Below are 91077 nucleotides of genomic sequence, written 5' to 3'. Positions count from 1 at the left end.
ACCAGGTGGCGTAGGTGGAGAACTTGTAGCCCTTGGTGTAGTCGAACTTCTCGACGGCGCGGATCAGGCCGAGGTTGCCCTCCTGGATCAGGTCCAGGAACGCCATGCCCCGCCCCGTGTACCGCTTGGCCAGCGAGACCACCAGCCGCAGGTTCGCCTCGAGCAGGTGGTTCTTGGCCCGCTCGCCGTCCCGGGAGATCCACATCAGGTCGCGCTGCATCTCCCGGACGAGCTTCTCCTCGCCCTCCTCCGCGGCGCGCAGCCGCTCGGCGGCGTAGAGCCCGGCCTCGATCCGCTTGGCCAGCTCGACCTCCTGCTCGGCGTTGAGCAGCGGAACCTTGCCGATCTGCTTGAGGTAGGCCCGGACCGAGTCCGCCGAGGCGGTCAGCTCGGCGTCCCGGCGCGCCTGCTTGAGCGCCTCGGACTCCTCGTCGTCCCACTCGAAGTCGTTGTCGGTCGCGGCGTCGGCGGCGTCCGCCTCGGCGGCCTTGGCCAGCTCGGCCGGCTCCTCGACCACCACGTCCTCGATCTCGGCGGCAAGCTCCTCCGGATCGATGTCGTCGCCGGGACCGTCCGGGGCGCCGCCCTTGGCCGGCGCGCCGGCCTTGGCGCCCTTGGCCGGTCCGGTGCCGGCAGCCTTGCCGGCTGCCCGGCCGGGCTTCGGCGGAGCCTTGGCGGCCGTCTCAGCGGCCTTCGCGGCCGGTTTGGCGGCACCGGCCGGGGACGCGCCGTCGGCCGCGAGCGTCGGCTTGCGGGTCGCCGGCTTGCGCGTCGCGCCGGCCGACTCGTCGGCGGCGGGCGCCTGCTTCGGGGCCGGCGGCGCCGATTTCTTGGTCGCCTTGGCGGTGGTCGCCCGCGAGGCGGGAGTGGCGGACCGGGCGGCGGCGACCCGGCGACGGGTACTCGCCGAGCCGTCGACCACGACGGTCACCCCCGCGTCCGAGAGCGCACGCAGGATTTTCTTGGCCTGGGCCGGAGTCACCTCAGCAGACTCGACCGTACGCGCCAGCTCGGCCGACGTGAGCTGGCCGCCGGCGCTCTGCGCGTGGGCGATCAGGGTGTCGGTGAGCGAGCGTACGTCGGCGCCGATGTGGCGGGGTTCTGTCACGAATGACCTTCCGGAGGCGATGAGCGAGCACGGCCGGGATCGGCCGGCGCAGCGCTATGCGTTGTGTCGGGCCGATGTGGTTGAGGGACCCCCGTGTCCCGGGCCGGCCGGTGCTCGGCGGTCCGTGGCGCGTGGGCAGGCGTGAATTGTAGCGCCGTCTGCGGCGATCATCCCGCGCCGCACGCCGGAGACGTGGTCCGGGGCCACCGACCCGATGCGCGTGTTGACTTTGTAAGGATGATACTCGCGCCGGGGGCGGGACGTCACAGGCGTGCGGGAAGGGGACGTCATGGACGGCACGACACCGGCTCCGGAGGAGCTGCTGAAGATCGCGGTCGAGGTGGCCCGGGAGGCGGCGGAGAGCGCGTACCGGATGCGCGCCGACGGCGTCTCCGGGGTGGCCACCAAGAGCACCGCGACCGACGTGGTCACCGCGGCCGACCGGGCGGTGGAGCGGCAGGCGGTCGCGACCCTGCGGGCGGCCCGGCCCGGCGACGCCGTGCTGGGCGAGGAGTACGGCGACGCCGAGGGCGCCGGCCCGGCCGGTGGCAGCGGCGTACGGTGGATCCTCGACCCGATCGACGGCACCGTGAACTATCTCTACGGGCTGCCGCACTACGCCGTCTCGCTGGCCGCCGAGGTCGACGGCGAGGTGGTCGCCGGAGTGGTCCGGAACGCGGCCACCGGGGACGAGTGGACGGCCGTCCGGGGCCGGGGCGCCTACCGGGCCGGTCGGCGGCTGGCGGGCTCGGTGGAGACCGATCTCGGACAGGCGCTGATCGCCACCGGGTTCGGGTACGACCCCGCGCGCCGGGCGCACCAGGCCGGGGTGCTGCACCGGCTCATCCCGTACGTCCGGGACATCCGCCGGTTCGGCGTCGCCTCGATCGACCTCTGCCTGGCCGCCGAGGGGCTGGTCGACGGCTACTACGAGAAGGGCCTGAACCTCTGGGACCACGCGGCCGGCGGGCTGGTCGCCACCGAGGCCGGGCTCCGGGTCGACGGGCTGTCCGGTGCCGCACCCGGGCCGGACCTGGTGATCGCGGCCCCGCCGGCGCTGTTCGGCCGGCTGCACGACCACCTGGCCCGGCTCGACGCGGCCGGCGGCCCCTGACGGTTATTTCAGGTTGGGGTCGGCGCAGGTCCGGGGTGGCAGTTGCGTGCTGTCGCTGTCCCGCTGGGTCAGCGCCTGGTTGACCTCGGTGATGGTCGCCAGTTGCTTGAACTCCCCGCCGATGACGACGTCGACCACGTCGTCCTTGCGGTCGAGCTGGAACTCCGGCTCCGCCTTGTTCAGGAAGTAGGCCCTGAGCACCTGGTAGGAGCCGACACCCTTCGGTCCGAACCGCAGCACCGCGACCTCGTCGTCGATGCCCTTCTTGGCCGGCTCGTTGCCGGCCTTGAGCACCTTGAACTGCCGGTTCTGGAAGTCGGTCTTCACCGTGTTGGCCAAGCCGGCGGTGTCGGTCGCGTTGTAGACATTGATCTTGATGTCCTTGGCCTGCCGCAACCGCGTGTCGGCGAGCTTGTCGCCTTCCTGGCAGTCGCTGGCGACCTCCTTGCCGGCCTGGGTGTCGCGGACGAGGGTGACGGCGACGAACACTATGGCGATCACCGCGAGCACGCCGACGACGAGGAGGGCTCGGACGCGCGCGAAAGTCATCTGCTTGGCTCCTGCGAAGCTGGTGTGGAACAGACACCGGGCGGCCGACCGGACGGGCCGCCGTGGCTATCGAGTATGCCGGTGACGCCAGCCGTTGTCCGACCGGGTGCTGAATCCGCCAGATTTGTCGGCGCGCCGACGCCGATCGGCCGACCACTACCCCTATCTTCGTGTCGCCTGAGTCACATTGGGAACAACTCCGCGCGCTCGGACGTACATGTCTGCCGCAGGGACGGTATACATGCCTCGCCCGAAGGGGGGTAAGGTACCCCGCTCGCCGGGGGAGTTCCGCCCGGCGGCCACGACCCGGAACGTGCGCCGGGTCGGGCGACCGGAAGTGAAGGCCGGCCAGCGGGAACCGAAACAGCGTCCTCCGGCGTTACAACCGGAAGCGACTATATCGATATGGGAGAGTGAGACCGATGGCCACCGACTACGACGCCCCGCGTCGCGACGAGGTCGACCTCGGCGAGGACAGCCTGGAAGAACTCAAGGCTCGGCGGGTCGACTCACAGTCGGCCGCCGTGGACGTCGACGAGGCCGAGGTCGCCGAGAGCTTCGAGTTGCCCGGTGCCGACCTGGCCGACGAGGAGCTCACCGTGAAGGTGCTGCCGATGCAGTCGGACGAGTTCCGCTGCGCGCGCTGCTTCCTGGTGCACCATCGCAGCCAGCTCGCGGTGGAGCGCAACGGTGAGCTGATCTGCCGCGAGTGCGCCTGACCACTGCGGCCGGAGCGGTCTTCCCGGGCAGGGGAGCCCGTCCGGCGGGTACGGGGTGAGTCTTCCGGTACGGGGGGAGCGGCGACCTCCACGGCTGGAGGTCGCCGCGCGTGATTCGACATGCGGGGCTGGCGGGTAACTGCTTGACTCGATGCGCGTGGTGGCACGCCCCACCGACGACACGCGCTGGAGGTCATGATGAGCCGCTCCGACCGGGCGTCCGACGCTTCCTCGCCGGGACCGACCGACGCCGCCGCGCCGGGACCGACCGACCGGGACGGGCCCGCCCTGCCGGTCGACGGGACGACCCCGGCCACGCCCGCCGGCCGGGGCGCGACGCCAGGTGCCGAACTGGCGTCCCGGGACGACGAGCTGAGTTCGACCGTCGCCGCGCTCACCGCCGACGAGCTAAACCGGTCCCGTCGGCGACGGCTGCTCGGCCGGCTGGTCGGCCAGGTGCGTACCGGGCGACCCGGAAACCTGTTCAAGCCCAAGGCGGCGGTCCGCTGGCTCACCGACACGGTGACGGAGATCGCGCCGCACATCCCGGTGCGCGACCGGGAAACCCTGCTCCGGCACTTCGACGGTCTCGACGGGGACGCGCTGGCCGAGCGGCTGGTCCGCAACGCCGTCAGGGCGACCGCCGGGGTGGGCGCGGCCGGTGGCGGCGTCGCGGCGGTGGAGTGGGTGGTCACCCCGACCCTGCTGTCGGCACCGGTGCTGCTGGCCGCCGAGACCGTCGCGGTGGTCGCCATCGAACTCAAGCTGATCGGCGAACTGCACGAGGCGTACGGCGTGCGGCTGCCGGGCGGCGGCAGCCAGCGCGCCGTCACCCTGATCCGTTCCTGGGCGGGCCAGCGCGGAGTCAATCCGCTGCTGCCCGGGGTCGGCGTCGGTGCGGTACTCGGCACGGCGGCCCGCAAGGAGCTGCGGGACCGGCTGCTGCGGCGGTTCGGCCGCAACCTGACCACCCTGGGGCCGTTCCTGACCGGCGCGGCGGTGGCCGGTTTCCTCAACGGCCGGGCCACCCGCGGACTCGGCGACCGGGTCCGGGAGGACCTCCGCCAGGGGCCCAAGGCGCTCGGCGGATGACCGACCGACTCGGCAACCGGCTGGCTCCGGTGCCTTGCCCGGGTGCGGATACGGCCGGGCGGTGGACCGAGTGCGGATCGGGCGGCGGTCAGTCCGGGTCGCGGGCCGCGAGGATCGCCTCGGCCAGGCGTACCGGATGGCGGGAGCTGATTACCCAGTAGGGCGTCGGGTCGGCCGGGTCGTCGAGGACCACCTGCACCGCTCCCGGCACCCACGGACGCTGCACCACGAACGCCAGCGGATCGGCACCGACTCCGAGTACCTCGCGCCGGCCCTCGGCGTCCAGCGGGATCGCGTCGGCGACGAACCGCACCGGCAGCCGGGCGTCGTCGACCAGCAGTTCGCCGTCGCGTACGGCGATCCGGATCCGGCCGAGCCAGCCGAGACCGACGGCGGCCAGCGGCAACAGCACCACGAACGGCAGCCAGGCGCGTACGCCGGTGGAACCGAGCCAGAGTTCGGTGGCCAGCAGCCCGGCGGCGGCGATCCCGGCCAGCCAGAGCCACCAGGGCAGGGTCAGCCGCTCGGCGTACCGGGCACGGGCCGGGACGACGGCGGGCTCGGAACTTGTCGGGGCCACGCTGGAAGGGTACGACCCGACGCGCCCGGTCGACCCGGCAGGATGGGGGCAGCACCGGTGGATCCGCGAACCTGCCAGGAGAGTGAGAGCGTGACGCACGTCCTGCCCGTACCCGTCCGGCTACTCGACCCCGACCTGCCGCTGCCGGCGTACTCCCATCCGGGTGACGCCGGAGCGGACCTGGTCGCCGCCGAGGAGGTCGAGATCCCGCCCGGCCAGTGGCGGCTGGTCCGGACCGGTGTCGCGCTGGCCCTGCCCGCCGGGTACGTCGGGCTGGTCCAACCGCGCTCGGGGCTGGCGGCCAGGCTCGGTGTGACCGTGCTCAACGCGCCCGGTACGGTCGACGCCGGTTACCGGGGCGAGATCCTGGTCAACCTGATCAACCACGACCGGGTCTCCCCGGCGAAGATCTCCCGGGGGGACCGGATCGCGCAGCTCGTGGTGCAGCGGGTGGAGCGGGTCGAGTTCCTGCCCGTCGACGAGTTGCCAGACTCCGTCCGGGGCGCGGGCGGGCACGGCTCGACCGGCGGGCACGCCGGGCTGGTCGCCGCCGACCACCGGGGCGAGCGGGTCGAGGGGGCGGGAAGCCGGTGAACCCGCCGGAAAGGGTGGACCTTTTCAACCTGGACAGCGCGGTGCGTGCGTCCCGACTTCCACCTGCGGCCACGGCGGACCGCCAGGGGAGGGTGAAAAGGTTCAGTGCCCCGGGTCGGACGTCGCCGTACGCCGTGGCCGACAATGCGAGTGATCCGCCCATCCGGCAGCCGGAAACGGAAGGTAGCAGGTAAGCACATGATCTTCTCCCGAGGACGCGGCGGGCGCCACTCCCGCGACGAGCGCTCCGGTCGGCAGTCGGCCGACACCCAGGACCTCGCCGCCGCGGCCGAGCCCGAGGGGCCCGGGCGCGGGCCGTACGACATCGGCGACGCGCCGCCGGACGTGCAGCGGCTCGACCTGGGCAGCCTGCGCATCCCGGCCGTACAGGACGTGGAGGTACGCGTCCAGGCCAACCCGGACGGGGTGATCCAGCAGGTCGTCCTGGTGCACGGCGAGAGCGCCCTCCAGTTGGGGGTCTTCGCGGCGCCGCGTACCGAGGACATCTGGCCGGAGTGGCGGGAGGAGATCCGCACCTCGCTGGCGGCCGACGGGGTGGTGGCCGAGGAGGTGGACGGGGAGTACGGCACCGAGCTGCGAGCCCGGGTCCGTACCCCGGACGGCGGCGTCGCCGACCTGCGGTTCGTCGGCGTGGACGGGCCGCGCTGGATGATCCAGGGTGTCTTCCAGGGGCGTGCCGCCAGCGACCCGGCCGCGGCCGGGTCGCTCGCCGAGTGCCTGAACGGGCTGGTGGTCGACCGGGGCCAGGAGGCCAAGCCGGTCCGCGAGCCGCTGCCGCTGCGGCTGCCCCGCGAGGCGGCCGCCGGGGCCGAGCCGCAGTCGGAGGGCGACGGGTCCGGGCCGCCGGTCAACGGGGTGGTCTCCGGCCACCAGCACCCGCACCGGCCCGAGCCGCGACCCCGCCGCGACGGCGCCTGACCAGTGCCCGTCGGGTATCCCTGCGGTGGGTGCCGGAACGGTCGTGGCGGCGCTTTGGTGCGGCCGTCGGCGGGCGCCCGGGGGTAACCCGGACGCGCCCGGCCGTCGGCGGGACCTGTCCGGGCGGATTCCGGAGGTCAGGGGGTCGCCGATCCGGGCGCGGGCGGCGGGCGGGTCGGCAACCCGCCACCGGGCGGCAGGTGCGCCCGTGCCGACCGGCGTACGCTTGCGGGACGGCTTCACGCCAGTCGTGTCGAGGACGCGCCGGGCGGGCGCGTCGAGGAGGGTGACACCGGGTCATGGCGACCGACCAGGGCCGAGTCTCGTGGCGGGGTTTCCTGCAACGGCTCACCGCGAGCGAGGCCGAGATCGAGGCCGAGGAGTTGCTCCGGGAGAGCGCCGAGTGCGGCAGCACCCCGGCCGGGCAGTGCCGCCGGGGCCAGGTGGTGTCGGTCTCGGGCCGGCTCCGCACCGTGGTCTACACCCCTCGGACGAACCTGCCGACCCTGGAGGCGGACCTCTACGACGGCAGCGACATCGTGACCCTGGTCTGGCTGGGCCGCCGGCACATCTCCGGGATCGAGCCGGGCCGGCAATTGACCGCGCGCGGTCGCATGGCGGTACGGGATGACCGTAAAGTCATCTACAACCCGTACTACGAGCTGGAGTCGCCGCGGTGAGCACGGACGGCGTCGACTCCGGCCGCGACCGGAAGACACACAGATGACCGCTGGACAGCCCCGCACCGACAGCACGGGCAGCGACCCGACGGCAGGCCGGACCGAGGAGGAGGAACCGCTTCCCAGCCTGACCGAGCAGATGGCCGAGCAGCTCGGCGGCTGGCGGGGGATGGTCGAGTCCAGCGTCCCCGTGGTCGTCTTCGTCGCGGTCAACATCATCACCGAGCTGCGTCCCGCGGTGATCGCCTCGGTGGCGGTCGCGGTGCTGATCGCGGTCGTCCGGCTCTTCCAGCGGCGGCCGGTCCGGCACGCCGTCAACGGCCTGGTCGGGATCGGCATCGGCGCCATGATCGCCTGGCGTACCGGTGACGAGCGGGACTTCTACCTGCCCGGCATCCTCTACGGCATCGTCTACGGGCTGGTGCTGCTCGGTTCGGCGGTGGTCCGCCAGCCACTGGTCGGCTGGATCTGGTCCATCATCGCCGCCGGTGGCCGGTCCGAGTGGCGGCAGGATCCCCGGCTGGTCCGCACCTTCACCCGACTCACCGTGCTGTGGGGCGTGGTGTGGCTGGCCAAGGTCGGTGTGCAGGCCGGGCTCTACCTGGCCGACATGGACACCGCGCTCGGCATCGCCCGGCTGCTGCTCGGCTATCCGCCGTACGCGCTGCTGCTGGTGATCACCATCTGGGCGGTCCGCCGGGTGAACCGGGTGCCGGCCGTACCGGCCCCGCTCGGCGGCTGACCGCCGCCGGCAGGCCCCGCCCGATCGGCCTGGCGGCTCAGCCGCTGCTGCTGCCGCGGGTCCGTTCGACGCTGTCCGGACCGAGGATCACCTTGCGGACCTCGTCCTCGACCTCGGCGGTGCAGACGAAGATCAGTTCGTCGCCGGCCTCCAGCGGGTCGTCCGGGCTCGGCACCAGCACCCGCTTGCCGCGCAGGATGGCGGTGAGCGCCGAGTCCCGGGGCAGCGGCACGGAGTGGACCGGGTGCCCGACGTACGGGGCGGTCGGCGGCAGCGTGATCTCGACCAGGTTCGCCTCGCCCTGCCGGAACGTCATCAGCCGGACCAGGTCGCCGACGGTCACCGCCTCCTCGACCAGGGCCGCCATCACCCGTGGCTTGCTGACCGCCACGTCGACACCCCACTGGTCGGTGAAGAGCCACTCGTTCTCGGCCCGGTTGATCCGGGCGACCACCCGGGGGACCGCGAACTCCGTCTTGGCCAGCAGCGAGACCACCAGGTTGACCTTGTCGTCGCCGGTGGCGGCCACCACCACGTCGCAGCTCGCCAGGTCGGCCTCCTCGAGGCTGGCCAGCTCGCAGGCGTCGGCGAGCACCCACTCGGCGGCCGGTACCCGCTCCGGGCGGAGCATCTTCGGCTTCCGCTCGATCAGCATCACCTGGTGCCCGTTCTCGATCAGCTCCTGGGCGATCGAGCGGCCCACGTTGCCGGCCCCGGCGATGGCGACCCGCATGTCAGCGCCCTCCTTCCGGCGGCGAACCCGCCACCGTCGTCACCTGGTCGGCGATGTCGTCGGTGACCAGCATGGAGAGCTGGTCGCCCTCCTGGAGCACGCTGGACGCGGTCGGCAGGGCGGCGATGCCGAACCGGGTCAGGTATCCGACCCGGGCGCCGGTGGCCTCTTCCAGCCCGCGTACCGGCCGGCCGATCCAGTCGTCGTGCACCGGCACCTCGATGATCGACACGGTGCTGGTCGGGTCGCGGAAGATCTCCACGTGCCCCTCCGGCACCAGATGCCGGACGATCCGGTCGGCGGTCCACCGGACCGTGGCCACGGTCGGGATGCCGAGCCGCTCGTAGACCTGGGCGCGCTTGGAGTCGTAGATCCGGGCCACCACCCGGGAGACGCCGTACGTCTCGCGGGCCAGCCGGGCCGAGATGATGTTGGAGTTGTCGCCGCTGGAGACGGCGGCGAAGCCGTCGGCCCGCTCGATGCCGGCCTGGCGGAGCACCTCCGCGTCGAACCCGGCGCCGGTGACGGTGATCCCGCCGAAGTCGGGGCCGAGCCGGCGGAACGCGTCGGCGTCCTGGTCGATGACGGCCACCGAGTGGCCGCGCGACTCCAGGTTGTGCGCGAGGGTCGAGCCGACCCGGCCACAGCCCATGATCACGACGTGCAAGGTAAGTCCTCCCGGGTCACCGTGGGACCGACCCGTCCGGTGGGGTGATGTCACCCTGAGCGTAGTCATCCGGCCCCCCGCCCGTGCCGCCCGACCTCCGCGTCGCCGGATCTCCGGGCGCGCCCCGAACTCCGGAGGGGGCGCGCCACGGCCCGTCGCGACGTGGCCCGGCGCGGGCCGGTTGCCAGCCGTGACCGGGCTTGCCCTCCCGGTGCCGGGCTACCGGGTGCCGGGTCGGCCGGCCCACCGGGAAGATCGGCCGCACCGCCCGACCGGGCGAATCCGGCAGCCGTACCCTTAGCGGTTGTGGCCAGTCCCACCTCGCTAGTCAAGCGTCTGCTGCTGGGCCGACCCTTCCGGTCGGACAAGTTGCAGCACACCCTGCTGCCGAAGCGCATCGCGCTGCCGGTCTTCGCCTCCGACGCGCTCTCCAGCGTGGCGTACGCCCCGGACGAGATCCTGCTGACGCTGTCGATCGCCGGCACCTCGGCGTACCTCTTCTCGCCGTGGGTCGCCCTGGCCGTCGTGGTGGTGATGCTCACCGTGGTGGCGAGCTACCGGCAGAACGTGCACGCGTACCCCTCCGGCGGTGGCGACTACGAGGTGGCCACCGTCAACCTCGGGCCGAAGTTCGGCGTCGGGGTGGCCAGTGCGCTGCTGGTCGACTACGTGCTGACCGTCGCCGTCTCGGTCTCCTCCGGGGTGGCCAACCTCGGGTCGGTGCTGCCGTTCGTCTCCGAGCACCGGGTCGGGGTCGCGGTGACCGCGGTGGTCGTGCTGAGCGCGATCAACCTGCGCGGGCTGCGGGAGTCCGGCACCGCGTTCGCGATCCCGACCTACGGCTTCATGATCGTGATCATCGGGATGATCCTCACCGGGCTGGTCCGGATCTTCGTCCTCGGCCACGACCTCCGGGCGCCCAGCGCCGACCTGGTGGTCAGCGCCGAGCACGCCAACCTGACCGCCTTCGCGATGGCCTTCCTGCTGCTCCGGGCCTTCTCCTCGGGCTGCGCCGCGCTGACCGGGGTGGAGGCGATCTCCAACGGCGTACCCGCGTTCAAGCCGCCGAAGAGCCGCAACGCCGCCACCACGCTGCTGCTGCTCGGTTCGGTGGCGATCGTCATGATCATGGGCATCATCTGGCTGTCCCGGCTGACCGGCCTGCAGTTCATGGAGAACCCGGCCCGGCAGCTCGAGCACGGCCCGGTCGACTACGTGCAGCAGACCGTGACCGTCCAGCTCGGCCAGGCCATCCTGGGCAGCGGGGTCCTGCTCTTCGTGGTGGCCGGCGCGACCGCGCTGATCCTGTTCCTGGCCGCCAACACCGCGTTCAACGGCTTCCCGGTGCTCGGCTCGATCCTGGCGCAGGACCGCTACCTGCCCCGGCAGTTGCACACCCGGGGCGATCGGCTGGCCTTCTCCAACGGCATCGTCTTCCTCGCGTTGACCGCGATCCTGCTGATCGTCGCCTTCCAGGCCGAGGTGACCCGGCTGATCCAGCTCTACATCGTCGGCGTCTTCGTCTCGTTCACGCTCTCCCAGGCGGGGATGATCCGGCACTGGAACCGGATGCTGCGTACCGAGCGGGATCCGGTCGTCCGGCGGAGGATGGTCCGGTCCCGGGCCATCAACGCCTTCGGGATGGGCCTCACCGGGGCCGTACTGGTGGTCGTCCTGATCACCAAGTTCCTGCTCGGCGCCTGGATCGCCATCGCCGCGATGGCGGTGATCTACGCCATGATGCTGGGCATCCGCCGGCACTACGACCGGATCGCCGCCGAGCTGACCCCGGCCGAGGGGCGCCCGGTGCTGCCGGCCCGCAACCACGCGATCGTGCTGGTCAGCAAGGTGCACCAGCCGACCCTGCGGGCGGTCGCCTACGCCCAGGCGACCCGGCCGGACACCCTGACCGCGCTGACCGTGAACGTCGACGAGGCGGACACCCGGGCGGTGCAGGCCGAGTGGGAACGGCACGGGGTGGCCGTGCCGCTGACCGTGATCGACTCGCCGTACCGGGAGATCACCCGGCCGATCCTCGACTTCGTCGCGTCGGCGCGCCGGGAGTCGCCGCGCGACGTGGTCACCGTCTTCATCCCGGAGTACGTCGTCGGGCACTGGTGGGAGAACCTGCTGCACAACCAGAGCGCGCTGCGGATCAAGGGCCGGCTGCTCTTCGAGCCCGGGGTGATGGTGACCAGCGTGCCGTGGCAACTCGCCTCCACCGCCCGGAAGAACCTGGACCGGTTCGACGCCACGCTCAGCCGCGGACCGGCCCGGGGCCCGCGCGGCGGTGCCGTCGGTGGCCTGCTCGGCCCGCCTCCGCCGTCGAACACCGCCGCCGCGCCGGCGCCGCCGCCCCCGCTGGCCGGTACCGACCTCGACGAGCCTCCGCCCGCCCCCGGGCGGGACACGGCCGGTCCCCGATGAGCACCGGGGAGCGGTCCGGGGTGTCCTCGGTGGGCCCCGGTGAAGCGGAGCGGGTCGAGCTGACCGTCGGGCCGGTGGCGCACGGTGGGCACTGCGTGGCCAGGCTGGACGGGCAGGTGGTCTTCGTCCGGCACGCGCTGCCGGGGGAGCGGGTGATCGCCGAGATCACCGAGGTACGCCGGGACTTCCTGCGGGCGGACGCGGTGACCGTACTCGATGCCTCGCCGGACCGGGTCGTCCCGCCGTGCCCGTGGGCGGGGCCGGACCGGTGCGGCGGCTGCGACCTCCAGCACGTCGCACCTGCGGCGCAGCGGCACTGGAAGGCCGAGGTGGTACGCGAGCAGCTACGCCGGCTGGCCCGACTGTCCCCGGAGGAGGTCACCGAACTGGACGTCCGGGTCGACGAACTGCCCGGCGGTCCGCTCGGCTGGCGCTCCCGGGTCCGGTACGCCGTCGACGCCGCCGGCCGGGCAGGGCTGCTCAAGCACCGCTCGCACGAGGTGGTCCCGATCGACCGGTGCCGGATCGCCCGCCCGGCGATCCAGGACCTGCCGGTGCTGGCGCCCAGCGGCCGGCTCTGGCCCGACGCCGACCTGGTGGAGGTGGTCGCCTCCTCGGCCGGCGACGTGACCGTACGCGGGCGGCGCGGCACGGCGGCCGGGGACGGCACGGCGGCCGGGGACGGGGCGGCGGAGCGGGTCCGGGAGATGGCGGTCGGCCGGACGTGGCGGCTGCCGCCGGAGGCGTTCTGGCAGGTGCATCCGGCGGCGGCGGAGACGCTGGCGACGGCCGTACTCGACCTGCTGGCGCCGCGGGCCGGCGAGTCCGCCTGGGACCTCTACGGCGGCGCCGGACTGTTCGCGGCGGCGCTGGCCGGCCGGGTCGGCCCGGCCGGCCGGATCACCCTGGTGGAGTCGGCGGAGCCGGCTGTCGAGGCCGCCCGGGACAACCTGCGCGACCTGCCGCAGATCGAGGTGGTCCGGGCGTCGGTCGGGCCGGCGCTGCGGCGGCGCCGGATCGTCGGGCCGGTCGACCTGGTGGTGCTGGACCCGCCGCGCGCCGGTGCCGGTGCCGAGGTCGTCCGGGCGGTCGCCGCGGCCACCACCCGGGCGGTGGCCTACGTGGCCTGCGACCCGGCCGCCTTCGCCCGGGACGCCCGGACGTTCCGGGAGGCGGGCTGGCGACTGGCCGCGCTGCGCGGCTACGAACTCTTCCCGATGACCCAACATGTGGAGCTGGTGGCGCTGCTGCTGCCGGGCGAGGGCTGAGCCCGGCCGGGGGGGGGGGGGGCCCCCCCCCCCCCGGGCCCCCCACCCCCCCCCCCGCCCCCGCCCGGGGGGGGGGGGGCCCCGGGCCGGCGGCGGCGGGCCCCCCCGGGCCGGGGCACCGCCCGCCGCCGCCGGCTCAGCGGCCGGTACGGCGGCGCTTCAGGGTCCGCTCGTAGTCCTGGAACCGCGCCTTGGCGATCGTCGAGCGGGTCTCCGAACGCAGCACGACGCCCTCGGCGCGGCCCGGCGTACCGTCCAGGGCCACCGTCGTGGCCGGCAGGAGTTCGCCGAGCAGCCGGTGGGTCTTCTCCAGATCGGTCGGCAGCTCGGCGGCGTCGACCGTGGCCAGCCGGGGTACCGTCGGCAGCCCGGCGGCCTCGGCCCGGGCCAGCAGCTCCGGCTCGGCGAGGAACGGCTGACCCGCCGACTCCCGCCAGGACGAGATCCGCTCGGCCGGCCAGTCCAGCAGCTCGGCGTAGTCGTCCAGCACGACCACGTCGAAGAGCCGGGCGCCCACCGCCCGGGTGTCGGTGTAGTGCTTCGACGCGGCGGTCACCTTGCCGCCGTAGACCTCCAGGTAATGCACCACGATGGCGTCCCGGCCGCCCGGCGGCAACCGGTCGGCGATCGGCCGGAGCGCCTCGACGATGCCGAGCGCCGGGTTGCCGATCAGGTCACCCCGGGCGTAGAGCAGCTCCTCGCGGCTGCCGATCAGGTAACTGCCGTCGGGCAGCGAGACGATCCGACCGTTGACTCCGTCGACCTTCTCGGTCAGCTGGACCCGGCCGGAGAAGGCGACGGTCTCGTCGAGCAGTCCGCCGTTGCGCGGGTCGAGCGAGTGGTAGGTCGGGATGGACGGGTACTTCGTCAACGAATTGACGGCGGCCAGGTTCGCCGTACGGACGTTGAAGTCGGACATGCTGCCTCCCCGTGATCTGCGCTGCCGTCCACCTGCCGGTGGTTCCGGCAACTCTGCGGGACCGCCGACCGGGCAGGCAACGCAGATTCGGCACGGGTACGCGGGCACCCAGCCGGATCCAGCGGCGGAGGACGCGGGGCAGTGGTGGTCGGCGCGGGCGGTGCTGCCGGGGCGGGGCTCAGGGAATGGCGTGCAGGGCGGACCGGGGCGCCGTGGGGACCGCCTCCGTATCCCGGCGGGCGGCCCGGGCGGCGGCCCGATCGCGGAGCCGGATCCAGGCGATGATCAGCAGAATCAGCGGCAGCAGCGGCAGTGCGACCAGCAGCACGATACCGACCGCGATGACCTGGCCGACGGCGTACTGGCCGGAGGCCGGGGTGGTTCGGGTCCGGCCGGGGGACCACTCGGGGCGAGAGCCAGCAGGCGACATGTCGAGACCTTAGGGGAGGGTGGGTTACCGGCCATGCTACGGCCCTTGGCAGCATCTGCCCGATTTTTCGGTCGTTCGGCGGATCCCGGACCCGCCACTCGCGGTGTGGAGTCGTCGACTGTCCGCAACGGCCGCGCCGTCCGGTCAACGGGACTCTGCTGATCGCCAGCCGCCCGGAACCGGCCGGCGAAGCGGTTCGCCCGCCGACCCGCTTCCGATCGGCTACCCTGCGCGCCGGGATGCGCACCGAACCTCTGCCACCTGGGCGGCGTGGGGCCATCCGTGGCACTGCTTCGGCGGCCCGGCTGCGGGCCGGTCCGGCCCCGATAGACTCTGCGGCTATGAGCCTGTGTAGGGAGCGAATCAGCCAGCCCAGCGCCGTGCGGCCCGATACCCCTGCCGAGCGCGGCGAGGTGACGGCATGACGGTGGAGGAGTCGGAGACGTCCGCCGGACGGTTGTTGGGCGCGGTCCGTGGACCGCAGGACGTCAAGCGGATGTCCGCCGAGGATCTGGCGTCGCTCGCCGCCGAGATCCGGGACTTCCTGGTCGCGAAGGTGTCCCGGACCGGCGGGCACCTCGGCCCGAACCTCGGGGTGGTCGAGCTGACCCTGGCCATGCACCGGGTCTTCGACTCGCCCCGGGACCGCTTCCTGTTCGACACCGGTCACCAGGCGTACGTGCACAAGATGCTCACCGGGCGGCAGGAGGGCTTCGACCAGCTCCGCCAGCGGGGTGGCCTCTCCGGCTATCCGAGCCAGGCGGAGAGCGAGCACGACCTGATCGAGAACTCGCACGCCTCGACCGCGCTCTCCTATGCGGACGGGCTGGCCAAGGCGTACGCACTGCGCGGCGAGTCGCGCAACGTCGTGGCGCTGGTCGGCGACGGGGCGCTGACCGGCGGCATGTGCTGGGAGGCGTTGAACAACATCGCCGCCGCCCGCAACCCACTGGTCATCGTGGTGAACGACAACGGACGGTCGTACGCGCCGACGATCGGCGGCCTGGCCGACCACCTGGCCACGCTGCGGCTCAACCCCGGCTACGAGAAGGTGCTGGACGTCGTCAAGGAGGCGCTCGGCTCCACCCCGCTGGTCGGCAAGCCGATGTACGAGGTGCTGCACGCGGTCAAGAAGGGCATCAAGGACGCGGTCGCGCCGCAGGCGATGTTCGAGGACCTCGGCATCAAGTACCTGGGCCCGGTCGACGGGCACGACGTGGCCGCGATGGAGTCGGCGCTGCGCCGGGCCAAGGGCTTCGGCGGGCCGGTGATAGTGCACGCGGTGACCCGCAAGGGTCTGGGCTACCGTCCGGCCGAGGAGGACGACGCCGACTGCCTGCACAGCCCGGGCACGTTCGACGTGCAGACCGGCAGGCTGCTCGCCACCCCGTCGGTGAAGTGGACGCACGTCTTCGCCGACGAGCTGGTCGCGATCGCCGACGAGCGGCCGGACGTGGTCGGCATCACCGCCGCGATGGCCGAGCCGACCGGCATCGCCGCGCTGGCCCGCAAGTACCCGAACCGGGTCTACGACGTCGGCATCGCCGAGCAGCACGCGGCCACCTCCGCCGCCGGCCTCGCCATGGGCGGCCTGCACCCGGTGGTGGCGGTCTACGCGACCTTCCTCAACCGCGCCTTCGACCAGGTGCTGCTCGACGTCGCGATGCACAAACTGCCGGTGACGTTCGTGCTGGACCGGGCCGGGATCACCGGCCCGGACGGGCCGAGTCACTACGGCATCTGGGACATGTCCGTCTTCGGGGTGGTGCCCGGGCTGCGGATCGCCGCGCCCCGGGACGCCGCGACGCTACGGGCGGAGCTGCGCGAGGCGGTCGCGGTGGAGGACGGGCCGACGATCCTGCGCTTCCCGACCGGTGCTGTCGTCGCCGACCTGCCGGCGGTGCGCCGGGTCACCGCCACCGGCTCGGGCTCCGGCGGGGTGGACGTGCTCGCCGAGTCCGCCCGGACCGACGTCCTGCTGGTCGCGGTGGGTGCGTTCGGGCAGCTCGGCGTCGAGGTGGCCGCCCGGGTCGCCGAGCAGGGCTACGGCGTGACGGTCGTCGACCCGCGTTGGGTCCGGCCGATCCCGCCGGAGCTGGTCACGCTGGCCGGCAGCCACCGGCTGGTGGTCACGGTCGAGGACGGCGTACGCGCCGGTGGGGTCGGTGACGCGCTGGCCAAGGCGCTGCGCGACGCCGACCTCCGGGTGCCGGTACGCGACCTCGGCGTGCCGCCGGTCTGGCAGCCGCACGGCACCCGGGCGCAGATCCTCGCCGACCTGGGGTTGACCGCGCAGGACGTGGCCCGGGACGTCACCGGCTGGGTCTCCCAGCTCGACGACGAGCCGATCGCGCCGGTGCCGGTGACCGCCCCCAACGGCGACCGGGCGGCGAAGGGACGCAACGGCCGGGGCTGACCGCCGGACGTGTCGGCGCCGACGTCCCGGTCCACCCGACCGGACTCGTCGGCGTCGATCCACGTCCGCCCCACCGGCAGGCGTACGTCCGGTCCCGGCGGTACGTGTCCGCCCTCCCGCCGACCAGAGCCCGCCCTGCCGGGCAGGCACGGTACGACGACGGCCAGAGCTGCTGGTCGAGTGGTCGTCAGTTGCCGCCGGCAGAGCGGTCGGTGGTCTTGTCCGAGGCGATCAGGCTGAACGTCTCCCGGGTGGCCGGCTTCGGCACCACGACCAGGCCGGGGCGGTCGACCAGTCGGGTCGTGTTCGCCGGCAGTGCGAGGCTGGTCTCCGGGCTCGGCTGCCAGACCAGCACCACGACGGGGCTGGACAACGGCAGGACGTACGCCTGGAGCGGCTCGAGCCGGTCGGCGGCCGAGACCAGCGGCGGACCTCCGGCGGGCCGGAACAGGGCCGCCGTCATCATGCCCTCGTCGGTGCGCCAGCTGAGCTGTTCGAGCTTGGCCGGCTCCTCCCCGGCACCCACCAGCTCGACCTCGGCCAACTCCTTCGTCGACAGCCGGTCGATCGGCCAGGAGACCGGCACCGATCCGGGGTGGGCCTCGCCGTGCACCCGGTGCGGGATGCTGCCGAACGGCCCGGTCCTGGTGCCGAGAGCGCAGGTGTCGAGGCCGTCCAGCACCTTCGCGCCGGAGCCGGTGTCGTCGCCGACCAGTGGGTAGCGCGGCCCCTCGATGCCGGTGCCGAGGTCGATGAGCCGGTCGGCGGCCTTGCCGCTCGGCAGCGACTCGCTGGGGCGCAGCCGGGCGGTGACGGTGCGGGCGGCGCAGGCCGGCAGCGCGACCGGGCCGGTCAGGCCGTCGGTGACGGCCAGTGGCCGGCGGTCCGGCCCGAGGAGCCGGTCCACCCGGGCGGAGACGAGATAGCGCCGGCCGGTGGGCAACTGCACCGGCAGCACGTCGGAGTAGACCAGGTAGCCCGGATCGGTGTATTCGACCGCCCGGTCGACCGTGAAGTCCGCTCCGTCGCCGGTCAACTGCAACAGCCAGGACCCCGCCTCGCCGGGCACGTCGGCGGCGACCAGCGCGAGCCGGCCACCGTCGACCTCGCCGAGCCAGAGGATGCCGGAGGAGGGCAGGTGCACCCGGTCTTCGACCGGGGAGCGCCACTCGTCGACGGCCCGGGCCACCGCCGCGGTCGCTTGTGGATCACCGGCCAGGGCGCCCCGCGAGGGCCACACCTGGAGGGTGCCGTCCAGCGTGTCGTAGCCGACCCGGAGCGCGACCGGAGGTTCCTTCGGGACGGTGCCGCACCCGCCGGTGAGCAGAGCCAGCGTGAAGGCCGCGCCGACGATCCCGCTACGAGGGAGTGAACCCACCGCTGTGCTCCCGATCCGCCTCAGTCGTCAACAGAAGCCACATCCTACGAGATCTCGGACGCGGCTCGGGCGCGACCCGGGAAAGCTCGACCGATCGGGGACCAGGGTCCCGGCGACACGACTCGCCCTGCGGAAACTCGCCGCCCAGGCAACTGGGACCAATGGGGTACTCCTGTAGACTCCGCCGACTGTGACGCTTGCCGAGCCACGTCTGCACACCACGCCGGACCCGGAGGGCCCCGAGTCAGGAAGCCGAACGGCGACCGGAACCGACGGGGGCGCGGCGGAGTCGGCGGGTTCGGGCGCCGGTTCCGAGACCGGCTCGGATACCGCGGCGGCGGCCGCCGCCGACGAGGAGCGAACGCGGCGTCCCGGCGACGCGGGCGAGGACGCGGGTACCCCGGACCGGAACACCGGCCAGCCGGCCACCCGGCCGGCCCGCTGGCCCACCTGGCGGCGCGACCTCGCCGTCTACGCCGCCTTCCTGGTCGCCGGTCTCTGGGTGACCAGCCAGATCTGGCTCGACCCGGCCGGCCGGGTCGCCTCGCTCTACAGCAGCGATCCCGCACAGGTGCAGTACTTCCTCGCCCACTCCGTCCGGGTGGTGCTGCACGGCGAGTTTCCGTTCTTCACCGACCGGTTGAACTATCCTGACGGCGTCAACCTGATGGCCAACACGGCGATCCTGGGGCTGGGCATCCCGATGGTGCCCGTGACGCTGCTGTTCGGCCCGGCGGTGTCCTTCGTGGTGCTGGTGACGATCGGCCTGGCCGGCACCGCCTCCGCGTGGTACTACGTGATCTCCCGGCACCTGGTCAGCGTCCCGATCGCGGCGATCGTCGGCGGCTGGCTCTGCGGCTTCTCCCCGGCGCTGCTGTCGCACGCCAACTGGCACCCGAACATCATCTCCCAGTTCCTGCTGCCGTTCATCGTCTGGCGGGTACTGGTGCTGACCCGCTCCACCCGGCCGGTCCGGGACGGCGTGATCCTCGCGCTGCTCGTCACCTACCAGGCGTTCATCAACGAGGAGATCCTGCTCTTCACCGCGATGGCCTGCGGGGTCTTCCTGCTCGCCGTGCTGGCCCAGGAGCCGGCCCGCTGGAAGGCGACCTGGCGCCCGCTCGGCGCCGGCCTGGCGGTCTGCGCCGTGCTCGCCGGGGCGCTGCTGACGTACCCGCTGATCGTGCAGTTCGCGGGCCGGCAGGCGTACCACGGGCTCAGCGACGCGGTGCGGGACTACGGCAACGACCTGGCGGCGTTCTTCGTACCCGGCTCCACCACGCTCGGCGGCAACCAGCGGGCCAATCTCGACCTCGCCCCGAACTACTCCGAGGAGAACGCCTTCTTCGGCTGGAGCCTGGCGCTGCTGACCGTGGCGATCGTGGTCTGGCTCCGCCGCGAGGTGGTGATCCGGGCGCTCGCGGTGACCGGCCTGCTCTTCGCGATCTTCTCGCTGGGCGAGCGGATCTCCTGGTGGAACCGGGGCGCCTTCTGGGGGCCGTGGGACATCCTGGTGAAGGCCCCGCTGCTCGACGCGGTGGTACCGACCCGGTTCGGCCTGATCACCACCGTGGTGATCGGGTTGATCCTCGCGCTCGCCACCGACCGGGCCTGGAAGCTGGAGATCGCCGACCAGCGGGCGCTGCGTGCCGTGGTGGTGGCGGCGCTGGCGATCGCGCTGGTGCCGATCCTGCCGCTGCCGTTGCGCGAGGTGAGCCGGCCGGCGGTGCCACACTTCATCACCTCCGGACAGTGGCGGCCGTACGTCGGCCCGGACCAGACGCTGGTGCCGGTGCCGATCCCGGCGATGGGGCACACCAACGGGATGCGCTGGGCCGCCGCCACCAACCTTGACTTCAAGATCCCGGGCGGCTACTTCCTCGCTCCCCGCAACGGCAACACCGGCGACCCCGGCCGGTTCGGCGGGCGGCCCAGCGGGCTCAGCGCGGTACTCGACCGGGTCGCCACCAGCGGCCAGCCGGCGACGCTGACCGACCGGCAGCGCCGGCGGACCCTGGACGAGCTGCGGCACTGGCGGGCCGCGATCCTGGTGCTGCCGGTGCGGCAGGACAACGTCGAGGCGCTGCGCAGCACCGTCGACCAGCTCGCCGGCCCGGCCCGGCGTACCGCCGACGTGTGGCTCTGGGACGTCCGCGCACTGACCAACCGCACGCCCGGGTGAGCGGGCCGGGTCGACCCGCCGAGACCGCGCCGGACGTCGCGGTCCCGGCGGCCGTGCCGGCGACCAGCGGCGCCGGCCGCCGGGAGGTGGTGCGGCGCATCGCCGCCGACCGACTCGGCGCACTGCGTGCCTGGTCGACGCGGCGGCGGGGTCCGCTGGTCGACGCGGCGGTCGTGCTGCTCTGTCTGGCCGCCGCCGGTTACGTCACCTCCGGACTCTGGCTGCACCGGGACCGGATGACGTACGCCAGCAACGACATGATGCTCTTCGAGTGGATGCTGGCCCGGGCCGCCCGGGCGGTGACCCACCTGGAGAACCCGTTCTACAGCACCGCGCTGAACGCGCCGGACGGGATCAACCTGATGGCGAACACCTCGGTGCTCGGCCTGGGCGTGCCGCTGACCCCGGTGACCCTGCTCTTCGGCTCGCAGACCAGCTATCTACTCGCGGTCGTGCTCTCGCTGGCCGGTACGGCCACCGCGTGGTATCTCTTCCTGTCCCGGCGGATCGTCGACTCCCGCCTCGGCGCGGCCGTCGCCGGCCTGTTCTGCGGGTTCGCGCCCGGGATGATCTCCCAGGCCACCGGGCACCTGCACATGATCTCGCAGTTCCTGGTGCCGGCGATCCTCGCGGTGGTCTTCGACCCGCGCACCGACCGGGTGGTCCGGCGTGGCGTACTGCTCGGAGTGCTGGTCGGCTATCAGGTCTTCCTCGGCGAGGAGGTGCTGGCCTTCCTGGTGCTGGCCTGCGGGCTGTTCACCGTCGGCTACGCGGTCTCGGCCCCGCGCACCGCCCGGCGGCTGGCTCCGGCGTTTCTCGGCCGGCTCGGCGTCGGCACGCTGGTCGGGGTGGTGCTGCTGGCGTACCCGCTGTGGTTCCAGTTCTTCGGGCCGGGGCACTATCGCGGGCTGCCGTTCGACCCGAAGGCGTACCCGCTGGACCTGGCGTCGTTCACCGCCGCGTCCCGGCAGTCGATCACCGGTCACGACTCGGTGCCGGGCCTGCTCTCGCCGAACCTGACCGAGGAGAACTCCTTCTTCGGGCTGGCGCTGATCGTGCTCTGCGCGGTGGTGGCGATCTGGCAGTGGCGGCGGCCGCTCGTCCGGGCGCTGGTGCTCTGCGTACTCGTCTTCGCCACGCTGTCGCTCGGCGAGGACCTGCGGCTGGGCGGGGAGGTGCTGGACCTGCCCGGCCCGTACCGGCTGGTCTCCGGGCTGCCGCTGATCGATCTGGCGGTGCCGGCCCGGTTTCCGCTGATCTGCGTACCGGCCCTGGCGATCCTGCTGGCGCTCTCCTTCGACGGGGTGTTCCGGCGTACGGCCGGCGGCGCGGCGGACAGCCGTGCGCTGCCGGAAGCCGGGGCAGGGGTGGCCGGCGGGCGGATACCGGTCCGGCTGCTCTGGACCGGGGCGGTGCTCGCCGTACTGCTGCCGCTGGCGCCGACGCCGCTGCACACCAGGCCCGTCTGGCCGGTACCGGACTTCGTCGCCAGCGGCGAGTGGCGGTCGTACGTGCCGCCCGGACGTACCCTCGTGGCGGTGCCGCCGACCAGGGGCTCCGAGGCGATCGCCGGGATGTTCTGGTCGGCCCGGACCGGGCTGACCTTCACCGCCCCGGGCGGCTACTTCATCGGACCCACCGGGCCGGACGATCCGCAGGCCCGCTGGGGTGCGCCGGACCGCCCGACCGCGGTGCTGCTCGACCGGGTCGCCGCCACCGGTGAGGTGCCGCCGATCGGTGAGGTCGAACGGCGGCAGGCGATCGAGGACCTGCGGCACTGGCGGGCCGCCATCGTGGTGCAGGGTGGCCTGCACCGGGGCGTGCCGGTCAAGGAGACCCTCGACCAGTTGCTCGGGCCGGGCCGGGACATCTCCGGCGCCTGGGTGTGGGACGTCCGCGCCCTCGTCGGCTGAGTCGTCGGCCGCGCCGCCCGGCCGGGTTCTTTGCCGGCGTACGGTCCCAGGGGAGTCGTAACGGCGGTCAGCCGACGAGCGGTCGGACGTCCCAGAGCCAGACGTCGTCCACCCGCTGCCCCGGGCCGAACAGTCCGGCCAGCAGGACGTGCAGGGCGGGGGTGGCCGGGTGGTCGCCGAGCACCACCACCGAGGCCCGCCAGAACCGCAGGTCCTCGATGGCCTGACGACGGTTCTCCTCGGTGACCACCGGTGCGGCGCCCCGGTCCATCGTCCCGTAGATCAGCAGGCTGGTCGGCCGGGACGGGGCGCCGAACACCCCGTAGCCCTGCGCGTCCGGGCCGATGAAGTAGCCGGCCGGGATCGGGAACGCCTGCCCGGTCAGCGCGCTCCAGCGCAGCGTGGAGAGGCCGTGCACGTTGCTCGGGATGGGCACCGGCACCAGGGTCCGGCCCGCCGGCACGTAGGGTCGCCAGGCCCCGGAGGTGATGAACCGCGGCGGCGGGTCGATGTGCATGGCCGGCAGCGGGCGCGGGACGAGCGGCAGCAGCGCGAGCGCGATCGCGGCGTACGCCAGGATCCGCAGCCGGGGCCGGGCCGGCTCGACCCGGCCGGCGACGTCGAGCGGGACACTACCCGGCGCCGGGCCGCCGTTGGCCGTCGCGCTGCCGTCCGGCGTGCCGGACGCTATCTGGTGCGGCGCGCCGGAGGTGGCCGCGACGCCGTTTCCGGAGCCGCCGGCCGGAGCGCCGCCGTTCGAGGCGGCCGGTCGCGGCCGGCCCTTCGCGACGTCGTTCCAGGCGAGCGCGACCAGGAGCCCGACGGTGGCGACCGTGACCAGACTCAGCCGGGTCGGCATCATCATCTCGATCAGCGGCAGGTCCTCCGGCAGCAGGTGCCACGGCCCCTCCTGCTCGGTGAGCCGGCCGTCGTAACGGATCTGCCGGCCGAGCGAGGCGAGCGCGAACCCGGCACCGAGCAGCGCGGCGATCCGGGCGGCGACCGAGGTCCGCCAGAGCAGCACGGCGACCAGCACGACCAGCCCGACGAGCGGCCAACCCAGCCAGGTGTTCTGCTCGGTGACCCCGATGGTCTTCTCCACCTCCGGCGAGCCGGCGATGGTGTCCCGGGAATAGGTGACGAAGGCCCGCAGGTCCTCGCCCCAGTTGTGGAAGACGCCGCCCTGCAGGCCACGGTAGGACTGCGGGCCGTTGAACTGGTACCAGATCGGGTAGCCCGCCAGCAGCAGCGCCACGGCGCCGCCGACGCCGAGGCCGCGCAGGAAGATCCAGATCCGGTGGCGCATCAGCGACCAGCGGAAGGCGACGTAGAGCGGCACGGCCACCGCGCAGGCCAGCGCGGTGAGCAGCAGCATCTCCTCGTTGATGAAGATCTGGTACGCGACCAGCACTCCCAGCATCAGCCCGTTGCGCAGCCAGCGGCCCGGCTCGGCGAGCCGGAACACCCGGACCACGATCAGCGGCAGCAGGAAGTTGGAGACGAAGTTGGGCTGCCCGTTGGCGTGGTGGATGATGCCGGGCGCGAAGCCGAGGAACGCCCCGCCGACGAACGCCGCGCCCCGCGAGGAGACCAGGTGCCGGGAGAGCGCCCAGTACGAGGTGGCGGCCGTCGCCGCGAGCGCACCGCCCAGATACAGCGCGTACGTCACCTGCGGACCGAACAGCCAGGTGAGCGGGGCCAGCGGCAGGGTGACGCCCAACAGCGAGGTGTTGGCCATCATGTTGACCCCGTCCGGCGCGTTCTGCCGGGCCGAGAAGAGCGGGTTCTCCAGGTGCTGCACCGAGTACGCGCCGTGCGCGAAGAGCCACTCGAACCAGCTGTGGTCGGTCGGCAGGTGCGACGACACCCGGTGGTTGACGTCGACCCAGTAGTTGGCGCACACGAAGATGCCGAGTAGGACGTACGCTCCGATGGCCAGTACGTCGACCCGCGCGGGAGTTCGGAAGATCCGCCACCGTCGAGATCGACCGACTTCGGTCGAACCGGCTTCGGCGTCCGAAGAATTGTCCACCACCGGAACTGCCACGAGGCGCCATCGTACAGGTGGCTTCGCGTCCGAATTGCCGCTACCCGCTCCGGGATATCCGGAGTGTGCCGGATCACCGTGCCGGCTCGCACCGGACCATCCGGACGGAACGCGCCGGGCTGGTCGGCGGAGTCGGGGAGGGAGGGAGATGCCCACCATCGAGCTGGGTGAGTTGGCTGCGGGGTCCCGTCCCGGGCCGGTCGGGTCGGACCGGGCCGCGCCGCGCCGGGCCGGCCGGCGCCGGTCGGCCCGGCCGGGGTTGCTCGCGGCCGTGCTGGTCGGGGTGCTCGGCATGGTGGCCGCTGGCAGCCCGTTTTCCCGGCCCTGGCCGGAGGCGGCCGTACCGGCCTGGCTCGGCTCCATCGTCCACGCCGACCGGGGCTGGATGTTCGTCGTCGACCCCGAGCGGCCCCGTGGGGGCGGTCCGGAGCTGGCCGCGTACCGGCTGCCGGCGGCGGAGCTGGGCTGGCGGGTGACGCTGCCGGCCGGCGACATCGGGAGCCTCCAGGTGGTCGGCGAGCACCTGCTGCTGGCGCGCTATCCGGAACCGTTGCTGGACAGGGTCGCCCGGCTGACCGTGCTGGAGGTGTCGGCCGGCGCCGTGGCCTGGGAGCGCGAGGCGAGCCTGATGGTGGTCAGCAGCGGCGGTGACCTGGTGCTCTGGGCGGCAGCCGAGGATTGGCGGCCGGGCGCGGAGAACCGGCCCGGCACGCTGGAGGCGGTGGACCCGGCTTCCGGTGCCGTGCGCTGGTCGCTGCCGGTGCCGGCCGGCGCCCTGCCGTCGTTCGACGTGTCGGCGGCCGACCCGAGGGCACCCGTGCGGGCCTCGACCCTGGTCCTCGCCCTGCCGTCCGGCCGGGTCGAGGTGCGCGACCTCGGCACCGGCGCGGTCGTGCGGGCCGTCCAGATGCCGCCGCCGGGCGCCGGGCCGCGGACCAACTGGCGGGCCGCGGTCGCCGCCGGCCTCTTCGTGGTGTACGAAGAGAGCGCGGTGACCGCGTACGGGCTGCCGGGGCTGGACCGGCGCTGGTCGCTGCCGGCCCAGCCCGGCGTGGAGCGGGGGCCGTTCGCCTGCGGGGCCGACCTGTGCAGCCTGCGCTCCCAGCGCGGCGTACGGGTCTGGGACGCGCAAACTGGCCGTACCCGCTGGTCGGACGAGCGTTGGATCGGCATCTGGAGGGTCGGTGACGCCCTGGTCGCCGCCGAGGGGGCCGGGGCCGGCGAGACCGAGGCGCTCTCCGTGCTCGATCCGGCCAGCGGACGGGTACTCGCCGACCTCGGTGCCTGGGGACTGTTCACCCCGCACGGATCGCGGTTCATCGGCGTCCGGTACGGCGCGGACCGCCGGGCCTGGGTGGTGGAGTTCGATCCGGCGACCTGGCGGGGCCGGCTTGTGACAGTGCTGTCCGGGGTCTCCGGCGACTGCGGGCTGACCGCGACCGCGCTGCACTGCCGGCGGCTGGACGCCTCGATCGGGGTGTGGCGGCTGCCCGGATAGCCGGCCGGGCCGGCGCCTGCGAGCTGTCACTTGTCGGGCACGGATAGGTTGTCCCCTACAGGCAGCCGGGGAGGTCGTGGTGCGGGTACTGGTGGTGGAGGACGAGCGCAACCTTGCCGATGCGATCGTCCGTGGGCTGCGCCGGCAGGGCATGGCGGTCGACGTCGCCTACGACGGCTCGGCCGGACACGAGATGGCCTTCGTCACCCGCTACGACGTGGTGGTGCTCGACCGGGACCTGCCGGGCGTGCACGGCGACCAGATCTGTGCCGACCTGGTCACCTCGGGCGCGCTGACCCGGGTGCTGATGCTGACCGCCAGCGGTACGGTCGCCGACCGGGTGGAGGGTCTCCAGCTCGGCGCCGACGACTACCTGCCGAAGCCGTTCGCCTTCGACGAGCTGGTCGCCCGGGTGCAGGCCCTCGGCCGCCGGGCCACCCCGGTCACCCCGCCGGTGCTGACCGTGGCAGACCTGGTGGTCGACCCGGCGCGGCGGGTCGCCACCCGGGCCGGGGCGGCGGTGGACCTGACCCGTAAGGAGTTCGGCGTGCTGGAGGAACTGGTCAAGGCGCGCGGGGCGGTGGTGTCCAGCGAGGAACTCCTGGAACGGGTCTGGGACGCCAACACCGACCCGTTCACCACCACCGTCCGGGTGACCGTGATGACGTTGCGGAAGAAGCTCGGTGATCCTCCACTGATCGAGACGGTGGTCGGGGCCGGCTACCGGGTGCCGGACCCGTACGTGCCGGGGCAGGTGAGCGTGTGACCGTCTATCTGACCCGCCGCCGGCCCCGGGTGCGGCCCACCCTCCGGCTCCGGCTGACCCTGCTCAACGGCGTGCTGCTGATCGGCGCCGGGGCGATCCTGGTGCTGCTCGCCTGGCTGCTGGTCGGGGACGCGCTGACCCCGGACATCCAGCTCAGGTCGAACCCGATGCTCGAACTCTCCGACGGCCGGACGGTCGGGGCGCGCCAGTGGCAGCAGGAGATGGCGCAGACGGCCACCCGGGAACTGCTGGTCAAGGGGCTGCTGGCGCTGCTGGTGATCAGCATCGTCGGGGTCGCCGGGGCGTACGCGGTGGCCGGCCGGGCGCTCCGCCCACTGCACCAGGTCACCTCGACGGCTCGACGGCTCGGCGAGGCCACCCTCGACCAGCGGATCCGCTACTCCGGCGCGGACGACGAGGTGGCCGAGCTGGCCGGCACCTTCGACGCCATGCTGGACCGGATCGGGGACGCCTTCGAGGCGCAGAAACGCTTCGTCGCCAACGCCTCGCACGAGCTGCGTACCCCGCTGGCGGTGATGCGTACCGAGATCGACGTCACGATGGCCGACGACGAGGCGGACGTGGCCGAGTACCGGCGGATGGCCACGGTGGTCCGGGACGCGTCGGAACGGGCCAACAACCTGGTCGACGCGCTCCTGGTGCTGGCACGCAGCGAGGCCCAGTCGGGCCGCCGGCTGGCCCGGAAGGCGCCGACCGATCTCGCCACCGGGGCCAGTGCGGCACTCTCGGCGGTCCGGAACGAGACCAACCGGCTCAAGCTCCAGGTCGAGACGGCGTTGGCCCCGGCACCGGTGGTCGGCGATCCGGGCCTGCTGGAGCGGCTGGCCGGCAACCTGATCGAGAACGCGGTGCGGTACAACCACCTGCACGGCCGGATGTGGGTGCGTACCGGCTCGGGTCCCGAGCACGCCTGGCTGGTGGTCGGCAACACCGGTTTCGAGGTGGAGCAGGCGGACGTACCAGGGCTGTTCGAGGCGTTCCGGCGGGGCGGCCGGGAACGTACCGGTGCCCGTGGCTCCGGGCTGGGGTTGTCGATCGTCCGGGCGGTCTGCGACGCGCACGGCGGCACGGTCAGCGCGATCGCCCAGGACGGCGGCGGGCTGGAGGTGACGGTGACCTTGCCGGCGGCCGAGACGACCCCGGTGGTGGCCGCGTCGGCGGCGGTCGGCGGCAGTCCGGTCGCCGTGCCGGTCCGGCCGGTACCGGCGAACAGCGTGGTCAGTACGGCCAGCACCGTCCCGCTGGGCTCGGCGGCCAGCCGGGCCGCCCCGGCCGGCGTGCCGGTCCCGGGTACGCCGGCCGAGCCCGGCACCCCGACCGACCTGGCGGAGGCCGGCCCCGGTGCGGACCCCGCATCCGGCTAACGGCTCTGCGTTCAGGCGACGAGGTCGAGTTCGCGTACCTCGCGGCGGATCGCCCGTAGCCGGGCGGTGGTGATGCCGAGTTCCTGCGCCACGTCGGCGTCACTGGCCTCGGGCCGCTCCGCCTGGATCGCCGCGGCCAGAGCGGCGGTCTCGGTGATCGGCCGGCGTGGCCGTGCTGCGGCGCCCGGCCCGGCCGCGCGGCCGGTCGAGCCCCGCTTCCGGGCCGCTCCGGTCGGCGCCTTCCTGGTCCTGGCGGCGGTTCCGGCGTCCGGTGGCGCTGCCGCGCCGGTCGTGCCGGGCGCGCCTGCCTGCGTCCCGCCGGACACGCCGGTTTCCGTGTCGCCGGACGGGATGGCGAGGATTTCGCCGATACCCCGGCCGAGCGGCTCGACCGCGCCGAGCGGTCCGCCGTTCGATGCCGCCGGGCGCCGACGGGTCCCGGCGTCCCCGCCCGGTCCGGCGGCCCGCTCGGTTCCCAGGATGACCCGGTCGAACTCCCCGGTCCGGGTGAAGGCGCCGGCTTCGGCGGACTCTGCCGCCGGACCGGACCGGGTCGCCTCGGCGGAGGTCGCGGCCTGGGCGGCGGAGATCCGGCCGCCCAGCTCGACCAGGCAGATGCTGGCCACCACGATCAGGCCGTCGACCGACAGTGGCAGCAGGTACGGCGACGCGCCCGTCTCGCCGTACCGGGCGGCCACCCCGACCATGTGCCAGTACGACACCCAGGCGGCGATCCCGGCGATGGTGGCGGTGGCCGCCATCCGGGCGAACGCCAACGAGCGGCGGTGCACCGGTACCCGTGAGATCAACTCGACGGTGAGCAGCAGGGCCAGCGGCGGCCAGGCGGCGATGGCCTGGCTGATCGGGTTGTCCCGGGCGTGCAGGATGTTGGCGACCACCGAGGCGGCGACCCCGAGGGCCAGGGTGGCGCGTACGGCCCAGCGGACCCGGCGAAGCTGTGGGAGGGGCACCGGTCGCTCCTTGCCTGTCGTCGTGCTTCCTCTCGGCCCAGCGGACCAGCCGGCCTGACCGCTCATCCTTACGGCCGAAGCGGTCCAGCCGGTGTACCGGCGGGATTTCCGGCGTGTCGCTCACCGCCTGGTGGCCATCCATGTGCTTGGCGTTGCCACCCCTTGCCGGGTGGTTGCCCGCCCTTCGCGGTCAGTGGTGTCCGCCCGGCTGCTCGGCGTCGCGTTCGGCGGCGTCCATCCGGTCGTCGGTGACCACGATCATCCCGGCGAGCAGGCCGAGCTGGAGCATCGGTGGAGAATTACACACCGATGGAGAACACTCCATCGGTGGATTGGTTCCACCGGTCGACTACGCTTTCGCCATGCGCGAACAGGGCACCGGCCGGCAACCGACCGGCACCATCGCCGAGGCTCCCGGCACCGACGCCTCCCGGCGGCGTCGTCAGGCGACGGAGCGGCGCGAGGCCGAGCAGCGGCCTCAGGCGACGGAGCGGCGGGAGGCGACGGTCCGGGAAGCGAAGGCGCTGGCCCATCCGCTGCGGCTGCGCATCCTGCGGCTCTGCCACGAGCAGGAGTTGACCAACAAGCAGTTGGCGAATCGGTTGGACCGGGACCCGGGTACGGTGCTCTACCACGTCCGGCACCTGGTGGACGCTGGGCTGCTGGAGCCGGGATCGGTGCGTGCCGGGAACAGCGGCGCGCTGGAGAAGCCGTACCGGTCGACCCGGCAGTCCTGGTGGCTCACCGATGCCACCCGGGTCTCCCGGCTGGCTCCCATCGAGGCGTTCCAACACGAGCTACGCGAGGCCGGCGGCGACTCGGTGCAGACACTGGCACGGTTCGCGCTGCACCTGTCGGTCGAGGACATCGCCGAACTCGACCGCCGGATCTGCGCGCTGCTCGACGAGTACGTGAGCACTGACGAGCAGCGCCTCGACCAGCCCCGGCACGGCGGGCTCTTCGTGCTGCACCGACTCGCCGACTGAGCCGCCCGGCCGCACCCCGCTCGTCGAGCCGGGCCGCCCGGGTCCGGCCCGACGACGGTGGAAAACCCGGTTGCCGATCCCGTCCCGTCGTGCCAGGCTTGCCGCCGTCAGCCCGGATCATCGGAGGGAGGTGCGGTAGATGGTTGCGCTGTCCTGTCCCGCGCCTCGCCTCGGCCACCGCTGACCGATCCGCGTTCCTCCGCGAGGCGCACACTCCAGCATGGAGGATTCGTGAGTTCCATCATCCACAACATCAGCTTCGACTGTGCCGACACCTACAGGCTGTCCAGCTTCTGGGCGAAGGTGCTGGACCGGTCCCTGCGTCCGGAGGACCAGCCCGGCGACGACGAGATCACGCTGCTGGCGCCGGACGGCGTCGGGCCGCAGGTCTTCTTCCAGCGGGTGCCGGAGGGCAAGTCGGGTAAGAACCGGCTGCACGTCTGCCTGCAACCGACCGACCGGACCCGGGACGAGGAGGTCGACCGGCTGTTCGGGCTGGGCGCCACCCTGGTCGCGGACCACCGGCGGCCGGACGGCACCGGCTGGGCGGTGCTCGCCGACCCGGAGGGCAACGAGTTCTGCGTCGAGCGGAGCGCCGCCGAGCACGCCGACTGAGCTGCGGCGTACCGGCGCGAAACGGTAGTACCGGACCCCTCCGCACCGCAGCGGTGTGGCGGGGCCCGGGCTAGCCCGGCAGCCGGGCGAGCAGGGCGTACGCGTTCGGCAGCCGTCCCGCAGCGGGGCACCGGGCAGCCGGGCGACGACGTACCGGCACGGGACCGCCAGGTCGGCCGCCCGGCGGGCGGCGGCGGTGGTCGCCACCGAGCTGAAGTCGACTCCGAGCACGGCGCGTGCCCCGGCCCGGACCGGCGCGACGTCGTCGAGATCCATGCCGTTGGATGTCGACGGGCGCGAGCGACGGCGCAACCGGATTCGCCCCGCCCTCGCCGGCCCGGCCACCACCGCTGCCCGCGGGCCGCTCGCCGAAGCCGCCGAGCACCGCCTCCAGCAGCGGCAGGGCGTGCAGCACCCGGCCGGCCCGGATAACCGCGTCCCAGGCCGGCTCGAACTTCTTCCAGCCGCCCGCGTACGCCACATGCCGCAGCCGGCCGCGCAGGCTCTCCTTCGTGGCGGCTCCGCGCCAGATCGCCGGCCAGCGGTAGAAGTCCCGGTAGGCCCGCCGGTAGCCGTCGGTGAGCTGGGTCGGGGTGAGCCGCTTCGGCCGGTAGACGACCTGGCGGGTGTCGTACCGGTCCCAGTCCCGGTGCAGGATCCGGTCCTGTGCGGCCATCCGGTCGTACAGCGCGGTCCCCGGGTACGGGGTGAGGATGTGGAAGGTGGCCGTCTCCACCCCCTGCTCGACCGCCCAGCCGACCGTACGGTCGAAGACATCCGGCTCGTCGTCGTCCAGCCCGAAGACGAAGCTGCCGTTGACCATCACGCCGTGCTCGTGCAGCCGCCGCACCACCGCCGAGTAGTCCCGGCCGACGTTCTGCCGCTTGCGGGTGGCCGCCAGGTTGCCGTCGTTGACCGTCTCGAAGCCGACGAAGAGGCTGCGCAGCCCGGCGTCGACGGCACGTTCGAGCAGGTCCGGCGTGAGTACCGCGTCGACGGTGCCGGCGGCCTGCCAGAGCCGGCCCATCCCGGCCATCCCGTCGATGAGGGCCCGGGCGAACCGCCGGTTGCCGAACAGATGGTCGTCGAGGAAGTAGAGGTGCCGGCCGGGGAGCCGGTCGATCTCGGCCAGCGCGTCGTCGACCGCCTGCGTGTAGAACGACTTCCCACCGGCGAAAAAGGCGTCCTTGTAGCAGAAGTCGCAGTGGTGCGGGCAGCCCCGGGAAACCACAATCGAGTTCGGCACCAGGTAGCGGTGCCCGGCGATCAGGGAGTACTTGATCGGTCGGAAGAACGGGCTGGTTGCCTCGGTCAGGGCCGGCAGGATCAGCTTGACACGCATGTCACCGACGCTAGGCAGCCGGTGCGGGGCGGGTGTGTGCCCGTCGTGGAGACTCGGTGAAGGAGACCTCCCGGGTCCTCCCGGCGGGACGAATCCAGTCGACGTCCAGTGGCAGTTCAGTCCGGTACGCGAATCTCGATGCCTGCCCGGCCGGCGCCCCCGCCCGGTCGGGCGGGCAAATCGCCGCACGCCGCAGGCGCCCGGGCAGATCGCGGTGATCAGGGATCAGGGTCGCACAGCGCGCCGTGCGACTCGCCGGGACAGGTCCCTGATCACCGCGATCGTGGGGGGATGGGTGGGTGTCGGTCAGGCGGGCAGGCTGGCCGCGCCCCGGGGCAGGAAGCGGCGGCCGGTGACCCGCTCGGAGGTGCCGGTCCGATCCAGGTACGGCGTGACGCCGCCGAGGTGGAACGGCCAGCCGGCACCGAGGATCATGCAGAGGTCGATGTCCTGCGGCTCGGCGACCACACCCTGGTCCAGCATCAGCCGGATCTCCTGGGCGAGCGCGTCCAGCGCCCGCCGGCGTACCTCTTCGGCGTGCAGCGGCGCGGAACCGACCTCCAGCAGCCCGGCCACCTCGGGGTTGACGTCGCCGTCGACCACCAGCGGCTTGCCGGACTCGGCGATCCGCCTCAGGTTCTCACTGACCGCGAACCGGTCCGGGAAGGCGGCGTGCAGCGTCCCGCCGACGTGGTACGCCACCGCCGGCCCGACGAGCTGGAGCAGCGCCAGCGGGCGCATCGGCAGGCCGAGCGGGTCGAGTGCGGCGTCCGCCACCTCGGGCGGGGTGCCGGCGTCCACGGCCGCGATGATCTCGCCGAGGAACCGGGTCAGCAACCGGTTGACCACGAAGGCCGGCGCGTCGGCGACCAGGACACAGGACTTGCGCAGCTCCTTGCCGACCGCGAACGCGGTCGCCAGGGTGGCGTCGTCGGTCCGCTCGCCCCGGACGATCTCCAGCAGCGGCAGCACCGCGACCGGGTTGAAGAAGTGGAACCCGACCACCCGCTCCGGGTGCTCCAGGTAGGCGGCCATCGCGCTGACCGAGAGCGACGAGGTGTTGGTGGCGAGTACCGCCTCCGGCGAGACGATCTTCTCCAGCTCCGCCCAGACCTGCTTCTTCACCGCCAGGTCCTCGAAGACCGCCTCGATCACGAAGTCGGCGTCGGCGAAGACGCCCTTGTCGACCGAGCCGCTGACCAGGCCGCGCAGCTTGGCGGCCGTACCCTCGGGAAGCCGGCCCTTGCCGACCAGCTTGTCGATCTCGGCGTGCACATAGCCGACGCCTTTGTCCACCCTGGACTGGTCGAGGTCGGTGAGCACCACCGGCACCTGGAGCCGGCGGGCGAAGAGCAGCGCGAGCTGCGAGGCCATCAGGCCGGCGCCGACGATGCCGACCTTGGTCACCGGCCGGGCCAGGCCCTTGTCGGGGGCACCGGCCGGCCGCTTGGCCCGGCGCTGCACCAGGTCGAAGGAGTAGAGGCCGCTGCGCAGCTCCTCGCTGAAGACCAGCTCGGCCAGCGCCTCCACCTCGGCGGCCATTCCCTTCGGCAGCCGGTCCGGGTCGCCCTCGGCGGGCCCGTCCGGCGCCTCGCGGGCCAGCTCCAGCAGCTCCAGCGCCTGGTAGGCGGCCGGTACCGCGCCGTGCAGTCGCTCGTCCAGCGTCTGCCGGGCGAAGTAGAGCACGCCGTCCCACATCTCCCGGTCGACCTCCGGCCGGGTCACCTGGACCTCGCCGCGCACCACCTGCGCGGCCCACTCCAGCGAGCGCTCCAGGAAGTCGGCCGGCGCGAAGAGTACGTCCGCGATGCCCAGCTCGGCGGCCTGCTTCGGCTTGAGCATCCGGTTCTGCATCAGCGGGTTCTGGATGATCACCTGGGCGGCACCGGCGATGCCGATCAGGTTGGGCAGCAGTTGGGTGCCGCCCCAGCCGGGCACCAGGCCGAGGGACACCTCGGGCAGGGCCAGCGCGGCGGCGCCGCCGGAGAGCGTCCGGTAGTGGCAGTGCAGCGCCAGTTCCAGCCCGCCGCCCATCGCCGCGCCGTTGACGAAGGCGAAGGTCGGCACGGCGCTGGTGCGTAGCCGGCCGAAGACGCGGTGCCCGAGTCGGCCGATCTCGCGGGCCTGGTCCCGGTCCGCGAGCAGCGGCATGCCGGTCACGTCCGCGCCGACGCAGAAGATGTACGGCTTGCCGGTCACCGCCACGAACGCCGGCTCGGCGGCGAGCGCCTCGGTGATCGCGCTGTCCAAGCTGGACAGACCGGCCGGGCCGAAGGTGTTCGGCTTGGTGTGGTCCAGGCCGTTGTCCAGGGTGATCAGCGCGGCCGGGCGGTCCAGCCCCGGCAGGTTCACCAGCCGGAGCAGCGATCGGGTGACCACCTCGTTGGGGTTGCGCGGAACCGTCACTTGTCGTCGCCGCCTTCCCAGTTCGGGTTCTCCCAGATGACTGTGCCGCCCATGCCGATCCCGATGCACATCGCGGTGAGGCCGTACCGCACCTCGGGGTGCTCGGCGAACTGCCGGGCGAGCTGGGTCATCAGTCGTACCCCGGAGGAGGCGAGCGGGTGGCCGATGGCGATCGCCCCGCCCCACTGGTTGACCCGGGGGTCGTCGTCGGCGATGCCGAAGTGGTCGAGGAAGGCCAGCACCTGCACCGCGAACGCCTCGTTCAGCTCGAAGAGGTCGATGTCGTCAATGGACAGCCCGGCGATCCGCAGCGCCTTCTCGGTCGACGGGATCGGGCCGTAGCCCATCACCTCCGGCTCCACCCCGACGAAGCCGTACGACACCATCCGCATCGACACCGGCAGCCCGAGTTCCCGGGCGACGTCCTCGGCGGCGAGCAGGCTGGCGGTGGCCCCGTCGTTGAGCCCGGCCGCGTTGCCGGCGGTGACCTTGCCGTGCGGGCGGAAGGGTGTCTTCAGGGTGGCCAGCTTCTCCAGTGAGGTCTCCCGGGGTGCCTCGTCGGCGGTGGCGAGTCCCCAGCCGGTCTCCGGGTCGCGGGTCGCCACCGGCACCAGGTCGGGTTGGAGCTTGCCGTTGGCGTACGCCTTGGCGGTCTTGACCTGCGAGGCGAGCGCGAACGCGTCGGCGCGCTCCTTGCTGATGTGCGGGAGCCGGTCGTGCAGGTTCTCCGCGGTGGAGCCCATCACCAGGGCGGAGGGGTCGACCAGCTTCTCCGCCAGGATCCGCGGGTTGGGGTCCACGCCCTCGCCCATCGGGTGCCGGCCCATGTGCTCGACCCCACCGGCGATCGCCACGTCGTAGGCGCCCATCGCGATCCCGCCGGCCACCGTGGTGACCGCGGTCATCGCCCCGGCGCACATCCGGTCGATGGCGTACCCGGGCACCGTCTTGGGCAGCCCGGCGAGCAGCGCGGCGGTACGGCCGATGGTGAGGCCCTGGTCGCCGATCTGGGTGGTGGCGGCGATCGCCACCTCGTCGACCCGCTCCGGCGGCAGTTGCGGGTTGCGCCGCAGCAGTTCGCGGATGCAGCGGATCACCAGGTCGTCGGCGCGGGTGTGGGCGTACATCCCACCTGCCTTGCCGAACGGGGTGCGGACGCCGTCAACGAAGACGACGTCCCGGACTTCACGGGGCACTGGAGCCTCCTTGCCGCAGGGGCCCGGGTGGGCGGGTACCTCGGATGCTACTAGCCAGTAACTAGTGTCGTTCGTGCCCCCCGTGTGGCTCGGACCACATATTGTCCGGCTGGGTGCGTCGGTAATCCCGCTATTGCCGGCTAAACGCCGAGCAATTGTGAAAAAGCCTCCAATCAGCCAGGAGTCCGGGTGAAGGTGCTGGTCGCCGGTGGTGCCGGCTTCATCGGCAGCACCATCGCGTCGGCCTGCCTGGACGAGGGCATCGAACCGGTGATCCTGGACAGCCTCTGCACGGGGCGGGTCGAGTTCACCCGGGGACGGACCTTCTACCGGGGCGACATCTCCGACGGCGTGCTGCTCGACCGGATCTTCACCGAGCACCCGGAGATCGGCGCGGTGGTGCACGCGGCGGCGCTCATCGTGGTGCCGGAGTCGGTCAGCGAGCCACTGCGCTACTACCGGGAGAACGTCGCCAAGTCGCTCGACTTCCTCGACCACATCCTCCGCAACGGGGTCACCCGCTACGTCTTCAGCTCCTCGGCGGCGATCTACCGTACCGGTGCCGACCTCTCGGTCGACGAGAGTTCACCGCTGGAGCCGGCCAGCCCGTACGCCCGGACCAAGGCGATGATGGAGACGGTGCTAGCGGACACCGCCGGGGCCACCCCGCTGCGGGCGCTCTCGCTGCGCTACTTCAACCCGATCGGTGCCGACCCGCTGCTGCGTACCGGTCTCCAGGTGCCCCGGCCGACGCACGCGCTGGGCAAGCTGATCGACGCCTGGACCGACGGCGGGGAGTTCCCGATCACCGGTACCGACTGGCCCACCCGGGACGGCTCGGGAATCCGCGACTACATCCATGTCTGGGACCTGGCCAGGGCACACGTCTGTGCGCTGCGCCGGTTCGACGAGATCCTGCCGCCCGGCGGCGACCGGTCGGTGGAGGCGGTCAACCTCGGCACCGGCGACGGGACCACCGTCCGGGAACTCGTCGCCGCCTTCGCCGAGGCGGTCGGGCCGGTACGCACCCGCGAGGCGCCGCGCCGCCCCGGCGACGCGGCCGGCTCGTTCACCCGGAGCACCCGGTCCCGCCTGCTGCTCGACTGGAAGCCCGAGTATTCCGTTGCCGACGGCATCCGGCACGCCGTGCAGTGGTGCAGGATCCGCGACGAGCTGCTCGGCATCCGCCGGCCCGCCCTGCACCTGCACCACTGACCTGTGCCGCCGCTCCGGCCCGGCGGAGAACTGCGCCGCTACTCTGGCCCGCCGGAGAACCTGCTGCCGGCGGGCCGGAGTGGGCGGGTCAGGTCGGCCCGACCAGTGCCAGCGCGAGTTCCTCGGCGATCAGGCCGACCTGCCAGCTCCGAGCGCCGTACCCACCCAGGGTCTCGGCCACCGTCTCCGGAGTGATCTCCTCCGGCGGGATCCAGGCCAGCCGGCGTACCGAGTCGGGAGTGATCAGGTTTTCCGGCGGCAGGGTGTGCGCCGCGGCGATCCGGGTCACCACCTCGCGGCACCGGGCCAGCCGGGCGGCTGCCACCGGGTCCCGCTCGGCCCAGCGGTGCGGCGGGGGCGGCCCGTCGATCGTCGGGCTCACCGGCAGCGCGTCGTCCGGCAGTTGCCGAGCGTCGGCGAGGGCGTCCAGCCAGGTCCGGACGAGCCGGCGTACCGAGCGGCCGCCGAAGCCGGGCAGCATCAGCAGGGTCCGCTCGTCCTTCGGGTCCATCTCGGCGGCGGCGATGATCGCGGCGTCCGGGAGCACCCGGCCGGGCGCGGAGTCACGGCGGGCAGCGATCTCGTCCCGGGCGTACCAGAGCGACCGCACCCGAGCCTGCGCCCGGGCACCGCGCACCCGGTGGATGCCGGAGGTCCGCCGCCACGGGTCCGGCCGCTGCCGGGCCGGCTGGGCGCCCCAGGCCACCAGCGCGGCGAACTCCTCGGCCGCCCACTTCGCCTTGCCCTGCCGCTCCAGCTCGGCCGCGAGCTTGTCCCGCAGTTCCGTGAGCATCTCCACGTCCAACGCGGCGTAGGTCAGCCAGGACTCCGGCAGCGGCCGGCTGGACCAGTCCGCCGCCGAGTGGTGCTTCTCCAGGGTGAAGCCGAGCAGTTGTTCGGTCAGTGCGGCCAGACCGACCCGTTCGAAGCCGGCGAGCCGGGCGGCCAGCTCGGTGTCGAAGAGGCGTCTCGGCCGCAGCCCGAGGTCGGCGAGGCAGGCGAGATCCTGGCTGGCGGCGTGCAGCACCCATTCGGCATCCGCGATCGCCTCGTCGAGGGTGCGTAGGTCGCCGAGTGGCAGCGGGTCGATCAGCACGGTGCCGGCCCCGGCCCGCCGGAGCTGGACCAGGTAGGCCCGCTGGCTGTAGCGGTAGCCGGAGGCGCGTTCGGCGTCGACGGCGACCGGGCCGGTGCCGGCCCCGAACCGGGACACCACGTCGGCCAGGCCGGCGGGTGTCTCGACGGGGGCTGGAGTGCCGTCGCGAGGGGTGAGAAGCGGTACGGGCCCGCCGGGCGTTGGGTCGGGCCCCACTGTCTCGGGATCCGGCGCGGACACCGGAAGGCTGTGCGGCTCGTCCCCTGCTCGGCGTTGCGCGGCCCGACGGCGCAGGGGTGGTTCGTCGGTCACCTGACAACCCTAGTCTTCGCCAGGATTCGGGTCGCGCAGCCGGTCCGGCGAGTCGGGTCCGGTGGGGCGGCTGGGGCCGCCGAAGCGGTTGGGGCGTACGAGGTTCGGCAGAAGTTGCGGCTGGTCAGGCGGCGCCGGCCGGCCGGGAGTGCGGCAGCGCGGTGACACCGGGCGGCGGCAGCCCGGCGGTGGAGGCGAGCAGCGTGCACCAGGCCAGCAGATGTGCCCGCAGGTCGTCGTCGACCGGGGTCCAGGAGGCGCGGATCTCGATGTCACCGGCAGCCGGCGGGCCGGCCAGCTCGCCGAACCGGGTCGACATGGTCTGGGTCACCGTGCCGCCGAGCGCCCGGTGGGCCGCGTCCCGCGCCTGGAGCGCGTCGGTCAGCCAGGTCCAGCCGACGGCGGGCAGCAGCGGGTCGGCGGCGAGGTCGATCTCCAGCTCGGCGGTGACGTAGGTGACCAGGCGCAGCGTCCCCTCCCAACCCTCGTGTCCGGCCGGGTCGTGCAGCAGGATCAGCCGTCCGGTGGCCACCTCCTCGCCGTCGCGCCGCACGCTCGCGGCCAGCGCGAAGGCGTACGGGGCCAGCCGTTGCGGGGCGCCCACCTCCTCCAGCACGATCTCCGCGCGCGGCGCCGCCGACCGCAACCCGGCCACCGCGCGGGCGAAGGTCTCGGGCTGGACGATCGGGGAGGCCATATCCGCAGCCTAAGCCGATCGTCGGCGCGGTGGTGGGGCGCCGCGCCGGTCGGAGCGGCCGGTCGGCCCGGCGCACCGCACATCGGGTACGTCTGGCACGCCACAAAACCCGGCGGTGCGCGTCGCCGGGAACGGGGCGCGTGGCACGATGGCGCCGATGACCACCACGACTGCGGGCGACGTGGCCCGAGACGACCAGCCGGCCCCGGGCGGCCCGGCCGATTCGCCGTTCGTCCGGGCCTGCCGGCGCCAGCCGGTGCCACACACCCCGGTCTGGTTCATGCGGCAGGCCGGGCGCTCGCTGCCGGAATACCGCGAGGTGCGGGCCGGGATCCCGATGCTGGAGTCGTGCCGCCGGCCGGAGCTGGTCGCCGAGATCACCCTCCAGCCGGTACGCCGGCACGGCGTCGACGCGGCGATCCTGTTCAGCGACATCGTCGTACCGGTGGCGGCGGCCGGGGTGGACCTGGACATCGTGCCCGGCACCGGCCCGGTGGTGGCCGAACCAGTACGCACCCTCGCCGACGTCGACCGGATCCGGGCCATCGACCCCTCCGACGTGTCCTTTGTGGACGAGGCGGTCCGGCTGCTCGTCGCCGAACTCGGCGACACCCCGCTGATCGGCTTCGCCGGAGCGCCGTTCACCCTGGCCAGTTACCTCGTCGAGGGCGGGCCGTCGCGCAACCACGTACGCACCAAGGCGCTGATGCACGGCGCACCGGACGTCTGGCACGCGCTGCTGGGCCGGCTGGCCGAGATCACCCTCGCCTTCCTGAAGGTGCAGGTCGGCGCGGGCGTGGCGGCAGTGCAGCTCTTCGACTCCTGGGCCGGGGCGCTCTCCGAGGCCGACTACCGCCGGTTCGTGCTGCCGCACTCGACGGCGGTGCTGCGCGGGCTCGCCGACGCGGGCGTGCCCCGGATCCACTTCGGGGTCGGCACCGCCGAACTGCTCGGCGCGATGGGCGAGGCCGGGGCGGACGTGGTCGGGGTGGACTGGCGTACCCCGCTGGACGCGGCGACGGTGCGGATCGGGCCGGACAGGGCGGTGCAGGGCAACCTGGACCCGGCCGTGCTCTTCGCGCCCTGGCCGGTGGTCGAGGCCGAGGTGCGCCGGGTGCTCGGCGAGGGTGCGGCCACCCCCGGGCACGTCTTCAACCTCGGGCACGGCGTGCTGCCGGAGACCGATCCCGACGTACTGACCCGGGTCGTCGCCCTGGTCCACGAAGCGTCCGCGAGCTGACCGAGAGGCGGGCACCGGGGTGAACGACACGACACGGTCCGGCGGGCCGCGGATCGCGGTGGTCGGCGGCGGTATCACCGGGCTGGCCGCCGCGCTCCGGCTGCGGGACCGGCTCCCCGCCGACACCGAGATCACCGTGTACGAGCAGTCCGGTGCGCTCGGCGGCAAGCTGCGTACCGGGTCGCTGGGCGGTGCGACGGTCGAGTTCGGCGCCGAGGCGTTCCTGACCCGGGATCCGGCCGGCGGGGACTCGGCGGCGGTCGCCCTGGCCCGCCGGGTGGGGCTGGCCGACGCGCTGGTGCACCCGGCGATCGGGCGGGCCGCGCTGGCGATCGGTGGCGAGCTGCGGCCGATGCCCCCGGGCACCCTGGTCGGGGTACCCGGTGACCTGGCCGCGGTGGCCCCGGTGGCCCGGCCGGCGGCGGAGCGGGACACCGACGGAGGCCGCCCGCTGCTCGGTCCGGACGAGGACCCGACGGTCGGCGGGCTGGTCCGGCGGCGGCTCGGCGACGAGGTGGTGGACCGGCTCGTCGACCCGATGCTCGGCGGGGTGTACGCCGGCCGCGCCGACGAACTGTCGCTGGCCGCCACGATGCCCGGGCTGGCCCGGGCGGCGCGCGTCGAGCCGACCCTGACCAGGGCGGTCCGGGCGGCGATGGCCGCCGCGCCCCGACCGGCCGGCAGCCCGGTCTTCGCGACCGTCGACGGCGGAGTGAGCCGGTTGGTGGCCGCCGTCGCCGAGGCGGCCCGGGCCGAGATCAGGCTGAACGCGGCGGTCCGGGAGCTGCTGCCCGTCCCGGGCGGCTGGCGCCTGGTGATCGGTCCGACCCGCGACCCGGAACTGGTCGAGGTCGACGCGGTGGTGCTGGCCCTGCCGGCCCGGCCCGCCGCCCGGCTGCTCGGCGGGGTCGACGTGGCGGTCGGCGCGCTGGTCGGCCGGCTCGACTACGCCAGCGTGGCGCTGATCAGCCTCGCCCTGCCCGGCCCGCCCGACAGCGCGGCGGCGAGCGACCGCGGCGTGCTCTCCGCGACCGGCGGCGCGGTGCCGACGGACCTGTCCGGGTTCCTGGTGCCGGCGACCGAGCAGACCCTGGTCAAGGCGGCCACCTTCTTCACCAGCAAGTGGGCGCACCTGCGCCGCCCGGACGGCACGCTGCTGCTGCGCGCCTCGGTCGGCCGGCACGGCGAGGAGCACCTGCTGCAACGCGCCGACGACGAGCTGGTCTCGGCGGTGCACCGGGAGCTGTCCGAGCTGCTCGGCACGGAACTGCCCGCACCGGTCGACAGCCACGTGCAACGGTGGGGCGGCGCGCTCCCCCAGTACGCCCCCGGCCACCTGGACCGGGTGGCTGCGGCCCGGGCCGCGCTGCGGACCGCACACCCGACCCTGGCGCTGGCCGGCGCCGGCTACGACGGGGTGGGGATACCGGTCTGCGTACGCTCCGGCGAGACCGCGGCCGAGGAGATCATCAAGGTGCTGGGAGTATCGGGGACATGACTGCGGAACAGACCGGTGGCTCGGAGCAGACCAACACTGCTGGCTCGGAGCAGAGCAACGCGGCGCGGCTGCGCGAGCTGAACGAGAGCATTCGCTACACCATGTGGTCGGTGTTCCGGGCGACCGGTCCGCTGCCCGAGGCGCGGGACGGCATCGCGGCCGAGGTCGGGTCGCTCTTCGAGGAGCTGGCCGGCAAGGACGTGGTGGTGCGGGGCAGCTACGACGTCTCCGGGCTGCGCGCCGACGCGGACCTGCTGATCTGGTGGCACTCGTCGTCCAGCGACGCGCTCCAGGACGCGTACGGGCGGCTGCGGCGTACCGCGCTCGGCCGGCAGTTGGCGCCGGTCTGGTCGCAGATGGCGCTGCACCGGCCGGCGGAGTTCAACAAGAGCCACGTACCGGCGTTCCTGGCCGGTGAGGCGGCCCGGGGTTACGTCTGCGTCTACCCGTTCGTCCGCTCCTACGAGTGGTATCTGCTGCCCGACGCCGAGCGCCGGGAGATGCTGGCCGAGCACGGCATGATGGCCCGCGGCTATCCGGACGTCCGGGCCAACACGGTCGCCTCGTTCGCGCTCGGCGACTACGAGTGGCTGCTGGCCTTCGAGGCCGACGAACTGCACCGGATCGTCGACCTGATGCGCGACCTGCGCGCCTCCCGGGCCCGTCGGCACGTCCGCGAGGAGGTGCCGTTCTTCACCGGCCGGCGCCGGAGCATCGGCGAACTGGTCAACGCGCTGCCGTGACGCGAGCCGGCCGCCGTGCCGTCGGTGGTGCCGGGTCGTCGCGTCCGGATCCGACCGCAGCCGGGCAGCACCTGGTCGGAGAGGAGTAGGGGGCAACGGCGTCACGCCGCTGCCCCCTACTCCGGTGTTGCTGGAAGCGTCAGTCGACGACCGTGACGATCCGGCGGCGCCGGGCCACGACGACGCCGACCACACCGGCGGCGAGCAGCAGCGCGCCGCCGAGCGCGACCAGCCCGGCCCGGGCACCGGTCACCGGCAGGCCACCGCCGGCGCCACCGGTCTCCAGGGTGATCGGAGCGGTGTTGTTGCCGGTGTTCTTGTCCTGCACGCCGCCGTCGACGACGATCGAGCCGGCCGCACCGGGCTCGCCGGCAATCTTGACCGTGAAGTTGAAGAGCCAGGTCTTACCCGAGCGGAGTTCTTCCGGCGGCCAGCAGTGGTACGACAGACCGTCCGCCACGCCCCGCCGGTCCTCACCGTTCGGGTTGTCGGTGTTCGGCTCGCAGTTCTCGTCGACCTTGAGCACCGACAGGCCGGCGGGCAGGACCACCTCGGCCGACGACGACCACTCCTCGCCCGGGGTGAGGGTGTTCGCCGGGCCGTCGTTGCGGATGCCGACCCGGATAGACCTGGTCTCGTCGACAGCACCGTCGACGGTCGCCCCGATCGCGACGCTGTCCGCCTCGTGCAGCGGCACCTTCACGGTGAAGCTGGTCTCGTTGTCGTCGTAGTTCAGGTCATCCGCCGGGGCACGCAGCGCCCTGCTGGTCGGGACCAGCCGAAGCCGCTTGCCGCTCGACCTCTTCTCCGCCTTGCTGAGCCGCTGCTCGGCCTCCTCGTCGGTCAGCGGCAGCACGGCAGCCCACGCACCGTAGGTGTCCGGGCCGGCAGCCTTGTCGGCCACCTTGAGCCGCAGCGGCGTCGCGGGATCGATCTCGAAGGTCTCGTCCGGGCCGACCGCTCCGTCCACAATGCAGGTCAGCGCCAGGTCGTCCTGGCTGTAAAGGCAGTTCTCGTACGGGTTGGGCAGTTCCAGGTGGTGGGTGGTGCTGATCACCACGGCGACCGCGTCGGCGGCGACGGTGCCCTCGTTGCGGGCCGAGATCGGCACATTGGTCGAGGCGCCGGCCTTCAGTTCGACGTCGGCGAGCTGACCGATTGCCAGGTCGATGCCGGGGGCGCTGACCTGGACGATGCTCTCCGTGCTGCCCTCGCCCTGGGTGTTCTCCCCGCGGGAGGTGGCGGTGATGGTGCCGCTCCACGGAGTCTCGTCGAGGTTTCCGGGGGCGAGCCCGATGGTGTAGGTGTGCACCGTGTCGGCCGCGAGTTCCGCGAGCGTGCAGGTGGCCACCGCGCCGGAGATGACGCAGCCCTGGTCCTTACCGGGCAGCGTGGCGGTGATGGCGGCGGGCAGCCCGGAGACGTCGATCTTGACGGAGACGTTGCGGGCCGCGACCTGCGAGTAGTTGTTGATGGTGAGCTTGGCCGGCTTGGGCTTGGTCGCGTCCTGAGCGACGTTGACCACGAACGGCAGTGACGGCCACGCGGCGGCGTACGGTGAGTCGGGCTCCTCGGCGCTGGCCGGCGTGGCGGCGGCGACCGTGGTCAGTGCGACCAGGGCGACGGCCACGCCGATCCGGGCGAAGGGCAGGAGGGGGCGCATGTACACCTTCCATGGGGGTTACGTAGAAAGGCGCCGGGGCAAGATCTCCACGGCGGTGATCGGGAGGCTAGAGGTGGCCCGGTCGGGCCAGCAACCCCGCCCGGCACAAACCCCGGCAAATGATCGCGATAGGCGGGCAGTTCCGTCCGAACCGCCGGTCTGGGCTGGCCAGGCAGACTAGTCCGCCGCCTCGGCCCGGTCCGCCGGGTCGCGGCGCATCGGCACGTGCGGGATGCCGTCCTCGACGTACTCCGGGCCGCTCACGGTGAAGCCGTAGCGAGCGTAGAAGTCGACCAGGTGCGACTGGGCGTCGAGTACGCAGGGCCGGGAGCCGACCACGGCCAGCGCCTCGGTCATCAGTCGTCCGGCGTACCCGCCGCCCCGGGCCTGCCGGGCCACCACCACCCGGCCGATCCGCTCCACCCCGCCCGGGTCGGCGAGCAGTCGCAGGTACGCGATCGGCACGCCGCCCCGGGCCAGCCACAGGTGCCGGGTGCCCGGCTCGACGTCCCGGCCGTCGAGTTCGGGATAGGCGGCCTCCTGCTCGACCACGAAGACGTCGACCCGCAGCTTCAGCAGGTCGTGCAGGGTCCGGGTGTCGAGGTCGGCGAACGAGGCGACCCGGAGCTCGACCCGCTCCGCGGGGTCCGCCTGGCGCGGTGGCGTCTGCGACTGCTGCATCCCGCGATGGTAGGCGCGCGGCGGCGCGGGCTGCCGCCGGGGCGATCCGACGGCGTCGGGACCCGGTGCGGCGTCAGGCCGTGATTGGGGTGCGGGATCAGGCCGGGCGGGCGCCGACGGCGTCCCGGATCTCCGCCCCGCGCTCGCCCTCGACGACCCGGGCGCAGTGCCCGCAGCAGAAGAACCGGCCGGAGACCTCGACACCGTGCCCCATGATCCGGATGCCGCAGTGCTCGCAGACCGGGGCGAGCTTGTGCGCCGCGCACTCGAACGAGTCGAAGGTGTGCACGTCCCCGCTGGTGGTGCGGACCTCGAACGCCATCCAGTAGTCGTTGCCGCAGACCTCGCAGGTCGCCATGTCGAATTCCCCCGTTTCACCGCATCTGCGGTGATACTACGTGCTCGACGGGTCGAGGCGCACCGAGATCGAGTTGATGCAGTACCGCGCGTTGGTCGGGGTGAAGCCCTCGCCGTCGAAGCGGTGCCCGAGATGGGAGTCGCAGTTGGCGCAGCGCACCTCGATCCGGACCATGCCGAGCGAGCGGTCCTCCAGGTAGCGGATCGCGCCGGGCAGTGCCTGGTCGAAGCTCGGCCAGCCGCAGTGCGAGTCGAACTTGGTGTCGCTGGAGAAGAGTTCCGCCCCGCAGGCCCGACAGTGGTAGGTGCCGGCGGTCTTGGTGTCCACGTACTCGCCGGTCCACGCGCGTTCCGTGCCCGCCTGGCGGAGCACCCTGAACTCCTCCGGAGTGAGCCGGACCCGCCACTCCTCCTCGGTGGTGGGCAGCTTGCCTGCCTGGTCGTCCCGGACGCTGTTGTCAGCCATACCCCCAACGGTACGGCGGAGATCGTCGGGCGGCTAAGCGCCTCGTCGGGGCGGCCGAGCACCGCAGAATCATCGGAAAACAGCGAGAAACAACTGATTAATCACCGCCCGGCGACCGAGTCGTTGACAGGACATGCGGGCGGCCACCGGGCCGGGCGGAGAGCGACGGCGACGCGAGCACCGGCCGGTGCTGGCCGAGTTCCGGCTGACCTGGCGGCAGGCGGTGGTCCGGGGGCTGCGCTGGGGTGGTCTGGGCAGCGGCGCCGTGATCGTGATCGCCAGCGCGCTGCCCGGGCATCGGGAACTCTCCGAACTGGTCTGGGTCGCCGTGCTGGCCCCGTTACCGCTCGGGGTGCTCTGCGGCGCCGCCGACCGGCTCCGGGCCCGGGTCCGGCTGGACGAGGCGGGGCTGCGGGGCCGGGCGTACGGGGGGTACGCCTTCGTGGCCTGGCAGCGGGTGGTCGACGTCCGGGCGGAGCGCCGCCGGGGTCGTACCGTCGTCGCCGTCTACCTCGGCGACGCCGGGCCGCTGCGGCTGCATGCTCCGTACGACGGCGGCCCGCTGGACCGGGATCCCCGGTTCGAGCAGAAGCTCGTGCTGATCTGCCAGGTCTGGGAGGCGCACCGGCACGGCAGCCGGGAGCGGGAGGCGCGACCCCTGGCCTGAGCGGCCGTGGCGGCTGTCCGGCCGTGGCGGCGGGCGGCGTCTCCGTGTCGGGTCACCTGTGTCGGAGCGGTGGCATAGGGTCGGCCCATGGCTGGTGGCAGCGCGAAGGCGAAGCCCGTCGAGGTCGAGGTGGCCGGGCACACGGTACGGCTGAGCAGCCCGGACCGGGTCTACTTCCCTCGTCGCGGGTTCACCAAGAAGGACATGTTCGACTACTACCTCGCGGTCGGCGACGGGATCATGCGCGCCCTGGGCAACCGGCCGACGGCGTTGCAGCGCTTCCCGGAGGGCATCGAGGGGGAGATGTTCTACCAGAAGCGGGTGCCGGCGCGGGGCGTGCCGCCCTGGATCCAGACTGCGAAGATCCAGTTTCCGAGCGGCCGGAGCGCTGACGAGCTGTGCCCGGCCGACCTGGCGCACGTCGCCTGGGCGGCCCAGATGGGTACGGTGGTCTTCCATCCCTGGCCGGTCCGGGGCACCGACGTCGACCGCCCCGACGAACTGCGGATCGACCTCGACCCGCAGCCCGGCACCGACTTCGCCGACGCGGTGGAGGCGGCCGGCGAGGTGCGCGGGCTGCTGGACGAGCTGGGCGCGACCGGCTGGCCGAAGACCTCCGGCGGCCGGGGCGTGCACGTCTATCTGCGGATCGCGCCCCGCTGGACCTTCACCGAGGTGCGCCGGGCGGTGATCGCGTTCGCTCGGGAGGTCGAGCGGCGCCGCCCCGACCTGGTCACCACCTCGTGGTGGAAGGAGCAGCGCGGCGAGAAGGTCTTCATCGACTACAACCAGATGGCCCGGGACCGGACGATCGCCTGCGCCTACTCGCTGCGGGCCAACGCCCGGGCCACCGTCTCCACCCCGGTCAGCTGGGACGAGCTGCCGGACGTGGAGCCGGACGACTTCGACCTGAAGACGGTGCCGGAGCGGGTGGCGAAGATCGGCGATCCGCACGCCGGCATCGACGACGCGCCGTGGGACATCTCCCCGCTGCTGGAGTGGGCCGACCGGGACGACCGGGACGGCTCGGGCGACCTGCCCTATCCGCCGGACCATCCGAAAATGCCGGGGGAGCCGAAGCGGGTACAGCCGTCCCGGGACCGCGACCGCAAGGAGTGAGCGGGCGAGCGTAGGCCGACAAGGCCGAACTAGCTGCGCCACGGGCAGGTCCCCGCCACGCTCGGGCGGGGCGCCGGTGCATCCCCTGGGCGGCGGAGGCGAAGACGCCCCGGTGAACGAGTGTCAGGCGATGAGGGCGATGACACCTGTGATGACGGCGGCGGCGAACACCGCCACAGCGGTGAGCACGCCTCGGCTGCCGAAGCGGCGGCGGATCTGACGTCCGGTCTGGGTCATGGAAGGGGCCTCTCTGCTGCGACCTGCCATACTGTTATTCTGCTAGCAGTGTAGCAGAATGGGAGTAGGCGTGATCACGTTCCGACTGGACCGCCGGTCCGGCGTCACCCCGTACCTGCAGCTGGTTCAGCAGGTACGACAGGCGGTGCGGCTGGGCTGGCTGCAGGAAGGCGATCAGCTCCCGACGGCGAGGGAGGTGGTGGCCGCGTTGGGTATCAACCAGAACACGGTGCACAAGGCGTATCGAGAGCTGGAACGCGACGGTGTGGTGCTCTCCCGGCCGGGCGTGGGCACCTTCGTCCTCGCGTCGCTGTCCGTGCGGCGCGCGGCGCAGGACCCGGCGATCCGCAACCAGCTCGATTCGTGGGTCACCGCAGCACGTGACGCGGGCTTGGACGATGACGACATGCGCGCGGTCTTCGAGGCGGCACTGGCCGAGGGCGAACCTGCGGCACCACGGCAGGCGGGACAGCAGTCATGAACGCGTTGGAGACCACCGGCCTGGGCAAGCGATACGGCCGGACGTGGGCGCTGCGTGACTGCACCCTGGCGGTACCGTCCGGGACGGTGACCGCCCTGGTAGGACCGAACGGCGCGGGCAAGAGCACGTTGCTGCACTTGGCGGCGGGCCTACTCACACCCACCGTGGGTGAGGTACGCGTCGCCGGCCGCAGGCTCAGCCAGCAGGGCCAGGATCTGGCCCGGGTTGCGTTCGTGGCGCAGGACAAGCCGCTGTTCGCGACCTTCACCGTCGAAGAGATCCTCCGCTTCGGACGGGCAACCAACCCCGGCTTCGACAACGCCTCGGCCCGAGCCCGGCTCGACGCCTACCGAATTCCCTTGGACAGGAAGGTCGGCCACTTGTCCGGCGGGCAACGTACCCTGGTCGCGCTGACGCTCGCCCTGGGCAAGCGCGCCGAACTGCTCATCCTCGACGAGCCGCTGGCCGACCTCGACCCGCTGGCCCGTCAGGAGGTGATGGGCGCGATGATGGCCGCCGTCTCCGATACCGGGGCCACCGTCGTGCTGTCGTCACACATCCTGACCGACCTTGTCGACACCTGCGACTACCTGCTGCTGCTCAACAGGGGCCGGCTGCAACTGGCTGGCAGCTTCGACGAACTCATCGAAGCCCACCGAATCGTCACCGGGCCCGCCGAACTCGCCGCGCAACTGCGCAATGCCCCCGTCCCGCCCGTGCACCTGAGCGCCACCGCCCGCCAGGCCACCGCACTCGTACGTGGGGATCCCGCCGACGCCCGCAGCAGCGGCCAGGCACCCGCCCTGGAGGAACTCGTCCTGGCCTACCTCCGTAACCCGGACGCCTCGTGGATGCCAGCACCCATCCTCGCCAGAACCGAGACGGAGGCCGCATGATCTGGCTCGCCTGGCGCCAGCAGCGTTTCCCCTTCACCGCCGCCGCTGTCCTGACCGCCATCTACGGCGCCTTGGCCACCGCAGCGCACTTCGATACCGAGTTCACCACGATCACTCAACTGTTCGCCGGCTACCTGACCATCGGAGTCTGCATGTTCTGGGGCGTACCGCTGGTGGCACGCGACATCGAACACGGCACGCACCGCCTCGCCTGGACCCAAAGCCAACCCCGTACCCGGTGGCTCGCCGCCAGGCTAACGGTCGCCGCAGCCGGAGCGCTGGCCGCAGCGACAGCGGTCACCGCCATCGTCAGCTGGGCACTACCCACAACCGCCGCCGATCCGATGCACTGGTTCTACTACGAATCCCACGACCTCGTCCCGTTCGCCCGGGTCCTGTTCGCCCTCGCCCTGGGCGCGGCACTCGGTGCGCTGACCCGCAACACCCACATCGCCATGGCCATCAGCGTCCCGATACTGGGCATCGTGCAACTGGGCGGAGCCCGCGCACTGCGCGAGAGCGCCACTATGACCTACTGGCAACTGCAGCTCGCCGAGGCGGCCATATACCTGATCGTCGCGGTCGCGCTCACGACCGTCACCTTCCTGGCGGTGCAACGCCGCCCCTGACCGAAGCGCGCAGGCCGAGGCGCGGCCCCACCGGCCACCGCCCTCACCCGGGGCAGCCCGACTCCTGTCCCGCGGAGTGACGGGGTTCCGGGACGGCTGGCGGGCCGCCCGGTCGGGAGACGTTCGCCGGCCCGGCCGGGCACATTCCTTCCGCTGCTGATACCACCGAGTCATCATGATGACTCGGTGGTATCAGGCGGATCGGTGGAACCACTCCGGCTGGATCAGATCCGGGGTACCTCGGCCACGAAGGACCGCCAAGCGTTGTACTCGAAGGCCAGCACCGGGCCCTCCCGATCCTTACTGTCCCGGACCAGTACCCGACCCGGCAGGTTGTCGGCCACCTCCACGCAATTGCCGGCGTTGGCGCTGGAACGGCTCGACTTGCGCCAACGGGCGACGCTCATGTCCATGTCTTCGCCACTTCCCTGATCAACTCGATGGACTGCTGGACGGGTAGCGCAACGCCGCGCACCTTTTCCCACGCCTCCCGGACGGGCAGGATGTCGTTTGGCCGCTCCGAAACCAGTCCCTCAAGCTGATGATCCAGATAGGCCAGTTCCCGGCTGTCCGGCAGCGTGGCGATCACGAACGCGCCGTTCAGTCCAACGTACGCCCCGGTGCTGGCGGGGACTATATGGATATTCACGTTCGGTCGCTCGGACGCCATCAGCAGGTGGTCGAGTTGCTCTCGCATCACCGCCGCGCCGCCGACGGCCCGGCGCAACACGGTCTCGTCGATCACGGCGAAGAGTAGCGGGGGGTTGTCCTGGCCGAGCACCTGCTGACGGTCGATCCGAGCGCGCACCTGCGGGTCGAGTTGTCCCGCCGGCAGGGTGCCGGTGCTGAGCAGCGACCGGGCGTATGCCTCGGTCTGAAGCAAGCCCGGGATCACCAACGGCTCGTAGGACTTCAGCACGATGGCGTCCCGTTCGACCTCGATCCACGGCCGGAGCCAGACGTGCACGACTTCCAGCGTGTTGATCCGCACCAGTAGCCGGCTGAAGAGGCCGCCGGTCTCGAAGACTCGGTCGACCGCCTCGAGGTATTCCTCGGTGGGCGGGCGTTGACCGGTCTCCACCGACGAGACGTGGCTGCCGGAATACTTGATCGCCTTTCCGAAGTCTTCCTGACTCAGGCCACGTGACGTCCGTAAGATCCGCAGTTCAGTGATCAGGAACTCAGACATGCTGCCCACGATCGCTCACTCTCGATTGGGGATATCGGCGCAGTTCCGATCTCCGGCACGCGAGACCGTCCTCGTTGGACTGCCGACCCTATGAGGTGGTGATTGTGCTGTAAACACCGAATCGCCGGGAGCCGATGCGATGGGAGATGAGTGAGCAACGGAGGTCCATGATCGAGCAAGGCGACGCTCTTGCGATCGTCGTCGCGATCCGCTAGGCGAGGATGGGATTAGGCCTGAGGGATGAGGCCGGCGGACGCGAGTTCACCCCAATGGTGGGCACCGGCCCGGAAAACACCGGCTACGCTCCCTTCATCCGATTCCTACTGGAGGGAGTACCGTGCGCCGCATCGTCAGAAGTGTGGTGACACCGGCGATCCTGGTCCTCGCGCTGGTCGCGACCCCGGTAGTGGCCCGGGCCGCCAGCCCGTTCGACCGCTACCTCGACCAGGAACTGAGCTGGGGTGCCTGCCTGTTCACGCCGCCGGAGCAGGCCCGCCCGTCGGAGTGCGCCCTGGTCACCGTCCCCCGCGACTGGGCGGCGCCCGACGCGGGCGTCGACCTACAGGTTTCGATCAGCCGGGCGAAGGCCACCGGCGAACGCCTCGGCGCCATCCTCACCAACCCGGGCGGACCGGGAGGCCAGGGCAGCTCCCTGGCCGGGGCCCTGGCCGCGCTCCAGCCGACCGTGAACGAGCGGTACGACTTCATCGGCATGGACCCGCGCGGCACCGGCCATGAGGGCGGGACCGCCCCGGACCAGCTCGGACTGGTCTGTGAGATCCCGACCGGCCGACTCTCGACCCGGACCGACCTAGACGCCCGGGACCGGTCCCCGGAGAGCATCGCCGAGCACCAGAAGGCACCCCGGGCCATCGCCGAAGCCTGCCAGAGCAAGGCGTTGACCCCGTTCATCACCACCTGGCAGACCGCGCACGACATGGAACTCATCCGGCAACTGCTGGGCGACTCCACTCTCAACTATGTCGGCTACTCCTACGGCACCTGGCTGGGTGCGAAGTACGCCTCACTCTTCCCGGCCAGTGCCGGCAAGATGGTGCTCGACTCCAGCGTCAACTGGCAGGGCCGGCTCCAGGCCGCCTTCGAGGCGTTCCCGATGATCGGGCAGCGGCAGCTCGACGACGTCTACCTGCCGTGGACGGCGCGGCAGTTCCCCGAGATCGTCGGCGGCACCCCGGCCGAGGCGGCGCGGACCTGGGAGCAGGCCCGCGAGTACGCCAAGACCCTGGGGATCGCCGGTGACAACTACGACGCCCTTTTCGTCGGCATGGGCGGCCAGCTCCAATGGCTTCTCGCCACCCTGGTCTTCACGCTGGCGGCACAGGAGATGAACGGTGACACTCCCGAAACCGGGCTGCCGGAGGCCCTGCGCACCGAGCTGGACGCGCTGGCCCGGGCGGAGTACGGCGTGCCGCTCGCGGAGCTGACGGTGCGGCGGATCGCGGCCGAGGTCCCCGAGGACTACGTGACGTTCCCCGGTACCCGGGTTTCCGTGGCCTGCGGCGACCAGCCCACCCGCTCCGCCACCTGGTACCGGAAGCTCAGCGACCGGCAGGGCCCCCGCTACCCGCTGTTCGGTTGGGCGTACGGGCTCTCCGAGCCGTGTGGATTCTGGTCCGACGCGCCCCGGCAGACCCTGCCGAACCTCCCCGCGTCGGCCGCCTCGAAGATCCTGGTCGTCCAGGCCGAGTTCGACCCGCAGACCGGCTACGAGCAGGCGCGGGCGGCGGTCCGCGCGGCACCGGGGGTCAGCATGGTCTCGATCGACGACGCCACCTTCCACGGGCAGTACGCGCTGAACGGCAACCCGTGTGTCGACGGGATGGTCAACGTCTTCCTGCTGCGCAACTCGCGCCCGTCCAATGTGACCTGTCCCGGCGTGCCGCTGCCGGGTGAGGCCGAGGTGTACCCGGTCGCCGGCCCGGTGAAGCGGGACAGCCGGAAGCTCGACTCGCCGGCGCGGCTGTCGGCCGAGAGCCTGACCGAGCTGCGCGAACAGGTGCGGGAGCGGATCGCTCTGGTCAACTCGGACCGGCCCGTCCGCTGACCTCGCACGGTCGCCCCGTGGCCCGATCCGGTGGCCACGGGGCGACCAGCGCCGCACGCCGCCGTCAGCGACTCGTACCGACGGTCGGTCGGCGTCAGAGCGCCAGCTTCATGCCCTCGTGGCTGGCTGCGAATCCCAGCGAGGCATAGAACCGGTGCGCCTCCGTACGCCGTTTGTCGGTGGTCAATTGGACCAGCCGGCAGTTGCGTTCCCGGGCCTGGTCCACCGCCCAGGTCATCATCCGCCGGCCGATCCCACCGCCGCGCAGATCGGAGCGGACCCGGACCGCCTCGATCTGCATCCGTTCGGCGCCGCGCCGGCTCACTCCGGGGATGAAGGTGAGCTGCATCGTGCCGACCGGCTCGCCGTCGAGTTCGGCGAGGATCAGCTCGTTGCGCGGGTCGGCGTCGACCGCCTCGAACCCGGCCCAGTAGGCGGCGTCGACCTCTTCGCCGGTCGGCTCCGCCGGTTCCCGGCTCGCGGTCACCTCGTCGTCGAGCAGCATCGCGACGATCGCCGGTACGTCGTCCCGGCGGGCGGTCCGGAAGATCAGCTCACTCATGCCCTCAGCCTGGCACATCGGCCATTGTCACCCCGGTCGACTCGGCGGCCGGCTTGCCTGGCGGCGCAGCGTCCTGGCATCATCCCGGTCATGATCGAAAGAATCGAGTCCTCCGTCCGCCGGTGAGCGAGACGCCCGAGCCTGGACCGCTCGGACCCCGGGTCACCCTCTTCGACCACGCCCGGCGGCTGCATCGTCAGCACCCGGACTCGCCCCTGCCCGAGGACGGGCGTCCCTATCCGGACGAGGATCTGGAGCGTCAGCGTCCTGAGCCGGATCCGCCGGACGATCGGCGTCATCAGGGCATGGCGGCCGCCGCCGTCCTGGACGCACACTTCGTGATGGACGGTGCCCCGCCGAGCGAACTCGCCGGAGCGTTCCGCGAGGTCGACGTTCCCATCCACCGCAACGACCACATCGCCGCCGCGGCCCTGCGAGCCGAGCGGGAACGCGTGCGCCGTACCGGCCGTTGGCTGGTACGGCATGCCACCGATCGACGTGGCGCTCTCGTCGGGCTGGCCCTGCTGGCGACCGACCGGACACCTGACGACATTCCGCTGATCCGGACCATCGCACTGCTGTCCGACACGTTCGGCCCGTTGGCTGCCGACGCACTACGGCGACGTACCCGCGACGGTGGCGACGAGGCGCTGCTCTGGCTCGCCGGTCGGATGACCGGATGGGGCAGGGTCTACCTGGTCGAGGCGCTCTGCCCGCTGGCCCACAGAACCGCGGTACGGGGCTGGCTGCTGCGCCGGACCTGTGACGGCGACGTCCTGGAGGGCTACTACGCCGGCAAGGCGGCCGAGGCGGCCCACCTGCACGAGGCGATCGGCGCGGAGGACGCGGACGACGAGTTGATCGACCAGAGCGGCCAGTTGCTGGGGACCATGACCCAGTGCTGGGGCCAGGGACTCACCCTCGACCGGTATCCGTCGGCCAGGCTGGCGCTCGACGGGTACGCCAGGCATCTCGGCCGGCAGCGGCCGATCCTGAACCGGTACATCGCGGCCGTGACCATCGCCGCGTACCTGACGGACCGGACGACAGACGAGTGGGTGAGCTGCTCCGCGGGGCAACGGGAAGAACTCGCGGGCCGGATCCTCGCGGTACTCGACCGCGAGGAGTGGTGCGAGGTGGTTCGGGCCAGCCTGGATCCGCAGAACGGCTATCACAGGTGGCTGGCCGAGACGGTGGGGCGCAAGCTGCGGCTGCGCGCATTCGCCGGTTTCAGGACCGCGGACTGAGGCGGCTGGCGGGACGCCGCACTGCGTGGCGGCGCGGGATGCCGCGCGCGAACCGCCGAGCCAGGGACGTTCGTCCAGCAGACTGTAGAGCTGCCCCGCCTGTGCACCCATCGGGTAGGCGACTGGGTGCGGACCCCAAGCCGTGACTCGGCGAGGATGCCGAGGCGAGGGGAGCCCGAGCCTGGGTACCACCCGGGCGGCGTCCCTCGCCGTTCGTCGCCGACGTCGTTCCCCGCTCCTCCGGACGTCTGCCCCGGCTGTGCACCCAGCTCGACAGTCGGCGACGGAGGTTATGCCCGGCCGGCGTCGCCGGCCGGGCGCCAGGCGGGCTGGTCGCCAACCGCTCGCCACCCGCGCGCCGATCGTCGGCAAGCGCCGGGCAGCGTCCGAGGTCGGGAGCGCCGGACGCCGGCAGCGCCCGACGCTGGCAGCGCCCGACGGAGCGCCGGGCGTCAGCGGGGGGACTTCACCGGGCCGGGCAGGTGGTGCCGGCGCTCGGTGGCTTGAGGTCGATCAGGTAGCCGTCGACCGCGTTGCTGATGCAGCGGGTCTGCGGATAGGCGGTGTGCCCCTCGCCCTGCCAGGTCAGCACCACGCCGACGTCGAGCATCTCGGCCAGCTTCGGCGTCTGCTCGTAGGGCGTGGCCGGGTCGCCGGTGGTGCCGACGACCACGATCGGCGGGGCGCCGGTCGCCGGGCCGGTCGGGTACGGGTCCCGCTGGCCTGGCCAGAACTCGCAGCTCAGCATGCCCACCGCGAGCGGGGCGCCGAACAGCGGGTACTTCTTGCGCCACTCCGACTGCAACGACCGGATCCGGTCGAGGCCGACCCTCTTCTCCTCGTCGGCGCAGTTCACCGAGAGGTTGGCGTCGAAGAGGTTGGTGTAGCTGCCGTCCTCGGCCCGCTCGGCGTACGAGTCGGCGAGTTCGAAGACCTCCTTCGGGTCCCCGTCGGCGAGCGAGTCGATCGCGGCGGCGAGCTTCTGCCAGCCGGCCTCGGTGTAGAGCGAGGAGATCACCGCGTAGAAGATCCAGCCGGCGGTCGCCTCCCGGCCACCCTCGCCGCGTACCGGGGAGACCCGGGCCTTCTCCAGCGCCTCCGTCACCGCACCTCGGGCGTCCGGGGCGATCGGGCAGCGGCCCGGTGTCTCCCGGCACCAGGTGGTGAAGTTGCTGAAGGCGCGCTCGAAGCCCTTGGCCTGGCTCTCCGAGCCGGCCACGATGTCCTGCTCCGGGTCGATCGCGCCGTCGAGCACCAGCGCCCGGACGTTACGCGGAAAGAGCTGGGCGTACGTCGCGCCGAGCAGGGTGCCGTAGGAGTATCCGAGGTAGCTCAGCTTCTCGTCGCCGACGGCGGCCCGGATGGCATCCATGTCGTGCGCGGCCTGCTCGGTGGAGTAGAGCCGGAGCCGCTCGCCGTACTTGCTGCCGCAGGTGTCACCGATCTTCCGGTTCAGCGCCACCAGCTCGTCGAACTCCGCCTGGCTCTCCGGATCCGGCTCGAAGCCGAAGGTGCTGTCCAGGTCGGCGTCGGAGACGCACTTGACGGGGGAGGAGCGGCCCACGCCCCGGGGGTCGAAGCCGATGATGTCGAACCGCCGGGTCACCTCGTCGGGGAGCCCGCCGAAGCCGGCCCCGAACGACAGGTAGACCGCCGAGTCGACGCCGGAACCGCCCGGCCCGCCCGGGTTGATCAGCAGCGAACCGATCCGGTCCTGCTGCTTGGTGGAACGGATCCGCAGCAGCGAGATCTCCAGCTTGTCGCCGCCCGCGCCGGTGCCGCCGGCGGTGCTCCAGTCCGCGGGTACCCCGATGGTGGCGCAGTCGTACCGCATGTTGGGCGCGCCTCGGCCGACGAGCTTGCGCGGCACCTCCGGACAGGGTTTCCAGTCCGTGGCGCCGGCACCCTTCGACGCGGCGGCCGGGCCACCGCGCTCGCTCTCGTCGTCGGGCCGGAAAATCGGGATGGTGCAGCCGGCGACGAGCATCACGACGGCCAGGAGACCGGCCAGGGGCAGCCGGCGAAGATGCGAGCGGGCCAAGAGAAATCCTCCGTGATCGTATCGACCGTCAGGCTACGCGCCGGGGGCGAGCGGGTCGCCGCGGAGCACCTGGTCGACGTCGAACCGGATCGGGCGGTCGAGTTGGTCGTACCCGCAGGAGGCCGGCTCCCGGTCGGGCCGCCAGCGGACGAACTGGGCGGTGTGCCGGAACCTGTCCCCCTCCATCGCGTCGTAGCCGACCTCTGCCACCAGCTCCGGCCGGAGCGGCTCCCACTCCAGGCTCTTGGTGCCGGACCACCGGCTCGGCCCGCCTGGGATGCGTTGCCCGCTGGTGTGGTCGCCGTGCACCCACGGGTGCTCCTTGACGCCCTCGCGGTACGGCGCCAACTCGTCCAGCAGCTCGGCCCTGCGGGCGGCGCTGAACGACGCCGACACGCCGACGTGGTGCAGTGTCCCCGCCTCGTCGTAGAGGCCGAGCAGCAGCGAGCCGACCACCGGGCCGGACTTGTGCCAGCGGAAGCCGGCGACCACCACGTCGGCGGTACGGGTGTGCTTGACCTTGAACATGAGCCGCTTGCCCGGCTCGTACGGGATGTCGGCCGGCTTGGCGACCAGCCCGTCCAGCCCGGCCCCCTCGAAGATCTCGAACCACCGGGCCGCCGTCTCCGGGTCGGTGGTGGTCTGGGTGACGTGCACCGGGGGTACTACGCCGCGCAGCTCCTCGACGAGCCGGGCCCGGCGCCGCTCGTAGGGCTGGTCGACCAGCAACTCGTCGCCGACGGCGAGCAGGTCGAAGGCGACCAGGTCGGCCGGGGTCGTCTCGGCCAGCATGTTGACCCGGGACGCGGCCGGGTGGATGCGTTGGCTGAGCAGGTCGAAGTCGAGCTTGGGCTCGCCGTCCGGGCCGTCCCGGCGAATGACGATCAGCTCGCCGTCGACCGCGCACCGGGTCGGCAACTGCGCCCGGGCCTGCGCCACCACCTCGGGGAAGTAGCGGGTCATCGTCTTGCCGCCCCGGCTGGCCAGCTCGACCTCGTCACCGTCGCGGAAGACGATGCAGCGGAAGCCGTCCCACTTCGGCTCGTAGCTCATCCCGGGCCCGGTGGGGATCTTCGGCACGCTCTTCGCCAGCATCGGCTCGACCGGCGGGTTGATCGGCAGTTCCACCCGGCCAAGTCAACCAGATGGGCGCCGGGCCGGGGTGCCCCGTGCCCGTACCGGAGGTCCCAGGGGTCACATCCGGCTCAGCAGCCCCGAGTCGACCACCGCGAGTGAGACGTTTTAGCAGGTCAGAGCTATCTTCGCCGGATGCGGGGCTGGGTGTGCGTCTGCTGCGGCCGGTGGCAGGTGAGTGTCGAGCGGATCGCCGGGAGATACCTCTACCGGCTGGCGTACCGCTATCGCCCGGACGTCGGCGGGGTGGACGTACTCGGCGAGGTGGGCACGATCGCGGCGCTGGAGCGGCTGCTGCTGGCCCGTACCCCGGTGACCCTGGCCGACCTCCGCGAACGTCCGGCCGGCCGGGCCTCGTGAACCGATCTGCGTCTGTATCGGGGTCGTCGCGGTACTAGAGCGCTTTCGCGATCTCGGCCAGTACGTCGGCCGGGACCTCCACCGCGGTTTCGTGCGCCGGAATGTCGAGCTGGGCCAGCGCCTCCGGGTCGGAGACGCGCCAGCCCTGCACGATGAAGGTGTCACGGTCCGTGCGGTACAGCGACGGGCAGTTGTTGATCTGGGATTGCGCGGTCTTACGAATGAAAGTGAGCTTCACGATCGGGCCTCTCGCTCCTTTTGTGCCGCTTTGGGCCGGATGCCCCAGCGGTCTGTGTTGCATTATGGGCTAATCAGGACGTTCGGGCACGGATCACAGAAACGTAGTTGCGTGAATGTAGGTGAATGGCCGATTCATCTCGCGTCGGATGCGGGGCTTTTTCTGCTATTGCGACGGGAACTGGTTCTTCTGCGCCTGTAGAAGGGCATACTACAGGCGTAGAAAAGCCCACTGGAGGGAGCCGCGGGTGACCGCACGGCCGGACCGGTTCGCCGTCATCACCGACGCCGCGATCGAACTGGTGGCGGAGCTGGGCATGCGGGGGCTGACGCACCGGGCGGTGGACGCCCGGGCCGGACTGCCGCTCGGCTCCACCTCGGTGTACTTCCGGACCCGCAAGGCGCTCGTCGAGGCGGTCGTACGCCGCCTCGCCGACCTCGACCGCGCCGACTTCGAAGCCACCGAGCTGCCCACCGAGGCGATGACCGGATCGGCCGTGCTGCCCGGCGAGGGCAAGCAGCAGCTCGGACCCCGGGAACTCGACCAGCTTGCCGGTCGGATAGCCGGACTGCTCGACCACTGGCTGACCGCCGGGCGTACCCGGACGCTGGCCCGGTACGCCTGCCTGCTGGAGGCCACCCACCACCCCGAACTGCTGGAGATCCTGTCGTACGGCATCGCGTCCCGGAACCAGGCCCGCGCGCTGCTCGCCCAGGCCGGAGCAGCAGATCCGGAGCGGAGTGGCAACCACCTCGTCGCCTGCGTGGACGGGCTGCTCTTCGACCGCCTCTGCGGCGCCGGTTCGCTCACCGCGCCGCCGCCGGGGAGCGAGCAGAGCCGGCAGGACCTCTACCGGGCCGTCCGGACCATACTGTTCGCGACGGCCGGCATCTCGGAGACCGGCGCCCCGGACACCGGTCACGCCTGACCGGGATCCGCCCGGCGGCGGCGCGGCGCAGCGCGGCGGGCAGCTCGGCCGCCCCGCCCGCGCCCGCCGGATCCACCGCCGGTCGCGGCGGCCGGCAGGGCCCGGTCAGCGACGGCGACCGCGCCGACCCGTCGACGGTGTCCGCCTCCCGGCGAGGATGGCCGCCGCGCAGGTGCCGAGCACGATGCCGGCGAACGGCAGGAGTCTGGCCACGGCTCTCACGATCGGCGCTCCCGCCTGCCGGTGCGGGCCACCAACCGTTCCCGCTGCGGCTCCACGGTGTACTTCGGATCCCGGGCCGAGGCCACCCCGGCCTGGAAGATCCCGAACCGGAGGCAGATCGAGCCGGCCAGTAGCACCGCCGCGCCGGTCGCCGTCACCGCCCGGCCGCGCCCGGCGCCGGCCGCCAGCGCACCCGCCCCGCAGAGCAGCTTGCCGGCCCGCAGCAACCCGCCGGCCAGGCCCTGCCGCATCGGCTCGGCCACCATGCCGAGCCGGCGCTCCATCCGGTACGCCGCCGCCAGTTCGGTGGCGGCGCCGAGCACTGCGGCACGGCGGGCCGGCCCGCCCTCCGGACCGGGGGCGGCCAGCAGCCCCAGCGCACCGGCCGAGGCCGCCGACGAACCCGCGAAGAGCACCGGGAGTTCCCGGTACCCGTCGTGCCAGACCGGCACGGCCGTGTCCGCGAAGAGCGTCGCGGTGTACGACGCGACGGCCGGCCCGAGCGCGGCCGCGCCGAGCGTGCCGAGCCGGCCGAGCCGGGGCAGCCGGCCGGTGACCGCGCTGCCGGCGGCGAGCAGCGCCAACGGGCCGTACCCGGCGAGCAGCCAGGAGCCGACGCTCATCGGCGAGGTCACCTTGACCACCCGCAGCATGTGCAGGAACCGCTCCGGGCGGCCGAGGTCGTGCACCAGGGAGTAGAGCGAGCCGGCCAGCGCGACCGCGGCACCGGCCTTGAGGCCGCGGGCCAGTCCCGGCCGGCCGGTGAGGTCGGCGGTGGCGGCCAGGGTGGACGAGGCGCCGGCCAGCCCGCCGAGGAAGAGATAGCCGCCGATGTCCGCCGCCTCCCAGGTCGGCGGCTTCAGCACCGGCCGGCCGTAGTACGACCGGAACTCGGCCCTCGGCACCATCAGCCGCTCGCCGCGCTGCCGCCGCCCCGGGCGGCCGGCGGAGCCGATCAGCGCGTCCCGCTCCACCGGCAGGTCGGCTGCGGTGTCGAGGCGTACGTCGGTGTGGGTCATCGGCGTGCTCCCGGAACTGACACGGCGACCAGTGCGGCCAGCAGCCCGACGGCGACCAGTCCGGTCCGGCGCCACATCGCCGGCAGGTCCCGGGTGGTGACCACCGGGTCGGGCGGCAGCCCGTACACCTCGGGCTCGTCGAGCAGCAGGAAGAACGCGCCGGCCCCGCCTACCCCGTCGTACGGGTCGGCGCCGTAGAGCCGGGCGCTGTCCACCCCGGCGTCGTGCAGGTCCGACACCCGGGCGGCGGCTCGGGCCCGCAGCTCGGAGAGCTCGCCGAACTGGATCGAGTCGGTCGGGCAGCTCTTGGCGCAGGCCGGTTCCTGGCCGACCGAGAGCCGGTCGTAGCAGAGGGTGCACTTCCAGACCCGCCCGTCTCCCTCGCGTACGTCGAGCACGCCGAACGGGCAGGCCGGTACGCAGTAGCCGCAGCCGTTGCAGATGTCCTGCTGCACCACCACGGTGCCGAACTCGGTGCGGAACAGCGAGCCGGTCGGGCAGACGTCCAGGCAGGCGGCGTGCGTGCAGTGCTTGCACACGTCGGAGGACATCAGCCAGCGGAAGTCCATCCCGGGCACGGCGTCGACGTGCCCGTCCGGCGGTGCCGAGCCGGGCATGCCGAGCGAGACCGCAGTCCGGCCACCGGCGGCCCGGCGCAGCCCGGCGGGGACCTCGGCCGGGGCGAGCTGCGCGTCCTGCCGGCCGAGCCGGCGCGGCTGCTCGACGAAGGCGACGTGCCGCCAGCTGTTCGCGTCGAGCTGGCCGGTGTTGTCGTACGACATGCCGGTGAAGGCCAGCCCGTCCTCGGGGATCGCGTTCCACTCCTTGCAGGCCACCTCGCACGCCTTGCAGCCGATGCAGACGCTGGTGTCGGTGAAGAAGCCGACCCGGTCCGGCGGTTCGGCGTACCCGCCGGCGGTGGCCGGATCGCGCCGGTCCCCGGTCGCCTCGCGCAGGTCGGGAGCCATCCGCTCACACCTCCGTTCCGGTCGCGACGGTGATCCCGGCCCGCCGCTGGTAGTCCCGGACCAGCGCCACCCGCTCCGGCCCGCGCGGCCGCCGCCCGGGGCGGATGTCGGCGGAGAACGCCTTGCTCTCCTGGATGTGCGAGTTCGGGTCCAGCGAGATCGAGGTGAGTTCGTTGGCCGCGTCGCCCCGGCTGTAGCCGTTCGGTCCCCAGTGGAACGGCAGGCCGATCTGGTGCACCACCCGCCCGTCGACGCGTAGCGGAGCGACCCGCTCGGTCACCAGCACCCGGGCCTCGATGGCGTTGCGGGCGGTGACGATGGTGGCCCAGCCACAGTGCACCAGCCCGCGTTCGGCGGCCAGTTCGGGGGATACCTCGCAGAAGAACTCCGGCTGCAACTCCGCCAGGTACGGGGTGTGCCGGCTCATCCCGCCCGCGGTGAAGTGCTCGGTGAGCCGGTAGGTGGTCACCACGTACGGGAAGGTCTGCGCCCCGCGCTGCGACCCGTTCGGGTGGTACCTGTTCTGCTCGTGCGGCCGGAGCAGCCGGGCCGGGTTGCGCTGCTGGCCGTAGAGCGGGTTGTCCACAGGGGAGTCCTGCGGTTCGTAGTGGGTGGGCAGCGGGCCGTCGGAGACCCCGGTCGGCGCGAAGAGCCAGCCGAGCCCGTCGGCCTGCATGATGAACGGGTCGGTGCCGCGCAGCGCGGCGACGCCCCGGGCGCCCTCCGGCGGCACGTAGTCCGGCGCCTTGGTCGGCTCGAAGTCCGGTACGTCGTAGCCGGTCCACCGGCCGGCGTCGGCGTCCCACCAGACGTACTTCTTGCGCTCGCTCCACGGCCGCCCGTCCGGCCGGGCCGAGGCCCGGTTGTAGAGCAGCCGCCGGTTCGCCGGCCAGGCCCAGGCCCACTCGGGGGAGACCCAGCTCTGCTCCTCGGCCGGCTTGCGCCGGGCGGCCTGGTTGAGCCCGTCGGAGTACACCCCGCAGTAGATCCAGCAGCCGCAGACCGTCGACCCGTCGTCGGTGAGTTCGGTGTACGTCGACAGTGGCCGTCCGTCGGCGTTCCAGCCGTTGATCTCGGCGAGCACCGCCTCGGCGTCCGGTTCCGCGGTCCGGCCGAGTGTCGGGTAGTCCCAGGTCAGATCGAGGATCGGCCGGTCTTTCGGATCGGTCGAGCCGGCCAGCTTCTGCCGGATGATCCGGCCCAGGTGGTACATGAACCACAGGTCGCTGCGCCGGTCGCCGGCCGGCTCGACCGCCTGGTGGTGCCACTGGAGCAGCCGGTTGGTGTTGGTGAAGCTGCCGTCCTTCTCGGTGTGCGCCGCCGCCGGCAGCACGAAGACCTCGGTGCCGATCTGTTCGGTGACGAGTTCGCCGGAGGCGATCTCCGGCCCGTCCTTCCACCAGGTGGCGCTCTCGATCATGCTGAGGTCCCGGACGACCAGCCAGTCCAGCTTGGCCATGCCGAGCCGCTGCATCCGGGAGTTGGCCGAGCCGACCGCCGGGTTCTCGCCGAGCAGGAAGTAGCCCTTGCAGGTGCCGCCGAGCTGCTCCAGCACCGTGTCGTAGTGCGAGTGGCTGCCGGTCAGCCGGGGCAGGTAGCCGAAGCAGAAGTCGTTCTCCGGCCCGGCCGCCGCCCCCCACCACGCCTTCAGCAGGCTGACCGTGTAGGCCCGCATGTTCGCCCAGAACCCCTTGCGGGCGGCGTCGGCGATGATGAAGTCGGCCAGGGTCTGGGTCTTGTGCGCGTGCGGCATCGGGATGTAGCCGGGCAGCAGGTTGAACAGCGTCGGCACGTCGGTCGAGCCCTGGATGCTGGCGTGCCCGCGCAGCGCCTGGATGCCGCCGCCGGGCCGGCCGATGTTGCCGAGCAACAGTTGCAGAATGCTGGCCGAGCGGATGAACTGGGAGCCGTCGCTGTGCTGGGTCCAGCCGACCGCGTAGACGAACTCGCTGGTCCGCTCGGGGCCGGAGTTGTCGACCAGGTGCCGGCACACCTGCGTGAAGACCTCCGGCGGGATGCCGCAGATCCGTTCCACCATCTCCGGGGTGTAGCGGGCGAAGTGCCGCTTGAGGATCTGGTAGACGCAGCGCGGGTCGGACAGGGTCGGGTCCTGGCGGGGCTGGCCGTCCAGGGCGGCGCTGCCGGAGCCGAACTTCTCGGCCCGGCCGGCGCCGTGCCCGTCGTGCTCCGCCGACCGCCTCGGGTCGTCCTGGAGGCTGCGCCCGGCCGCCACCCGCGCCTCGAACTGGCTGTCCCGCTCGCCGGTCGCCGAGACCAGTTGCACGCCCTCGTACTGCCAGCTCTCCTCGCGGTAGGTGTGGCTGTCCGGGTCGAAGCCGGAGAAGAGCCCGTCCAGGTCCTCGGTGTCCCGGAACCGCTCGTCGACGATGGTCGAGGCGTTCGTGTACGCCAGCACGTACTCCCGGAAGTCCTTCTCCTCGGTCAGGACGTGGTTGATGATCCCGCCGAGGAACGCGACGTCGGTGCCGGCCCGGATCGGCACGTACAGGTCGGCCAGTGCGCTGGTCCGGGTGAACCGGGGGTCGACGTGGATCACCGTGGCGCCCCGGGCCTTCGCCGCCAGCACCCACTGGAAGCCCACCGGGTGCGCCTCGGCGAAGTTGGAGCCCTCGATCACGATGCAGTCGGCGTGCTGGAGATCCTGCATGAAGGTGGTCGCACCGCCGCGCCCGAACGACGTACCGAGGCCGATCACCGTGGAGCTGTGGCAGACCCGGGCCTGGTTCTCCACCTGGATCACCCCGAGCGCGGTGAGCAGCTTCTTGATCAGGTAGTTCTCCTCGTTGTCCAGGGTGGCGCCGCCGAGGCTGGCGATGCCCATCGTCCGGGCCACCCTGACGCCCTCGTGCTCCTCCTGCCAGGTCTCCCGCCGGGTCCGGATCACCCGCTCGGCGATCATCTCCATCGCGGTGTCGAGGTCGAGGTCCTGCCACTCGGTGGCGTACGGCGGCCGGTAGCGCACCTTGTCCAGTCGGCCCGAGTCGGTGGTCAGTTGCAGCGAGGCGGCGCCCTTCGGGCAGAGCCGCCCCCGGCTCACCGGCGAGTCGGGATCCCCCTCGATCTGCACCACCCGGTCGTCGGAGACGTAGACGTTCTGCGCACAGCCGACCGCGCAGTACGGGCAGACCGACTTGACCACCCGGTCGGCGCCGGCGGTACGGGCGCGCAGGTCGGCGCTGTGCCGCGACTTCACCGACGCCGCCCGGCCGGCCCGGTCCGGACCGGTGAGCTGGCGCCAGACCGGCCACGAGCCGATCGGTAGACCGCGCACCTGCGCCTCCTGTCGTCGAGGGCCGCCACCGCCGGCACTTCCCGCGGGCGGCGGCCGGTTCGTCACCGGTCCGGTCGACCCAGCCCGTCGGCCCGGGCCCGATCCCGCATCCAGTCGTGTACCTGCCGCGACGACATCGGGTTGATCTCGCGCGGATTCACCAGGACCTGGGTGCGGGACGGCAGGACGCCGGGGCGCTGCCGTTGTGCCCGGGTCACCGTGCCGCCGCCGTCGGCCGGGATCCCGGTGCCGACCAGGTACGCCTGCCCGGCCGGGATGCCCAACTCGGCGCCGATCTCCTGGTAGCTCCGGCCCAGGCCGACCAGGTGCAGCACGCTCTCCTTGCTCGCCACGCCGCCGCCCCCCGCTCGCCGTGCCGACCGTCAGCGACCGATCGACCGCCAACCACCGACAAGCCTCTCATTTCGCCCAGGTCGCCGGAGCCGGTTTGCGCTCTCCGCACCGCGACGGGTGGTGGCCGACATGACGCAGGGCCGCTCCCCGTCACCGTCGGACGGGAAGCGGCCCTGCGTGCCCGGTCAGCCCTGCGTGCCCGGTCAGCCCTGCGTGCCCGGTCAGCCCTGCGTGCCCGGTCAGCCCTGCGTGCCCGGTCAGCCCGCCAGCGGGGTGTGCCCGGCCGGTACGGTCTCGTCGGCGCGCGGAGGTGGTGGCGGGGTGCCGTCCCCGAACGGGCGGCCGCCGAGCGCCTCCCGGCCGTGCGGGTCCAGCCAGTTGCGCAGGTCCGGCCCGAGCGGCACGATCCCGGTCGGGTTGATGTCCCGGTGCACCTCGTAGTAGTGCCGCTTGATGTGGTCGAAGTCGATGGTGTCGCCGAACCCGGGCGTGCTGAACAGATCCCGGGCGTACGCCCACAGCACCGGTTGCTCGGTCAGCTTCTGCCGGTTGCACTTGAAGTGCCCGTGGTAGACCGCGTCGAACCGGACCAGCGTGGTGAACAGCCGGATGTCCGCCTCGGTGATGCTGTCCCCGACCAGATAGCGTTGCCCCTCCAGCCGGGCCGACAGCCAGTCCAGCCGGTCGAAGAGCCGCCGGTACGCCTTCTCGTACGCCGGCTGGCTGCCGGCGAAACCGCACCGGTACACCCCGTTGTTGACGTCGGCGAAGACGACCGCGTTCACCTCGTCGATCTCCTCCCGCAGCGCCTCCGGATAGAGGTCCGGCGCACCGGTCCGGTGGTACGCCCGCCACTGCGTCGACAGGTCGAGGGTGATCTGGGCGAAGTCGTTCGTCACCACCTGCCCGGTCGGTACGTCCACGATCGCCGGCACGGTGATCCCGCGCTCGTACCCCGGGAACCGGGCGAAGAACGCCTCCTGGAGCCGCTCGATGCCGAGCACCGGGTCCCGGCCGCCGGGGTCGAGGTCGAAGGTCCAGCTCCGGGCGTCGTGGGTCGGCCCGGCGATACCCATCGACAGCACATCCTCCAGCCCGAGCAGCCGGCGGACGATGACCACCCGGTTGGCCCACGGGCAGGCCCGGCTCACCACGAGCCGGTACCGGCCGGGTTCCACCGGATAGCCGTCCCGCCCGTCAGCGGTGATCCGGGTGGCGATGTAGCGCTGGTCCCGGGTGAACTCCCCACCCCGGTTGACGTAGCTGCCCTCGGTGGTGCTGCTGCCCTCTGCGGTGTTCGACATTCCGCTATCGTTCCCCAAACTTGCCTCGGATCCACCGCCGGAACGCCCCGGACCCGGCGATCGCCAGCCGGATGCGCCTCGGCAGGCGTCCGCGCCGGAGTCAGCGGCGCATCAGCTCGTTGACCGACCCGTAGTCCAGGGCGCCGGCGAGGGCGTCGTAACCGCCCGACCCGTACGCCTCCTCGGCGGCCCGCCGGACGACCGCGTACGCGGCCTCGGCGACCGCCGAGCCGAGGCTGATCCGGGCCACCCCGAGCTTTGCGAGGTCGGGCACGGTCGGCGCACCGGGCCCGGCGAGGATGTTGACCGGTGCCGGGATGCCGGCGACCAGTGCCGCCACCGTCGCCGGATCGACCACTCCGGGCACGAAGATCCCGTCGGCACCGGCCCGCAGGTAGGCGGCTGCCCGGTCGAGAGTCTCCGGCAGCCCGCCGGCACCGCGCAGGAAGGTGTCGACCCGGGCGTTGACGTACAGCGGCACCCCGACCCCGTCCGCGACGGCCCGGGCGGCGGCCAGCCGGCCGGACTGGTCGGCGGCCTCGCGCAACCCCGGGCCGCCGCCCGGCGCCGCGTCCTCCAGGTTGACCCCGACCGCACCGGCGGCCAGCACCGCGCGGACGGTCTCGGCGACCCGCTCGGGGGTGGTCCCGAAACCGGACTCGATGTCGGCGGTGACCGGCACCGAGACCGCGCCGGCGACCCGTCCGACGAGTTCGGTGGCCAGTTCCCGGCCGAGGACGTCACCGTCCGGGGCGCCCAGGCTCCACGCCACCCCGGCACTGGTGGTCGCGACGGCTCGGGCGCCGGCGGCCTCCACTATCCGGGCACTCGCCGCGTCCCACGCGTTGACCAGGACGATCGGGTCGGACGGGATGTGCAGGGAACGGAACAGCTCGGCGCGGCTGCGTTGATCACTCATGCCCGGTAGTCTCCGCCGCCCGCGCCGGGCGCCGTATTCTTTCAGCTCTGGCTAAAACGACGGGCCTGTCGAGTAACGTGACGGGCCTGGCGACGAAGGGCCTGCCTGGAACGAAGGGTCGGCGTGGTTTCCATCGGTCTGCCGGGCGGTGCCGTCGCCCGGATCCGGTTCGCGGTCTCCTGCCTCTGGGAGGTCGCGACCAGCGTCCGGGTTCTGCGCGACGCCGGCGACCACGCCGTGCACCTGCCGTGGGTGACCCGGGTACGCCCCCGGCTGGTCGACGCCGGCCTCATCCCCGCCGGCGGTGCTTCCCCCGGCCCGGTCGACAGTGCCGGGGCGGCCGGGGGCGGGCTGCTCTGGCAGTTGATCCCGGCCGGGCCGCACTATCTGCCCGACTTCCTCACCCCGGCACCGCAGGGGCTGAACCCGGACCTGGACACCGAACTCGCGACGCTCCGGGCCACCCCGGTCGAGGCGGTCCGGGCGGACCTCGACGGCTACGCCGGCCGGGGCGCCCCGGCGGTGCGGCACCTGCACGCCGACCCGGCCGACGGGCTGCGCCGGCTCGCCGACGAGATCGTCCGGTACTGGCGGATCGCGCTCGCCCCGGACTGGGCCCGGATCCGGCTGCTGCTCGACGCCGAGGTGCATCACCGGGCCCGACGGCTGGCCGCCGACGGCGCCGCCGGACTCCTCAACGACCTGCACCGGCAGGTCCGGTGGGAGGGGGAGACACTGGCGATCGCCCAGCAGCACTGCACCGCCGCCGACGTGCCGGACGGGGACGGACTGGTGCTGATCCCGTCGGTCTTCGTCTGGCCGTCGGTGCTCAGCGTCGCGGCCGGCCCGGCGCCGCAGCTCGCGTACCCGGCCCGGGGCATCGCCACACTCTGGGAAACACCCCGACAGGCGTCCGACAGCCTGGCCGCGGTGCTCGGCCGGGGCCGGGCCCGGGTACTCGCCGAGATGCGGTCACCGGTCTCCACCACCGAACTGGCCCGGCGTACCGGGCTCTCGGCCGGGGGCGTGTCGCAGCACCTCGCCGTGCTCCGGGCCGCCGGGCTGGTGGCCACGTAGCGGACCGGCCGGACCGTGCTGAACAGCCGTACCACGGTCGCCGAGGCGCTGCTCTCGGTGGCCGGCTGATCGCGACTGTTCCCGGCACCACGTCCGGCAGGGCCCCGATGCTTGGGCTAACCACCCGGGCACGGGCGGCAGGGACGTACCACCTCTGTCGGGCGGGCCTTGCGGGGCCGCTCAAGGCACCGCCTCCCTCGTTGGTGAGCGGGCACCGACACGCAGACGTCCGCGAGGAACTCGTCGTAGTCCTCCGCGTCCCAGTCGAAGGCGGACCACACCCGGTGCGCGTCGTCGGGATCGAAATAGACCCGGGCGCCCCGGCGGCCGTGCTCCCGCCGCTTCTCCGCTCGTTGAAGTCACCTGCTGGCGGCGGCGACCCGAAGACTCAACGACGCGCCTCCGCACGTTCAGGGTGGGTTGGTGGCCCTTGTTACGATCTTGGCCGTGCATCCCGATCCCGCATCACCGGGCCGGATCCAGTCCGCCCACGGACGGCCAGCCGAGCAGCGATTCACCGGAAAGACTCCCGCCGCGTTCGGTTCGCAGCGATTCGGCCCGGCCGGGGCGCCACCGACCGGTTCCGCCCCGTGGGCGGGAGCCTGGACGGCGGGCAAGTCGGCCAGAAGGACGGCGCTGGTGGTGCTGTTCGGCCTGGCTTCCATCGGGCTGAACACCGCCATCGCGTACGCCACCGTCGGGTCGAGGGTCGTTTCGATCGTGACGGGACTCGCCTTCTGCCTGGTCTTCATGGTCGTCGTACGTCTGCTACACCGGGCGATGTGGCTGTCCCTGCTCTCGTTCCTTCCCGCCCTGTTCGTACTCGTGGGATCGGTGGGACTCGCCCCCGACCTGGCGCTGGAGCAGCGCGGCGTCCGCCAGGAGGTAACCATCGTCGACGCCGAGGTCGCCGGTAAGCGGCACACGTTCACGCTCCGGGGCGACGACGGTCCGCTCGACGAGCCACTGACCTATCAGGGCAGCAACCCTGGCTACCGCATCGGCGACACCCTAACCGTACTCACCGACCCGGACGGGGTGGTCGCGCTCGAGGAGGCCGATCGGGTCGACTCCAGCGGCACCCTGGGCTCGCTGGTCCTCGGTGGCATCGGCTGGACTTTCATCGCACTGCTTGCGGGATGGCGTGGGCACGTCCGCCGTCGGGAAGGCCGGTTCGACACCCTGGTGATATAGCGCGCTGATCCAGCGCGAGCGAATGAGCCGCTCCGCGCGTTCCGGAAAGGGCGAACCAGTTGCCAGGAAGGACCCGGAGTGGAAAGACGAGAGCTGAGGACCGATGGGCGCAGGTGACAAGCGGAGGACCGTGTCGACGATGGCCGTGGCGGTCCTGCTGCTTGCGGGCTGCGGTTCGGCGGGATCGCAGGACCTGCCGGCACTTCAGTTCGAGGAGGCGATAGACACGGCGATTGCCGGGGTGGCGAAGAACGGCGAGCCGGTCCTGGTCCGCGACCTCACGAGCGTGGAGTGGGACGAGGTCGCGCTCTTCAGCGAGGGTGCAACAAAGCCGGAGATCGAAAACGTGGTCGGCGAGAGTGGCCTGAAGGGCAATCGCTACCTGTCGTCGCCCAATCTTCTCGTGTTCCGTGACGCGGGCGAGGTGGTGTCGCTGGTCGGGACAACCCCGGACCTGTTCACGGGAGAGTACGGCGTGCTGTTGGGCCCGGAGGCGTTCCTCACCCCTGATGAGGCCCGGGGTGGGTACGTCTGGTTGACTGACGGTACCCGACGGCAACCGAGGTCGCCGGCTGCGTCCTGTTGACTGACGGTACCTGACGGCAACCGAGGTCGCCGGCTGCGTCCTGTCCGAAACGGACATTCAGCCCGGTGCATAACATCGACGCCAACAGCTGGCTTATCGGCACCGACACAGCACCGATCATGCCGTTCATCTGCGGAAATACCAATGCACGCAGGTACGGGTGGAGTATCAGGCTGCCCGACGGAACCGACGCCGTACCCGTGGCCCACCGGCGGGTACCGCTGCGAGGAGGCGGCAGGCAATGCCCGGACTGACCTATCCGGAGGTCGGCGCCACCCGCACAGGCCGGCTGCCGGCCGGCTACCGGCACCTGCGCTACCGCGCCGCCCTGCCCCCGGGCGCGTTCGAGGTGGCCGGCGAGGCGGTGCTCTGCTGGCGGATGCACCGGGCCATGGGGGTGCGGATCGAGGCCAGCGCGCCCCGGGCCGAGCCGGGCTGCACGGTCACCGCCGGGCTCGGGCTGGGCCGGCTCCGGCTGGCCGCGCCCTGCGAGGTGGTCTGGACGGTACGCGACGACCAGCGGGCCGGCTTCGGCTACGGCACCCTCCCCGGACACCCGGTACGGGGCGAGGAGGCGTTCCTGGTCGAGCGCGCCGACGACGGCGGAACCTGGTTCACCGTCACCGCGTTCAGCCGACCGGCCAGCCCGCTGACCCGGGCCGCCGGCCCGCTGCTGCCGCTCTTCCAGCGCGGATACGCCTGGCGCTGCGCGTCGGTACTACGCCGGCTGGCCGCCGGCTGACCGCGAAGGGCGGACGACGCGGGGCGGAGGCTGCCCCCGGGAAGCATCGGCGGTGCGGACCAGCGAGGACCGTCGACGGTGCGGACCGACCCCAGGACCGTCGGCGGTGCGGACCAGCGAGGACCGTCGGCGGTGCGGACGCCAGGACCGTCGGTGGGTCAGAACCGGGCGAAGGAGCGGAGCGGCATCCGCGGGCCGAACCGGGGCGCGTGGTGACCGCCGGCCTCCAGCAGCACGCAGACCCGGCCACGGTGGCCCCGGAACGGCTCCAGTAGGGCCAGCATCCGGGCGTCGTCGCCGCGTACCTCGCCGGCCAGGGCCCAGGCGACCGTGTTCGGGATGTGGTAGTCGCCGACGCTCACCGCGTCCGGGTCTCCGAAGGCGATCCGGACCACCTCGGCGGCGGTCCACGGGCCGATCCCGGCGATGGCGGTGAGCCGGCGGGTCGCCTCGACCGGGTCGGTGCAGCGCTCCAGCCGGTCCGCCTCGGCAGCCGCCCGCCGCAGCGTCTCCGCCCGCCGCTGCTCCACCCCGAACGGGTGGAACACCCAGTACGGCTGGCCGGCGATCACCGACGGCTCGGGCGGGGCCCAGAGCCGGGGCAGCGGGCCGGGGGCGGGTACGCCGAACCGGCGCACGGTCGCCGAGTACGCCCGGAACGCCTCCTTTCCGGTGACCTTCTGCTCCAGGATCGCCCGGAGCAGCCGCGGGAAGATCTGCCCGGTGGCCGGTAGCCGGAGCCCTCGGTGGGTGCTGGCCAGCCGGGCCACCAGCGGGTGACCGGCGGCGAGCCGGTCGAAGCCGGTCAGTTCGTCGCGCAGTCCGGCCACCGCGTCGGCCCGGTCCACCACCCAGCCGCCGCCCGGCCCGTAGCCGTCGGCGAGCAGGTCGCCCCCGACCCGGCGCAGTGCCAGCGTCCCCGGCCCGTCCGGAGTGCGGGTGGCCCACCAGAACGTGCCGTCGACGAACCGGGCGCAGGGGTCGTGTGCCCCCATCGCCAGCGACCGGACCGAGCCGTCGAGGTGATAGCGCTCCGGCGGGCGCAGCAGCCGGCTCGCGGTCGGCCCGGTTTCGGTCACCGGATCCTCCGGAGGATGCCCCGTCCTGCAAGGCGGGGAGAAATCCGGACTCCGCCAGGAGTGGCCCGGCGGAGCCGGGACGGTCCGAGGGCGAAGCCCGCTGGCCTGCGGCGTGTCGCGTTACTCAAGCCTCTCCTCGTGTAAGCATTCGAACATGCGTACGGCGTACAAGTGTCGGGTCTACCCGACCCCCGAACAGGCGGCGGTGTTCAACCGCACCTTCGGCTGCGTACGCCTGGTCTGGAACCGCACCCTCGCCACCCGGCACGTCGCCTACCACCAGCGCGGCGAGCGCACCTCGTACCGACAGACCGACGCCGCGTTGACCGGCTGGAAACAGACGACCGAACTCGCCTTCCTGTCCGAGGTGTCCTCCGTGCCGTTGCAGCAAACGCTGCGCCACCAGCACACCGCCTACGTTAACTTCTTCGCCGGCCGCGCCCGCTACCCCCGCTTCAAGTCCCGGCACGGCCGCCAGCCGGTGCACTACACCCGGTCCGCGTTTCGGATCAGGGCCGGCGCGTTGCACATCGCGAAGACCGACGGGCCGCTCGCCCTGGTGTGGTCGTGGCCGAACATCGACCTGGCCACCCTGAACCCGACGATGGTCGTGATCTCCCGCGACACCGACGGGCGCTGGTACGCCACCCTTGCCGTCGACGTCGACCAGCCCGCCCCGGTGGGTCCAGCCGGTGCCGAGATCGGCGTCGACCTGGGCGTGAAGGACTTGCCGTCCTGTCGACCGGCGAGCGGATCGCCAACCCTCGACACCTGGAGCGCAAGGCGCGGAACCTGGCCCGTTACCAGCGGCGCATGGCCCGCTGTCAACGCGGGTCGGCGAACCGGCGCAAGGCCAGAGCGAAAGTCGCCGCCGCCCACCGCAAGGTTCGTAACGCCCGCGCCGACTTCCTGCACAAGACCAGCACCTGGCTGGTCCGCTCCGCAGACCTGATCGCCGTCGAAGACCTCGCCGTGAAGAACATGGTCCGCAACCGGTCCCTCGCGAAGGCGATCTCCGATTGCGGCTGGGGCGAGTTCCGCTGCCAGCTCGAATACAAGGCGCAGCGGGCGGGTCGCACCATGGTCGTCGTCGACCGCTGGCACCCCAGCTCGAAGACCTGCTCGGTGTGCGGGCACCTGCCCACCACGCTCTCCCTCGGGACGCGCCACTGGGCGTGTCCCGACTGCGGCACCCGGCACGACCGGGACATCAACGCCGCCAAGAACATCATTGCGGCTGGTCGAGTCGTAGCCGAGAGCGATCTCGGCGATGCCTGCGGAGCTGATGTGAGACAGCAAGGGTCCTCCCTTCTGCGGTCGGCTGGGAAACAGGAAACCTCTGGGGCGACCCAGGGAATCCCCGTCCCTCAGCTTTAGGGCGGGGAGTAAGTCAACCGGACACTCTGCCACTCATGCGCGGGGGACCGCAGAGCCCGGAACGGTTGTCCGGGCGCCGGGCTGGGCAGGCCCGAGCCCGGATACGGAGAACGGCACCGGAACGCCCGTGCGCGTTCCGGTGCCGTCCGGCCTGTAGCGGTGTCAGGTGCGGTCCGATCCGGTCTCCTCCTCTCGGGCTCTCCAGCCGGACTCACCTGGTGGGCGGCGGGGGTTGGGGACCAGTCACCGCCGGATGGTGCGGGTTGTGGCGGGAGCGTTTACACCGCTGCGGCCGCCTGCCGGCCGGAGCCGGCCGGGATCACCGGACGGTGATCCGCACTACGTCGAAGGCCGGCACCTGGTTGGCGCGGGTCATCATCGGGATCCGGTGCGAGCCGTCGCCGGCCCACACCGCGCACTGCGCGGTACCCCGCTGGGTCAGCCCCGGCACGGTCACCGTGACGCTGTCCGGCTGGGCACCGCCCCGGCCGTCCTCGGTCGCCACGAAGAACGCCGGGACCGGCGCCGGGTCCGGTGCGGTACGGCTGCTGCTCAGCATCCGGCAGGCGGAGTGGAAGTGGCCGCGGACCAGGCCCTCCTCGGTGAGGAAGGAGCTCTCCTTGTAGTAGCCGCCCTGCCCGGCCGGCAGGAACCGGTCCCGGACCAGGTTGCGGGTGCTGACCTGGAGCGTGAACTGCTGGTTGACCCGGACCGAGTTCGGCGCCCGGGTGATCAGCAGGCTCGGGTTCTGCTCCGGGGCGCCGACCTCACCGAACGCGGTGCCGACGCAGCGGGGGCCGTTCTGGAAGCCGTCGTGCGCCGTGAGGTCGCTGTCCGAGCAGTCCGCGCCGAGCGGCTCGAGCGCGGCCGGGTTGCCCGGGGCTGGGGTGCCGCTGGTACCCGGGCTGGGGGTGCAGTTGGTGCCGCCGCTGCCGGGGCGGCCGCGCTGGGCCAGGGTGCCCGGCTCCTGCCCGTCACCGGGGTGTTGGATGGCACCGTGGTCGTGGTACGACCGGGTCTGCGGCTTCGCCGCCGTGCCCGGGCCCGTCGCGGCCGCCGAGGAGGACGGGTTAGCCGTGCCCGGGGCGCTCGTCGACGGCGCGGAGGTCGCCGGGGCCGGAGCGGTCGGGCAGGGCTTGGCGGCCGGCGGCCGACCCCGGCCCCACGTGCCGGCGTTCGAGACCTGGGTCACCGTGATGATCGCGCCGAACACGCCCAGCGTGGCCAGTACGGCGATCAGGCGCTTGTTGCGTGGTGGTCGGTTCGAGCGCCGCCGTGAGGAGCGGACGGGGGTGTTCTTCACGTGGTGCCACCTCTTCCTTAGAGGGTTCGGTCAGCAAGGTCGGAATTCAGCGGGACCAGGCTGGTGGTGCCGACGGCCAGGAGGTCGTCGGGCGGGGCGGGATGCTGGGCGGGCCGTCGACTGCGCGGGCCCGGAAGTCCGGCGATCGGCGCGCTGTCGACCCGGCGGGGGTCACCGGGCACGGCGCTGGCCACGGAGATCGGCGAAGCGACGGACGATCGTGGTCGCCGCGGGGCAACCCGTATATCGTCTCCATCTTCCCGCCTTTCCGAATATTCAGCCGGTAACGGTGCGAAAAAAACCGTACGGAATGCGTTGGCTGAGAGTCAAACCGTGGTAGAGAAGATAGGGATCTCTTGAGGTCCACTTAAAAGGAAATTATGTTTCGGGGGGCGAACCATCGGCGAGGCCGTCGGGTCGGTCGCCGGAGGGTGTCGCTCATGCTCCGCAGCGTCCGCAGTGGCCGGTCGGGCCGGACAGGCCGCGACGCCGACCCCGGAGCAGGGCCGGCGTCACAGCCGGACGGCGACCGTTGCCGCGCGCCGCGTCCGGGATCACGGCGGCGACCGACCGCGCCTACCCTGGCAACGGCCGGCCGCCGGGTCTGTGGGGCAGCACCGTGTGGTGGAAGGTCAGTAGCTCAGCGGGCCCTGTTCCTGTTCCCCTTCCTCGGCGTCGGCTGGCGGCGGGGCGACCGGCTTCGGCGTACCGGTCGGCAGGCAGCTCAGGTTCTTGGTGCCGGTCGGGGTCACCACGAACCAGGTACCGCCCACACCCTGGCCCTTCCACTGTCCGGGCGACTTGTCACCGATGTAGCGGTACACCGGCCAGCCGCCGATGGTGATCTGCCTGGTGCCGTCGGGCCGGGTGACCGTGCCGACCTTGTCGGCGGCGACGCCCTTGAGGCTCGGCTTGCTGTTGGTGAGCGCGGGCGGCCACACCCGGGCGCACTCGCCGGCACAGGTCGTCGTCGGCGGCTTCGCCGAGTCCCGGTCGAAGCGGTAGAGCACCCAGCCCTTGTCGTCGGTCACCACCTGCCCCATCCGGGGCACCCGCTTGCCGACCAGGCCGGCGGTGACGTCCACATCGGCCACCTCGACCGGCTGCGGGGTCGGCTCGGCGGTGGGTTCTGCGGTCGGCTCGGCGGCCGCGTTCGCCGCCGGCTTCGCGTTGCCGACGGTGTTGTTCTCCGGGGTGGTTCCCGCTGGTGCGCAGGCCGTCAACGCGGCCAGCGCCGCGCCGGCCAGAACGACGCCGGTGCGCTTCGTCGGTGCCACGTCCCCTCCTCTGCTGGACAGGTTGCCGGAAAGTACGGCCGTCTCGGCCGCCCGGATGAGCTATTTGCAGTGGACAATTTCACAGCGATACGTTGAACTCTTGCCCGGTGCGGTACGTACAAATCAAGAGCCGTCCCGGCCACGTGCTTTCCGGCCGCTCGGCAAACCCGTGCTGGGTCCGTGACCCTATTCGGGCGCGCAATTATCCGAGGCGTGGTGACGCCGGGACCATGCGTGTCCGGCGCCTCCGGATCGGGGCGGGGACTCCGGGCGCGCGCCTACGGTGTCAGCGGCCCGCCCGGCTCGGTCAGGCCCGTACGGCTCGGTCAGGCCCGTACGGCTCGGTCAGGCCCGTACGGCTCGGTCAGGCCCGTACGGCTCGGTCAGGCCCGTACGGCTCGGTCAGGCCCGTACGGCTCGGTCAGGCCCGTACGGTGACCAGGGGGTCCACCGAGCCGTCGTCGTCGATCACCTGCACCTGGAGTTGACCGATGTCGTCCGAGCCGGTGGACGTGGCGGTCTCCAGCATCAGCGGGTTGGGTTGGGCCGCCGTGCCGTAGCCGCCGGGCGGCACCTTCCAACTGGAGAGGGCCTCGGTCTCCCCGTTCTTGTGGATCAGCACCAGCCGGCACTCCTTCGGGCCGGAAACGCCGCTCAGTGCGTACGAGATGCGAGTGCCCCAGGGCGTCGAGCCCAGGACCACCTCCATGCGCGCCCCGCTGTCCCGGTCGGTGGCGGTGAACCGCTCGCCGGTCGGCGCGGGCCGGCCGGTGGCTCCCGGGCTGGTGGTGACCGTGCCGGGGCCGGGCGGCTGCGCGGTCGTCCCGGGATCGGCGATCCGGGTCCCGGTGAACAGCGCCAGGCCGGTCAGCATCGCCACCAGGACCACTCCGGCCGCGAGGCTGTAGAGCCGGCGGCTGCGGGCCCGCCGCCGGTCCGCACCGACCGCCGCCACGACCCGCTCGAAGAGCTGGCCGTCGGTCTCGGCGCGCTCGGCCACCATCAGCTCGTGGCCGTCGACCTCGCCCAGCAGGTCCACCACCGGCAGCAGCGACTCCAGCTCCAGCCCGCACTGCGGGCAGCTCGCCAGGTGCTCCTCGAAGCGGAGGGTGTCCCGCTCGTCCAGGACGCCGAGCGCGTACGACGCGACGTCCCAGTGGATCTCGGCGCTCACTCGGTCACCCCCCGCTCCACCAGGGCCGCGCGGAGTGCCCGGAGCGCGTAGTAGACCCGGGACTTCGCGGTGCCGAGCGGCAGCCCCAACTCCTCGGCCGCCTCGGGTACGGTGCGCCCCCGGAAGTACGTCGCCACCAGCACCTCCCGGTGCGGCTGGCTCAGCGTGCGCAGTGCGTCCGTGATGGTCATCATTCGCAGCACCCGGTCCGTGTCGTCCGACTCGGAGAACGCCTCGAGATCGCGGTCGTACGTCTCGGCGGGGCGGGCCTGCTCGCTACGGTGGTCGTCGATCACGATCCGCCGGGCGACGGTGACCAGCCAGGGCCGCAGCGACGACTGGCCGTGGGTGCCGAGCCGATGTGCGTTGCGCCAGGCGCGCAACAGCGTCTCCTGCACGACGTCCTCGGCGCGCTGGCGGTCACCGCCGGTCAGCCGCAGGACGAACATCAGCAGAGGTTTGGCATGTTCCTCGTAGAGCACGCGAACGAGCTCGTCGGAGTGCCGCGTCTCGGCGGGGGTCGAATTGTGGCGGCCGGCAGCCGGTCGCGATGTCACCGGCCCATCATTCCGTCCGGTTGGCCGCGCGTCGAGACTTTTCCGGTACCGAATTGCCCGGCGTTGCGAGGTGGCGCACATTCGCCCCGGCATGACCGTGTCGCCATACCATCCGCCGGCTACCGCCTGCATCCCACCCATACCTCCGCGTCGAAGGCGCGTGAGCCGGCCCCCCGCCTGGGGCCCGGTCGATCCCGCCGCCGAGAAGTACGGATTCCGGCCCGGGCCGGATCAACGCAGCTCGGAGAAGTTGTGCCGGGATCTGTGCTCCGGGCGACCGTTCATCCGATGTGTCCAACTAGATGGCGATGTTGAAGCTGCCCGGTGGGGGCGGTGCGGAGGGCCGGGCTGCGGTGTCGGTGACCGCCCGGGCACCGTCGGTGAAGCGGTCCAGGTCGGCGCCGGCCAGCACCCGGCCAGGGAACCAGTCTCCGGCGGTGCGCCGGACCAGCTCCGGCACCGGCAGTTCGGCCCGGCTGCCGGCCAGCACCAGGTTGCCGTACCGGCGGCCGCGCAGCACCGCCGAGTCGGCGATCAGGCAGACCTCGGGGAGTACGGCCCGGACGGTGGCGACCTGGGCGCGGGCGTACCGCAGCGGCGGGCCGTCCGCGACGTTGACCAGGTGCACGCCGCCGGGGCGAAGTACCCGGGCCGCCTCGGCCGCGAACTCCACTGAGGAGAGATGCGCCGGGGTGCGGGCACCGGCGAAGACGTCGGCCACCACCACGTCGTAGTCGCCGTCCCGGATCGTGCCGAGCACCTCCCGGGCGTCGCCGACCCGGACCCGCAGCCGGGGGTCGGCCGGCCAGGGCAGTTTCTCGCGGACCAGGTCGACCAGGGCCGCGTCGATCTCGACGACCCGCTGCGTCGAGCCGGGCCGGGTGGCCGCGAGGTAGCGGGGCACCGTCATCGCCCCGCCGCCCAGGTGCAGTACCCGGAGCGGCTCGCCGGCCGGCGCGACGAGGTCGAGCACGATGGCGATCCGGCGGACGTACTCGAATTCCAGGTGGGTCGGGTCGGCGAGGTCGACGTGCGACTGCGGCGCCCCGTCGACCAGCAGGGTGTACGAGCCCGGCCGGTCCGGATCCGGGCGCAGCTCCGCCAGGCCGCCCGCCACCTTCACCGCGAACGCGTCGGCCCGCCGTTTCCGTCCCACCGCTGAAGTATGGCCGCCGGACTCGCCGGTCGGGGTGGGGGTCGGCGGAAGGAGCCCTTCCGCACACCGCCCCCGTCAGCGGGTGTATGCCGGCGGGGCGGCCCGGACGGTGGCCAGGGTCAGGGCACGGTGCAGCAGCCGGCCGTCGCCGAGCCGGGCCCGCAGCCGGCGTTCCAGACCGGCGATCGGGATCAGGTTCTGCGGGGCCCGGGGGTCCTTGTAGGGCGTGGAGGCGAACTTCGGCAGCGTGACAAGGGAGAGGTTCGCCAGCTCGATCGCCTGCTGCTCGGCCAGTTCGGCGGAACACTCCACCCGGACGATCCCGGCCCACGGGCCACGCCCGGAGCCGGGTAACCGCAGGTACCAGGAGTAGCCGCCCCAGGCCGTACCGAGCCGGAAGACCGGGGAGCGTTCCCGAGCCGCCAGCCCGGTGACCAGCGCGGTGTGCCGGGCGTCCAGGTATTGGCTGTGCTGGGTCTTGATGTAGCCGAGGGTGCGCGGCAGTTGCCGCCGGCTGCGCAGCGGGCCGTCGACCACCAGCAGGTCGCCGTCGTCCCGGACCGCGCCGGAGACCTTCACCTCCAGCGCGGTCAGCGGCCCCTGGACCGCCGCCGGCAGCTTGCCCAGCTCACCGGTCCCGCTGAGCCGGTGTACGGCGTACCGGATCTGCCCGGCGACCACGTCCTGCGCGGACGGGCTGGCGGTGAAGAGTCCCCGCTCCACCTCGGCACCGGCCAGCTCGGCGGCACCCCGGCGCAGGTCGCACCGGACCACCCCGGCGGCGTACGAGGCGGCCAGGCCGGGAAACGAGCTGCCGTCCGGCTCCTCGGTCCAGACGCTGGCGTCGATCCGCCGCACCCCGTCGACCAGCAGTACCACGTCCGGCGGCTCGACCGAGTCCGGCGCGGTGAGCGGGCGCCACTCGTCGGCGGGCAGCTCGATGTCGGTCTGGACCTGGGCACTGCTCGGTGCCGCCGGTCCACCGGCCGCCTCGAACGAGGCGCCGTAGGCCGGATCCCAGGTGTCGACGAAGAGCCGGGCGCTCACCGGCCGGTCCGTTCCACCCGGGAGCTGCGGGCGTCCTTGCGTACCTCGAAGCGGACCGGAATCCGTTCGGCCAGCGCCGGTACGTGGGTGACCACCCCGACCATCCGGTCGCCCCGGGCGGCGAGATTTTCCAGGGTGGCGGCGACGGTGTCCAGGGTGGCCGCGTCCAGCGTGCCGAAGCCCTCGTCGAGCACGATCGACTCCAGGCTGGCGGTGGTGGTCGACAGCCCGGCGAGCTGTTCGGAGAGCGCCAGTGCCAGCGCCAGCGAGGCCTGGAAGGTCTCGCCGCCCGACAGCGTCCGGACCGCCCGGCGCAGCCCGGCGTCGTGGTGGTCGAGCACGAAGAACTCGCCCTTGTCGTGCGCGAGGTCGTACTGCCCGTCGGTGAGTTCGCGCAGGATCCGGGAGGCGCCGTCGACCAGCATGTCCAGCGCCTCGGCCAGCAGCCAGCGCTCGAAGTTGTTGGCCCGCAGGTGCCCGGCGAGCGCCTTGGCGATCCGGGACTCCCGCTCGTGCCCGGCCCGCTGTTCGGTCAGCTCCCGGGCCTGCTCCCGGCGCTCGACCAGCCGGCGCTGCTCGGCCTCGGCCCGCTCGACGGCGACCACCGCCAGCCGGACCGGGTCGGCGTCGGCGGCCGGCCGGTCCAGCCCGACGGCGGTGAAGAGCGCGGCGATCCGTTCGGCCACCGCCTCGACGCCGCGGTGCGCCTCGGTCACCGCCGAGGCGGCGCCGGCCCGCCGCGCGTGCCGCTCCTCGGTGGCCCGGGCCGCCCAGCCGGCGAGCCCGGCCCAGGCGGCGGTCACGTCGGCCCGGTCGGCGGCCAGCGGGCCGAGCCGGGCCACCCCGTCCCGGACGGTGTCGAAGGCGTGCCAGGCGCCGCGCAGCCGCTCCTCGGCCGCTTCCACACCGGCCCGGGCCCGCCGGGCGGCCTCCCGGGCCGCCCGTACCGCCCCGCCGGCCGCCTCCAGGTCGCGGCGGAGCCCGGCGAGCAGTTCGAGCCGCTCGCGCAGCGCGGCCGGGCCGGGTGAGTCGGCCAGTCGGGCGTCCAGGTCGGCCAGCCGGGCGGTGAGCTGCTCGTGCCGGGCCCGGGCCTGGTCGAGGGTGCGTTCCAGGTCCCGGGCGGCCCGGTCCCGCTCGGCGACCAGCCGGTTGGCGGTGTCGGCGGCGGCCCGGGCGGCCTCGCCGGCCTGCTTCGCGGCGGCCACCGCCGAGCCCGCCGGCAGCGGTGGTACCTCGGTCACCGGCTGGGTGCAGACCGGGCAGGGCGCCCCGGCGTGCAGGTGGGCCCGGAGTGCCGCCGCCCGGTCGGCGGTCTGCGCCTCCTGGTAGGCGGTGCGGGCCGCCTCCAGTTCCGCACCGGCCCGCTCCGCAACGGCGCGGGCCGCCTCCAGCGCGGCCACCGCCGCGTCGTGGTCGGCACCGGCCGAGTCCAGCGCGCCGGCCAGCGTCGCCGCCTCGCCGGCCACCTGCCTGCGTTCGGTGTGCGCCTGTTGCAGCAGCCCCAGCGCCGCCGGGTCGCCGGCGCCGGCCAGCTCGCCCCGGAGCTTCTCCTCGCGTTCCTCGGCCACGGTCACCGCCACCGACGCCTCGGTCGCCGCTTCCCGGGCGGTCTCGACGGCCTCGGCGACCACCGCCAGGTCCCGGGGCGGCCGGACCCGGGCCAGCTCGGCGAGTTCGGCGTCGAGCGCGGCCAGGGCGCGTTCCGCCTCGGTCGCGGCGGTACGAGCGGCCCGCAGCTCGGGTACGGCGGCGTCGACGCCGTCGGCCAGCTCGCGCATCGCGTCGACCCGGGCGGCGGCGGTCGCCAGCGCCTCGTCGTCGATCCCGGTGAGCCCGTCGAGTACCCGGTCGACGGCCTCCAGCGCGGCGTCGGCCCTGGCGGCCCGGGCGGTCGCCCGCTTCTGCACCTCCTCGTAGACCCCGAGGCCGAGCAGGTTGACCAGGATCTGCTGCCGGGTCGCCGGCCTGGCGTGCAGGAAGTCGGCGAACTGCCCCTGCGGCAGCAACACGCAGCTGGTGAACTGCTCGTACGGCAGCCCGACCGCCTCCAGCACCGCGTCGTCCATCTCGGCCGGGGTGCCGGCGACCACCTCACCGAGGTCCTCCGGGCTCAGCCCGGTGTCCAGCTTCGTCACGTCGAAGCCGGGCGGCATCAGTTGCAGTCCGGCGTTGCCGGTCTTGACGTTGCCCCGGCTGTCCCGCCGGACCACCCGGGTCGCGACGTAGCGTGCGCCGGCGGACTCGAAGACCAGCCGGACCCGGGCCTCGTTCGCCGACGGCGCCAGCGCGTTGGCGATGCCCCGGGCGCCGCCCCAGCGCGGCACCGTGCCGTAGAGCGCGAAGCAGATCGCGTCGAGCACGCTGGACTTGCCCGAACCGGTCGGCCCGACCAGGGCGAAGAAGTCCGCGTCGGTGAAGTCGACGGTGGTGGCGTCCCGGAAGGCGGTGAAGCCGGCCAGGTCGAGCCGGAGCGGGCGCACTATTTGGTCGCCTCCTCGTAGAGTTCGTCGAACAGTTCGCGTACTCCGTCGTCGGCCTGGCCCCGGCTGGTCAGGTAGTGGCCGAACAGCTCCCGGGGGGAGCGCCCGGCCCGCTGCGCGGCCCGGCCCGCACCGGCGGCCGGCAACATCTCCGGGTCGATCCGCACCTCCAGGGCCCGGGGCAGCAGATCCTGTACCTCCTCGCGCAGCCCGGCCCGGGGCGCCTCCCGGACGTAGACCCGCAGCCAGGCCGTGCGGTCGTCGACCTTCGCGAGTTCGGCCAGGGTGCCGCGTACGGTGCGCAGCGGCGCCGCCGCCGTGATCGGCACCTCCCGGACCCGGGCGGCCGTCCGGGTACCCACCTCGACGATGCTGACCGAGGGGCGGTTCTCCTCCTCCCCGAAGTCGACCGCGAGCGGGCTGCCGCTGTAGCGGATGTGGCACGGCCCGAGCACCTGCTGCGCCCGGTGCAGGTGCCCCAGCGCCACGTAGTGCGCCCCACCCGGAAAGACCGAGGCCGGTACGGCGTAGTTGAGTACGGTGTGTGCCTCCCGCTCACCGCCGCCGGTCCGGGCGCCCACCACTGTCAGGTGCCCGGTGACCAGGTGCACCCGGTCGGGGGAGTCGAAGCTCTCGGTCAACCGCCCGAGCACCCGCCCGACGTGGTCCGCGTACGTCTGGACCGCCTCGGCGGCGGTCAGCTCGTACATCTCGACGGCGCGGACCGCGTACCGCTGGGAGAGGAACGGCAGCGCGACCAGCCGCCAGGCCTCGCCGTCGGCGGTGCTGCCGTCGATGATGTGCTCGGCCGGGTTGTCCCGGACGCTGCCTCGCAGCGCCACCCCGGCGGCCTCGGCCCACGGGCGCAGCGCGTCCAGGGCCGGCCCGTTGTCGTGGTTGCCGCCGATCGCCACGACCTGGGCGCCGGTGCGGTGCAGCGCGGAGAGTGCCCGGGTGACCAGCCGGGTCGCCTCCGGGGTCGGCGCGGCGGTGTCGTAGAGGTCACCGGCGACGATCACCAGGTCGGGGGACTCGGCCTGGGCGACCTCGACCACCTGGGCGAGGGCGTCCCGGTGCTCGCCGATCCGGGACTGTCCCTTGAGGACCTTGCCGACGTGCCAGTCGGAGGTGTGCAGGATCTTCACGGCCGCCGGACTCCGTTTCCGTTCGTTCGCGACTGCGGGGCTCGCAAGACCGGCTCACTCCTCGCGCTCACGGCGTTTCCGTTCGTTCGCGACTGCGGGGCTCGCAAGACCGGCTCACTCCTCGCGCTCACGGCGTTTCCGTTCGTTCGCGACTGCGGGGCTCGCAAGACCGGCTCACTCCTCGCGCTCACGGCGTTTCCGTTCGTTCGCGACTGCGGGGCTCGCAAGACCGGCTCACTCCTCGCGCTCACGGCGTTTCCGTTCGTTCGCGACTGCGGGGCTCGCAAGACCGGCTCACTCCTCGCGCTCACGGCGTTTCCGTTCGTTCGCGACTGCGGGGCTCGCAAGACCGGCTCACTCCTCGCGCTCACGGGTACCTAGAAGGGGATGTCGTCGTCGGAGAGCACGCCCGACCGGGTGCCGACCACCGCGAACGGGTCGGCGGCCTGGGTGATCGAGCGGAGCGTCCCGGTCGGTGCGGCGCCGGCCTCGGAGACCCGGGTCGCCCAGGCCGGGAAGGGGAAGTCCAGGCAGAGCGGCACCGGGATGTCCGGCTGGTTGACGAACATCGTGCCCGGCTTGGCCAGCAGCGCCCGCTGGCGCTGCGCTGCCGGGAGGAAGCCGTACTCCGGGCGGGACGCCTCGGCCGGGTCGAGCCGGCCGACCACCCGGATGGCCGAGTTGGTGACGATCCGCCGCTCCACCTCGCTGGCCGTCTGCTGCGCCCCGATCAGGATCACCCCGAGCGAGCGGCCACGCTCGGCGATGTCGAGCAGCACCTCCTTGATCGGCGAGGAGCCCTCCCGGGGAGCGTACTTGTTCAGCTCGTCGAGGACGACGAAGAGCAGCGGCTTGGCGGTCCCGGCCTTCTCCTTGCGCTCGAACTCGGTCTTCAGGGTCACCCCGACCACGAACCGCTGCGCCCGGTCCGGCAGGTTGTGCAGGTCGACCACGGTCACCTGGGCGCTCTCGGCGGTGTTCACGCTGTGCGGGCGGCGGGTGGCCAGGTCACCCCGGATCAGTCTCGCCAGGTCCTTCTTGCTGCCGATCAGCCGCCGGGCGAAGGCGTTGACGGTGCCCATGTTGATTGCGCTGCCGGCCCACTCCGAGCGGGTCTCGTCGTCGGTGAGCTGCTCGACGATGTGGTCGACCAGGTCGGGGTAGGAGTTGATCCGTACCCCGTCGACGCTGACCCCGCCGTCGGCGGGCTGGGCGTACCGGGCCAGGTGGGCGGCGACCGAGTGCACCACCATGGTGTATTGCTGGCGCTCGTCGTCGGCGTCGGCGAAGACGTACGGCAGCAGGCGGTCGGCGCAGAACTCGGTCAGCGTCCAGTAGAAGCTGTCCACCCCGGAGAGCCGGCTGCTCACGTCCGGGGTGCCGGAGGAGTCGCCGGCCCGCGGCGGGGCGTAGACCCGGACGTCCGGGAACGCCCCGGCGGAAAGCCCCAGCCTGGCGTACGTCTCGGTGGTCGCCGCGTCGAGCCGGCTGTTCGGGTGGTCGAGGAAGAGCAGGTCCTCGCCCTTGACGTTGAAGATCAGTGCCTTCGCGTTCACCGCGTCGCCGCCGAGCACCCCGGAGCGGAACACCGAGTAGAGCAGGAAGGTGGCGAAGCTGGTCTTGGTGGCCACCCCGGAGATGCCGGAGATCGAGACGTGCGCGCCCCGGCTGCCGTCCAGGAAGTCGGCGTTCAGGAAGACCGGCACGCCGTCCCGGCCGATCCCCATCGGCACCCGGCGCTCCATCCGGTCGAAGTGCAGCGCGGCCGAGCGGGCCTCGCCCTCGGCCCGGTAGACGACCGCGCCGGGGGAGGGCGGCACGTAGAACTCCGGGTCCACCCGGGTGGTGGTGATCTCGGCCGCCTCCTGCACCATGGCGGGCAGGGTGCCGTCGGCGATGGCGAAGACGTCGGAGTCGAACTGCGCCCCCTCGTGCCGGGCGCGGACCTGGGTGACCACCCCGGCGATGGTGACCGGCTCCCGGTCGGGCAGCTCGCGCCGGGTCACCACCACGTCGTCGAGCTGTAGGTAGCTGCCCGGGGTGACCGCCGTCCAGAACTGCAACGGAGTGGCGTCGGCGGTGCCCAGCACCCGGCCGACCGCCGCACCCGGAGCCTCGGGTGGGCTGTCGGTCACCGCGCCACTCCGCTGGGTGTCGCCCCGGTCGGTGCCGCCCCGGTCAAGGTGAGAATCTGGTCAAGACACACGAGTCGCATCCTGCCTCACTAGTACGACACCGTGCCAACGCGGCGCGGCGGTGCGGCCGGGTGGTCGTCGGGTTCGTCCCGCGCTCGGTCGTACACGGCTGCTTTGCGGCGCATTAACCAGATCTTGGCGGTCCGCTCCCGGTGCCCGACTAGCCTCCTGCGCCATGATGACCCTCAATCCACCCACCGGCCCGGGCAACACGCCGGCACCGGTCGGGCGCGGCGGCGGCCGGAGCCGGCGTACCACGGCCTTCGTGGCCGCGCTGCTGCTCGCCGCCGTCGGAGCCGCCGCCACCGCCGCCACCGCCGACCCCGCGCCGGCCGCCGCCGAGCCGGGCCGGGTGCACGTGTCGGAGAACTTCGACGGCGGCGCGCTGCCGGCCGGCTGGCGCGCGGTCGACGGCACCTGGCGGGTGCAGAACGGCCGGCTCTACGGCACCTCGGCCAGCTCCAGCCAGAACAACAAGGTCACCTTCGGGGCGTACCTGACGCACTTCCGGTTCGAGGCGACCGTACGCTTCGAGTCCGTGACCGCGAGCACCCGATGGGCCGCGCTCGGCCTGGACGTACCGGCGACCGGGGCGACCCCGTGGTGGATCGCCACCATGCGCAGCGGCACCACCGCGGCCAACGGGCTGGAGTTCGCCGAGCGCACCACCGCGAACGCCTGGAACGTCACCGATACCGGCGCCGCGCCGACCGCCGCCGGTACCGGCCGGGACGTCCGGGTCGCCGTCGAGGTGCACGGCGGCCAGGCCCGGTGGTCCTTCGACGGCCGGGAGATGCTGCGCACCGGCAGCCTGCGCCGTTCCGGTACGGCCGGCCAGGCGCTCTTCGTCAACGGCGCGACCGTCTCCTTCGACGACGTCCGGATCACCGAGCTGGCCCCGAGCGCCCTGCTCCGGCCGCCGGGCAGCCCGGTCGCGGTGATCGCCCACCGGGGCGCCTCGGCGGCCGCTCCGGAGAACACCCTGGTCGCCCAGGAGATCGCCCGGCGCGGTGGCGCGGACTGGATCGAGAACGACGTGCAGCCGAGTGGCGACGGCGTGCCGTTCGTGCTGCACGACGCGACCGTGGACCGCACCACCGACGGCACCGGCGCGATCCGCTCGCTGACCAGTACCCGGCTCAAGGCGCTGGACGCGGGCTCCTGGTTCGCCCCGCACTACGCCGGGGTACGGATGCCGACCCTGGCCGAGCAGTTGGCGGACCTGCGTACCCGGGGCGGCCGGCTGGTGCTGGAGATCAAGGGTGCGCACAGCAGGGCCGAGGTCGCCCGGATCGTCGCGGTGGTCCGCGAGCAGCAGATGACCGACCGGGTGCTCGTGCAGAGCTTCGAGGTCGCCGTGCTGCGGTACACCCGCGAGCTGGCCCCGGAGCTGCCGCTCGGGCTGCTCCGCAGCACCCTGGACGCCGACCCGGTGGCGATCTCCGCCGAACTCGGCCTGACCACCTACAACCCCTCCTCGGCGGCGCTGCTCACCCGGCCGGGGATCGTCGTCGACCTGCACCGGGCCGGGATCGCGCTGATGGTCTGGACGGTGGACACCCCCGCCGGCTGGCGCCAGCTCGACGACCTGGGCGTGGACGGGATCATCACCAACCGCCCGGCCGAACTGGTCGGCTGGAACGCCGCCCGGGGTTAGCCACGACCGGTGGTGCCCCGGGTGCCGATCCGGGGCACCACCGCGGTCGCCGCAGGAGCCGGGGGCCGGAGGCCGGGGAGCCGGGGACTCAGCTTCGGACGTACCGGAGCAGCAGCTCGTCGCCGGCGGCGAGGACGTGCCGCAGCGACATCCCGTGCGGCCTGGTGGTGGGCCCGGCGGTGATCCGCCCGGCGCCCGGACCGGCCAGCATCGGTGCCACCGTCAGGCAGACCTCGTCGAGCAGGCCGGCGGCGGTCAGCGAGCCGAACAGGTGTGGCCCGCCCTCGCTGAGTAGTTGTCCGTGCCCATGGCGGTGCAGTTCGGCCAGGCCGGCGGCCAGGTCGACCTGCTCCTCGCCGTGGCGCAGTAGTTCGGCGACGTCGGCCAGCCCGGCCGGCGCCTCGGCCCGCTCGGAGCTGAGCACCACCGGCCGGACCGGGGCGTCCGCGAAGGCCGCCGACTCCGGGTCGAGGTTCAGTGCCCGGGAGACGACCACCAGGGTCGGGTACTCGGCCAGCCCGTGCTCCCGGCGCCAGGCCCGGCGCCGCTCGTCGAGCCGGAGCGCCCGGTACGCCTCGTGCCGCAGTGTGCCGGCGCCGACCAGCAGCGCGTCGCAGACCATCCGTAGCAGACCGAAGACCCGTTTGTCGGGCGCGCTGGACAGCCCGGCGGAGTGGCCGTCCAGCTCCACCGCCCCGTCGATGCTGGCGACGAAGTTCATCCGCAGGTGGGGGCGGTCGAGGCGCGGATAGAGTGCGATCAGCGCCGGGTCGTCCAGGGCCGTCGCCGCCGGCTCAGGCCACAGCCGGGTTATTCCGACATTCCCGGTCATTCGCTGGCCGGACCGGTGACCGGAGGGACGGGTGCGGGGGTACGGTGCTGGCAGTCGCACCAGTTGCGGCCCCGGCAGTCGTCGTGCCTGTTGTCCCGGCAGGCTCGGCAGATCATGCCGGTAAGCCTATGCCGAGAGGGTGGGAGACGATGCGCCGTCAGATCTTCCAGCTCAAGGTGTCGCTCGCCGACGTCACACCGCCGGTCTGGCGGCGGGTGCTGGTGCCGGGCGGCTACACGCTGGACCGGGTGCACCGGGTGTTCCAGTCCGTACTGGGCTGGCAGAACTGCCACCTGCACTCGTTCGACATCGACGGGGTGCAGTACGGGGTGCCGGATGCCGAGGGGGAGTTGACGCTCCGCGACGAGCTGGACACCCGGCTGGACGCGGTGGCGACCAAGGGCGGTCGCTTCCTCTACACCTACGACTTCGGCGACTGGTGGGAACACGACGTGATCGTCGAGGACGTCTTCGGCGCCGATCCCGACGAGCGTTATCCGGTCTGCTCCGCCGGTGCGGGGGCCTGCCCGCCGGAGGACGTCGGCGGCCCGTTCGGCTACCGGCGGTTCCTCGCCGCGATGGCCGACCCGGCCCATCCGGAGCACGATTCGCTGCGCGACTGGCTCGGCCGGCCCTTCGATCCGTCGACTTTCGACCCGGACCGGGCGAGCACCCTGGCCCGCTGGCTCAGCTGACCCCGGGTACGCCCGTCGGTGGCCGGGAACGCCGGGGCGTACCGAGCCGGCCGCCGGCCACTGTGGAGCGATGCCGGGTGGGACCGGGTACCGCTTGATCCGCCGCCGGCCGCGTCGCGTCGTGCCGTCGTCGCCTCCGCTGCCAGCGTGCCGCCGGCCGCCGCGCGCCCGTGCGGGACCGCTCGGGTGTCGAGATCGCTTGCCGGGACGGATCTGGCTACCCGGCGGTTGGCCCGACGTCGGCCCGCCCGTTACCTCGGGGATAACGCCCCGCTTTGCGGGTGAGTGACCCAGCGCCGACGGTAACGAAATGGGAACGCTCCCAGATGCCCATTGACACCCCCGAAACGCCCCGGCAATCTCATGGGAGCGCTCCCGGCGATTTGTGGCCGAGGCCACACGATCGCTGACGCGGCGTCACACCGAATCCCCATCGCACGGCGCCGGGCACTGAGCCCGGCGCCGTCGGCGGGCGGACACACGCACCTAAGCGCCACCGGAACAAGCCAGCACCAGCAGCACCGCTGGACACACGAATCTCCGCCACCACCACAACTCGAATTACCCACCTGAGAGGGGTCAGGGATGAGCGTCATCAGGCGCCGGCTCCGCACCGTCGCGGTCGCCGCGCTCGCCGCGGGCGTGGCTCTCGGCAGCACGGCGTGCAGCAAGAGCGACAACGAGGGGTCCACCGGCGAAGGGGGACAGGTCAAGCTGGTCCTGCAGACCTTCCAGAACTTCGGTTACGACCAGGCGATCAAGGACTTTGAGGCCGCCAACCCCAACATCAAGGTCGAGCACCAGAAGATGGGCGAGCTGCGGGACTTCCAGCCGAAGCTGGTGCAGTGGCTCGCCGCGGGCAGCGGTGCCGGCGACGTGGTCGGGCTCGAAGAGGGTGTGCTGCTGGGGTACGTGCAGAACCATGACAAGTTCGTCAACCTGCTCGACCACGGTGCCGGCGAGATGAAGGCCACCTTCCCGGAGTGGAAGTGGAACAACGCCCTCACTCCTGACGGCAGCAAGCTGATCGGTCTCGGTACCGACGTCGGCGGCCTCGCGATCTGCTACCGCAAGGACCTCTTCGAGCAGGCCGGTCTGCCGACCGACCGTGAAGAGGTGTCCAAGCGGATGACCACCTGGCAGGACTACATCGCGCTGGGCAAGGAGTTCAAGGCCAGCGGCAGGGCCAAGGCCGCCTGGCTGGACAGCGCGACCAGCCTGATGCAGCCGTACATCATGCAGAACTCGGAGACGTTCTTCTTCGACAAGGAGAACAAGTTCATCGGCGACACCAACCCGGTCATCAAGCAGACCTGGGACATGGGCCTCCAGATGGCCGCCGACGGGCTGACCGCCAAGGCGCAGCGCTGGAGCGCCGACTGGGACGCCGCCTTCAAGAACTCGGCGTTCGCCACCATCCCGTGCCCGGCCTGGATGACCGAGGGCGTCATCAAGCCGCGGTCCGGTCCGGCGAACGCCGGCAAGTGGGACATCGCCAAGGTCCCCGGCGGTAGCGGCAACTGGGGTGGCTCCTACCTCGCAGTGCCGGCGCAGACCAAGCATCCGAAGGAGGCGGCCCTGCTGGCCAAGTACCTGACCAGCAAGGAGGGTCATCTGGCGGCGTTCAAGGAGGCCGCGGCGATGCCGTCCGACATCGCCGCCATCGAGGACCCGGCGTTCAAGGACCAGAAGAGCGAGTACTTCAGCGGTGCCCCCATCGGCCAGATCTTCGGCGAGAGCGTGAAGAACATGAAGCCGGTCTTCCTCGGTGCCAAGCACCAGCAGGTCTGGGAGACCATCGTCGAGCCGCAGATGCAGGCAGCCGAGCGCGGCCAGCTCAGCTCGGCCGCCGCCTGGAAGAAGGCGATGGACGAGGCCAAGAAGGCGACCAGCTAGTCGACCGGTGACCTGCCGTGCCCACGGGTGAGGAATGCCCGTGGGCCGGCGCGGGGGGGCCCCCCCCCCCCGGGGGGGGGCCCCCCCGCGGGGCGCCCGCGGGGCCC

Annotated in this window: 78 protein-coding genes and 2 pseudogenes; 38 read left to right on the top strand and 42 right to left on the bottom strand. The window is 72.7% G+C overall.

What is annotated here, in order from left to right:
- Nucleotides 1-1108: sigma-70 family RNA polymerase sigma factor (locus R6Y94_RS24155; RefSeq protein ID WP_318398122.1), on the bottom strand; the 1108-nt coding region annotated here is incomplete at its 3' end.
- Between the two features lie 289 nt (nucleotides 1109-1397).
- Here R6Y94_RS24155 and R6Y94_RS24150 point away from each other — a divergent pair.
- The gene (locus tag R6Y94_RS24150) at nucleotides 1398-2222 is read left to right on the top strand and encodes an inositol monophosphatase family protein (protein ID WP_318395155.1); all 825 of its coding nucleotides are present in this window, start codon (nucleotides 1398-1400) and stop codon (nucleotides 2220-2222) included.
- A 3-nt stretch (nucleotides 2223-2225) separates the two neighbouring features.
- Here R6Y94_RS24150 and R6Y94_RS24145 read toward each other — a convergent pair whose 3' ends face one another.
- Nucleotides 2226-2771 carry a LytR C-terminal domain-containing protein gene (locus R6Y94_RS24145; protein ID WP_318395154.1) on the bottom strand — a complete coding sequence of 182 codons (546 nt, stop codon included), beginning with the start codon at nucleotides 2769-2771 and terminating at the stop codon, nucleotides 2226-2228.
- Between the two features lie 422 nt (nucleotides 2772-3193).
- On the opposite strand from R6Y94_RS24145, the gene R6Y94_RS24140 reads away from it, so the two are divergent.
- Complete coding sequence (locus R6Y94_RS24140; RefSeq protein WP_203861001.1) at nucleotides 3194-3490, top strand: DUF4193 domain-containing protein; 297 nt, start codon at nucleotides 3194-3196, stop codon at nucleotides 3488-3490.
- Nucleotides 3491-3688: 198 nt separating this feature from the next.
- Nucleotides 3689-4582 carry a hypothetical protein gene (locus R6Y94_RS24135; RefSeq protein WP_318395153.1) on the top strand — a complete coding sequence of 298 codons (894 nt, stop codon included), beginning with the start codon at nucleotides 3689-3691 and terminating at the stop codon, nucleotides 4580-4582.
- A gap of 88 nt (nucleotides 4583-4670) precedes the next feature.
- On the opposite strand, the gene R6Y94_RS24130 is transcribed toward R6Y94_RS24135, so the two are convergent.
- Nucleotides 4671-5162, bottom strand: coding sequence for a DUF3093 domain-containing protein (locus R6Y94_RS24130; RefSeq protein ID WP_318395152.1), 492 nt, complete (start codon nucleotides 5160-5162; stop codon nucleotides 4671-4673).
- Between the two features lie 42 nt (nucleotides 5163-5204).
- Here R6Y94_RS24130 and dut point away from each other — a divergent pair, with 42 nt between their 5' ends.
- The 4 genes from dut (at nucleotide 5205) to R6Y94_RS24110 (ending at nucleotide 8117) form a co-directional block, all read left to right on the top strand.
- Nucleotides 5205-5756 carry a dUTP diphosphatase gene (gene dut, locus R6Y94_RS24125; RefSeq protein WP_412102709.1) on the top strand — a complete coding sequence of 184 codons (552 nt, stop codon included), beginning with the start codon at nucleotides 5205-5207 and terminating at the stop codon, nucleotides 5754-5756.
- A gap of 198 nt (nucleotides 5757-5954) precedes the next feature.
- Nucleotides 5955-6695: a DUF3710 domain-containing protein gene (locus tag R6Y94_RS24120; RefSeq protein WP_318395150.1), complete on the top strand. Its 741-nt coding sequence runs from the start codon at nucleotides 5955-5957 to the stop codon at nucleotides 6693-6695.
- Nucleotides 6696-6994: 299 nt separating this feature from the next.
- The gene (locus tag R6Y94_RS24115) at nucleotides 6995-7375 is read left to right on the top strand and encodes an OB-fold nucleic acid binding domain-containing protein (RefSeq protein ID WP_318395149.1); all 381 of its coding nucleotides are present in this window, start codon (nucleotides 6995-6997) and stop codon (nucleotides 7373-7375) included.
- A gap of 43 nt (nucleotides 7376-7418) precedes the next feature.
- Nucleotides 7419-8117 carry a DUF3159 domain-containing protein gene (locus R6Y94_RS24110; protein ID WP_318395148.1) on the top strand — a complete coding sequence of 233 codons (699 nt, stop codon included), beginning with the start codon at nucleotides 7419-7421 and terminating at the stop codon, nucleotides 8115-8117.
- Between the two features lie 37 nt (nucleotides 8118-8154).
- On the opposite strand, the gene R6Y94_RS24105 is transcribed toward R6Y94_RS24110, so the two are convergent.
- Together R6Y94_RS24105 and R6Y94_RS24100 are read right to left on the bottom strand one after the other, a co-directional pair.
- The gene (locus R6Y94_RS24105; protein WP_318395147.1) at nucleotides 8155-8850 is read right to left on the bottom strand and encodes a TrkA family potassium uptake protein; all 696 of its coding nucleotides are present in this window, start codon (nucleotides 8848-8850) and stop codon (nucleotides 8155-8157) included.
- Nucleotide 8851: 1 nt separating this feature from the next.
- The gene (locus R6Y94_RS24100; protein WP_318395146.1) at nucleotides 8852-9517 is read right to left on the bottom strand and encodes a TrkA family potassium uptake protein; all 666 of its coding nucleotides are present in this window, start codon (nucleotides 9515-9517) and stop codon (nucleotides 8852-8854) included.
- Between the two features lie 306 nt (nucleotides 9518-9823).
- Here R6Y94_RS24100 and R6Y94_RS24095 point away from each other — a divergent pair, with 306 nt between their 5' ends.
- Both R6Y94_RS24095 and R6Y94_RS24090 read left to right on the top strand, forming a co-directional pair.
- The gene (locus tag R6Y94_RS24095) at nucleotides 9824-11944 is read left to right on the top strand and encodes an APC family permease (RefSeq protein WP_318395145.1); all 2121 of its coding nucleotides are present in this window, start codon (nucleotides 9824-9826) and stop codon (nucleotides 11942-11944) included.
- Nucleotides 11941-13212 carry a class I SAM-dependent RNA methyltransferase gene (locus tag R6Y94_RS24090; RefSeq protein ID WP_318395144.1) on the top strand — a complete coding sequence of 424 codons (1272 nt, stop codon included), beginning with the start codon at nucleotides 11941-11943 and terminating at the stop codon, nucleotides 13210-13212. The genes R6Y94_RS24095 and R6Y94_RS24090 overlap by 4 nt, the downstream gene beginning before the upstream one ends.
- A 136-nt stretch (nucleotides 13213-13348) precedes the next feature.
- Here R6Y94_RS24090 and R6Y94_RS24085 read toward each other — a convergent pair whose 3' ends face one another.
- Both R6Y94_RS24085 and R6Y94_RS24080 read right to left on the bottom strand, forming a co-directional pair.
- A complete protein-coding gene (locus R6Y94_RS24085; RefSeq protein ID WP_318398121.1) occupies nucleotides 13349-14131 on the bottom strand; it encodes an RNA ligase family protein in 783 nt (260 codons plus the stop codon).
- A 178-nt stretch (nucleotides 14132-14309) separates the two neighbouring features.
- The gene (locus tag R6Y94_RS24080) at nucleotides 14310-14561 is read right to left on the bottom strand and encodes a hypothetical protein (RefSeq protein WP_318395142.1); all 252 of its coding nucleotides are present in this window, start codon (nucleotides 14559-14561) and stop codon (nucleotides 14310-14312) included.
- Between the two features lie 421 nt (nucleotides 14562-14982).
- Here R6Y94_RS24080 and dxs point away from each other — a divergent pair, with 421 nt between their 5' ends.
- The gene (dxs, locus tag R6Y94_RS24075; protein ID WP_318395141.1) at nucleotides 14983-16977 is read left to right on the top strand and encodes a 1-deoxy-D-xylulose-5-phosphate synthase; all 1995 of its coding nucleotides are present in this window, start codon (nucleotides 14983-14985) and stop codon (nucleotides 16975-16977) included.
- A gap of 187 nt (nucleotides 16978-17164) precedes the next feature.
- Here the strand turns inward: dxs and R6Y94_RS24070 are convergent, their stop codons facing one another.
- Nucleotides 17165-18355, bottom strand: coding sequence for a hypothetical protein (locus R6Y94_RS24070; protein WP_318395140.1), 1191 nt, complete (start codon nucleotides 18353-18355; stop codon nucleotides 17165-17167).
- 190 nt (nucleotides 18356-18545) lie between these two features.
- Between R6Y94_RS24070 and R6Y94_RS24065 the strand changes: the two genes are divergently transcribed.
- Together R6Y94_RS24065 and R6Y94_RS24060 are read left to right on the top strand one after the other, a co-directional pair.
- A complete protein-coding gene (locus R6Y94_RS24065; protein WP_318395139.1) occupies nucleotides 18546-20537 on the top strand; it encodes a hypothetical protein in 1992 nt (663 codons plus the stop codon).
- Nucleotides 20534-22450: a hypothetical protein gene (locus R6Y94_RS24060; protein ID WP_318395138.1), complete on the top strand. Its 1917-nt coding sequence runs from the start codon at nucleotides 20534-20536 to the stop codon at nucleotides 22448-22450. Before R6Y94_RS24065 ends, R6Y94_RS24060 begins: the two co-directional genes overlap by 4 nt.
- 67 nt (nucleotides 22451-22517) lie before the next feature.
- Here R6Y94_RS24060 and R6Y94_RS24055 read toward each other — a convergent pair whose 3' ends face one another.
- Nucleotides 22518-24485 (bottom strand): hypothetical protein, encoded by a 1968-nt coding sequence (locus tag R6Y94_RS24055; protein ID WP_318395274.1) that lies wholly within the window; start codon nucleotides 24483-24485, stop codon nucleotides 22518-22520.
- Nucleotides 24486-24645: 160 nt separating this feature from the next.
- On the opposite strand from R6Y94_RS24055, the gene R6Y94_RS24050 reads away from it, so the two are divergent.
- From R6Y94_RS24050 to R6Y94_RS24040, 3 genes and pseudogenes are all read left to right on the top strand, one after another.
- Nucleotides 24646-25995, top strand: a complete 1350-nt coding sequence (locus R6Y94_RS24050; RefSeq protein WP_318395137.1) for a PQQ-binding-like beta-propeller repeat protein — start codon at nucleotides 24646-24648, stop codon at nucleotides 25993-25995.
- Nucleotides 25996-26074: 79 nt separating this feature from the next.
- Nucleotides 26075-26761: a response regulator transcription factor gene (locus R6Y94_RS24045; protein WP_318395136.1), complete on the top strand. Its 687-nt coding sequence runs from the start codon at nucleotides 26075-26077 to the stop codon at nucleotides 26759-26761.
- 8 nt (nucleotides 26762-26769) lie between these two features.
- A pseudogene (locus R6Y94_RS24040) lies at nucleotides 26770-27915 on the top strand (sensor histidine kinase); the annotation flags it as partial.
- A gap of 242 nt (nucleotides 27916-28157) precedes the next feature.
- Here the strand turns inward: R6Y94_RS24040 and R6Y94_RS24035 are convergent.
- Complete coding sequence (locus tag R6Y94_RS24035) at nucleotides 28158-29117, bottom strand: DUF2637 domain-containing protein (RefSeq protein WP_318395135.1); 960 nt, start codon at nucleotides 29115-29117, stop codon at nucleotides 28158-28160.
- Between the two features lie 362 nt (nucleotides 29118-29479).
- On the opposite strand from R6Y94_RS24035, the gene R6Y94_RS24030 reads away from it, so the two are divergent.
- Together R6Y94_RS24030 and R6Y94_RS24025 are read left to right on the top strand one after the other, a co-directional pair.
- Nucleotides 29480-30103: a winged helix-turn-helix domain-containing protein gene (locus R6Y94_RS24030; protein ID WP_318395134.1), complete on the top strand. Its 624-nt coding sequence runs from the start codon at nucleotides 29480-29482 to the stop codon at nucleotides 30101-30103.
- 231 nt (nucleotides 30104-30334) lie between these two features.
- Nucleotides 30335-30718: a VOC family protein gene (locus R6Y94_RS24025; RefSeq protein ID WP_318395133.1), complete on the top strand. Its 384-nt coding sequence runs from the start codon at nucleotides 30335-30337 to the stop codon at nucleotides 30716-30718.
- 70 nt (nucleotides 30719-30788) lie between these two features.
- On the opposite strand, the gene R6Y94_RS24020 is transcribed toward R6Y94_RS24025, so the two are convergent.
- The 3 genes from R6Y94_RS24020 to R6Y94_RS24010 all read right to left on the bottom strand — a co-directional run bounded on the left by R6Y94_RS24020 (nucleotide 30789) and on the right by R6Y94_RS24010 (nucleotide 35662).
- Complete coding sequence (locus R6Y94_RS24020; protein WP_318395132.1) at nucleotides 30789-32060, bottom strand: B12-binding domain-containing radical SAM protein; 1272 nt, start codon at nucleotides 32058-32060, stop codon at nucleotides 30789-30791.
- 306 nt (nucleotides 32061-32366) lie between these two features.
- Nucleotides 32367-34466 carry a 3-hydroxyacyl-CoA dehydrogenase NAD-binding domain-containing protein gene (locus tag R6Y94_RS24015; protein WP_318395131.1) on the bottom strand — a complete coding sequence of 700 codons (2100 nt, stop codon included), beginning with the start codon at nucleotides 34464-34466 and terminating at the stop codon, nucleotides 32367-32369.
- Nucleotides 34463-35662 carry an acetyl-CoA C-acyltransferase gene (locus tag R6Y94_RS24010; protein ID WP_318395130.1) on the bottom strand — a complete coding sequence of 400 codons (1200 nt, stop codon included), beginning with the start codon at nucleotides 35660-35662 and terminating at the stop codon, nucleotides 34463-34465. Before R6Y94_RS24010 ends, R6Y94_RS24015 begins: the two co-directional genes overlap by 4 nt.
- Before the next feature lie 189 nt (nucleotides 35663-35851).
- On the opposite strand from R6Y94_RS24010, the gene galE reads away from it, so the two are divergent.
- Nucleotides 35852-36877 carry a UDP-glucose 4-epimerase GalE gene (gene galE, locus R6Y94_RS24005; RefSeq protein ID WP_318395129.1) on the top strand — a complete coding sequence of 342 codons (1026 nt, stop codon included), beginning with the start codon at nucleotides 35852-35854 and terminating at the stop codon, nucleotides 36875-36877.
- An 88-nt stretch (nucleotides 36878-36965) separates the two neighbouring features.
- On the opposite strand, the gene R6Y94_RS24000 is transcribed toward galE, so the two are convergent.
- Both R6Y94_RS24000 and R6Y94_RS23995 read right to left on the bottom strand, forming a co-directional pair.
- Nucleotides 36966-38285 carry a ribonuclease D gene (locus R6Y94_RS24000; RefSeq protein WP_318395128.1) on the bottom strand — a complete coding sequence of 440 codons (1320 nt, stop codon included), beginning with the start codon at nucleotides 38283-38285 and terminating at the stop codon, nucleotides 36966-36968.
- Nucleotides 38286-38409: 124 nt separating this feature from the next.
- Nucleotides 38410-38982 (bottom strand): DUF3000 domain-containing protein, encoded by a 573-nt coding sequence (locus R6Y94_RS23995; RefSeq protein ID WP_318395127.1) that lies wholly within the window; start codon nucleotides 38980-38982, stop codon nucleotides 38410-38412.
- A 157-nt stretch (nucleotides 38983-39139) separates the two neighbouring features.
- Here R6Y94_RS23995 and hemE point away from each other — a divergent pair, with 157 nt between their 5' ends.
- The 3 genes from hemE to hemQ are packed head-to-tail and all read left to right on the top strand — an operon-like array spanning nucleotide 39140 to nucleotide 42463.
- Nucleotides 39140-40222, top strand: coding sequence for a uroporphyrinogen decarboxylase (gene hemE / locus R6Y94_RS23990; RefSeq protein WP_318395126.1), 1083 nt, complete (start codon nucleotides 39140-39142; stop codon nucleotides 40220-40222).
- A 19-nt stretch (nucleotides 40223-40241) separates the two neighbouring features.
- Nucleotides 40242-41720 (top strand): protoporphyrinogen oxidase, encoded by a 1479-nt coding sequence (gene hemG, locus R6Y94_RS23985; RefSeq protein WP_318395125.1) that lies wholly within the window; start codon nucleotides 40242-40244, stop codon nucleotides 41718-41720.
- Nucleotides 41717-42463 (top strand): hydrogen peroxide-dependent heme synthase, encoded by a 747-nt coding sequence (gene hemQ / locus R6Y94_RS23980; RefSeq protein ID WP_318395124.1) that lies wholly within the window; start codon nucleotides 41717-41719, stop codon nucleotides 42461-42463. The genes hemG and hemQ overlap by 4 nt, the downstream gene beginning before the upstream one ends.
- Nucleotides 42464-42602: 139 nt before the next feature.
- Here hemQ and R6Y94_RS23975 read toward each other — a convergent pair whose 3' ends face one another.
- The 4 genes from R6Y94_RS23975 to msrB all read right to left on the bottom strand — a co-directional run bounded on the left by R6Y94_RS23975 (nucleotide 42603) and on the right by msrB (nucleotide 45630).
- Complete coding sequence (locus R6Y94_RS23975) at nucleotides 42603-44126, bottom strand: hypothetical protein (protein WP_318395123.1); 1524 nt, start codon at nucleotides 44124-44126, stop codon at nucleotides 42603-42605.
- A gap of 177 nt (nucleotides 44127-44303) precedes the next feature.
- Entirely contained in the window at nucleotides 44304-44807 is a 504-nt protein-coding gene (locus tag R6Y94_RS23970; RefSeq protein ID WP_318395122.1) for a GNAT family N-acetyltransferase, read from the bottom strand.
- Between the two features lie 97 nt (nucleotides 44808-44904).
- Nucleotides 44905-45165: a Prokaryotic metallothionein gene (locus tag R6Y94_RS23965; RefSeq protein ID WP_318395121.1), complete on the bottom strand. Its 261-nt coding sequence runs from the start codon at nucleotides 45163-45165 to the stop codon at nucleotides 44905-44907.
- Between the two features lie 36 nt (nucleotides 45166-45201).
- The gene (gene msrB, locus R6Y94_RS23960) at nucleotides 45202-45630 is read right to left on the bottom strand and encodes a peptide-methionine (R)-S-oxide reductase MsrB (protein WP_318395120.1); all 429 of its coding nucleotides are present in this window, start codon (nucleotides 45628-45630) and stop codon (nucleotides 45202-45204) included.
- A 133-nt stretch (nucleotides 45631-45763) separates the two neighbouring features.
- Here msrB and R6Y94_RS23955 point away from each other — a divergent pair, with 133 nt between their 5' ends.
- From R6Y94_RS23955 to R6Y94_RS23935, 5 genes are all read left to right on the top strand, one after another.
- Nucleotides 45764-46297 carry a hypothetical protein gene (locus R6Y94_RS23955; RefSeq protein WP_318395119.1) on the top strand — a complete coding sequence of 178 codons (534 nt, stop codon included), beginning with the start codon at nucleotides 45764-45766 and terminating at the stop codon, nucleotides 46295-46297.
- 87 nt (nucleotides 46298-46384) lie between these two features.
- Complete coding sequence (ligD, locus tag R6Y94_RS23950) at nucleotides 46385-47416, top strand: non-homologous end-joining DNA ligase (protein ID WP_318395118.1); 1032 nt, start codon at nucleotides 46385-46387, stop codon at nucleotides 47414-47416.
- A gap of 307 nt (nucleotides 47417-47723) precedes the next feature.
- On the top strand, nucleotides 47724-48134 hold the full coding sequence (locus R6Y94_RS23945) for a GntR family transcriptional regulator (protein WP_318395117.1): 411 nt from the start codon (nucleotides 47724-47726) through the stop codon (nucleotides 48132-48134).
- Nucleotides 48131-49030, top strand: a complete 900-nt coding sequence (locus R6Y94_RS23940) for an ABC transporter ATP-binding protein (RefSeq protein WP_318395116.1) — start codon at nucleotides 48131-48133, stop codon at nucleotides 49028-49030. The genes R6Y94_RS23945 and R6Y94_RS23940 overlap by 4 nt, the downstream gene beginning before the upstream one ends.
- The gene (locus R6Y94_RS23935; protein WP_318395115.1) at nucleotides 49027-49659 is read left to right on the top strand and encodes a hypothetical protein; all 633 of its coding nucleotides are present in this window, start codon (nucleotides 49027-49029) and stop codon (nucleotides 49657-49659) included. The genes R6Y94_RS23940 and R6Y94_RS23935 overlap by 4 nt, the downstream gene beginning before the upstream one ends.
- Before the next feature lie 224 nt (nucleotides 49660-49883).
- On the opposite strand, the gene R6Y94_RS23930 is transcribed toward R6Y94_RS23935, so the two are convergent.
- Both R6Y94_RS23930 and R6Y94_RS23925 read right to left on the bottom strand, forming a co-directional pair.
- Nucleotides 49884-50072: a DUF397 domain-containing protein gene (locus R6Y94_RS23930; RefSeq protein ID WP_318395114.1), complete on the bottom strand. Its 189-nt coding sequence runs from the start codon at nucleotides 50070-50072 to the stop codon at nucleotides 49884-49886.
- Entirely contained in the window at nucleotides 50063-50848 is a 786-nt protein-coding gene (locus R6Y94_RS23925; protein ID WP_318395113.1) for a helix-turn-helix transcriptional regulator, read from the bottom strand. Before R6Y94_RS23925 ends, R6Y94_RS23930 begins: the two co-directional genes overlap by 10 nt.
- 337 nt (nucleotides 50849-51185) lie before the next feature.
- On the opposite strand from R6Y94_RS23925, the gene R6Y94_RS23920 reads away from it, so the two are divergent.
- Nucleotides 51186-52913: an alpha/beta hydrolase gene (locus R6Y94_RS23920; protein WP_318395112.1), complete on the top strand. Its 1728-nt coding sequence runs from the start codon at nucleotides 51186-51188 to the stop codon at nucleotides 52911-52913.
- A 94-nt stretch (nucleotides 52914-53007) separates the two neighbouring features.
- On the opposite strand, the gene R6Y94_RS23915 is transcribed toward R6Y94_RS23920, so the two are convergent.
- Complete coding sequence (locus R6Y94_RS23915) at nucleotides 53008-53475, bottom strand: GNAT family N-acetyltransferase (protein WP_318395111.1); 468 nt, start codon at nucleotides 53473-53475, stop codon at nucleotides 53008-53010.
- Nucleotides 53476-53597: 122 nt separating this feature from the next.
- Here R6Y94_RS23915 and R6Y94_RS23910 point away from each other — a divergent pair, with 122 nt between their 5' ends.
- Complete coding sequence (locus R6Y94_RS23910) at nucleotides 53598-54722, top strand: hypothetical protein (RefSeq protein ID WP_318395110.1); 1125 nt, start codon at nucleotides 53598-53600, stop codon at nucleotides 54720-54722.
- A gap of 466 nt (nucleotides 54723-55188) precedes the next feature.
- Here the strand turns inward: R6Y94_RS23910 and R6Y94_RS23905 are convergent, their stop codons facing one another.
- A complete protein-coding gene (locus R6Y94_RS23905; RefSeq protein ID WP_412102707.1) occupies nucleotides 55189-56763 on the bottom strand; it encodes an alpha/beta hydrolase in 1575 nt (524 codons plus the stop codon).
- A gap of 33 nt (nucleotides 56764-56796) precedes the next feature.
- Nucleotides 56797-57891 (bottom strand): ATP-dependent DNA ligase, encoded by a 1095-nt coding sequence (locus R6Y94_RS23900; protein ID WP_318395109.1) that lies wholly within the window; start codon nucleotides 57889-57891, stop codon nucleotides 56797-56799.
- 141 nt (nucleotides 57892-58032) lie between these two features.
- Here R6Y94_RS23900 and R6Y94_RS23895 point away from each other — a divergent pair, with 141 nt between their 5' ends.
- A complete protein-coding gene (locus tag R6Y94_RS23895) occupies nucleotides 58033-58257 on the top strand; it encodes a hypothetical protein (protein WP_318395108.1) in 225 nt (74 codons plus the stop codon).
- A gap of 34 nt (nucleotides 58258-58291) precedes the next feature.
- Here the strand turns inward: R6Y94_RS23895 and R6Y94_RS23890 are convergent, their stop codons facing one another.
- The gene (locus tag R6Y94_RS23890; RefSeq protein WP_130464110.1) at nucleotides 58292-58495 is read right to left on the bottom strand and encodes a hypothetical protein; all 204 of its coding nucleotides are present in this window, start codon (nucleotides 58493-58495) and stop codon (nucleotides 58292-58294) included.
- A 247-nt stretch (nucleotides 58496-58742) separates the two neighbouring features.
- On the opposite strand from R6Y94_RS23890, the gene R6Y94_RS23885 reads away from it, so the two are divergent.
- Nucleotides 58743-59423 carry a TetR/AcrR family transcriptional regulator gene (locus tag R6Y94_RS23885; protein ID WP_318395107.1) on the top strand — a complete coding sequence of 227 codons (681 nt, stop codon included), beginning with the start codon at nucleotides 58743-58745 and terminating at the stop codon, nucleotides 59421-59423.
- A 218-nt stretch (nucleotides 59424-59641) separates the two neighbouring features.
- Here R6Y94_RS23885 and nrfD read toward each other — a convergent pair whose 3' ends face one another.
- The 6 genes from nrfD to R6Y94_RS23855 form a co-directional block, all read right to left on the bottom strand.
- Entirely contained in the window at nucleotides 59642-60664 is a 1023-nt protein-coding gene (gene nrfD / locus R6Y94_RS23880; RefSeq protein ID WP_318395106.1) for an NrfD/PsrC family molybdoenzyme membrane anchor subunit, read from the bottom strand.
- Nucleotides 60661-61632 carry a 4Fe-4S dicluster domain-containing protein gene (locus tag R6Y94_RS23875; RefSeq protein WP_318395105.1) on the bottom strand — a complete coding sequence of 324 codons (972 nt, stop codon included), beginning with the start codon at nucleotides 61630-61632 and terminating at the stop codon, nucleotides 60661-60663. The genes nrfD and R6Y94_RS23875 overlap by 4 nt, the downstream gene beginning before the upstream one ends.
- A 4-nt stretch (nucleotides 61633-61636) precedes the next feature.
- On the bottom strand, nucleotides 61637-64924 hold the full coding sequence (gene fdh, locus R6Y94_RS23870) for a formate dehydrogenase (RefSeq protein WP_318395104.1): 3288 nt from the start codon (nucleotides 64922-64924) through the stop codon (nucleotides 61637-61639).
- A 62-nt stretch (nucleotides 64925-64986) separates the two neighbouring features.
- Complete coding sequence (locus tag R6Y94_RS23865) at nucleotides 64987-65277, bottom strand: hypothetical protein (RefSeq protein ID WP_318395103.1); 291 nt, start codon at nucleotides 65275-65277, stop codon at nucleotides 64987-64989.
- Between the two features lie 258 nt (nucleotides 65278-65535).
- On the bottom strand, nucleotides 65536-66582 hold the full coding sequence (locus R6Y94_RS23860) for a glutathione S-transferase family protein (protein ID WP_318395102.1): 1047 nt from the start codon (nucleotides 66580-66582) through the stop codon (nucleotides 65536-65538).
- A gap of 100 nt (nucleotides 66583-66682) precedes the next feature.
- Nucleotides 66683-67501, bottom strand: a complete 819-nt coding sequence (locus tag R6Y94_RS23855) for an isocitrate lyase/phosphoenolpyruvate mutase family protein (protein WP_318395101.1) — start codon at nucleotides 67499-67501, stop codon at nucleotides 66683-66685.
- Nucleotides 67502-67624: 123 nt separating this feature from the next.
- Here R6Y94_RS23855 and R6Y94_RS23850 point away from each other — a divergent pair, with 123 nt between their 5' ends.
- The 4 genes from R6Y94_RS23850 to R6Y94_RS23835 all read left to right on the top strand — a co-directional run bounded on the left by R6Y94_RS23850 (nucleotide 67625) and on the right by R6Y94_RS23835 (nucleotide 71100).
- On the top strand, nucleotides 67625-68578 hold the full coding sequence (locus tag R6Y94_RS23850) for an ArsR/SmtB family transcription factor (RefSeq protein ID WP_318395100.1): 954 nt from the start codon (nucleotides 67625-67627) through the stop codon (nucleotides 68576-68578).
- A 639-nt stretch (nucleotides 68579-69217) separates the two neighbouring features.
- Nucleotides 69218-69772: a hypothetical protein gene (locus R6Y94_RS23845; RefSeq protein WP_318395099.1), complete on the top strand. Its 555-nt coding sequence runs from the start codon at nucleotides 69218-69220 to the stop codon at nucleotides 69770-69772.
- Nucleotides 69773-69911: 139 nt separating this feature from the next.
- Nucleotides 69912-70358, top strand: coding sequence for a hypothetical protein (locus R6Y94_RS23840; RefSeq protein ID WP_318395098.1), 447 nt, complete (start codon nucleotides 69912-69914; stop codon nucleotides 70356-70358).
- Between the two features lie 241 nt (nucleotides 70359-70599).
- Complete coding sequence (locus R6Y94_RS23835) at nucleotides 70600-71100, top strand: DUF1990 domain-containing protein (protein WP_318395097.1); 501 nt, start codon at nucleotides 70600-70602, stop codon at nucleotides 71098-71100.
- 158 nt (nucleotides 71101-71258) lie between these two features.
- On the opposite strand, the gene R6Y94_RS23830 is transcribed toward R6Y94_RS23835, so the two are convergent.
- Nucleotides 71259-72179: a DNA-3-methyladenine glycosylase 2 family protein gene (locus tag R6Y94_RS23830; RefSeq protein WP_318395096.1), complete on the bottom strand. Its 921-nt coding sequence runs from the start codon at nucleotides 72177-72179 to the stop codon at nucleotides 71259-71261.
- A 166-nt stretch (nucleotides 72180-72345) separates the two neighbouring features.
- Here R6Y94_RS23830 and R6Y94_RS45275 point away from each other — a divergent pair.
- A pseudogene (locus tag R6Y94_RS45275) lies at nucleotides 72346-73556 on the top strand (RNA-guided endonuclease InsQ/TnpB family protein); the annotation flags it as partial.
- A gap of 319 nt (nucleotides 73557-73875) precedes the next feature.
- On the opposite strand, the gene R6Y94_RS23815 reads toward R6Y94_RS45275, so the two are convergent.
- From R6Y94_RS23815 to R6Y94_RS23775, 9 genes are all read right to left on the bottom strand, one after another.
- Complete coding sequence (locus R6Y94_RS23815; RefSeq protein WP_318395095.1) at nucleotides 73876-74859, bottom strand: Pecanex-like protein 1; 984 nt, start codon at nucleotides 74857-74859, stop codon at nucleotides 73876-73878.
- A gap of 632 nt (nucleotides 74860-75491) precedes the next feature.
- Nucleotides 75492-76136, bottom strand: a complete 645-nt coding sequence (locus tag R6Y94_RS23810; protein ID WP_318395094.1) for a hypothetical protein — start codon at nucleotides 76134-76136, stop codon at nucleotides 75492-75494.
- Nucleotides 76137-76557: 421 nt separating this feature from the next.
- Complete coding sequence (locus R6Y94_RS23805; RefSeq protein WP_318395093.1) at nucleotides 76558-77310, bottom strand: zf-HC2 domain-containing protein; 753 nt, start codon at nucleotides 77308-77310, stop codon at nucleotides 76558-76560.
- A complete protein-coding gene (locus tag R6Y94_RS23800; RefSeq protein ID WP_318395092.1) occupies nucleotides 77307-77999 on the bottom strand; it encodes a sigma-70 family RNA polymerase sigma factor in 693 nt (230 codons plus the stop codon). The genes R6Y94_RS23805 and R6Y94_RS23800 overlap by 4 nt, the downstream gene beginning before the upstream one ends.
- Nucleotides 78000-78165: 166 nt before the next feature.
- The gene (locus R6Y94_RS23795; protein ID WP_318395091.1) at nucleotides 78166-79023 is read right to left on the bottom strand and encodes a fused MFS/spermidine synthase; all 858 of its coding nucleotides are present in this window, start codon (nucleotides 79021-79023) and stop codon (nucleotides 78166-78168) included.
- Nucleotides 79024-79098: 75 nt separating this feature from the next.
- The gene (locus R6Y94_RS23790) at nucleotides 79099-80070 is read right to left on the bottom strand and encodes a hypothetical protein (protein ID WP_318395090.1); all 972 of its coding nucleotides are present in this window, start codon (nucleotides 80068-80070) and stop codon (nucleotides 79099-79101) included.
- The gene (locus R6Y94_RS23785) at nucleotides 80067-82550 is read right to left on the bottom strand and encodes an SMC family ATPase (protein WP_318395089.1); all 2484 of its coding nucleotides are present in this window, start codon (nucleotides 82548-82550) and stop codon (nucleotides 80067-80069) included. Before R6Y94_RS23785 ends, R6Y94_RS23790 begins: the two co-directional genes overlap by 4 nt.
- Nucleotides 82550-83695: an exonuclease SbcCD subunit D gene (locus R6Y94_RS23780; RefSeq protein WP_318395088.1), complete on the bottom strand. Its 1146-nt coding sequence runs from the start codon at nucleotides 83693-83695 to the stop codon at nucleotides 82550-82552. The genes R6Y94_RS23785 and R6Y94_RS23780 overlap by 1 nt, the downstream gene beginning before the upstream one ends.
- A 377-nt stretch (nucleotides 83696-84072) precedes the next feature.
- Nucleotides 84073-85830, bottom strand: a complete 1758-nt coding sequence (locus R6Y94_RS23775; protein WP_318398120.1) for an ATP-binding protein — start codon at nucleotides 85828-85830, stop codon at nucleotides 84073-84075.
- A gap of 235 nt (nucleotides 85831-86065) precedes the next feature.
- On the opposite strand from R6Y94_RS23775, the gene R6Y94_RS23770 reads away from it, so the two are divergent.
- Complete coding sequence (locus tag R6Y94_RS23770; protein ID WP_318398119.1) at nucleotides 86066-87547, top strand: glycerophosphodiester phosphodiesterase; 1482 nt, start codon at nucleotides 86066-86068, stop codon at nucleotides 87545-87547.
- 88 nt (nucleotides 87548-87635) lie between these two features.
- Here R6Y94_RS23770 and R6Y94_RS23765 read toward each other — a convergent pair whose 3' ends face one another.
- The gene (locus tag R6Y94_RS23765) at nucleotides 87636-88379 is read right to left on the bottom strand and encodes a pyrimidine reductase family protein (protein WP_318398118.1); all 744 of its coding nucleotides are present in this window, start codon (nucleotides 88377-88379) and stop codon (nucleotides 87636-87638) included.
- A 149-nt stretch (nucleotides 88380-88528) separates the two neighbouring features.
- Between R6Y94_RS23765 and R6Y94_RS23760 the strand changes: the two genes are divergently transcribed.
- Together R6Y94_RS23760 and R6Y94_RS23755 are read left to right on the top strand one after the other, a co-directional pair.
- Nucleotides 88529-89074 carry a plasmid pRiA4b ORF-3 family protein gene (locus tag R6Y94_RS23760; protein ID WP_318398117.1) on the top strand — a complete coding sequence of 182 codons (546 nt, stop codon included), beginning with the start codon at nucleotides 88529-88531 and terminating at the stop codon, nucleotides 89072-89074.
- Between the two features lie 585 nt (nucleotides 89075-89659).
- Nucleotides 89660-90970 carry an extracellular solute-binding protein gene (locus R6Y94_RS23755; protein WP_318398116.1) on the top strand — a complete coding sequence of 437 codons (1311 nt, stop codon included), beginning with the start codon at nucleotides 89660-89662 and terminating at the stop codon, nucleotides 90968-90970.
- Nucleotides 90971-91077: the final 107 nt, after the last annotated feature.

Source organism: Plantactinospora sp. KLBMP9567 (genome assembly GCF_033446045.1).
Lineage (GTDB): Bacteria > Actinomycetota > Actinomycetes > Mycobacteriales > Micromonosporaceae > Plantactinospora.
Note: the sequence above shows the minus strand (reverse complement) of the source record. Positions and strands in the feature narration are given on the sequence as shown.

Excerpts from the sequence above, each read along its gene's own strand:
- R6Y94_RS24150 (WP_318395155.1), top strand. The coding sequence starts at position 1,398 with ATGGACGGCACGACACCGGCTCCGGAGGAGCTGCTGAAGATCGCGGTC.
- R6Y94_RS24145 (WP_318395154.1), bottom strand. The coding sequence starts at position 2,771 with ATGACTTTCGCGCGCGTCCGAGCCCTCCTCGTCGTCGGCGTGCTCGCG.
- R6Y94_RS24140 (WP_203861001.1), top strand. The coding sequence starts at position 3,194 with ATGGCCACCGACTACGACGCCCCGCGTCGCGACGAGGTCGACCTCGGC.
- R6Y94_RS24135 (WP_318395153.1), top strand. The coding sequence starts at position 3,689 with ATGAGCCGCTCCGACCGGGCGTCCGACGCTTCCTCGCCGGGACCGACC.
- dut (WP_412102709.1), top strand. The coding sequence starts at position 5,205 with ATGGGGGCAGCACCGGTGGATCCGCGAACCTGCCAGGAGAGTGAGAGC.
- R6Y94_RS24120 (WP_318395150.1), top strand. The coding sequence starts at position 5,955 with ATGATCTTCTCCCGAGGACGCGGCGGGCGCCACTCCCGCGACGAGCGC.
- R6Y94_RS24115 (WP_318395149.1), top strand. The coding sequence starts at position 6,995 with ATGGCGACCGACCAGGGCCGAGTCTCGTGGCGGGGTTTCCTGCAACGG.
- R6Y94_RS24110 (WP_318395148.1), top strand. The coding sequence starts at position 7,419 with ATGACCGCTGGACAGCCCCGCACCGACAGCACGGGCAGCGACCCGACG.
- R6Y94_RS24105 (WP_318395147.1), bottom strand. The coding sequence starts at position 8,850 with ATGCGGGTCGCCATCGCCGGGGCCGGCAACGTGGGCCGCTCGATCGCC.
- R6Y94_RS24090 (WP_318395144.1), top strand. The coding sequence starts at position 11,941 with ATGAGCACCGGGGAGCGGTCCGGGGTGTCCTCGGTGGGCCCCGGTGAA.
- R6Y94_RS24085 (WP_318398121.1), bottom strand. The coding sequence starts at position 14,131 with ATGTCCGACTTCAACGTCCGTACGGCGAACCTGGCCGCCGTCAATTCG.
- R6Y94_RS24080 (WP_318395142.1), bottom strand. The coding sequence starts at position 14,561 with ATGTCGCCTGCTGGCTCTCGCCCCGAGTGGTCCCCCGGCCGGACCCGA.
- dxs (WP_318395141.1), top strand. The coding sequence starts at position 14,983 with ATGACGGTGGAGGAGTCGGAGACGTCCGCCGGACGGTTGTTGGGCGCG.
- R6Y94_RS24050 (WP_318395137.1), top strand. The coding sequence starts at position 24,646 with ATGCCCACCATCGAGCTGGGTGAGTTGGCTGCGGGGTCCCGTCCCGGG.
- R6Y94_RS24030 (WP_318395134.1), top strand. The coding sequence starts at position 29,480 with ATGCGCGAACAGGGCACCGGCCGGCAACCGACCGGCACCATCGCCGAG.
- R6Y94_RS24020 (WP_318395132.1), bottom strand. The coding sequence starts at position 32,060 with ATGCGTGTCAAGCTGATCCTGCCGGCCCTGACCGAGGCAACCAGCCCG.
- R6Y94_RS23995 (WP_318395127.1), bottom strand. The coding sequence starts at position 38,982 with ATGGCCTCCCCGATCGTCCAGCCCGAGACCTTCGCCCGCGCGGTGGCC.
- hemE (WP_318395126.1), top strand. The coding sequence starts at position 39,140 with ATGACCACCACGACTGCGGGCGACGTGGCCCGAGACGACCAGCCGGCC.
- hemQ (WP_318395124.1), top strand. The coding sequence starts at position 41,717 with ATGACTGCGGAACAGACCGGTGGCTCGGAGCAGACCAACACTGCTGGC.
- R6Y94_RS23975 (WP_318395123.1), bottom strand. The coding sequence starts at position 44,126 with ATGCGCCCCCTCCTGCCCTTCGCCCGGATCGGCGTGGCCGTCGCCCTG.
- R6Y94_RS23970 (WP_318395122.1), bottom strand. The coding sequence starts at position 44,807 with ATGCAGCAGTCGCAGACGCCACCGCGCCAGGCGGACCCCGCGGAGCGG.
- R6Y94_RS23965 (WP_318395121.1), bottom strand. The coding sequence starts at position 45,165 with ATGGCGACCTGCGAGGTCTGCGGCAACGACTACTGGATGGCGTTCGAG.
- msrB (WP_318395120.1), bottom strand. The coding sequence starts at position 45,630 with ATGGCTGACAACAGCGTCCGGGACGACCAGGCAGGCAAGCTGCCCACC.
- R6Y94_RS23955 (WP_318395119.1), top strand. The coding sequence starts at position 45,764 with ATGCGGGCGGCCACCGGGCCGGGCGGAGAGCGACGGCGACGCGAGCAC.
- ligD (WP_318395118.1), top strand. The coding sequence starts at position 46,385 with ATGGCTGGTGGCAGCGCGAAGGCGAAGCCCGTCGAGGTCGAGGTGGCC.
- R6Y94_RS23940 (WP_318395116.1), top strand. The coding sequence starts at position 48,131 with ATGAACGCGTTGGAGACCACCGGCCTGGGCAAGCGATACGGCCGGACG.
- R6Y94_RS23935 (WP_318395115.1), top strand. The coding sequence starts at position 49,027 with ATGATCTGGCTCGCCTGGCGCCAGCAGCGTTTCCCCTTCACCGCCGCC.
- R6Y94_RS23930 (WP_318395114.1), bottom strand. The coding sequence starts at position 50,072 with ATGGACATGAGCGTCGCCCGTTGGCGCAAGTCGAGCCGTTCCAGCGCC.
- R6Y94_RS23925 (WP_318395113.1), bottom strand. The coding sequence starts at position 50,848 with ATGTCTGAGTTCCTGATCACTGAACTGCGGATCTTACGGACGTCACGT.
- R6Y94_RS23915 (WP_318395111.1), bottom strand. The coding sequence starts at position 53,475 with ATGAGTGAGCTGATCTTCCGGACCGCCCGCCGGGACGACGTACCGGCG.
- R6Y94_RS23895 (WP_318395108.1), top strand. The coding sequence starts at position 58,033 with ATGCGGGGCTGGGTGTGCGTCTGCTGCGGCCGGTGGCAGGTGAGTGTC.
- nrfD (WP_318395106.1), bottom strand. The coding sequence starts at position 60,664 with ATGACCCACACCGACGTACGCCTCGACACCGCAGCCGACCTGCCGGTG.
- R6Y94_RS23875 (WP_318395105.1), bottom strand. The coding sequence starts at position 61,632 with ATGGCTCCCGACCTGCGCGAGGCGACCGGGGACCGGCGCGATCCGGCC.
- R6Y94_RS23860 (WP_318395102.1), bottom strand. The coding sequence starts at position 66,582 with ATGTCGAACACCGCAGAGGGCAGCAGCACCACCGAGGGCAGCTACGTC.
- R6Y94_RS23855 (WP_318395101.1), bottom strand. The coding sequence starts at position 67,501 with ATGAGTGATCAACGCAGCCGCGCCGAGCTGTTCCGTTCCCTGCACATC.
- R6Y94_RS23840 (WP_318395098.1), top strand. The coding sequence starts at position 69,912 with ATGGCCGTGGCGGTCCTGCTGCTTGCGGGCTGCGGTTCGGCGGGATCG.
- R6Y94_RS23835 (WP_318395097.1), top strand. The coding sequence starts at position 70,600 with ATGCCCGGACTGACCTATCCGGAGGTCGGCGCCACCCGCACAGGCCGG.
- R6Y94_RS23800 (WP_318395092.1), bottom strand. The coding sequence starts at position 77,999 with ATGCAGGCGGTAGCCGGCGGATGGTATGGCGACACGGTCATGCCGGGG.
- R6Y94_RS23770 (WP_318398119.1), top strand. The coding sequence starts at position 86,066 with ATGATGACCCTCAATCCACCCACCGGCCCGGGCAACACGCCGGCACCG.
- R6Y94_RS23765 (WP_318398118.1), bottom strand. The coding sequence starts at position 88,379 with ATGACCGGGAATGTCGGAATAACCCGGCTGTGGCCTGAGCCGGCGGCG.
- R6Y94_RS23760 (WP_318398117.1), top strand. The coding sequence starts at position 88,529 with ATGCGCCGTCAGATCTTCCAGCTCAAGGTGTCGCTCGCCGACGTCACA.
- R6Y94_RS23755 (WP_318398116.1), top strand. The coding sequence starts at position 89,660 with ATGAGCGTCATCAGGCGCCGGCTCCGCACCGTCGCGGTCGCCGCGCTC.